Annotated in this window: 81 protein-coding genes (2 of these 81 cut by a window edge); 45 read left to right on the top strand and 36 right to left on the bottom strand. The window is 49.0% G+C overall.

The genetic code is table 11. From position 1 onward, the window contains the following. On the bottom strand, nucleotides 1–690 hold the start of the coding sequence (locus tag KW844_RS15455; RefSeq protein WP_218377691.1) for a PAS domain-containing sensor histidine kinase. The gene continues 1,959 nt to the left of window position 1, outside the view; only the first 690 of its 2,649 coding nucleotides appear in the window; the start codon lies at nucleotides 688–690; the stop codon falls past the left edge of the window. Between the two features lie 378 nt (nucleotides 691–1,068). Between KW844_RS15455 and KW844_RS15450 the strand changes: the two genes are divergently transcribed. The 3 genes from KW844_RS15450 to KW844_RS15440 all read left to right on the top strand — a co-directional run bounded on the left by KW844_RS15450 (nucleotide 1,069) and on the right by KW844_RS15440 (nucleotide 3,400). Beyond that, entirely contained in the window at nucleotides 1,069–2,025 is a 957-nt protein-coding gene (locus KW844_RS15450) for a PhoH family protein (protein WP_218377690.1), read from the top strand. A gap of 180 nt (nucleotides 2,026–2,205) precedes the next feature. Next, nucleotides 2,206–2,703: a DUF4878 domain-containing protein gene (locus tag KW844_RS15445; RefSeq protein ID WP_218377689.1), complete on the top strand. Its 498-nt coding sequence runs from the start codon at nucleotides 2,206–2,208 to the stop codon at nucleotides 2,701–2,703. Between the two features lie 157 nt (nucleotides 2,704–2,860). Then, on the top strand, nucleotides 2,861–3,400 hold the full coding sequence (locus tag KW844_RS15440; protein WP_218377688.1) for an inorganic diphosphatase: 540 nt from the start codon (nucleotides 2,861–2,863) through the stop codon (nucleotides 3,398–3,400). 287 nt (nucleotides 3,401–3,687) lie between these two features. Here the strand turns inward: KW844_RS15440 and KW844_RS15435 are convergent, their stop codons facing one another. Further along, nucleotides 3,688–4,458, bottom strand: coding sequence for a C40 family peptidase (locus KW844_RS15435; RefSeq protein WP_218377687.1), 771 nt, complete (start codon nucleotides 4,456–4,458; stop codon nucleotides 3,688–3,690). Between the two features lie 92 nt (nucleotides 4,459–4,550). Here KW844_RS15435 and KW844_RS15430 point away from each other — a divergent pair, with 92 nt between their 5' ends. The 4 genes from KW844_RS15430 (at nucleotide 4,551) to KW844_RS15415 (ending at nucleotide 7,287) form a co-directional block, all read left to right on the top strand. Then, nucleotides 4,551–5,126: a sigma factor-like helix-turn-helix DNA-binding protein gene (locus KW844_RS15430; protein WP_218377686.1), complete on the top strand. Its 576-nt coding sequence runs from the start codon at nucleotides 4,551–4,553 to the stop codon at nucleotides 5,124–5,126. Next, entirely contained in the window at nucleotides 5,116–6,210 is a 1,095-nt protein-coding gene (locus KW844_RS15425; RefSeq protein ID WP_218377685.1) for a zf-HC2 domain-containing protein, read from the top strand. The genes KW844_RS15430 and KW844_RS15425 overlap by 11 nt, the downstream gene beginning before the upstream one ends. A 121-nt stretch (nucleotides 6,211–6,331) precedes the next feature. Next, nucleotides 6,332–6,913, top strand: a complete 582-nt coding sequence (locus KW844_RS15420) for a sigma-70 family RNA polymerase sigma factor (protein ID WP_218377684.1) — start codon at nucleotides 6,332–6,334, stop codon at nucleotides 6,911–6,913. Nucleotides 6,914–6,927: 14 nt separating this feature from the next. Then, on the top strand, nucleotides 6,928–7,287 hold the full coding sequence (locus KW844_RS15415) for an anti-sigma factor (protein WP_218377683.1): 360 nt from the start codon (nucleotides 6,928–6,930) through the stop codon (nucleotides 7,285–7,287). Between the two features lie 107 nt (nucleotides 7,288–7,394). On the opposite strand, the gene KW844_RS15410 is transcribed toward KW844_RS15415, so the two are convergent. After that, a complete protein-coding gene (locus tag KW844_RS15410) occupies nucleotides 7,395–7,874 on the bottom strand; it encodes a nucleoside deaminase (protein WP_218377682.1) in 480 nt (159 codons plus the stop codon). A gap of 100 nt (nucleotides 7,875–7,974) precedes the next feature. Further along, nucleotides 7,975–10,575 carry an ATP-dependent chaperone ClpB gene (clpB, locus tag KW844_RS15405; RefSeq protein ID WP_218377681.1) on the bottom strand — a complete coding sequence of 867 codons (2,601 nt, stop codon included), beginning with the start codon at nucleotides 10,573–10,575 and terminating at the stop codon, nucleotides 7,975–7,977. A 201-nt stretch (nucleotides 10,576–10,776) separates the two neighbouring features. On the opposite strand from clpB, the gene KW844_RS15400 reads away from it, so the two are divergent. Next, the gene (locus KW844_RS15400) at nucleotides 10,777–13,056 is read left to right on the top strand and encodes a right-handed parallel beta-helix repeat-containing protein (RefSeq protein WP_218377680.1); all 2,280 of its coding nucleotides are present in this window, start codon (nucleotides 10,777–10,779) and stop codon (nucleotides 13,054–13,056) included. A gap of 133 nt (nucleotides 13,057–13,189) precedes the next feature. On the opposite strand, the gene KW844_RS15395 is transcribed toward KW844_RS15400, so the two are convergent. From KW844_RS15395 to KW844_RS15380, 4 genes are all read right to left on the bottom strand, one after another. Further along, complete coding sequence (locus tag KW844_RS15395) at nucleotides 13,190–14,038, bottom strand: glycine betaine ABC transporter substrate-binding protein (protein ID WP_218377679.1); 849 nt, start codon at nucleotides 14,036–14,038, stop codon at nucleotides 13,190–13,192. 15 nt (nucleotides 14,039–14,053) lie between these two features. Beyond that, nucleotides 14,054–14,878, bottom strand: coding sequence for a proline/glycine betaine ABC transporter permease (locus tag KW844_RS15390; RefSeq protein ID WP_218377678.1), 825 nt, complete (start codon nucleotides 14,876–14,878; stop codon nucleotides 14,054–14,056). Between the two features lie 22 nt (nucleotides 14,879–14,900). After that, a complete protein-coding gene (locus KW844_RS15385) occupies nucleotides 14,901–16,097 on the bottom strand; it encodes a glycine betaine/L-proline ABC transporter ATP-binding protein (protein WP_218377677.1) in 1,197 nt (398 codons plus the stop codon). A 127-nt stretch (nucleotides 16,098–16,224) separates the two neighbouring features. Next, entirely contained in the window at nucleotides 16,225–16,434 is a 210-nt protein-coding gene (locus KW844_RS15380; protein ID WP_218377676.1) for a hypothetical protein, read from the bottom strand. Nucleotides 16,435–16,810: 376 nt separating this feature from the next. On the opposite strand from KW844_RS15380, the gene KW844_RS15375 reads away from it, so the two are divergent. Beyond that, nucleotides 16,811–18,088 (top strand): OmpA family protein, encoded by a 1,278-nt coding sequence (locus tag KW844_RS15375; protein ID WP_218377675.1) that lies wholly within the window; start codon nucleotides 16,811–16,813, stop codon nucleotides 18,086–18,088. 59 nt (nucleotides 18,089–18,147) lie between these two features. Here the strand turns inward: KW844_RS15375 and KW844_RS15370 are convergent, their stop codons facing one another. Next, a complete protein-coding gene (locus KW844_RS15370; protein ID WP_218377674.1) occupies nucleotides 18,148–20,052 on the bottom strand; it encodes a DUF3857 domain-containing protein in 1,905 nt (634 codons plus the stop codon). Nucleotides 20,053–20,054: 2 nt separating this feature from the next. Next, nucleotides 20,055–22,064: a transglutaminase domain-containing protein gene (locus tag KW844_RS15365; RefSeq protein ID WP_218377673.1), complete on the bottom strand. Its 2,010-nt coding sequence runs from the start codon at nucleotides 22,062–22,064 to the stop codon at nucleotides 20,055–20,057. Between the two features lie 97 nt (nucleotides 22,065–22,161). Here KW844_RS15365 and queG point away from each other — a divergent pair, with 97 nt between their 5' ends. Then, complete coding sequence (gene queG, locus KW844_RS15360; protein ID WP_218377672.1) at nucleotides 22,162–23,079, top strand: tRNA epoxyqueuosine(34) reductase QueG; 918 nt, start codon at nucleotides 22,162–22,164, stop codon at nucleotides 23,077–23,079. Here queG and KW844_RS15355 read toward each other — a convergent pair whose 3' ends face one another. Further along, nucleotides 23,080–23,901: a DUF4350 domain-containing protein gene (locus tag KW844_RS15355; RefSeq protein WP_218377671.1), complete on the bottom strand. Its 822-nt coding sequence runs from the start codon at nucleotides 23,899–23,901 to the stop codon at nucleotides 23,080–23,082. A 585-nt stretch (nucleotides 23,902–24,486) separates the two neighbouring features. Between KW844_RS15355 and KW844_RS15350 the strand changes: the two genes are divergently transcribed. From KW844_RS15350 to KW844_RS15325, 6 genes are all read left to right on the top strand, one after another. Beyond that, on the top strand, nucleotides 24,487–28,557 hold the full coding sequence (locus KW844_RS15350) for a two-component regulator propeller domain-containing protein (RefSeq protein WP_218377670.1): 4,071 nt from the start codon (nucleotides 24,487–24,489) through the stop codon (nucleotides 28,555–28,557). A 185-nt stretch (nucleotides 28,558–28,742) separates the two neighbouring features. Continuing rightward, nucleotides 28,743–31,592, top strand: a complete 2,850-nt coding sequence (locus KW844_RS15345) for a TIM-barrel domain-containing protein (protein ID WP_218377669.1) — start codon at nucleotides 28,743–28,745, stop codon at nucleotides 31,590–31,592. Nucleotides 31,593–31,666: 74 nt separating this feature from the next. Then, on the top strand, nucleotides 31,667–34,789 hold the full coding sequence (locus KW844_RS15340; RefSeq protein WP_218377668.1) for a TonB-dependent receptor: 3,123 nt from the start codon (nucleotides 31,667–31,669) through the stop codon (nucleotides 34,787–34,789). Between the two features lie 12 nt (nucleotides 34,790–34,801). After that, entirely contained in the window at nucleotides 34,802–36,358 is a 1,557-nt protein-coding gene (locus tag KW844_RS15335; RefSeq protein ID WP_218377667.1) for a RagB/SusD family nutrient uptake outer membrane protein, read from the top strand. A 25-nt stretch (nucleotides 36,359–36,383) separates the two neighbouring features. Further along, nucleotides 36,384–37,136 carry a hypothetical protein gene (locus KW844_RS15330; RefSeq protein WP_218377666.1) on the top strand — a complete coding sequence of 251 codons (753 nt, stop codon included), beginning with the start codon at nucleotides 36,384–36,386 and terminating at the stop codon, nucleotides 37,134–37,136. Nucleotides 37,137–37,396: 260 nt separating this feature from the next. Continuing rightward, nucleotides 37,397–37,942: an alpha/beta hydrolase gene (locus KW844_RS15325; protein ID WP_218377665.1), complete on the top strand. Its 546-nt coding sequence runs from the start codon at nucleotides 37,397–37,399 to the stop codon at nucleotides 37,940–37,942. 2 nt (nucleotides 37,943–37,944) lie between these two features. Here KW844_RS15325 and KW844_RS15320 read toward each other — a convergent pair whose 3' ends face one another. Both KW844_RS15320 and KW844_RS15315 read right to left on the bottom strand, forming a co-directional pair. After that, nucleotides 37,945–38,673: an anti-sigma factor gene (locus KW844_RS15320; RefSeq protein ID WP_218377664.1), complete on the bottom strand. Its 729-nt coding sequence runs from the start codon at nucleotides 38,671–38,673 to the stop codon at nucleotides 37,945–37,947. 3 nt (nucleotides 38,674–38,676) lie between these two features. Then, on the bottom strand, nucleotides 38,677–39,234 hold the full coding sequence (locus tag KW844_RS15315; RefSeq protein ID WP_218377663.1) for an RNA polymerase sigma factor: 558 nt from the start codon (nucleotides 39,232–39,234) through the stop codon (nucleotides 38,677–38,679). 140 nt (nucleotides 39,235–39,374) lie between these two features. On the opposite strand from KW844_RS15315, the gene KW844_RS15310 reads away from it, so the two are divergent. The 8 genes from KW844_RS15310 (at nucleotide 39,375) to KW844_RS15275 (ending at nucleotide 53,886) form a co-directional block, all read left to right on the top strand. Then, nucleotides 39,375–40,463, top strand: coding sequence for a hypothetical protein (locus KW844_RS15310; RefSeq protein WP_218377662.1), 1,089 nt, complete (start codon nucleotides 39,375–39,377; stop codon nucleotides 40,461–40,463). A 105-nt stretch (nucleotides 40,464–40,568) separates the two neighbouring features. Then, a complete protein-coding gene (locus tag KW844_RS15305; RefSeq protein WP_218377661.1) occupies nucleotides 40,569–42,557 on the top strand; it encodes a PKD domain-containing protein in 1,989 nt (662 codons plus the stop codon). Nucleotides 42,558–42,576: 19 nt separating this feature from the next. Continuing rightward, nucleotides 42,577–45,219: a CHAT domain-containing protein gene (locus KW844_RS15300; protein ID WP_218377660.1), complete on the top strand. Its 2,643-nt coding sequence runs from the start codon at nucleotides 42,577–42,579 to the stop codon at nucleotides 45,217–45,219. A 79-nt stretch (nucleotides 45,220–45,298) separates the two neighbouring features. After that, nucleotides 45,299–45,850 carry an RNA polymerase sigma-70 factor gene (locus KW844_RS15295; protein ID WP_218377659.1) on the top strand — a complete coding sequence of 184 codons (552 nt, stop codon included), beginning with the start codon at nucleotides 45,299–45,301 and terminating at the stop codon, nucleotides 45,848–45,850. Nucleotides 45,851–46,077: 227 nt separating this feature from the next. Further along, nucleotides 46,078–47,001 (top strand): FecR family protein, encoded by a 924-nt coding sequence (locus tag KW844_RS15290; RefSeq protein WP_218377658.1) that lies wholly within the window; start codon nucleotides 46,078–46,080, stop codon nucleotides 46,999–47,001. A 32-nt stretch (nucleotides 47,002–47,033) separates the two neighbouring features. Then, nucleotides 47,034–50,435, top strand: a complete 3,402-nt coding sequence (locus KW844_RS15285; protein ID WP_218377657.1) for a TonB-dependent receptor — start codon at nucleotides 47,034–47,036, stop codon at nucleotides 50,433–50,435. A gap of 18 nt (nucleotides 50,436–50,453) precedes the next feature. Beyond that, nucleotides 50,454–51,968, top strand: a complete 1,515-nt coding sequence (locus tag KW844_RS15280) for a RagB/SusD family nutrient uptake outer membrane protein (protein WP_218377656.1) — start codon at nucleotides 50,454–50,456, stop codon at nucleotides 51,966–51,968. 73 nt (nucleotides 51,969–52,041) lie between these two features. Next, nucleotides 52,042–53,886, top strand: coding sequence for an alkaline phosphatase (locus tag KW844_RS15275; RefSeq protein WP_218377655.1), 1,845 nt, complete (start codon nucleotides 52,042–52,044; stop codon nucleotides 53,884–53,886). A 123-nt stretch (nucleotides 53,887–54,009) separates the two neighbouring features. On the opposite strand, the gene KW844_RS15270 is transcribed toward KW844_RS15275, so the two are convergent. Continuing rightward, the gene (locus tag KW844_RS15270; protein WP_255578478.1) at nucleotides 54,010–54,657 is read right to left on the bottom strand and encodes an HAD family phosphatase; all 648 of its coding nucleotides are present in this window, start codon (nucleotides 54,655–54,657) and stop codon (nucleotides 54,010–54,012) included. Between the two features lie 200 nt (nucleotides 54,658–54,857). Here KW844_RS15270 and KW844_RS15265 point away from each other — a divergent pair, with 200 nt between their 5' ends. Both KW844_RS15265 and KW844_RS15260 read left to right on the top strand, forming a co-directional pair. Beyond that, nucleotides 54,858–55,658, top strand: a complete 801-nt coding sequence (locus KW844_RS15265; protein WP_218377654.1) for an alpha/beta fold hydrolase — start codon at nucleotides 54,858–54,860, stop codon at nucleotides 55,656–55,658. Between the two features lie 28 nt (nucleotides 55,659–55,686). Further along, entirely contained in the window at nucleotides 55,687–56,535 is an 849-nt protein-coding gene (locus KW844_RS15260; protein WP_218377653.1) for a hypothetical protein, read from the top strand. A gap of 12 nt (nucleotides 56,536–56,547) precedes the next feature. Here the strand turns inward: KW844_RS15260 and KW844_RS15255 are convergent, their stop codons facing one another. The 4 genes from KW844_RS15255 to KW844_RS15240 are packed head-to-tail and all read right to left on the bottom strand — an operon-like array spanning nucleotide 56,548 to nucleotide 62,452. After that, nucleotides 56,548–57,645 carry a hybrid sensor histidine kinase/response regulator gene (locus KW844_RS15255; protein WP_218377652.1) on the bottom strand — a complete coding sequence of 366 codons (1,098 nt, stop codon included), beginning with the start codon at nucleotides 57,643–57,645 and terminating at the stop codon, nucleotides 56,548–56,550. Nucleotides 57,646–57,657: 12 nt separating this feature from the next. Then, nucleotides 57,658–58,233: a chemotaxis protein CheB gene (locus KW844_RS15250; RefSeq protein WP_255578475.1), complete on the bottom strand. Its 576-nt coding sequence runs from the start codon at nucleotides 58,231–58,233 to the stop codon at nucleotides 57,658–57,660. Between the two features lie 3 nt (nucleotides 58,234–58,236). Beyond that, nucleotides 58,237–59,058 (bottom strand): protein-glutamate O-methyltransferase CheR, encoded by an 822-nt coding sequence (locus tag KW844_RS15245; RefSeq protein ID WP_218377651.1) that lies wholly within the window; start codon nucleotides 59,056–59,058, stop codon nucleotides 58,237–58,239. A gap of 7 nt (nucleotides 59,059–59,065) precedes the next feature. Further along, complete coding sequence (locus tag KW844_RS15240) at nucleotides 59,066–62,452, bottom strand: response regulator (protein ID WP_218377650.1); 3,387 nt, start codon at nucleotides 62,450–62,452, stop codon at nucleotides 59,066–59,068. 405 nt (nucleotides 62,453–62,857) lie between these two features. On the opposite strand from KW844_RS15240, the gene KW844_RS15235 reads away from it, so the two are divergent. The 11 genes from KW844_RS15235 to KW844_RS15185 all read left to right on the top strand — a co-directional run bounded on the left by KW844_RS15235 (nucleotide 62,858) and on the right by KW844_RS15185 (nucleotide 79,627). Beyond that, nucleotides 62,858–63,232 (top strand): PleD family two-component system response regulator, encoded by a 375-nt coding sequence (locus tag KW844_RS15235; RefSeq protein WP_218377649.1) that lies wholly within the window; start codon nucleotides 62,858–62,860, stop codon nucleotides 63,230–63,232. Between the two features lie 8 nt (nucleotides 63,233–63,240). Next, nucleotides 63,241–64,392: a HEAT repeat domain-containing protein gene (locus KW844_RS15230; protein ID WP_218377648.1), complete on the top strand. Its 1,152-nt coding sequence runs from the start codon at nucleotides 63,241–63,243 to the stop codon at nucleotides 64,390–64,392. Further along, nucleotides 64,392–65,831, top strand: a complete 1,440-nt coding sequence (locus tag KW844_RS15225) for a glycosyltransferase (protein WP_255578472.1) — start codon at nucleotides 64,392–64,394, stop codon at nucleotides 65,829–65,831. The genes KW844_RS15230 and KW844_RS15225 overlap by 1 nt, the downstream gene beginning before the upstream one ends. 15 nt (nucleotides 65,832–65,846) lie before the next feature. Beyond that, nucleotides 65,847–67,331 (top strand): glycosyltransferase, encoded by a 1,485-nt coding sequence (locus KW844_RS15220; protein ID WP_218377646.1) that lies wholly within the window; start codon nucleotides 65,847–65,849, stop codon nucleotides 67,329–67,331. Further along, nucleotides 67,331–70,204 (top strand): tetratricopeptide repeat protein, encoded by a 2,874-nt coding sequence (locus tag KW844_RS15215; protein WP_218377645.1) that lies wholly within the window; start codon nucleotides 67,331–67,333, stop codon nucleotides 70,202–70,204. Before KW844_RS15220 ends, KW844_RS15215 begins: the two co-directional genes overlap by 1 nt. A 12-nt stretch (nucleotides 70,205–70,216) precedes the next feature. After that, a complete protein-coding gene (locus KW844_RS15210; RefSeq protein ID WP_218377644.1) occupies nucleotides 70,217–72,457 on the top strand; it encodes a DUF4838 domain-containing protein in 2,241 nt (746 codons plus the stop codon). A gap of 302 nt (nucleotides 72,458–72,759) precedes the next feature. Further along, nucleotides 72,760–73,374 (top strand): TetR/AcrR family transcriptional regulator, encoded by a 615-nt coding sequence (locus KW844_RS15205; RefSeq protein ID WP_218377643.1) that lies wholly within the window; start codon nucleotides 72,760–72,762, stop codon nucleotides 73,372–73,374. A 127-nt stretch (nucleotides 73,375–73,501) separates the two neighbouring features. Continuing rightward, nucleotides 73,502–74,866: a TolC family protein gene (locus KW844_RS15200; protein WP_218377642.1), complete on the top strand. Its 1,365-nt coding sequence runs from the start codon at nucleotides 73,502–73,504 to the stop codon at nucleotides 74,864–74,866. Between the two features lie 14 nt (nucleotides 74,867–74,880). Beyond that, nucleotides 74,881–75,927, top strand: coding sequence for an efflux RND transporter periplasmic adaptor subunit (locus KW844_RS15195; RefSeq protein ID WP_218377641.1), 1,047 nt, complete (start codon nucleotides 74,881–74,883; stop codon nucleotides 75,925–75,927). 8 nt (nucleotides 75,928–75,935) lie between these two features. Further along, on the top strand, nucleotides 75,936–79,034 hold the full coding sequence (locus KW844_RS15190) for an efflux RND transporter permease subunit (protein ID WP_218377640.1): 3,099 nt from the start codon (nucleotides 75,936–75,938) through the stop codon (nucleotides 79,032–79,034). Between the two features lie 77 nt (nucleotides 79,035–79,111). Beyond that, entirely contained in the window at nucleotides 79,112–79,627 is a 516-nt protein-coding gene (locus KW844_RS15185) for a hypothetical protein (protein ID WP_218377639.1), read from the top strand. A gap of 140 nt (nucleotides 79,628–79,767) precedes the next feature. On the opposite strand, the gene KW844_RS15180 is transcribed toward KW844_RS15185, so the two are convergent. After that, nucleotides 79,768–80,637, bottom strand: a complete 870-nt coding sequence (locus KW844_RS15180) for an aldose 1-epimerase family protein (protein ID WP_218377638.1) — start codon at nucleotides 80,635–80,637, stop codon at nucleotides 79,768–79,770. A gap of 81 nt (nucleotides 80,638–80,718) precedes the next feature. On the opposite strand from KW844_RS15180, the gene KW844_RS15175 reads away from it, so the two are divergent. Further along, a complete protein-coding gene (locus tag KW844_RS15175) occupies nucleotides 80,719–81,435 on the top strand; it encodes a 3-ketoacyl-ACP reductase (RefSeq protein WP_218377637.1) in 717 nt (238 codons plus the stop codon). A 41-nt stretch (nucleotides 81,436–81,476) separates the two neighbouring features. Here the strand turns inward: KW844_RS15175 and KW844_RS15170 are convergent, their stop codons facing one another. Continuing rightward, entirely contained in the window at nucleotides 81,477–82,901 is a 1,425-nt protein-coding gene (locus KW844_RS15170; protein ID WP_218377636.1) for an MFS transporter, read from the bottom strand. Nucleotides 82,902–83,059: 158 nt separating this feature from the next. Next, entirely contained in the window at nucleotides 83,060–83,890 is an 831-nt protein-coding gene (locus KW844_RS15165) for an alpha/beta hydrolase (protein ID WP_218377635.1), read from the bottom strand. Between the two features lie 91 nt (nucleotides 83,891–83,981). On the opposite strand from KW844_RS15165, the gene KW844_RS15160 reads away from it, so the two are divergent. After that, nucleotides 83,982–84,401, top strand: a complete 420-nt coding sequence (locus KW844_RS15160; protein ID WP_255578468.1) for a hypothetical protein — start codon at nucleotides 83,982–83,984, stop codon at nucleotides 84,399–84,401. A gap of 62 nt (nucleotides 84,402–84,463) precedes the next feature. Here KW844_RS15160 and KW844_RS15155 read toward each other — a convergent pair whose 3' ends face one another. The 9 genes from KW844_RS15155 to KW844_RS15115 form a co-directional block, all read right to left on the bottom strand. Continuing rightward, on the bottom strand, nucleotides 84,464–85,801 hold the full coding sequence (locus KW844_RS15155; RefSeq protein ID WP_218377634.1) for a TldD/PmbA family protein: 1,338 nt from the start codon (nucleotides 85,799–85,801) through the stop codon (nucleotides 84,464–84,466). A gap of 2 nt (nucleotides 85,802–85,803) precedes the next feature. Then, nucleotides 85,804–87,438, bottom strand: coding sequence for a TldD/PmbA family protein (locus tag KW844_RS15150; RefSeq protein ID WP_218377633.1), 1,635 nt, complete (start codon nucleotides 87,436–87,438; stop codon nucleotides 85,804–85,806). A 29-nt stretch (nucleotides 87,439–87,467) separates the two neighbouring features. Then, entirely contained in the window at nucleotides 87,468–88,802 is a 1,335-nt protein-coding gene (locus KW844_RS15145) for a TldD/PmbA family protein (protein ID WP_218377632.1), read from the bottom strand. 9 nt (nucleotides 88,803–88,811) lie between these two features. Further along, entirely contained in the window at nucleotides 88,812–90,446 is a 1,635-nt protein-coding gene (locus KW844_RS15140) for a TldD/PmbA family protein (RefSeq protein WP_218377631.1), read from the bottom strand. Nucleotides 90,447–90,609: 163 nt separating this feature from the next. Next, nucleotides 90,610–91,974, bottom strand: a complete 1,365-nt coding sequence (locus tag KW844_RS15135) for a hypothetical protein (protein ID WP_218377630.1) — start codon at nucleotides 91,972–91,974, stop codon at nucleotides 90,610–90,612. Then, on the bottom strand, nucleotides 91,971–94,055 hold the full coding sequence (locus KW844_RS15130) for a hypothetical protein (RefSeq protein ID WP_218377629.1): 2,085 nt from the start codon (nucleotides 94,053–94,055) through the stop codon (nucleotides 91,971–91,973). Before KW844_RS15130 ends, KW844_RS15135 begins: the two co-directional genes overlap by 4 nt. Next, on the bottom strand, nucleotides 94,036–95,367 hold the full coding sequence (locus KW844_RS15125; RefSeq protein ID WP_218377628.1) for a BatA domain-containing protein: 1,332 nt from the start codon (nucleotides 95,365–95,367) through the stop codon (nucleotides 94,036–94,038). The genes KW844_RS15130 and KW844_RS15125 overlap by 20 nt, the downstream gene beginning before the upstream one ends. A 2-nt stretch (nucleotides 95,368–95,369) precedes the next feature. Continuing rightward, nucleotides 95,370–96,257 (bottom strand): DUF58 domain-containing protein, encoded by an 888-nt coding sequence (locus tag KW844_RS15120; protein ID WP_218377627.1) that lies wholly within the window; start codon nucleotides 96,255–96,257, stop codon nucleotides 95,370–95,372. Between the two features lie 4 nt (nucleotides 96,258–96,261). Next, on the bottom strand, nucleotides 96,262–97,263 hold the full coding sequence (locus KW844_RS15115; RefSeq protein WP_218377626.1) for a MoxR family ATPase: 1,002 nt from the start codon (nucleotides 97,261–97,263) through the stop codon (nucleotides 96,262–96,264). Between the two features lie 160 nt (nucleotides 97,264–97,423). Here KW844_RS15115 and KW844_RS15110 point away from each other — a divergent pair, with 160 nt between their 5' ends. Continuing rightward, nucleotides 97,424–98,044, top strand: coding sequence for a DUF4159 domain-containing protein (locus tag KW844_RS15110; protein ID WP_218377625.1), 621 nt, complete (start codon nucleotides 97,424–97,426; stop codon nucleotides 98,042–98,044). Nucleotides 98,045–98,229: 185 nt separating this feature from the next. Here the strand turns inward: KW844_RS15110 and KW844_RS15105 are convergent, their stop codons facing one another. Further along, nucleotides 98,230–99,381, bottom strand: a complete 1,152-nt coding sequence (locus tag KW844_RS15105) for an aldose epimerase family protein (RefSeq protein WP_218377624.1) — start codon at nucleotides 99,379–99,381, stop codon at nucleotides 98,230–98,232. Nucleotides 99,382–99,724: 343 nt separating this feature from the next. Here KW844_RS15105 and rsgA point away from each other — a divergent pair, with 343 nt between their 5' ends. Both rsgA and KW844_RS15095 read left to right on the top strand, forming a co-directional pair. Beyond that, the gene (rsgA, locus tag KW844_RS15100; protein WP_218377623.1) at nucleotides 99,725–100,792 is read left to right on the top strand and encodes a ribosome small subunit-dependent GTPase A; all 1,068 of its coding nucleotides are present in this window, start codon (nucleotides 99,725–99,727) and stop codon (nucleotides 100,790–100,792) included. Nucleotides 100,793–100,975: 183 nt separating this feature from the next. Beyond that, nucleotides 100,976–101,950 carry an alpha/beta hydrolase gene (locus tag KW844_RS15095; RefSeq protein WP_218377622.1) on the top strand — a complete coding sequence of 325 codons (975 nt, stop codon included), beginning with the start codon at nucleotides 100,976–100,978 and terminating at the stop codon, nucleotides 101,948–101,950. A 21-nt stretch (nucleotides 101,951–101,971) separates the two neighbouring features. Here the strand turns inward: KW844_RS15095 and KW844_RS15090 are convergent, their stop codons facing one another. Beyond that, nucleotides 101,972–102,574, bottom strand: a complete 603-nt coding sequence (locus KW844_RS15090; RefSeq protein WP_218377621.1) for an acyltransferase family protein — start codon at nucleotides 102,572–102,574, stop codon at nucleotides 101,972–101,974. Between the two features lie 392 nt (nucleotides 102,575–102,966). Here KW844_RS15090 and KW844_RS15085 point away from each other — a divergent pair, with 392 nt between their 5' ends. From KW844_RS15085 to KW844_RS15075, 3 genes are read left to right on the top strand one after another with little or no spacing between them, the layout of a single operon-like run. Continuing rightward, nucleotides 102,967–103,392, top strand: a complete 426-nt coding sequence (locus KW844_RS15085) for a hypothetical protein (protein ID WP_218377620.1) — start codon at nucleotides 102,967–102,969, stop codon at nucleotides 103,390–103,392. A gap of 16 nt (nucleotides 103,393–103,408) precedes the next feature. Beyond that, nucleotides 103,409–103,813, top strand: coding sequence for a hypothetical protein (locus tag KW844_RS15080; RefSeq protein WP_218377619.1), 405 nt, complete (start codon nucleotides 103,409–103,411; stop codon nucleotides 103,811–103,813). A gap of 24 nt (nucleotides 103,814–103,837) precedes the next feature. Beyond that, entirely contained in the window at nucleotides 103,838–109,909 is a 6,072-nt protein-coding gene (locus KW844_RS15075; protein WP_218377618.1) for an FG-GAP-like repeat-containing protein, read from the top strand. A 47-nt stretch (nucleotides 109,910–109,956) separates the two neighbouring features. Here the strand turns inward: KW844_RS15075 and KW844_RS15070 are convergent, their stop codons facing one another. The 4 genes in view from KW844_RS15070 to KW844_RS15055 are tightly spaced (at most 35 nt apart) and all read right to left on the bottom strand, a layout consistent with a single transcriptional unit that may run on beyond the window. Further along, the gene (locus tag KW844_RS15070) at nucleotides 109,957–111,690 is read right to left on the bottom strand and encodes an alkaline phosphatase family protein (protein WP_218377617.1); all 1,734 of its coding nucleotides are present in this window, start codon (nucleotides 111,688–111,690) and stop codon (nucleotides 109,957–109,959) included. A gap of 31 nt (nucleotides 111,691–111,721) precedes the next feature. Further along, nucleotides 111,722–113,398, bottom strand: coding sequence for a LamG-like jellyroll fold domain-containing protein (locus tag KW844_RS15065; protein WP_218377616.1), 1,677 nt, complete (start codon nucleotides 113,396–113,398; stop codon nucleotides 111,722–111,724). Between the two features lie 35 nt (nucleotides 113,399–113,433). Beyond that, the gene (locus tag KW844_RS15060) at nucleotides 113,434–114,903 is read right to left on the bottom strand and encodes a M60 family metallopeptidase (protein ID WP_218377615.1); all 1,470 of its coding nucleotides are present in this window, start codon (nucleotides 114,901–114,903) and stop codon (nucleotides 113,434–113,436) included. Nucleotides 114,904–114,931: 28 nt separating this feature from the next. Next, nucleotides 114,932–115,343, bottom strand: the 3' end of a protein-coding gene (locus KW844_RS15055) for a LamG-like jellyroll fold domain-containing protein (protein WP_218377614.1). Its footprint extends 1,337 nt past the window's final position; only the last 412 of its 1,749 coding nucleotides appear in the window; its start codon lies off the right edge, out of view — the gene reads right to left on this strand; its stop codon occupies nucleotides 114,932–114,934.

Genomic DNA, 115,343 nt, shown 5'->3' with positions numbered 1-115,343 from the left:
GTAGATGCGGGTGATATCGTCGTAATTTTTTTCTGTGTAATTGAGCAGAATTTCTCTTTTCTGCGTTTTACGGCCCTGGCGTACGTCTTCGAACAGTTTGGTGAGTCCGTTGAGGCGGTATTGCGGATCTTGCAGCCAATTGTAGCCGGTTTGCTGAAAGAAGGGATGATCTTGTCCCCAGATTTGGCGTTGGCGGCTATTCATTTCCATGCTGATCCCTTCGGCAGAGAATTGCTGAAGGCCTATGGGAAGGTTTTCGAGTATTTGTCTGAAATACTGTTCATCCTCCTGGATGCGGAGTTCTGATAATTTCCTGTCGGTGATATTGAGGCCGATGATGAGGAACTGGGTGAGTTGACCGTTATCAGCTATGATGGGGTTGATACCGGCTTCGATCCATAGCGGGTGGATGCCATTGATGAGGAAACCTATTTGTTCCTGCACGGCGGTGCCGGTGGCGAGTTTTTGGCCAATAGCAGTCCATTGGTCCCTGTTGACAGGGATCAGGATAGACTCGAACTGTTGACCTTCTATGGCCGAAACGGGTAGCTGCAGCGCATTCAGCATCAGGTTATTCACCGAGGAAATGGTACCGTCTGCATTCACAGAAACCGAGAGCGCACAAGCATTAATGGCAGCCTCCAGTTGCTGTAGATGCCGGTAATGCTGATCCAGCATAGCTATGTTCATATGATAGCGGAACTTAATATCGTTGTCTGCAAAGGGCCTAAAATAGCTATTCTGGAGGAAAAAACAGCTTTAATTCTATAAATGGACTTAAAATGTTGATGGGCAGCAGTATTATGTGGTCACAGGTTATGGTGCTGGGTGGCAAAAAGTTGTGGTACAGTCAATTTGTTTATCCACCATTGTGGATTAACTGTTTTTTGAAATTGTGTTGAAGGTAATATATTCGCGTTCAGATGGTACCGGCAAACCTGCAAGGATCTGGCAAGCGGTACAGAATTTAGTATTAGCTTAACAAGATTGCTATTCAGGTTGCGTAAGAATTAAATATATTCGGTATGAGAACACCGATTTTTCCTGGACAATTAAATCCTTAGATCATTGACTGAAGCCATTATCAACTTAGACAGTATTAATCCCATTGAGTTTTTCGGTGTCAATAACGGAAAGCTGGATTTACTGAAGAAAAAGTTCCCATTGTTGAAAATCCTGTCCAGAGGTACCCAGCTAAAGCTTAGCGGCTCCCCTGAGGAGGTTTCGACAGCGGAGGAAAAGATTGGCCAGATTGTGAAATATCTGGAGCGCAACGGCAATCTTACCGAGAACTATTTTGAACAGATCCTGGGAGATGAAGAGGGTACTGGTATTGATAATTTCAGTGACCGTAACCCCAATGAGGTATTGGTATTCGGACCAAATGGCAGAACTGTCAGGGCACGTACAGCTAACCAGAAAAAAATGGTGAACCTGGCGGATAAAAATGACATTGTGTTTGCCATCGGGCCGGCCGGAACCGGAAAGACCTATACCGCAGTAGCGCTGGCAGTGAGAGCGCTGAAGAACAAGGCCATCAAAAAAATCATTCTTACCCGTCCGGCGGTGGAAGCAGGTGAGAGCCTGGGTTTCCTGCCCGGAGATCTGAAAGAGAAGATTGACCCTTACCTGCGTCCTTTGTATGATGCGCTGGATGATATGATACCGGCAGAAAAGCTGAGTTATTATATGGCCAACCGCATCATTGAGATTGCACCGCTGGCGTATATGCGTGGCCGTACCCTGGATAATTCCTTTATTATCCTGGATGAGGCGCAGAATGCTACCGATCTGCAGATCAAAATGTTTTTGACACGTATTGGCGCTTCCGCCAAGGCTATCATCACCGGCGACCTTACCCAGATTGACCTGCCTAAAAATCAGAAGTCGGGCCTGGACAAGGCTACCCGTATCCTGCGTAACATCGACGGGATCGGTTATGTAGAGCTGGATGAAGAGGATGTGGTACGTCACCGACTGGTGAAAGCCATTATCAAGGCTTACGACGCCAATAAAGATTTATAATGGTGTTGGCACTCCTGATAACGGGAGTGCCATTACTTTTAACGCTTCGTTAACGAGGTTTCGCGTATGTTCACCGCCGCTAAGGCTAAACAATTTGGTGACGATAAAGTGACGGAACTTTGCAGAATTGATTGTTTAACCCTATTTTTGTTAGCGATATATTAATAATTTATCCACCGCATGACCAATATTCGTCGTTTCCTGTTACTGGCAGTGATACCAACCTTACTGCTTAGCAGTTGTAAGAAAAAGGCCACCCCTGATGAAGTGGCACTTGCTTTTATGCACGCCATACAGGATTCGAATTTTGACAAGGCCAGGGATTATGCCACTAAAGAGTCCCAACAGGTAATCCAGCTCTATTCCTTCTTTGATGCCCGCCGCAACGAGGCGGAGAGAGAAAAGATTAAGAATGCCCAGATTAAGGTCGTAAAAACGGAAGAAAGCGATTCAGGCGACAAAGCCTCCGTAACTATCCTCAACTCCTCCGCACACCAGGAAGAAATATTGCAACTGGTAAAGGAAAGTGGTCAATGGAAGATTTCCCTGACATTTGAAAGCATTATTCCTAATTATATCCCACCTCCTGACGGGGCTATCATGGATAGCGCCACTGGTGTACCGGTTCCCGTGGACACTACCCTGCCGGGTGGTGCCGCCGTGCCACAGGCCCAGTAGCAGCCCGTTTCCCCGGATCGTAACTGCCGGGATAATAATAATTTAGCTATTAACGCTGAGTTATGTAATTTTGCACCGCAATAAGCTCAGCGGGGCAAAATTATTATTTTGTCTTAAGCTTGCATTGAACTATAAACTTATAACGTAAAGATCTATTATGATGACAAATCCCTGGCATAGTGTGAGTCCCGGAAATGAAGTACCACACATCGTAAATGCCATTATTGAGATTCCAAAGGGATGCCGTGCCAAATATGAACTGGATAAAGAAAGCGGATTACTGAAACTGGACAGGGTACTGTACTCATCTGTTTACTATCCTGCCAACTACGGGTTTATACCTCAATCTTACTGCGATGACCATGATCCACTGGATATCCTGGTATTATCACAGGTAGATTGCGTTCCTATGTGTATTATTGAAGCCAAAGTGATCGGTGTTATGCAAATGATCGATGGCGGCGAAGCGGATGATAAAATTATCGCCGTGGCTGCAAACGATATGAGCGTAAACCACATCAACGATATCTCTGAACTGCCTCCTCACTTTATTGAAGAAATGCGTCACTTCTTTGAAGAGTACAAAACACTGGAAAGAAAGACCGTAAAAGTGGAAGAATTCCAGGATAAAGCGAAAGCAGAAGAAATTATTAAGAAAAGCTTTGAAGATTATCGTAAGATTTTCAAACAGAGCTAAGTAGCTTATTTAGCGAAGGAAAAGACTGATGCCCCCGGTGTCAGTCTTTTTTGTTTGGAGATGGTGGTGCAGGTCGCCTTCGGTGACCTGCACGCGAGGAGCCGGACGCAGTCCGGCTCTACCAGGAACCGAAAAGGGGCATGGCGTCACGGGAATCGAACAGAAGTTGCGGGTTACAGGAACCGAAAAGGGGGCATGGTGTCATGCAGGAACCAAACAGCAACCGCGGTGGTACAGGAACCATACGCAAGCAGGGTGGTACGTTGCACAACCCGGACCGAGCTGCATTAAAGGAACCGCTTAATAATCCTCAGCTTATGCGTGCTCTCCCCCGTATCAATATTCGTAATACCCTGGTTATCGATCGGATCTACCCGCACCCTGCCAGACGCGTGAATGATTCTCTCCTCACTTAATAAAATTCCCACATGGGTAATACGCCCTTCGGGATTATCAAAAAAGGCAAGGTCCCCCGGCTGAGCCTCCTGGAGGAAATCCACTGTGACGCCCTGGGTAGCCTGCTGATAGGCGTCCCTTAACAGTGGTATTCCTATCATTTTGTAGACATTTTGGGTAAAACCGGAACAATCTATCCCAAAAACGCTCCTGCCACCCCATAAATAGCCCGTTCCGAGGTATTTATAAGCCGTGGCTATCAGCATACGCTGCTTATCCTCCTCCGGTATGCGTAAGGAGCCTAAATTACGGGGATAAAACACGGTGTACTGCCCCCATTGCGACATTAACCTGTCGCCCTTCACCAGGCAGCCAAAAGGCACCTGCATAGCGGCACCCTGGAAGTTGACCTCATTCACATACTCTGGCAGGTAGGCCAGCACCGGCGCATTATACACACTCTCCTCCACCTCTTCTATCTGATTATCAGCGATCCAGCCAATATAATCATCATATTGATTTCTGACCTGTACCCAACCACCCGGAGCAGCGGTAATAATTTCCACACATTCGCCCCAGAGTAACTGGGATATCATTTCGCTCCTATGTGCTGATTCCATGCGCAAAGGCGCAACAGGCACAATAACAACCGCATATGGCATATGAATTGTATAAATCCGTTTGGTGATCTAATATTATTCAATCAGAAATGAACTTTTTCCGATTCTATACGTAAATATAAAATAATAAGTTTATGCACCAGCAGTTAACCAGTTTATCGGATAAAGAGTTGATATCCCGGACCAGAAAGCAGAAAGACCGGGAGGCAGAAGGCGTATTGATGGACCGTTACAGTCATTTACTGGTCGCCATCACGCTCCCCCAACTGCAAAAAAATCCCAGCCTGGACCCCAACATTGTTTTCCCTACATTATTACAGCAACTCAGCGCCAGTTTACGCACTCAATCCATTTACAAAGCCAACGAATGGATTATGCATATGCAGCGGGGTTATCTGAATAACCAGGACAAAGCAACGCCATTTTACCCCTCCAGGGAAGCGAGAGATTTACTGCATATTGAAAATAAGGTAGACAAAGCAACTACCAATGCTATAGACCGCCAGGAGATCATCGTCCGGCTTCAACAGGCGCTACAGCGCCTGGCACCGGAAGAGAAAAAACTCCTGGATGAATTTTATGTAGAACAAAAATCCTTCAGTGAACTTGCTGCAGCCAAAGGCTGGAACCGCGACAAGGTGCGCAACCAGCTGAAAACTGCCAAAACGAAACTGGCTAAGCTTTTCATCAATCAAGCCTATGTTAAGTAATTCAGACAACAACGACAAGGTGATTAAAATCTTCTCAGGCATCCGTTGCGTGAGTAAAGATCAGCTCCCCCGTTACCTGGACGGAAGGCTGACCGACGTGGAGAAACACCTGGTGGAGCAACACCTCACCGACTGTGACCTCTGCTTCGAAGCATTGCAGGCGCTGGAAAAAGAAGGCAGTACAGAGAAGTATGCCGACCTTACCTCCAAGCTGCAACGCTATATCCAGCAAAGTATCCGTCCGGTATCACAGGAACAGAAAGTAGCGCAGTATACCCGCAAGGAACGTAACAAGGAAAACCTCCTGGTGTACTTCTGGGTGCTGGCCTTTGGTATCCTGGGTGTTAGCGGCGTATACGTGCTGAAAGGGCATATGCGCAATAACCCTACGATTCCAAGACTGATGGTATCCGCCATTCCGCCGGCAGAAGCGGAGAAAATACCTGCGACTGCGACAGCGGTGACCTCCCAGCCAATCGTAACGCCTGATCACCCCAGCAATATCCCTAGCACGCCGCCAGCTGCTGCCAGTACCCCTGCCAATAACACTGCGGCACCGGTGGCGGTAGATTCTGCCAGAATAAAACTCCTGGCAGCTGAAAGAGCTGCTAAGAAAAAAATCCAGGCCGATAGCATTCTTAAAGCCAATCAGGATGCGGCGGAAGTACGCCGCCAGGACAGCCTGAAGAAACTGGCCGAAGAAAAAGACAAGGAGCAGAAGGAAAAAGAAGCCGCTGAAGCCGCCGCCAACGCAGCAAAAGAAAAAGAAAAAGAACCTGAACCAGCCCCTAAAAAGGAAGAAGTTAAAAAAGAAGAAGCGCCTCCTGTCACTAACAGCATAGAGAGTTTGTATAAGGTCGCACTGCAATATCAGCAACAAGGTAACTTGAGCGAAGCCATGGACCGCTATAAACGCATTGAAGCAAACGGCAGCGGTAAATACGTGGAAATGGCACGCTACCAGCTTGGTATCTGCTACCGCAGCAAAGGACAGAGTGCCCGCGCCAAACGTATGTTTAAAGAAGTAGTAAAGATGGACGGCTCCCTGAAAGCCGCCGCCCAGCAGGCACTGGATACCATGTAATACAACAGTGAAAATAGTAGTTTGTAAGATCCGCGCCTAAAGCGCGGATTTTTATTTTCAAAAACTTTATGGAATTTTGCAATATAGTGCATCATATGATCAGCATTCCATTTTTTAGCCTGTGAATAATTCAGCCATAAATACACTTACAGACCAGGATTTACTTCAACGGTACAAAGCTGACGGAAACAGCGAATGGATAGGCGTACTATTCGACCGCTATGCGTTACTGCTGCTGGGTATGTGCATGAAGTACCTGAAAAACGAAGAAGACGCACGTGACGCCGTACAACAGATATTTCTGAAAGTATTATCAGATGTACATAAACACGAGGTACAGTTTTTCAGGGCATGGATCTACCAGGTAGCCAAAAACTATTGCCTCATGCAGCTGCGACAACAGCACATGAAGTACAAGGAGGAAATCACCGACAGTACCATGGGCAAAATGGTCGCTGAAGAAGAAGACAAGCGCGTACACCAGGAAAAGGACATCATGCTGGAACACATGGAACAAGCCATGGTGCTGCTAAACGCCGACCAGCGTATTTGCCTGGAACTTTTTTATCTTCATAAAAAATCCTATCAGCAAATTGCCGACGAAACAGGCTTTAACCTCATGCAGGTAAAAAGCCATATTCAGAATGGAAAGCGTAACTTAAAAATTATTCTGGAGAAACAACAACGCGCAAACAATAGTTAATTTGCACAAGTGATATGAACGAGCATTTGAAAGATATATTTGTCGCCACAGGCTGCCCCTCCCAGCAGCAGTTGCTGGATTATGTCCAGGGTAAACTGACGCCGGAAGAACAGCACGAGGTGGAAATGCATCTGGCAGACTGCGAATTATGCAGCGAAGCGCTGGATGGATTATCTGCCTTTAACGACAAAGAAAAGCTGCCCGCTCTCGTCAGAGAGATGAAGTGGGATCTGCTGAAAAAATTACATAAGAAATACCGGAAGAGTCGCCGGCCGGAACATTTTAATATATACATTGCCGTTATAGTGCTGGCAATTATTTTCCTTGTGCTGGCTTTATTCTGGGGTTATCATTTTTATTCCCAGGCGAAATAAGTTTGATTTTGCCGATGCCTTTGGCATCGGCTGGTGGGAGCCGCTCTGCGTGCGGCACGGCTGCAATAAATGCAGCCTCCTAAAAGTAAAAGGCTATCCCCTTTCTGTTAATACAACGTTCTGTTTTCCTTCTCTTTCCACTTTCCAAATACCTCCAGGGCAGCCTTACTTGGCATATGCACTAACGGAATTTTACGTTCTTCCAGCGGCAATTGCATCTCCCTGTAAATAAAAGAATCATCAAAAGCGATGGCTGCTGCATCCTCTTTGGTATTGGCAAAATAAACCTTTGCCGGGCGTGCCCAATAGATAGCCCCCAGGCACATAGGACAAGGCTCGCAGGAGGTGTAAATCTCGCAGCCGTCCAGCTGGAAGCTGTTAAGCCGCTTACAGGCATCCCTGATGGCCATTACCTCCGCATGTGCAGTAGGATCGCTGTTGCACAATACCTGATTCCACCCCTCTCCTACAATTTCATCTCCCCTGACCACAATAGACCCAAAAGGGCCACCATCCCCATTGTTCATGCCACGGGCCGATAAGGCGATGGCATAATCCATGAATTTTTGTTCTCTTGCTCCAATCATAACTTGCCGTTTTGGACTTTTACTAATATAAGGAAACCCCGCGAGGAATCGCGGGGCTTATTGTAAACTATGTATCGTCGTATTTAGAATTGCTTTGTTCTTATTTGTTCCTCACAACCACCACACCGTCAAAAACATCGATCAGAACTGGTTTGGTTCTATCGATATCGCCTGCCAGAATTTTCTTACTTAACAGGTTGATGATTTCTTTTTGAATGAGGCGTTTCAGCGGTCTTGCACCAAACTGCGGATCGTAACCCTGTACAGAAAGATACTCTAACGCATAATCAGAAAATTCCAATATCATGCCATTCTTCGCTACCATGTCCTTCAATTGTTGTAATTGAATGTTAATTATTCCCTTGATTTCTTCGCGCATCAAAGGCTGGAACATGATCACTTCATCCACACGGTTCAGGAACTCCGGACGGATCGTAGCTTTCAGCAGTGACATTACCTCTTCTTTGGTTTTGTCCACGATTTCCTCCTTATTTCCTTCGTCTATATTTTCGAAATTTTCCTGTATAATATTGCTACCCATGTTGCTGGTCATGATGATGATGGTGTTCTTAAAGTTCACCACGCGCCCTTTGTTATCAGTCAGGCGTCCATCGTCTAGTACCTGTAACAAAATGTTAAAAGTATCCGGGTGGGCTTTCTCGATTTCATCCAGCAGTATTACAGAGTAAGGTTTACGTCTTACCGCTTCGGTAAGCTGACCACCTTCATCGTAACCTACATATCCCGGAGGCGCTCCTACCAGTCGGCTCACGCTGTGTTTTTCCTGGTATTCGCTCATGTCAATGCGGGTCATCATCGTTTCATCATCGAAAAGGTATTCCGCCAGGGCTTTTGCCAGCTCTGTTTTACCTACCCCGGTGGTACCCAGGAAGATGAAAGAGCCGATCGGGCGGCGCGGGTCCTGCAACCCTGCACGACTACGGCGGATCGCATCAGAAACAGCGATAATCGCTTCTTCCTGTCCTACTACACGCTGGTGTAGTTCTTCCTCAAGGTTTAGCAGTTTATCTTTTTCGCTCTGCATCATTTTAGATACCGGGATACCGGTAGCTTTAGCGACGTTTTCCGCGATGTCTTCTGCGTCTACTTCTTCTTTGAGCATGCGTTTGTGGTTGGCCGACAGCTCTTCCAGTTCTTTGGTAAGATCAGCTACCAGCTGCTCCTGCTCTTTTACTTTACCGTAGCGTATTTCAGCCACGCGGCCGAAGTCGCCGTTACGTTCTGCCTGTTCCGCTTCGAGGCGCAGGTTTTCGATGGCAGATTTCGCGTTTTGTATTTTGTCGACCACTTCTTTTTCTGCCTGCCATTTTGCTTTGAAAGTATTTCTTTCATCGCTGAGGCGGGAAATTTCTGCGGCCAGTTCACTCAGTTTATCTTCGTCATTTTCACGCTTGATTGCTTCTCTTTCGATTTCGAGCTGGCGGATTCGGCGTTCCAGTTCATCCAGTTCTTCCGGCATGGAGTTCATTTCCAGGCGGAGCTTAGCAGCGCTTTCGTCGATCAGATCGATCGCTTTGTCCGGCAGGAACCTGTCGGTGATGTAGCGATGGGAAAGTTCTACTGCTGCGATGATGGCTTCGTCTTTAATCAGCACGTGGTGGTGACTTTCATATCTTTCCTTGAGGCCACGGAGAATGGAGATGGCATCATCTACAGAAGGTTCATCCACCAACACTTTCTGGAAGCGGCGTTCCAGGGCCTTATCTTTTTCAAAATATTTCTGGTATTCGTTGAGGGTGGTGGCACCGATGGCACGGAGTTCACCGCGGGCCAGGGCCGGCTTAAGAATATTGGCAGCATCCATGGCGCCTTCCATGGCACCTGCGCCAATCAGGGTATGGATCTCATCAATAAAAAGGATGATTTCTCCATCACTTTCCGCTACTTCTTTTACCACTCCTTTGAGTCTTTCTTCAAACTCACCGCGGTATTTGGCTCCTGCCATGAGCGCACCCATGTCCAGCGCATAGATCACTTTGGACTTCAGGTTTTCCGGCACGTCGCCATTGATAATACGGTGGCCAAGCCCTTCCACGATTGCTGTTTTACCAACACCAGGCTCCCCAACGAGGATAGGGTTGTTTTTAGAACGGCGTGAAAGGATGTGCAGGGTACGTCTGATTTCCTCATCGCGACCAATCACCGGATCGAGTTTACCTTCCCGGGCCAGTTCGTTGAGGTTTTTGGCGTACTTCTGTAATGTATTGTATTGGGCGCCACCGGACTGAGAGTTAACGGTTTCACCTTTACGTAATTCTTTGATGGCGGCTTTCAGCCCTTTTTCTGTCAGGCCGGCATCCTTGAGCAGTTTGGCAGTATCATCACTACCACCGAGAATGGCCAGCAGCAGATGTTCCACGCTGACGAACTCGTCTTTAAACTCCTTCAGGGAAGCACCGGCACGCAATACGGCGTTGTTAGCGTCGCGACTGAGGACCTGACCAGGTTCTCCACCCTGCATGCGGGGATATTTGTTGATTTGTTCATTTAACTTACTGTTAAGGAACGTAGTGTTCACATCGTTCTTTTTAAGTAAGTATTCCACAGGACTGTCCTGGTCTTCCAGGAGGGCTTTTAACAGGTGACCTGTATCGATAGCCTGGTTCTGGTTGTTGAACGCCAGTTGCTGTGCTTTTTGCAGTATTTCCTGCGATTTAATAGTGAAATTATTCAGATTCATAAGTTACTTTTTCTCCTTTTTTGTGTCATCAAACTTGGTATAGGTAACAACAAAGCACGATCCAATGTTGAACTACCGGTAATTTTGACAGATAGCGCTAAACAAAACTGCATTTTTAGCAGAAAATACTGGTAATCACTGCTAAATTAGCATCAACTCCCACCAAAAAGCCATCTTATATTAGCAGCATACCAATTCAATATGAGGCAGCTATTTCTATTTTTCGTACACGCGTTATTGTTAGTTATATTTTTTAGCCCGGCAGGGGCGCAGGACTTTGTGGTGGATGCGCATCCCAATAATACCGTGCAGGTGATCCGGCAGTACCGGACAAAGTATCCGGACTGCAATCTGACTATCCGTTATAAACCGGGCACTTATTACCTGGACAGTACTATTGTAATACCGGCGGCACTCACTAACGGTAAGGGGTATACGATCATTCAGGGTAATACTAAGGAAACGGTGACCATCAGTGGCGGCAAAGCATTGACCGTAAAGTGGCAGCCGTATAAGAACGGGATCTATCGTGCGCCGGTAAATATTTCCTGGGATTTTGATCAGTTGTATGTAGATGGCAGTGCCGCAGTGAGGGCGAGGTACCCTAATTACGACAGCACCGCCTCTCACTATAACGGCTATGCGGAAGATGCCCTCAGCAAGGCCCGCATTGCCAGCTGGCGGCATCCTGCGGGTGGTTACATTCATGCCCTGCACCGGGCGGAATGGGGTGGTTACCATTATAGGATCACGGGCGTGAATCCCGATACCAGTCTGCAGCTCAGCGGCGGCTACCAGAATAACCGCCAGATGGGCATGCATAAGACTATCCGCTATGTAGAAAATATTTTTGAAGAACTGGATACCGCCAGGGAATGGTATTACGATAAGGCACAGCGCTTTTTGTACTATAAACCTGCTGGTGGCAAAGCGCCGGCAGCGGGCATTGTGGTGTCGAGGTGGAGTGGTTATATTATTTTACAGGGAGATGCAAAAGCACCTGTGCAACGTGTAACCGTAAAGGATATACGGTTTACACAGGCCAAAGCTACTTTCATGGAAACGCGGGAACCGTTACTGCGCAGCGACTGGGCGATCTACCGTGGTGGAGTGATCCTTCTGGATGGAACCCGTGATTGTACGGTACAGCATTGTGTGTTTGAGCAAAATGGTGGCAATGCCATCTTCCTAAGTAATTTCAACCGCCATGCAATGGTGACCGGAAACCGCATACAGCAGCTGGGCGGTAATGCCATAGCGTTTGTGGGTAACCCGGATGCGGTAAGGTCTCCCTTATTTGAATATAATGGCAGACAGGACTTTGCAGCCATGGACACTGCCAGCGGCCCTAAAACCGATAACTACCCTGACTCCTGTGCCGCCGTGGACAACCTCATTCATGACATCGGCCTTATTGAAAAGCAGGTGGCCGGTGTACAGATTTCCATGAGCGCCCACGTGCAGGTATCGCATAACAGCATTTACAATCTCCCCAGAGCCGGAATAAATATCAGCGAAGGCACCTGGGGCGGACATGTGATCGAATACAACGACGTGTTTAATACCGTGCTTGAAACAGGTGACCATGGCTCTTTTAACTCCTGGGGACGTGACAGATGGTGGTATCCGAACCGCAAGGAAATGGACAGCATTGCCGCCCTGTATCCCTGGCTGATAAAGCAGGACGCCGTATATACCAACATTATCCGGTATAACCGTTTCCGTTGTGACCACGGCTGGGATATAGACCTGGACGATGGCTCCTCCAATTATGAAATTTACGGCAACGTGTGTTTGCATGGCGGGCTAAAGCTGCGCGAGGGTTTCGACAGAAAGGTGTATAACAATATCATCGTTAATAATTCATTCCACCCGCATGTGTGGTTTAAGAATAGCGGAGATGTTTTTACCAACAATATTGTAATGACCCGTTATAAGCCTATTGGTATTAATTACTGGGGCAAAGAAGTTGACCGGAACTTTTTCCCGGACAGCATTTCACTTGCGAACGCACAAGCCAATGGCACCGATGCGCACAGTGCCTATGGTGATCCGCAGTTTGCGAACCCGGCTGCCGGCGACTACACCGTGCGCAATCCTGCAGCTAAAGACTTTAAAAACTTTAATCAGCATGCCTTTGGGGTGAGCTCCCCAGCGCTGCGCGCCATGGCCGCCAGGCCTGTATTTCCAGCCCCGGGTGCTGGCAACGAAACAGCTACCGCCAGCTGGCAGTGGCAAAATGGTACTTTCAAAAACCTGGAAACGCTGGGCGAAAGGTCTGCCACCGGTATGGCGGATTATGAGGGCGTGCTGGTGCTAAAAGCGCCCAATCCGGCGATGGGATTGCGGGACGGCGATGTAATCCTGCTAATTGGCCCCCATAAAGTTCGAAATACACATGAGTTGCAGCAGGTGCTGAAAACGGCGGCTTATCCGTTAAAGCTGACGATATTCAGGAATCAGCAGCAGATGGCTTTATAAACCATGCTTTACATCACCCATAAATGCGTGTAGAGCCGCAATGCTTGCGGCTATTCGTTTTAAACCCGTTCGACGACAGGATCGGAGCGAATAGCCGCAAGCATTGCGGCTCTACAGGTGTATGGAATAAAAGCTATTCCCAGGACGCAATCAGCTCCTGGTTCCTCGAAATCCAGTTTTTCACGCCTTCTTCTTCATGCCAGTCGGCGTCTGCAATGGCGGCGATCAGGGAGGACAGCTGTTCCGCATTCAGTTTAAATTTCCGGAAGAAATTAACTGCTGCGGTATCGGTTACTGTGAATTCATTATTGGCAATCGTCAGTATTTTTTCAGGTTCACCAAATGCTTTTTTAGGATCTTCCAGGAACCGGAGTTTGAATTGGCTGAACATCAGATGTGGCTGCCAACCGGTGATCACTACTTCCTGTTTTTGATCGATATTCTTTTTGAGTACGGCCAGCATAGCGGCTTCAGAGGAAGTTTGGAGCTGGTAGTCGAGCCCGTAGGCAAGAATGGCCTCTTCTGCACTTTTCATGATACCGGCACCCGCATCGATACCTACGATTTTGCCACCGAATTTGCTCTTCATTGGTTTGAGGTCTTCAATGCTGCGGGCGCTGGAGTATTCCGGCACCACGAGGCCAATCCTGGCACCATCGAAAATGGTATTGAGCACCGTAATCTTTTCGCCGAAATTATTCATATAGGCTTTGTGGGTAACGGGCATCCAGGCGTCCATAAAAATATCAGCGTCGCCACTGGCTACGGCTGCAAATACCGGGGCTACATCTGCATTTTTCAACGTCACCTTGTATCCTTTTTTCTCCAGCAGGCTTTTAGCCAGGTAGGTCATGGCCTGGCCTTCCGACCAGTTTACGTATGCGATGGTAATCTTTTTGGTATTTGCATCATTTTGGCGACAGGCGGTGAAGCCGATTACCAGCAATGCGAAGAAAATAGTTAGTATGTTTTTGTTGTTCATGTTTTACTCATTTTGTTATTTGCCGGCCTTCTTTTTCCCAAAGGATTGTGTGATACGGTCCAGGATGATGGCGAGGATCACAACGGCGATACCTCCTTCGAAACCGATACCAATCCTCAGTTGGGTAATGCCTTTCAATACAATTTCGCCCAGGCCGCCGGCAGCGATCATGGCAGAAATTACTACCATTGACAGCGCCATCATGATGGTCTGATTTACACCGGCTAATATGGTAGGTAAGGCCAGTGGCAGTTCTACCTTAAATAGCAGCTGTGCACGCGTAGCGCCAAAAGAGCGCGTTGCTTCCACTATATCAGCAGGAACGCCCTGTAAGCCCAGTGTGGTGAGTCTTACCGCAGGTGGCATGGCGAAAATGATAGTGGCAAAAACACCTGGCACTTTACCCAATCCGAAAAACAGCACAGCCGGGATCAGGTATACAAAGGCGGGCATGGTTTGCATCAGGTCAAGTACGGGTCGCATTATTTTAGCTACCAGTTTATTTCTTGCCGCCCAGATACCAAAAGGTATGCCAATCAGCAGTGCGATAAAGGCTGAAACCAGTATCAGTGCCAGTGTTTCCATGGTTTGCGGCCAATAGCCCATGCCATAGATGAGACCTAAACCGAGGAGGGCAAACACGCCGATGGAGATGCCCGCACGGCGCCAGGCAAGGATCGCCAGCAATACAATCAGCACATAGGCTGGTACTATGTGGAGCAGCCCTTCCACGCTGTTGACCATCACTTCTACCATTTGTTTGATGGCATGAAATACAGGGCCAAAGTTGTGGGTAAGCCAGTTAATGAATTGTTCTATATATTTTCCGATTCTAATCATATACTTCGTTTAGTCATAAGGGTTATAACGTCTGACTACCGGTGGTTTCGATAATCAGGGCTGTCTGGGAGATCAGTCCCATCAGCTTATTTGTTTCAGGATGCACTACTGCAACGGGTTTATCTGTTTCTGCGATAAATGGCAGCATTTGTTCAACGGTGGTATCCGGGTAGGCTACCGGTACTTCACGGTGTATAACCGATTCGATGGTAGGTTCGCCGCGGCGTTTGACCTCGAGGATTTCCCGCAGGTATACAAAACCGAGGAAGTGTTTGTCGACCGTGACTGCCGGCAGAATATCGAGACCGGTGGCCCGCATTTTACGCAGGCTACCTTCCGGCCCGTCTTTACGGAATACGGCGCTTACCGGTTTGGTATCCATCAGGGAGGAGGCGGTGATAATGGCTTTGCGGTCTACCTTTTCCACAAAGGAGGAAACGTAATCAGTGGCGGGTGCCGTCAGAATTTCTTCCGGTGTACCAACCTGTATTACTTCTCCGTCTTTCATGATGGCGATGCGGTCGCCCAGGCGGATAGCCTCATCGAGATCATGTGTAATGAAGACGATAGTTTTATGCATTTTTTCCTGGAGGTCCAGCAGTTCATCCTGCATTTGGGTGCGGATGAGCGGATCGAGGGCCGAGAAGGCCTCGTCCATCAGCAGTACTTCCGGATCGTTGGCGAGGGCGCGGGCCAGGCCTACACGCTGCTGCATACCTCCGGATAGGTTGGATGGCAGTTGTTGTTCGTAGCCTTTGAGGCCTACCATTTCGATCACGGCGGCGGATTTCTGGTTTCTTTCTGCCGCTGGCATGCCTTGCAGTTCCAGGCCAAAGCCTACATTTTCCAAAATGCTCCGGTGCGGGAGGAGTCCGAACTGCTGGAACACCATGCTGATTTCCTTGCGGCGTATTTCCTGTAACTGTTTATCATTGAGCTGGGTAATATTGGTTTCATTGATGAAGATATTACCGGCGGTGGGCTCGATCAACCTGTTCAGGCAGCGCAACAAACTGGACTTTCCGCTGCCGGAAAGGCCCATGATCACAAAAAACTCTCCTTTATGTATGTCGAGGGAGGCTTCCTTTACCCCGACCGTACAACCGGTGGCGGCGAGGATTTCTGCCTTGCTTTTGCCTTTGTGGAGCATCCGCAGGGCCGTTTCCTTATCGCGACCAAAAATCAGTGTAAGCTTATCTATTTTAAGTTTAGGTGTCATCGTTAGTTGTTTTAGAATAGTATCCGGGTGCTGATTAATTGTTGTTTCCCGCTGAATCTGCTAAATAGTGATGGCCGTTTCCGATCTTACGATGGCTCAGGCTGGCATAAATGCCGGCTGTTGGTTATTACCTGAAGTTATGGAGTCCACCTGTCATAACAGCAGCAACGGCACTATTGTTGGCTTGAAAAAACATCCTGCGCTGAATTATTTTCGTACTATCGTTACCGTTATACACCAACGGATAAACAGATGCCAGGCAGCAGCTAGTGTTAAACCCATCAGCAACAAGGCCGTAAATGGCATAGGTACTCCATGCCACTGATGATCGCATCATCAAAGCGGTCATAGTTCTGATATGTTTTTATGCTGATCTTTTCCTCTGCGACATAGAAATCCTATATGCAGGAACTGCATGATAACAGTTAATCGGAAATGAAACCGGGCGCGATGTGGCCCGACAAGTGATCAATACCAATAAATATTGACTGTTCTATCGTAATGAGCGTGCTCGGAAGGCACTTTGAACAGTCTGAATTGCGTCAAAGCTTTGCGAAGGTACGAAAAAACGGAGAGGAAGCCAAACGATTTCTTAAAAAAGTGTGAACAAGGCAGTTATCATCATTGTTATTGACTAACTACTATTGCTTTTTACAGCGCAAGAGAACTATTTCCGCACGTAACGATTTTTTCATCTTAAAACCCTTAAAATTATGTCATTCGACTTATTAGAGAGTGCAAAAAATCTTTTTAACGGCAACGTTATCAGCCAGGCGTCCGCGCAGTTAGGCGAGAGTGAGGGAGGTATTCAGAAAGCGCTGTCGGGTATTATTCCGACGGTGTTAACTGGTTTATTACACAAAACGGAGGGCAGTGGAGATGTAGGAGGATTATTGAATTTAGTAAAAGGCGCGGCATCGGATGCCTCTCCTGCGGCGTTGGGCAGTGCCTTACAGGGCGGTGCCGGCACTTTGCTGAGCAAAGGGGCTGATTTACTGAGAAGTTTGTTTGGGGATAAGGTAGGCGCTATCGCCACCACCCTTGCCGGGTATGCCGGGATTAAGGAATCATCTGCTACTACCCTGTTGCAATCAGCTGCACCGGCAACACTGGGTACGGTAGGCCAGTATGCCATTCAAAACAACCTGAATGCCGGGGGATTTGCGGCCTTTTTAAATTCGCAGAAGGACAAGATCCTGAATGCCGTACCGGGCGGGGTAAACCTGGCTGGTATATTAGGGCTGGGCAGTTTATCGGCCATCGGTTCCAAACTGAGTGGCCTGGCCGGCAGCCTGGGCAGTGCAGCTTCCGGAGCGGCTACATCTACCGTAAACACTGTAAAACAAGCGGGTAATGGTAAATGGATATGGTCCTTACTGCTGATATTGGTGGCCATCATTTTGCTCTGGTACCTGATGCGTGGTTGCGGGGGCAATAAAAACAATGAGGTAGTCACCGATAGTATTACTACCGCACAGTTAGCGGATTCAGCCCTGTCGCCTGCGCCTGTGGCCACAGAAATGGTGCGTGAAAGTATCCAGGTTAGCTTGCCGGATGGCACGGTACTGAATGCCTATAAAGGAGGTATTGAAGACCAGCTGGTCAACTTCCTGAAAGATGGCAGCAAACAGGCCGGCAAGGATGTATGGTTTGATTTTGATAACCTCAATTTCAAAACGGGAAGTGCAGAAATAATGGAAGAGAGTAAAGTGCAGCTGAGCAACCTGGCAGCGATCCTGAAAGCTTTCCCTAAAACAAAAATTAAAGTGGGTGGCTATACGGATAAAACCGGGGATGCTGCTATCAACAAAAAACTGTCACAGGACAGAGCGGATGCGGTGGTAAACGGACTTAAAAACCTTAACACCGATGCCGCGCAGCTGCTGGGTGCAGAAGGTTACGGTGCCGAGTTTGCCAAAGCTGCTGCTGATGCACCGGATGAAGAAAGGAAAAAAGACAGACATATCAGCGTCAGCGTACGCGAAAAATAATCACGCTGTAGTAATCAATACAAAGGCGCCGCAGAAGCTGTTCTGTGGCGCCTTTTCTATTATTCTTTTACCAGTACAAGGGTATTTCTTTCTGCTTTATATACACTGTTCATGAATGTGGCAAAAGCGGAATAATCAGCAGCCGGAAAGCGGCCGCTATTGATCAGGTATTTTCGTATATACGTTACCGTATTATCCTTCATATTCACGGCGGATGTATATGTACCGAATTTTGTTTCCACAGAAACGGGCTTAGGAAGCGTTTCTACCTTATATCCTGCCGGGAGGGTAATATTTACTGTATCTGCATATTGCTCGCCGTAAGGGATATCAATGGCGGATGTTCTGGCGGTATCCGTTTCTACTTTACTTCCCATACGATTGGTAATATTGGGTTTCAGGAACAGGCGCTTACCTGTCACAGATGCGTAGTTATTTGCAGTCAGTTCAAAAGTTTCTGTGATATCCGGCAGGCGGTTAGCATGTATTTCCGTGTTATAGCTGGTAATATCAAAGCTGGATATTTCCATAGTTCTACGCAGGTATTCCATTTGCTTTTCTTTACTCAGCAGATGGATCATCTGAATTTTGTCGTCCTGCAGGATGCCGCTGGTATTAACCTGCGTAGTGGCTTTCAGGAAGCCTTTTTCATCCAGCATGGCGTTAGTGGTACTGAATCGTTTATTGTCGGCCTGCGTATATACCGGCGTGTGTACCAGTTTACTATTTGTTTCATCCATGATAAGCACGGCGCGGTCGGCAGTGAAACTACCGAGGTAACCGGGCGGCGTCATGTTACTGGTGCATTCCAGCCACGTAGTATCTTTTCCGTTAGGCACCATGGCGATTACGTGGTTAAACCAGTCGGTGGCAAAATCTTCCGGGATGCGCATGGGTTCATCATCCGCGTTTACCAGTACTGCATAACCTTTGATACCTACTTCCTTGAGCATGGCACACATCAGGTTGGAGAGGCCTTTACAGTCACCGTAGCTGGTGCGGGCGGTAGTAATGGCATCGATCGTTTGCATGCCGCCTACACCAAGGGAGATGCTGATATAGCGGTAGTTTTGCTGGAGGTACTTGTACAGCGCGGCTACTTTTTCAGGTTGTGTTTTCAGCGGATCAGCTATGGCATGAACTTTTGCTTTCAGCGCATCCGGCAATACATCTCTCCCTTTATTAATTGCATAAAAGAAATTACCCAATTCCTGCCAGTTGCTGAATTTGCCCTGTGCATCCCCGTATTTAGCTTCGGAGGGGGCCAACAGCAGGTACGGATAGCGCTCGTGTATGGCCAGGGCTTTCGTTTCCCGGCGCATGGGTGCGAGGTTGGTCATGGACCAGGTATAGCTTTTACCTTCTTTCACGTCGGCGATTTCCGGTTGCAGGGTGGACTGCAGCAGTCGATAGCGCAGGTCATAACCAGCAGGCATCACTACGTTGCATACTGCTTTTTCTACCGGCTCATCATACCAGGTGTAGGGTGACCATCTGCCAAGATAAACGCCGCTATTGCATTTATATTCCTCTTCAAATTCAATGGTGTAAGGATATCCAAAGCCTGTGAAGGTATATTTCTTACCACGGCTATCTGAAATCAGGCTGATATCATCACCGGCCGGAAGATCCAGCATATCACTCTGGCGCATTTTTTTCACCAGTTTTCCCGAAGCATCATAGTAGGCAGCGGTAACACTGCGCAATTCCCTGAGAGAGCTGTAGAAGAACGACAGGTCACTGCGGTGATCCGCTTCCCTGTCCAGAATAGTTACTACCTGGTGGTGGACGTAACGTATTTCTTTCGGACTTATATAGCGGTAAGTGGTTTCATCCAGTCGCACTACACTATGCGCATTTTTTTTCAGGGCTTCGGGGATGGCCGAAGCGGGGTAGTATGGGTCTGCTGCCAGGGCGGGCATGCCCAGGCCAACTAACAGCAGACAGGTAGCTATATACTTCAAGGTTAAGCTTTTTTCTTTAGTACAATTTGTTCTGCCTGTTTTTTAACGACTACATCGTAAAACTCACGCAGACTGGCATAATCTTCCGGCAGGAAGGTGGCTTTGGTAAATTTGATCCTGCTACGCATCTGGATGCGGCCACCAGCCTCCTGGATCAGGTACTGGAATATGCCTTCGTCGTCATTAAATTTAACGATGCTGGATTTCGGCAATTCATCTACTACGTATCCTTCAGGTACAGTGAGGTTGAGGGTATATATTTCATCCATCACCGCATTCATTTCCACCGGGAACTTACGATCTTCCGATTTAAAGATATTGTGCTTGTACTCCTCTCCCATCATAGGTTTGATGTAGAGAATATCTTCATCGCCGGCATTATTCATTTTAAAATCATAGTCCACTAATACTGATCCATCGAGGCTGTCAAGGTCTTCTACTGTTGTATTGGTGATTTCGATATCTTCTCCGTATGCTTTTTGCAGCGATTCCTTGTAGCCATTCAGTTTCTTGTTTTTGATGGCATTACGGATATCATAGGACTGCAGGTAGGTAGGACGTTTTTGGAATTTTCCTACAAAAGCACCTTCAGCACTACGTTCCATGGAAATGGTGGTGATGGCAATTTCCTTGAGGGAATCCGGAGAAATGGTGATAGCGGTACCAATGCCATCCACAATTCTGGCGTCGCCGTTATAGGTTTCGGGCATCAGTTTATTGAAGCCCAGCATTGGGTGAGAAGCGTCCAGTTTGATTTGCGTACCGTCTACTTCCACGATTGCGATCACGTAATTGAAGGAAGACATCAATGGGTAGAAGCTCACGTAGCCATGATCGCGGGTACTGAGTATTACCGGGTATGCGTTGAGGTTAGCACGGCGCAGGAGGCCCACCAGCAGCAGGTTGATATCAGATACTGCTCCTTTTTTGCTGGTAAGGGTGGTTTTTAATTTTTGGGTGGTACCGAGCGCACGATCGTCGGTACAAATGATATTGGATTTTACCCAGTTAAAGATTCTTCTGGCTTTGTCTTCCTCGGTGGTGGCACCTTTGATGATCTCATTGGTGGTATTGTCCATGAAGTTGTTATTCTTTTCCATGGCGGCGCCAAATTCCTGGTTCTTATTGAGTTCTTCCATCAGTTTAGGCCAGGTGTTGGAGAAGTTGGTTTCCACCCCGCCGATGATGGTGGATGCCAATTGAAATTTGATTTGGGCTACATAGTTGTTCACTGAGGTAATAAAGCTTTCCGGGCGTATAGGCATTACATCTTTGGCAGCGAGCCGGTATTCTGTAACGTTGGACGTCATGGTAGCATTTTGGGAGGCGCCGGTATTACCCTGCGGCTCATAGCGGAAGCTAAAGGTAGTCCGGTAATCTCTCTTTGTATTTACATCGAAGGTGATGAACCCTTGTCCTACGCGCATAAAGCGGGTAAACTCAGGGATGGCTACCGTATATTCCGACCACAGGGTGGGAATGGAATGCTGGAACTTCCAGGTAGGGATCAGTTCCCAAACCGGGTAAGTGATAACATAGCTGTATTCGATGATACTGCCGGCTTTGACACCGGGGATCGCGAATTTTTTGATTTCTCCTACTTCGTCTACTTTTTCAGTGAATATATCTTTGCTACTGAGGTTGCTGGCTACGATCTGACCATTTTCCAGGTTATAGCTGGCAGCTTTGATTTTATTGACTTCTTCCATACCGCGGCTGGTTTTATCCAGGGAGATGGAAACTTCGCCGTAGTCGAATCCTGCTTTATCTACTACTTTGTAACGGCGATGAACCCGGTACATCAGGCATAGGTCCCCCTTATAGGTATCGAAGGTGGAGCTGCCGATTTCGGAAATCAGGATGGCGTGTGCGCCGGTATCTTTATCAAAGCTTACATTAAATTCAGCAGGCTCTACTTTTCCAAACTTCATTTTAGATCCGTCCTGAGCAACGGCCACTACAGATAACAAACAGCTGGCAAGGAGTGCCAGGGCGACAAATTGATAGCGCATAATTTAGATGGTATAGGTATAAATTTTTGCAAATCTAAAAAAAGTACTCAAATATGGTCAGCAGGGAATTAAACAGGACAAGTTGTAATTTCGCAATGTGGAACAAACGAGGTATATAAAAGATCTTGCCAGGGAACTGGGTTTTGATTACTGTGGCATATCGGCGGCGGTGCAGCTGGACGATGATGCCCGCAGGCTGGAGCAGTGGCTGAAAAAGGGAATGCATGGCAGCATGCATTACATGGAAAACCATTTCGACAAGCGTATAGACCCCCGCAAGCTGGTAGACGGTGCCAAATCCGTTATCACACTTTTATACAACTATTTCCCTTCGGAAAAGCAGCGTGCCGATGCCCCTAAAGTTTCCAAGTATGCTTACGGGGAGGACTACCACGAGGTGATACGGGCAAAATTAAAAACGATGCTGGCCAGGATGCAGGAGCGGATTGGTGCGGTGCAGGGCCGTGGTTTCGTGGATTCAGCGCCGGTGCTGGAGCGGAGTTGGGCCAGGCGCAGCGGGCTGGGATGGATGGGTAAGAACGGCAATATCATCAACAAGCAGTCCGGTTCTTTCTTTTTTATAGCGACACTTATTACCGATATCGAGCTGGAGTATGACGGGCCGGTGGCAGACTACTGCGGCACGTGTACCCGTTGCCTGGATGCCTGTCCTACCGGGGCTATCGTGGAGCCCGGCGTGGTCGACGGCAGCCGTTGTATTTCCTATTTTACCATTGAACTGAAGGATCAGCTGATCCCCGAAAAGATGCAGGGCAGTTTCGACAACTGGATGTTTGGCTGCGATACCTGCCAGGATGTATGCCCGTGGAATCGTTTTTCCAAAGCTAATACTGAAGCGGCTTTTACCCCTATTCCTGCCATTCTGAATTTTACTACCAGCGACTGGGAGGAGATGACGGAAGAGGCGTTTAAAACCATCTTCCGTCATTCACCGCTCAAGCGCAGCAAGTTTGCGGGCATACGCCGTAACCTGCAGTTCCTGGATCTGAAATAATTATTTTTTTGCGGGCACCTGCTTCAGCAGCCATGCGGCCAGGTCGGCGGCGGCGTTGTAATTCTGGAATTCGGCAGGCAACTTTCCCGCAGCTGTGTACTCATTATAAAACCAGGGGTCTCCCACTGCAAATACAGTACCCTTGCCTACTTTGGCCACCGCCATGAGAATGTTGTTATCCGCATCGGTGTGTACCGCTCTGGCAGGTGCTTTGAGGGTGAGGGTGGACACTTCCTTGAGGTAAGCCTTTTTCACGTTCGGGAAGATTTCGTGGTTTGCCGGGAAAAACACGGCTCCCTGTTCGAAATTGCGGCCCTGCACGCGGTTTTTGGAATCCCCGTTGAAGTGAATACCAAAGCGGTCGGAGAGTTTATTAAAATTGGTGAACTCAGCATTCAGGGAGTCATTTTGCAGCAATACCAGTACCCCACCGGCTTTCACCCAGTTATAGATGGCTTTCGCGTAGGCATCCGTCATATAGTTGGGAGAAGTCGTTTCTTTCTCAGTATCAGGGTCTACGATAATATAGATCCCTGTGCCTTTAAGAGTGGCGGCTGACGGTGCCGCTGCCAGGGTATCGCGTTTGGCGCCCAGGGAATCAAAGATGTGGCCCCAAAGGGAGAATCCGCCATACTCCTGCTCTTCCCAGGTATAATGCCAGCGGATGGTGTTGCCGGCTTTATCCTTTTTGAATTCGTGGTTAAAGAAGTAGTCCAGCGTAACTTTCGTCTCTTTTGCGGGTGATTGCTGTGCCCAGGCGGGCGCACTCATGGCTATTAGCATCACTGAGAGCACTCCGCGGAAAAATTTTGAACGTGGCATTTTCTATTGGTCTTTAGTCGATTACAATATTAGTAGTTGCATAGTCGTATTATGGCAACTTTTTCGCAATGAGTAATAGTATTTTTTCTTTTGCAAGAGCCTACAGCCCGGGATAGTTAGGAATTTCCAAACTATTACTTTTACCGGAGTTGAGCAGCTGCCTACGGCAGCCGCCCACCCCCCCGGGATTTACCCGGCGGAGGCCGGGTAAATCCCGGAAATCAGTTGCAGCAGTCAGCTAAACTTATCAAGCTAAAATACTTGCAAAATCTGCAAAAATAAACTTGCTAATACTTGACATTCGGTTTAGCATACGCTACATTTGTGTAAGTCTAAAAATAGTTCAATTTATTGAGCTTTTAGCGGATAATTTGTCATGTTGACAATAATTAATCTTCTCTGTAATCCTTCGTAATGGCGGGTTGCAGTTTAATATAGCAAGAAATAATATTCAACTTCTTATGGACCTGAGTGCCATAACGTGGAATTTTAGCAATAAAGGTCGAATTCTTTCGACCTTTCTCATTTTTTAGCCATAGTATAGCTATATTGCCCCTACGTTATGTCAACCAAAGCAGTGTGATCATGAGGAAGTGGACTTCCGTTATATTTCTACTCGTTTCCATTATAGGTATATTCCTGCACGCCGCAGCGCTGCGGGCGCAAACATTACATTATCAATTCAGCCACATCGATAACAACGACGGCCTGCTGAACAACCAGGTCAACTGCATCTATAAAGACAGCAGCGGGTTCATGTGGATAGGCACTGTATCAGGGCTGAACCGCTATGATGGCTACAACTTCCGCAGCTTCCAGCACGACGCCAGGGACACCACCACCCTGTCTGACAATACCATCGAAAAAATACAGCCCGGCCCTGGTAACACCCTATGGCTCTTTACCCGCAATGGCATTGACCTCTACCACCCCGCTACCAACAAATTTGATCATCATCCCGAACGCCTGCTGCAACAACTGGGCATCCATACCAGCACCATCAGCGACGTGATCCGCGATAAGGAACGCTACATTTTTCTGAAAGACAGCAATGGCATCTACCTGACACAAACCGGCAAACCCACCATACACCTGCTGCCGGCAACGCAACAGCCAGCCAGCATTGCCACTGCCTCCGTAGCAGACCTGGTAGCAGACCATAAAGGACATTACTGGATCATACATAGCAATGGCATCCTCGAAATGCTGGATGCCACCACCGGAAAGGTACTGCACCGAAACACCACCCTGCAGCAGCAAAACGGCGGCGGCTACACGCTGTGCATGGATGCGGACGGGGACCTCTGGACCTACGGCGACAAAGAAGACAACGGTGTGTGGTACTATGAAACCGCCGCCGATAAATGGACGCACATCAGCCAAACGTCACCCGGCATCTCCCTGAATAATAATATCGTCAGGGGAATTGTACCCGGCAATCCCGGAGAAGTGTGGATAGGAACGGATCACGGCGGCATCAACGTCATTAACAAAAGCAAAAAAACAGTACAATACATTGAGAATATAGCTGACGACCGCAGGAGCCTCAGTCAAAACAGTATTACCACGCTTTACCGCGACAATAGCGGGATCATATGGATAGGCACCTTCAAAAAAGGGCTGAACTACTACCATGAAAACATGGTAAAATTCCCCCTGTTTCAATACCAGGCGTATAACCGTAACAGTTTGCCCTTTGATGACGTCAACCGCTTTGTGCAAGATGCCAAAGGCAACCTCTGGATAGGTACCAATGGCGGAGGACTGATCTATTACGACCGTAGTAACAATACCTTCAAACAATACAAGCATGATCCTGCCAACCCTGCCAGCATTTCCGGCAATGTAGTGGTAAGTTTACTGATCGACCACCAGGGGCAGCTCTGGGCAGGCACTTACTTTGGCGGGCTGGATCGCTTTACCGGCAATGGTTTTGTGCACTACAAGCATAACCCCGCCGACTCAACAACGATCAGCGACAACAGCGTGTGGGAACTGATGGAAGACCACCAGCACCAGCTTTGGGTGGGCACCCTCAACGGCGGCGTAAACCTCTTTAACCCTGCCACCGGCCAGTTCCGGCGCATGAATAAAATATTTACCTCCCGTTACGTATCCGCGCTGCTCCAGGATCATAACGGACAGGTATGGGTAGGCAGCAGCGAAGGACTAACGGCCTACAATCCTGCAACCCGCGCCACCACTAAGTTTAACAGCAGCAACAAAGCCGGCAGCCTCCCCCATAATAACATCGTATGCCTCTTTGAGGACAGCCACAAGCGCCTCTGGACGGGCACCCGCGATGGACTCAGCTTATACGATCCTGCAAAAAACACTTTCCGGAACTTCCGGAAAGAAGATGGACTACCCAGCAATACCGTGCTGAATATTTTGGAAGATGACCACAGCGGCCTCTGGATGAGCACCCCCAACGGCCTATCCAACCTTCAGGAAAAAAGCGGGGCGTTTACCTTCAAAAACTACGATGAATCAGATGGACTGCAAGGCAAAGAATTCAATGAAAACGCTGCGCTGCGTACCAGCAAAGGAGAGCTGATATTCGGTGGTGGCAACGGTTTTAACCTCTTCTATCCTGACCAGATTATACTCAACAGAAATTTACCGCCCGTGGTGCTCACCGATTTTCAGGTGTTCAACCAACGTATAGAACCTGGGCAGCAACTACAAGGGCGCACCATTTTAACTGTGGCCATCCCCCTCACCCAATCGGTGACGCTGCGCCATAACCAGAACATCTTTTCCATCGAATTTGCTGCGCTCAATTATTTCCATCCGGAGAAAAACCGCTATGCCTATATGCTGGAAGGCTTTAACAACAACTGGTTGTATACGGATGGTACGCAGCGCAAAGCTACCTTCACCAACCTGGACCCCGGAGAATATACCTTCCGGGTAAAGGCCTCCAATAACGACGGCATCTGGAATGATACCGGCGCTACACTACACATCCGCATCCTGCCACCATTCTGGAAAACATGGCCGGCGTTTCTGTTATACGCCCTGCTGATCATAGGCGCACTGGTGCTGGCACGCAGGATCATCCTGGAAAGAGAACGCCTCAAATTCAGCGTGGCCCAGCAGATCCGCGAAGCAGAACGCATGCACGAACTCGACTCCCTGAAAATTCGTTTCTTCACCAACGTTAGTCACGAATTCCGGACGCCACTGAGCCTCATCATCACACCACTGGAGCGGTTAATCAGCACCGGAAACGACAAACAACTTAACGGACAACTGCAGCTCATGCAGCGCAACGCCCGCCGCCTGCTTAACCTGGTAAACCAGCTGCTCGACTTCCGTAAACTGGAAGTAGAGCAAATCAAACTGCATACCACTCCCGGCGACCTCGCCGCATTCGTTAAAGAGCTGACACACGGGTTCTCCGATCTCTCCGAGAAAAAACATATACAACTGGATTTTCATAGTAATGTGCAGTCGCTCCCAATGGCCTACGACGCAGACAAGATGGAAAAAATCATTTTCAATCTCCTCTCCAACGCCTTCAAGTTCACGCCGGACTATGGAAAAATAGCCGTGGAACTACAATACGATGCACAGGAGTCGCAAGTACAAATCCTTATCAAAGACAACGGCATCGGCATTCCACTGGAACAGCAGGCACATATTTTCGAACGTTTCTTCCAGCATGATGTAGCCGGCGCAGTAATGAACCAGGGCAGCGGTATAGGCTTGAGCATTACCCGCGAGTTTGTAAAGTTGCACGGAGGCACTATTGTGGTGGACAGCGCTCCGGAGATGGGCAGTTGCTTTACGGTGTCTCTGCCGGTGCAGAGCGCAGCTGCTATAGCCGGTACCGTTAGCAGCCAGGTGAGGACTTTGCCGGAAGCGGCACCCGCATCTCCCCAAACTAATCAGAAAGACCTGCCTAAAATATTACTGGTTGAAGACAACGAGGATTTCCGTTTTTACCTGAAAGACAACCTGAGTCAGTACTACCATGTGGAGGAAGCCGAAAATGGGCTGGCAGCCTGGAAGCTGCTGCAAACCTACCAGCCGCAGCTGATCGTGAGTGATATTGCCATGCCCCACCTGGATGGCCTTGAGCTGTGCAAAAAGGTACGTGCCAGCGCCAAAACCAATCACCTCCCCATTATCCTGCTGACGGCCAGGGCTGAGGAAGCCCAGCAACTGGAAGCCCTGGAAACCGGCGCTACGGATTATGTGACCAAGCCGTTCAACTTTGAAATGCTACTGTCCAAAATCCGGAATATTGTACAGCAACAGCAATCGCTTCGTAAAACTTTCCGGCAGCATTTTGATGCCCACCCGAGTGAAATTGAAATCTCGTCGGCCGACGAGCAATTTATCCAGCAGGCCATCGGGATTGTAGAACAAAATATTTCCAACCCCGACTTTTCGGTGGAGGAATTGAGTCGCGCCCTTTTCATGAGTCGCGTATCCGCTTACAAGAAAATTTTATCCATCACCGGCAAATCGCCCATAGAATTTATCCGCAGCATCCGGCTAAAAAGAGCAGCCCAGCTCCTGGAAAAAAGTCAGTTGACGGTAGCCGAGGTGGCCTATGAAGTCGGATTTAACAACCCAAAATACTTCACCAAGTACTTTAAGATGGAATTTAACGAACTACCTTCCGTATATAGCAGGAAGAAATAAAACCAGCCATGGTAGCGGATATATTAACAATCCGCTACCCCTGCAACCGGTTGCCGGTACCCCTTCCGGTTAACATTTTGACCCATAATCTGAAACAGAACCGTACCCTCAAAGTGATGGTCCCCCTCTATTTTTGCTGGCATCGTTATGAGCGCGCTGCAAGGCTGCACAAATTCCACATGAATATGATAAAAAGGACCTTTCCGATTGCATTATTGACTTGTATTACCTCCTGGTGTTATGCCGGGCAGATAGAAAAGCTCACCGACGGTGTACTGATCCGGCTGGACAAACCTGCTAAAAATGGGGCTTCCCAGGTAAGGCTGCAGGTAATGAGTGACAATATAGTGCATGTAACTGCCTCTCCCGACAAGGAGATCAGCAGCACACCCAGTATTATGGCAGTGAATGCCACCGGCAACCAGGCTGCCTGGGATTATAAAGACAATGGGGACTTTTACACCCTGACTACCAAATCCCTCCGCGTGGATGTCAATAAAGCCAGCGGACGGGTTACCTTCCGCCACCCGGGTGGTAAAATCATCCTGGCCGAAGCCGCCAATGGCGGCCGCAAGTTCCAGCCGGAAACCATCAATGGTAAAGACCTGTACAAGATTCAACAGGCCTTTGAGGTAAACCCCGCGGCGGGACTGTATGGCCTTGGCCAACACCAGGCAGGGCTCATGGACTACCGCAACGAGGATGTGGATCTCACCCAATACAACTCCGTAGCAGTAGTGCCTTTCCTGGTATCTACCGACAAGTACGGGATTTTATGGGATAACTATTCCGTCACCAAATTTGGTGATCCGCGTGAGCGCCAGCAGCTCAATGCCCTGCATCTGGTATCTGCTGACGGCAAGCCGGGCGCCCTATCTGCTACCTATAGCGATAAAAAAACAGGACATGTATACCTGCAACAGCGGGATAGTGTGATTAACTATGAATTTCTGGAAGATCTACACCGCCTCCCGGCCAAATTTCCGCTGGAAAAAGGAAAGGCTACCTGGGAAGGCTCCCTGCAGGGGGATGAAACAGGAGACTATAAATTTTTCATCCAGGCCTCCGGCTACCTGAAAATCTGGATCGATGGCAAGCTGCAGCTGGATAAGTGGAGAGAGAGCTGGAATCCGGGCCCTTCACAATTTAAGGTAGGACTGAAAAAGGGTGTATCCGTTCCCGTTAGAATAGAGTGGATTCCGGAAACTACCCAGTCGTTCCTTTCCGTGAAAACCTTATCCCCTACCCCTGCGGCATGGCGTAATAAAGCCGTGTTTACTTCTGAGGCCGGGGAGAAACTGGATTATTACTTTGTAAATGGCCGTACAATGGACGAAGTGATCGGCGGTTACCGCCAGATTACCGGAAAGGCCACCATGCTGCCACAGTGGGCTATGGGCTTCTGGCAAAGCCGTGAACGCTATAAAACGCAGGACGAAATTGAAAATACCGTAGCCACCTTCCGGGAGAAAAAAATTCCGCTGGACAACATCGTATTGGACTGGAGTTACTGGAAGCAGGACGAATGGGGCAGCCAGGAGTTTGATCCTGCGCGCTTCAGCGATCCGGCGGGTATGATTGACCGGCTGCACAATAAATACCATGCACAGTTTATGATTTCGGTGTGGCCTAAGTTTTACGAAGGCATCAGCACCTACAAAGCATTTGATACAAACAACTGGCTGTATAAACAGAATATCCAAAACCGCCAGCGCGACTGGATCGGCGAAGGTTATGTATCTACTTTTTACGATGCCTTTAATCCTGACGCCCGCAAGCTGTTCTGGAGCTTCATGAACGATAAGCTGTTCAGCAAAGGCGTAGATGCGTGGTGGTTAGATGCTACCGAGCCGGATATTTTAAGCAACGCTTCTATTGAGTCCCGCAAAAAATTGATGGACCCTACGGCTATTGGGCCTGCCAGCCAGTATTTCAATACTTACTCCGTGCTGAATGCACGTGGCGTGTATGAAGGGCAGCGTGCGGCTAAGCCGGACCAGCGTGTGTTTATCCTCACCCGCAATGCGTACGCCGGTATACAGCGTTATGCAGCGGCATCATGGAGTGGTGATATTGCCGCTACTTTTGAGGAGTTTGCCCGCCAGATTCCTGCGGGGCTGAACTATACCATGTCAGGCCTGCCTTACTGGACCACCGACATAGGCGGATTTTTTGTGGAAGATAAATATGACCATCCAAATCCCCAGGGCGCCGCAAAGGATGAGTGGCAGGAGTTAAACACCCGCTGGTTCCAGTATGGTGCTTTTTGCCCGCTGTTCCGCTCTCATGGCCAATATCCATACAGGGAGATGTTTAATGTAGCGCCGGAAAACAGTGAGGCTTATCAGTCCATGCTGTATTACGACAAGCTCCGTTATCGTTTGTTGCCTTATGTATATACTCTTTCGGGAGATACTTACCATCACGACTATACGATTATGCGTGGCCTGCCTATGGATTTCGGTTACGATACTGCCACCCTGCGTATAGGCGACCAGTTTATGTTCGGCCCGTCGCTGCTGGTAAATCCTGTTACTACGTACAAGGCCAGAACACGGGATTTATATCTCCCTAAAGGCAATGGTTGGTATGATTACTATACCGGAAAATATGAAGATGGAGGGCGCCGTATTACCGCAGCAGCGCCACTTTCCAGGATTCCGCTGTATGTAAAGGAAGGCAGTATTATTCCGGTAGGTCCGGAACTGCAATATGTGGCAGAGAAAAAACCGGATACCCTCAGCGTATTTGTATATGCCGGCAAGGATGCGAAGTTTGAGCTGTATGAAGATGGCAATACCAATTACGATTATGAAAAAGGGGCGTTTACCCGCATCCGGCTGGAGTGGAACGAAGCAAAGAAAGAACTGACGATCGGCGCCAGGGAAGGCAGTTTCCCGGGAATGCTGACAACAAGATATTTCAAATTTATCATTGTGGACAAATCCCATCCGCGTTCGCCGGATCAGATAAAAGGCAATAAAAGCGAACTGATAACATATAATGGAATAGCAAAAACGATCAGGGCCTTCTGACCCAGATCAATTCCTTTTTTTGTCCACGTAAGAAAACTCAGATACATCACCCAGCCTAATAAAACACGTTAAACATGAAAATCTGGTACATTAAAAGCAGTCCGTTGCTGAAGCAGTACATGCTTGGCACTGTGGCGCTGTGCAGCATGATCACTGCGGCACCGCCATCCCTTTTGGCTGCTGCCAACAAACCCGTTATAGTGGCGCCTGTGCGGCAACCTGTTACCGGTAAGGTAGTAGATGCCAAAGATGGCAGCCCGTTACCCGGCGTAAACATTATGATCAAGGGCACCTCCAAAGGCACCATCACGCAGCCTGACGGTACATTTACACTGGATGCACAGCCAGGGGATGTACTGGTATTGTCGCTGGTAGGTTACACCCGTCAGGAGATTCCCGCAAAAAATATAGCCGGTACCGTTATACGGCTCGAATCAGCTGCCACGGGGCTGAATGAGCTGATAGTAGTGGGTTACGGCGCACAGAAAAAGAAAGTAGTAACCGGCGCCACCGTGCACTTAGGTAATTCCGACCTGGTACAAAACCACAGCATCAGCGTGGAATCTAGCCTCCAGGGCCAGGCCCCGGGTGTACAGGTAACGTCTAACTCCGGTCAGCCCGGCGATGCCTTAAAAATTGTGATCCGTGGTATCGGCACCAACGGCGACAGCCGTCCGCTGTTTATCGTGGATGGTTTCCCGGCGGATGACATCAACTACCTGAACCCATCCGACATTGCTTCGCTGGATATCCTGAAAGATGCGGCCTCCACGGCGATATACGGTACCCGCGCGGCCAACGGAGTGGTGTTAATTACCACCAAAAGAGGAAAGGAAGGTAAGATGGCGGTAACGCTGGATGCCTCCTATGGCTGGCAGAACCCGAGCAGGAAGATGTCGCTCCTGAATGCCACCCAGTTCGCCTCTATTATGAACGAGGCTTCCATCAACAGTGGCAAGGTGCCTGTCTTTTCGCCGGATGCACTTTCCAAACTGGGCGCCGGCACCGACTGGCAAAAAGAAGCCACCCTTGAAAATGCCCCTATCCAGAACTACAGCCTGGGCTTTGGCGGCGGAAACGACAAGAGCGTGTACTCCGCATCCCTTTCCTATATGGGGCAACAAGGGATCATGGGTATTGCCGGCAGGTCGTACTTCGAACGTACTTCCTTCCGTATCAATTCTGAACATAAGGTTTGGGAAGACAGGGTGAAAGCAGGGGAAAATCTAACGTATTCGCATATACGTCAAAGTGGTATCGGTACGGGCAATATCTACAATAACTCTATCCGCGGCTTCCTCAATGCCAGCCCGGTTTTCCCGGTGTACGACAGCACCGGCGCCTATGCCCGCTCTCCGATGGCTGCCGACGAGGTGAACCCGATGGGTATCCTCGACTATACGCAAAATAATAAGGCCATCACCGATCGCCTGTTGGGTAATATTTATGTAGACGCTACCATTATCAAGGGGCTGGTGTTCCGTAGCGACTTCGGTATCGACCTGTCATATGTATACAACCAGAGCTTTGTACCTGTATACGAACTAGCTACCAACAACAGTAATAAAAACTCCACCGCCTCACAAGGCATGTACCGCAACCTGAAATGGAACTGGGATAACACCCTCAGCTACCAGCGGCAGTTTGGTAAAAATAACCTGAATGTAATGGTAGGAACCACGGCCTTGTTGTTTGATGGTTATAATGTGGGCGGCAGTGCAGGTGACCTCATCATCCCTGATATGGCGCATGCGTTGCTGAGCAATGGTACCAATGACTCCCTCCGTAAAGTATTTGGTATGCAGGAAGGCAACAGGATGCAATCCTACTTTGGCAGGGTGCTGTACAACTTCGATGAAAAGTACATGCTTACTGCTACCCTGCGCCGCGATGGTTCCTCCCGCTTTGGTGCTGATAACCGTTATGGTGTGTTCCCCGGATTTTCCATGGGCTGGGTGGCTTCCAATGAAAGCTTCCTGAAATCTGAGTGGCTCAATTTCCTGAAGCTGCGCGGCGGCTGGGGACAGAACGGTAACGACCGTATCCGCAATTTCGCATACCTCGCTACCATCTCCAGCGTATACCGTAACTACTACTTCAACAACAACAAAGCCATTGGGTCCTCACCGGATATTATTGCCAACCCGGGCTTACGCTGGGAACGTTCCGAGCAAACTGATATCGGCTTTGATGCGACCGTGTTTCACGACTTCAACATCACTTTCGACTGGTACAGAAAAGTGGCGAAAGACTGGCTGGTAACCGCTCCTATTCCTCAGCTGGCCGGTACCGGCGCACCTACCATCAACGGGGGCAGCGTACGCAACACCGGCGTGGAGCTGGCCATCAACTACGGCCACAGCTTTGGTGACCTGCGGATTAACATTGGCGGTAACATCACTTACAATAAAAATGAAGTGATGAATATTCCTAACCAGGAAGGCGTACTGCATCCATCTTACAACGGTGTATTATCTTCTAACATGGATGAGTACTACCGCGCGGAAAATGGCTTCCCTATGGGATATTTCTATGGTCTGCAAACTGCCGGCATCTTCCAGAATCAAAAAGAAGTGGATGATTACGTAGGCAAAAACGGTAAAATCCAACCGGGCGCACAGCCAGGTGATGTACGCTTTGTGGACAGAAACGGGGATGGTGTAATTGATGCAAAAGATAAAACGAAAGTAGGTAGTCCGCTGCCAACGCATACTTATGGTATCAACCTCAACGCTTCCTACAAAGGCTTTGACTTAAGCATCCTGCTAAACGGCGTGGGTGGCAACCAGATTGTGGATGGTACCAGGGCATATGACCGTTTCTACAATAACTACACTACCGACATCTTTAACCGCTGGCATGGGGAAGGTACTTCCAACACTACGCCACGCGTAACGCTGGGTGATGAGGCCAATGGCAACTACACCAAGTTTTCGGACCTGTATGTACATAACGGTGCGTTCATGCGTGTGAAAAGCATCAACCTGGGATATGACCTGAAAAGCAGTCTGCTCAAGCATTCCGGATTAGGTCAGGTGCGCCTGTATGTATCCGGATTAAACCTGTTCACCTTCACACAATATAGAGGGCTTGATCCTGAAGTAGGCTTTGGTATTGACTCCTGGTCGTCAGGTACCGACCTTGGCTACTACCCTCAGGCAAGAACGCTGCTGGTAGGATTAAATGTTAAATTCTAAAAGCGACCACTGATGAAAAAACTACTCCTCATATTTATGGCCGCCGGTATGCTGGCATCCTGCGGCAAGGACTTCCTGGAAACCGCTCCCAAGGACCGGAAGACGATCGAAGCATTTTACAAAACACCGAAGGATGCCTATGAAGCGCTGGTATCCGCCTACAGCATGCTGAACGTAGACGGCTATGGGAATATTTACCTGAGCGCTACCATTGCATCCGATGAAGCATTTGGCGGCGGCGGCAATGCCGATAACGGCTGGCTGCAGTGGGATAAAAGTATTCCACGTAATGACCTGAACGCAGAGGCCTGGAATAAATATTATACCGCTATTTACCGCTGCAATATTTTCCTGCAGAACATTGGCAGTGCCGATTTTAAAAATGATACGGTTACCCGTGACCGTTATATCGGCGAAGCCAAATTCCTGCGTGCTTACTATTATTTTGATCTGGCGCGTATGTTCGGCAATGTACCACTGATTACCAAGCCGCTGCAGCCGGGCGACTATTATATTCCCCAGGCTAATCCGGACAGCGTGTATATGCAGATTGCTACGGACCTGAAGGAGTCGATTGCCTTGCTGCCTGCAACGCAATACAGTGCCATTCCTTCCGGAGAATATGGCCGCGCTACCAAATGGGCGGCAGAAGCGCTGCTGGGCCGCGTATTCCTGTATTATACCGGTTATTACGGTAAGCAGGGTATTGGCTCCGTTACCTCTAAAGCAGATGCCCTGGCAGCGGTGGAAGATGTGATTAACAACAGCGGGCATGCACTCGTGAGCAAGTTTAATAACCTGTTCAGGGCCAGTGCAACTGCCAATGAATATGCCGGTCAAAATAATGCCGAAGGCGTGTTTACGATTCAGTTTACCTACCTCGGTATGGGTGATCAGAACCAGCAAAATGGTAACCGTGTACAAACGATGATTGGCATCCGCAGCCAGGTGCTGGGGCCCTACTACAAAGGATGGGGCGCAGCTACCGTGAACCCTAAGCTATATGATGCCTATGCACCCGGCGATACCCGCAGAAGTGCCAGTATCATCAGCATAGATGCCGAGGGGTATTCCAGCCAGTATGTGGTGGGTGATCAGGCGCAGAATACTAACTTTTTTATAAAGAAGTATACGCCTGTCAATGACAAAAAACCGGAGGACCTGGGAGGTAATTTCCAGTGGGATAACTACGATAACTATGTAGCCATCCGCTTTGCTGATGTATTGCTGATGGGCGCAGAACTGCAGTTGGGCACCAATAATGCAAAGGCGCAGCAATACCTGGATCAGGTACGGGATCGTGCATTCCAGGATCAGCTGCACCGTGTGACGCTTACCAGCAAAGATCAGATTATGACGGAGCGCAGGTTTGAGCTGGCGCTGGAAGGGCAGCGTTACTGGGATCTGCTGAGGCAGGGTATTACCGTAGCGAAAGCCGCGATCGACAATCCTTCTGCCGATGCCGCCTTTAACATCAGCTTCCGTAGTGAAACCAAGGGGCTGTTTGCGATTCCGGAAACGCAGATCAACCTGAGCAATGGCACCATTGTACAGAATACCGGCTGGTAATTGTTCACTGTTAAAATTAACAACCATGAAACGTTTTCAACTATATATAATACTGCTGGCTGCTGCGTGTATGCATGCCTGTGAGCCGTATGAAAAAAGCATCAGCCCCAGCAGCCCTGACGGCATTCAGTTGGACTTCACCGTTACCCAGAACCCTGCGTACGACAATCAGGTAACACTGAAGAGCAATACTAAGGGCGCTATTCCTTACTGGGACTATGTATTTGGTGGTACCAATCAGAAAGATGCTGTGGTGATCATGCCTTTTGGCGGGGAGTTTTACATCAAGTATTTCGCCTATGGCGCGGAAACACCGAAATATGATTCAGTGAAAGTGAAAGTCACCCGGAATGATCCTCAATACTTTGCCAGTCCGAGCTGGGATTTACTCACCAACGGGGCTGCCGGCAAAACATGGGTATGGGCTTTTGATGTGCCGGACAAAAGCTATCATGGCGTGGGCCCGGGCGACTCCCCTACACCTACCTGGTGGGTGCCTTCCCTGGCGGAGATGAGTGATGTGGCCAATGATGAGATGGTGTTTAACCTGGACAAGGGCTTAAACTTCCAGCTGAAACATGATGGCAAGGTGACCAATGCCGGGTTTACTTTTGATCCGGAGAAGATGACGATCAAAATCAATGGTTCCGATATTCCTAAGGGGGAGAAAACTACTTACAACATTTTAACGCTGACGGCCAATGAGCTGTATATGGTACAGCAGGGTGATGGCTGGAGGAAGTACTGGCATTTTAAGCGTAAAGGATTTATATTTTAAAATTCCATTGTTGGAGGCTGTTTCACCAGCATTTTTTCCGGAGCTATGGCGCACCTGCGGCGTCCTGTAACTCCGGAAGCAGGCAGGCTGCCGGCCTGTCCGTTTCCGGGGAAAAAAGTGCTGCTGAGGCAGCCTCCCTTTTAAATTACTACAGTATACAATATGCTGTTTTGGTTGTTACCTGTTGCCGGTGTTCTCCAACACCGGCTATTTTTTTGGAGAGATATTTATTATCTTTCTGTACAAACCAGCGTTCATACATGGCTATACACGTGCTCACTGCGCCGGGACTAGGCAGTTCCGGGCCTCAACATTGGCAAACCCTGTGGGAGCAAATAATTCCGGGCTCCAAACGAATTGAACAAACATCCTGGGATGCGCCCGTGTGTGCGGCATGGGTGGCGCATATAGAGCGGGAGGTGGCTGCTGCGGGGCCTCGGGTGGTGATTGTGGCGCATAGTCTGGCCTGCATTGCTGTTGCTCACTGGGCTGCACAAACGAAGCGCCCTATTGCAGGCGCGTTGCTGGTGGCGCCGCCGGATGCGGAGCGGCCGGGTTTTCCGCCGGAGGCGCAGGGCTTTACCCCTATCCCCAATAAATTACTACCTTTTAAATCCATCGTGGTGGCCAGCACCAATGATGAATACTGTTCTTTAGACCGGGCTACTTATTTTGCCACCACCTGGGGCAGCCGTTTTGTTAACCTGGGTGCCAAGGGGCATATCAATGCGCTGTCGAACCTGGGTGAGTGGCCGGAGGGGCTGCAGTATCTGCGTGAGCTACTCCCGGCTGGTGTGAAGTTATAGCGTTATTTTATCTGTTTTTTCAGCTCCTGTGCTTTGAGGTACACCGCTGCATCTTCAGGGATTTTATCTATCCAGGAAGTGGCAACGGGCACGTTGTGCTGTTGTGCGAAATGTACGGCCAGGTAAAAAGCGGCATCGTATTTAAAGATCGATACGCCGGCAAACGTTGTCTCCAGGTCGGCCACTCCCTGTGCCGGTGTAGGGGTGTTAATACCTGCGAGGCCGCGGTAATAAAGAGCCTGGGCATTGGAGCTGTCCACCTGCAGGTAGGTGTTGAGTACTGCCACTGCTTTCGTGTATTCTTTACTGTTATACAGGCTGGCGGCGTGGATCAGCAGTGTATCAGTATTATTTCCCCTTTCAGCAGATACTTCCATGGTGTTGGCGTATTGGTGGAAGAAATCTTTATCGGTTGATGGTCGCAGTACCAGTACGGCTACGAGAATAGCTGCCGCGGCGGCGGCGCCAATTAGGTATTTTCGGATGGAAACTACTTTGGCTGTGGCCTTGAAGTGGGTAGCACGTTGTTGTGCCAGGGAAGCTTTTAAGGCGTGCAGCTGTGGGTCCGGCGGGAGGCGCTGTGCCAGGGTAGCCTTTACCTCGCGGTATTGCCTTACTGCGGCGGCGAGCGCAGGATTTTGCTGCATGTCCGCCTCAAAGCGGGCAGCTTCGGCGGCATCCATATCGCCATCTACATAACGGATGATATCTTCATTATTATAACCAGTCATACACTAAATTTTTTGAGCCTGTACATAGGAAAGCAGTTGCGCCATGCATTCCGATTTTTTCTTACGCAGGTAGCCGTAGGTAACGCCAAGGGTGGCGGCAATTTTTTCCTGGGCCTCCCCGGTAAGGGTGCTGCGGAGTATTTCCCGGCATTTTTCGCTTAACCGTTCGAATTGTGCCAATATAACGGCGGTACGGGTTTCATCCTGTAACGTTTGTTCCGCGGCGGCAAACACATCTTCCCCTACATCATATACATCATCCAGCTTTTTTGTTACCGGCTGGCGGCCTCTTTTTTTTATATCATTCAGCCATTTTCTTTTGCAGAGAAGCAGCAAAAAAGGTTCGAAGGGGCAGGTCAGCTGTAACTGTTTATGTTTTGCCTGGTTGTATATATCTATTAACGACTCCTGAAAAATATCGGCGGCATCATCTTCGGTGCCCTGGTGCTGCAAAATATAGTGTTTAATCCTACCCGAAAACCGCTGATAGATCTCCTGCACTATTAAAGTATCGTTTTTCAGCAGGCCTTCCAGGTAACGCTGATCGGGGTGAATTGCCATCTGGGATTGAATTATACGGTTGATATAGGCTAAAATACATCTTTCCTGAAAATATTTTTTGAAATAGGGGGTAACAAATTTCCGGGGCGGTTGATCTCTATACAAACAAACCTAAAAACTCAACTTCTAAAATAATTGTTATGAAAAGAATCTCTGTAAAATCGATCGTCATTTTCTTTGCTACCACGCTTACTATTGGTGCCTGCAAAAAGAATAACAATAATGATGCACCTGTGAAGGGTCTGGATGCAGTTATGTTGGCGGATTTGTTAAACGGCCATGCCCCAAAGTTCGAAACATTTACGGTGGATGGAGCAGCTGGTGGTGTAATTACCACTACGAAGGGTACAAAATTTCATGTGTCCGGGAATGCATTTATTACAGCTGCGGGACAACCTGTTACCGGACCGGTATCCATCAGTATCAAGGAGATCCGGGATGTGAGTGCGATGATACTGGCGGACAAGGCGACGGTTACCAGCGATGGCAGGCTGCTGGAATCGTACGGGGAGTTCTTTGTGAAGGCAGCGCAGGGAGCACAGGTCCTTGGCCTGCGACCGAACAATGATAGTGGTATCCGGGTACAGGTACCTGCCAGAGCGGCCGCCAATGGCGCCAATAAGGAAGTACCTATGTGGAGCGGCGATACCACTATTACTTTAACACAGTACGGCTACAATCATATCAATCAGCCGGTAACTGTTACGTCCCAGGTGCAGGCGGTGAAAGGCGTGGCCTGGAACCAGATCCCATTCAGCTTTGCCTTTTTTAATTCCACCAACAGTAGTATGGACTTCAAACTGGACAGTTTGCTCCGCTGGGTGAATTGTGATGCCCTGGCTTCCTCACCTAATCCTAAAACGACGGTGATGGCCTATTTCACTAATCACTTCAACACCGAAACGGCTGTCAGCTTTGGCGGAGAACAACCCACCATGCTGTTCTTCAAACCTAAGAACCTGAATACGTTGGTAAAGTTCTATAATGTTATCCTATCTGCCCCCACAGGCAAAGATGGCTTCCACAGCTATCAAAGCTCCATTCCTATTGGCCAGGAAGGTACCTTCCTCGCTATCAGTGCCCTGAACGGACAGTTGTACGCCGAACAGAAAACAGTGGTGATTGGCACTCCTTCCGGCAGCGATAACTATACCACGGTTAGTTTCGATCTGCAACCGGTAGACGCCACTTCCCTGCTGGCATTGATTAACGGTATGAATTCCAAATAACTGGCCTGTTATCCGTTTACAATACCCCCAAATGCTGAATCGCAACAAGCTGGCCATGTGCCAGCTTATTGCGATTTGTAGAATAATGATATATATTTATATGGTATGAAATATCTGCTCCCTATCATCGTACTGTTACTGCTCAAGCCTGATTTTATGTGGGCGCAATCGCAGCCCCTGCCACAGCTGCCAGCCTTTCCGCAAGATACCGTGCCTGCTGAAATTGTAGTAACAGGTGGGGACGATAGCATACAGGTATCGGCAAAGCTGCGCCCATTGCGACAGATAGCAGGCGCCCCTGCTGCTTTTTATACCTACTTCTGGGAACTGGGTGACGGCACCTTTAGTTTCTCGAAAATTCCCGAACTGCATTACAAAGATACCGGCACCTATCAGCTACGGCTATACGCTACCAACAACTATGATGATGGCAAGGCCCCTCCTACCAAACCCAGGGCCATCAAAGTGAAGAAGCCGGTGAAGGCTGGCATATGGGCCTCCAACTTTTTCCGCAGCAATGGCAATATAGAAATGAAAATAAACAGGAATCCCAAGCCGGGAGAGGATTTTGTGGCCCTGATAGGTTACCGGAATATCACGGGCGATGTGGGCCCTGGCTCGCTGGTGCTGTTTTACAACGAACGCCAATTTGACCGCGCCTGCTTTGGCATCACGGAAAAACGCAATTATGCCGGCATGGACTCCAGCTCCATGGACGTACTGCTGGCGCAACTGGAAGGTGATAACAATGAAATGCTTTTTGCACGCGGCCCCGCAGCTGGTACAGGCAACACGCCAAACTCCGCTGCCAAAGCCTTGTTACAGAATATGCAGCAGGTATACAACGGACATACCGTGATGAAATTCAATACTGTGCAGCAGGCACAAGAACAGTTTTTGTTTGTGACCATGCACACCCTGCCGGAAATGATTGCGGACACCAATGCTGTAGTAAGCATGACGGCTATATTAGTGCCGGACAATCCTTCCCTGCAACCGGAGGCATATACCCTGGAAATGCCTGTAGTAGCCTCGCACGACCCAAACAGGATGCAGCTGAAAAAACGCCGGATCAACTACCGCCTCATGGGAAAAAAGAAGGAACTGACCTATAAAGTCCAGTTTCAGAACACAGGCAAAGGCCCCGCTAAAAAAGTGGCCATTGGTATTGCAGTACCCAGGCAGCTGAACACAGAAACAGTTGCCATCAACGATATGAGTCCGGTATGCATCGCCTGCGACTCCGCCTACAACACCCAAAGCTGCATCGACACCGTACGTACAAAGGATAGCCTGTATTTCGTATTCAGGAATATTTACCTGCCCGGCATGCAGCAGGATGGGGTGAGCGACCCCGACTCCACCAAAGGCTTTATCAGCTATACAATCCGTTTTAAAAAGAAGCCGAAGAAGATTCCCTTCTCCAGCAGCGCTGCTATTATATTCGACAAGAACGAACCTATTTATACCAACCGGGCTACGGCTAAGTTTATCAAAGGTATTTCACCGGCTATCGTTGCCGGCTACACGTTTTCGCCGGATAAGGGCGACTATACGCTGAAAGGCCCATTGCAACTGGGTGCGGTGCTGGCGCCATTTGCACCATCGCGGCCGTACTTTCAGGTGGAAGCCTATGCAGGGCTACTGGAAGAGGAAGCGCAGGCAGGCGGGTTCACACGGGATAAACGGGATACCACCGTGGATGGGCAGGCATATATGATCAGTGGGCGCAGCAATGTGACTACTGTTACGAAAAGCTCTTTCCAGATGGTACCACTTCATTTCCGCTATAACATCACCCGGTGGTTGGGCGTAGGCGCCGGTGCGTTAGCGCAGGTTAACATCTCCACAAAAACCACTACGGAAGAAAAAGCCTACCTCTCCGATTTTCAGCAGCCTGCTGTTATCCTGAAAACAGTTACCAGCACTGTTGCAGAAAACACCGCGTGGTTTGCTTCTTTAAACGCAGCAGCCTTTGCGGATATACAGGCAGGCAGTGTGAAAGCCGGTCCTGCGCTGGGGCTAAGGTATATCCGCCAGGTAACGGGGAATACCCCCAACAGATTTTTCGTATACGCTATCTATCGATTGTAAAAAAACATAACTTCAGCTAATGGCTGAAGGCTTCAAACATACCAGGCGGATAAAAATCCTGTTGCTGCTGCTGGCGGCCATCCCCCTGTTTTCGTTTCAGCAACCGGCGGCCGACTCCCTCCAATACTTCCGCACAAAAGATGACCTTAGCAGCTGGATTTATGCGCAACTACAGCTGGATGCACCCGACCAGGCGCAAAAGGCACAGCAGTTGGAGACGGCCATCAACACCAGCTGGCGACAGCCGCGTAAACGCGAAAAGCAAGCCTGGCTGGACCTGCTCACCAATACCGCCTATTACCATCTCCAATCCGGTGATATACTGTCTTCCACTACCTGGTACCAACGCGCTTTTGAATGGGTGCGCGGCAATCCCTTTGACAGTGATCCCGCCTATTTCCTGGAGTATATTTTAAAGCCCCTGGGCAATAACTATACAAGGCTGGGCGATTATGAACAAAGCAGCTACATCCACCGGATGTCGTTAGCAGTAAGTGAGCAGCTGGACGATAAAGGCGCCATGGCAGCTACCTACAGCAATCTTGCCAATACGGCGGCCAACAGAGGAGCCTATGATTTTGCACTGGAATGTTGCCATAAGGGGATAACGTTGGTGGATAAACGCAGTGCCCTGCATGGACTGCTACTATCCGAGCAGGCGGACGTATATCATCAGCAAAAAAATGAGGTAGCAGCACAGCGTGCTATTACCCAGGCCATCAGCATACTGGAGGCGCAGCTGCAGGGCGACAGAGCCGCAGCACACTGGCTATACATGGCCTACCAGCAGGCAGGAGATATTTATGCTACTTCTCCGGCAACTGCTTTAAAATATTATCACCAGGCTTTGCATTTCCCTTATGCACGACTCCCCTACCGGCGCCGCGAACAGGCGAAATTATTTGTACGTTTAGCCAGGGTTTATATGGCTCAAAAGCAGCCGGGAAAAGCTATTACCAGCATCGATAGCTGTGCGGCACTATTACTACCGGGAAAGGATATACGAAAAATAACCACCTCTGATGTATATGCAGAAAATACGCTGATGGATTTATTTTATACACTGGCAACCGTGTACAGCCACCAACAGCAGTATGAAGCGGCCATCCGTTATTACAAACTTACATTCGCCACCGAAAGAAGTTTGCGTCAGGAATATATATCCGCTTCCTCCCGGGAGCAGTCCGTTGCGGATAGCCGTGTGCGTTATACCGATGCCATTGCAACCGCCTATGCTGGCTGGAAAGCCAGTGGCCGGCAGCAATACCAACATGATTTGCTGCTGTTTATGGAAGATAGTAAAGCGCAATTACTATGGGAGCAATTGCACCAACTGAGCGGGCAAACAAAAGATACCTTACATGAAAAAATCCGCCTGCTGGAACAGGCACAATCCTATTACCAGAAGGAGGCATTACAGCAGGGAGGGATGGACAGCACCATGCGGCAACGCCAGCAAAAGCTGGCCTGGGAGTTATCCCGGATGCAAAAGCAGGCCTTCTCTCCCCCGCCTGATACGGGTTTTCATCTGGGGCCTGTTGTGGAGAAGTTAGCGCCGCAGCACTATATCCGCACGTATTTCAGTGCTGGCAACTACGTATATTCGATGGAGTTAGGTCGTGAGGGCATCCGTTATCTGGACCGTCAGGAAATTACGGCCGATAGCTTGCGATACTTCCGGCGGCATTATTTTGACGAAGGCCCTCAGGCGATGGTGGGCCGGCCGGCTCAGTATTACCGGCACGCCTATACGATTTACCGGCAGCTGTTTAACGCGCATCCTTTAGTAACCGGCGCGTCGTACTGTTTGCTGCCGGATGGTAGTTTATCCGGCCTGCCGGTGGAAGCACTCGTTACGGAGCCGGCCTATAAACCTGCTGTTAGCAAATGGCCTTTTTTAGTGAAGAAGGCTACGTTTTCCTATGCCTGGTCGCTTCGTACGTGGTATATGCAGCAAAGCGCCGAGCCGCAGTCGCCACAGTTCACAGGATTTTTTATATCCGATCAGCGCCAGATGGGTAACCTCCTGGGTGTAGCCAGAGAAAAGCAATTATTGCAGGAGGTGGTAAATGGCGACTTGTACGAGAATGAGGCGGCCAGCACTGTAGCGCTTAAAGGAGCCTTGCAGCGCAGTGGCATCCTCCATATCAGCTCCCATGCGTTTATTCAACAGGATAGTATTACCGCACCGCATATAGCACTGTTTGATGCCCCGTTTTACTTATTTGAGCTCCGCCATACACCCCATCACCCGGCACTGGTGGTGTTGAGTGCTTGTCGCACTGCAGACGGGCGGTATATTGCCGGCGAAGGAGCAGAAAGCATGGCCAGAGCATTTGTTGCCACCGGCACGCCGGCCGTAGTAGCGGCGGGGTGGAATGTAACCGATGCCTCCGCGCCGGCGTTGATGCATAACTTTTACCAGGCGATGGAAACCGGTGACAATGCCGCCGTAGCCCTACAACAATCAAAAATCCGATGGCTGGAGGATAGTAAAGTCAGTGAGCAACATAAGCTGCCCTACTACTGGGCGGCATTGAGTTACCAGGGCAATGAGCACCCGGTGGTGCAAGCGGCAGGAAGCCGCTGGTACTGGTGGCTGCTGCTGCCAGCAATAGGGGTAATCTGTTGGTTTATCCGGAAGAAGCGCACTCATAATTAACATAAACATAAACATCCCGATTCACAACAAGATAACCATGGCCTTACCTTTGGCCTGCTTATCCAACTTTTCAGTGACTATGGCAAACAATACCAGGTGGGAACGATTCCAGGAGGGCGATACTGCGGCTTTTGAGCAACTGTTCCAGGAACACTGGGATGGGTTGATGTATTATACCTGCAACATCATTTCGGATGCTGATATGGCAAAAGATGTATTACAGAATTTCTTCCTGGAACTTTGGGAGAAGCGCGCATCTTTACCGGTCCCAAATGAAACCCGGGCTTTCCTGCTGTTTTTGCTGCGCTTACGCATTTTGAATGCCTTACGGAAAGAGGATATACGCAGTAAACACGAACATGTGTTTGCGCGACTACTATCTGATACCACCGCCAATACCACCGATCAGTTATATTACAAACATCTCTACGAAGAGCTGCACCAGTATGTAAATCAGCTGCCTCCACGCATACAGGAAGTATTCCGGCTGAGCCGCTTTGAACATTTATCCGTAGCGGAAATTGCTGCCCGGCTGGGAGCTTCCGAGCAAACGGTGCGCAACCAGCTGAATACGGCCAATAAGCGGTTGAAGGTGATGCTGAAGGGGTCGATAGCGACGGTGTTGCTTTGAGCCGCCTTAGGCAGCTGAAGGCATAAGCAGCAAAGGCCTTCATTTCGATATATCAGGAGCCGCCTTCGACGGCTGGCGCGATCGTCTGCTCGCAGAGCAGACAAAACGCCCTCCTTTGCCACTGTGCGAGAAAAATCCCCCATTATTACCAAATTGTTAAGCCCACCCTCCCGATAGTTACCCGCCTTTCCACAAGTGACATATACCTGAACTAACCACTCATTCACTTGGAAAGAGAAGAGATTTACCAGTTAATGTCGCGGTACCGTGCCGGCAAATGTACCCCGGAGGAGGTGCTCCTGCTGATGGCATGGCTGGACCGTATGCAGACGCACCAATCGGCCGGACTGCCGGCAGACATGCAGGCCTCTGTAAAGCAGCGGATACTCCAAAATATTCACCAGCCACGGGTGCGCACCATGCGGTGGATACGCTGGACTGCCGCAGCGGCGTTGCTTCCGCTGATAGCCCTTGCCTGGTGGTGGAAAACCGGGGACGTAAAAAGTACTGCCACCGCATGGACCAGCATCTCCACAGGAAAACAGGAAGTAAAAAAAATCAAACTCCCCGATGGCTCACTGGTATGGCTAAACGCTTCCACCACGGTGGAATACCCGACAGCATTTACCAGCAACCGACTGGTGCGGATCAAAGGCCATGGCTACTTTGATGTGGTACAAAACAGCCAGTCGCCCTTCCGCGTGGAAGCAGCAGGTTTGCAAGTGAAAGTACTGGGAACAGCCTTTGCCGTAACGCATGTAAAAGGACAGCCCGCCCGTATCGCCGTTGCTACGGGAAAAGTACAAGTAACAGAAAACGAACAGGTACTTGGGATATTGCAAGCTTCCCAGCAGCTCATCGTAACACCGCAAATGGCCATGCTGAGCTATATCGACAGCACCAGTATTCAGAGCTGGACCAGCGGCGAACTGGTGATGCACGACGTACCCCTGCACCAGGTACTGTGGGAGCTGGAAAACTACCATGGCGTGACCTTTGAGACAAAAGCAAATATCGATGGCTGCCGCCTCAGCGTCAACTTTAACCATAGCATGACCCTGCAAAATAAACTCGATATCATCAGCAGGATTATCATCTCACCAAAAATAAAATTTACTACCACAGACCATCAAAAGTATGTGGTGCAGTAAGCGACTGACAATTCATATTTAATACATACACTATGCAACCATCATTGCGACATCACCTGAAACATCCGCGAAGGATGAAGCCCCTGCTTGTACTATTGCTGGCCTCCGTACCCTTCACAGAAAGCTTTTCCGCATTCAGCCAGGCATTAGAGCATGTAGTGCCAGGCATGGATGTAAAAAAAGGTTCCCTAACCCAGGCCATCGTATCCCTGGAGAAAAAAGCCGGCGTGCGCATATCGTACGATAACCGCGCCCTGGCTAACCTGCAGGTAGCACCGCATACCTGGAAAAATGAAACAGTGGCCGCCATCCTTGCTGACCTGCTCAACAGCACCGGTCTGCAATATGAAGAACGCCAGAACACCATTGTCATCTTTCCTGCCAACGCCCGCCCCGGCATTACCACTACCCTGCAGCAGGAAAAGAAAATCAGCGGGAAAGTAACCGATGCCGCCGGACCATTACCAGGCGCTGTAGTACAGCTCAAAGGCAGCAACAAAGGCGCCATTACCGACGCTAACGGTAACTTCTCTTTTAATGCTCCGGTAAGCAATGATGCTGTGCTCACCATCAGCATGGTAGGTTATAAGCAACAGGAAGTTGTTTTTACGGGCGCCCCGCTGCAAATCACCATGAACACCACCAGCCGTGAACTAGGGCAAGTTTTGGTGGTGGGGTATGGCAGCCAGTCCCGCAATAAGATTTCCGGTGCCATCACCGATGTAAAACTGGATAAGCTCAGCTCCCGCTCCGTTAACAGCGTGGAAGAAGCCATGCAGGGAAAAGCTCCCGGCGTAATGGTGCAGAACCAGGGCGGTGATCCGATGTCCCCTCCTAAAGTGTATATCCGCGGTACAGGTGGTATCAACGGTGAAAAACCATTGTACATCGTGGATGGAACCATCTATGATGGCCTCGTGAACCCTTCGGACATCGAATCTATTTCTGTTTTGAAAGATGCTGCAGCCGCTATTTACGGCGCACGCGCCTCCGGAGGTGTGATACTTATCACTACTAAAAAAGGGAAATCCGGAAAGATGTCCGTGAACGCGGAAGCGAAACTCGGCGTTCAAAACGCTTACAAAACGCTGGATGTACTCAATGCTGCTGAGTTCAATGATGTCATGAACCAGGCATACGACAATGCCGGCAAAACCCGTAACCCGGCCTATGATGCTACCCAAAACCCCGACGGCGCCATCACCCGCACCAACTGGATGGATGAAATCACCCGCTCCGCCAAACTGCAGGAATACAACCTGGATATGAGCGGCGGTAATGAAAAGTCGAAATACTTCATGGGCTTCGGTTACCGCAAACAGGATGGTATACTCATCAATACCTTCAGTGAGCGCTATAACTTCCGTTTCAACTCGGAACATCAGCTCAACGACTGGCTGAAGGTAGGAGAAAATATCAGTTACGCCTATACGAACGGTAACGGAGCCAACACTACCAGCGCCTATACCGGCGCTATCCTCACGGCTTTACAATACACGCCAAGCGTTACTCCCTACCAGGCGGATGGCGCGTTTAGTGGTCTGCCCGCCAAATGGGCCGGTGGTTATGGAGATGTAATTAACCCGGTGGCTTACCTGCAGCGACTCGATCAGAAGCACCCGAAAAGCTACCTGCTCATCAACCCGTATGTGGAGATCAAACTGCCTGCTAACCTTACTTTCCGCTCTAATCTCTCCATCAACAAAGTGTTTGATAACGAGAAAAACTTTACTTCCCGCATCCTCGAAATAGGTAAGAAATTTGATTTCAACAACCTGTATTTATCCAATAGTAATTCGAGCGACCTGCTGGCAGAACAAACGCTGACCTATAACAAACAGCTCCGTGAGCACCACCTTAATGTACTTGGTGGTTTCAGTTACCAGCGTATACAGCGCGATTATTTCAGTTTGCTGGTCAACAACTACGGTGACGAGCGTCCGGAGTTCCGCTATCCGCAAAACGGTGATGCCGTGGACCCCAATGGTTTCAACGGCGGCCGTGATCTATCTGCTGCACAGTCGTTCTTTGGCCGTGTGAACTATGATTACAAAGCCAAATATCTCTTGTCTGTTTTAGGCAGACGTGATGGCAGCTCCTTAGTAGCCCCTACGCACCGCTATCAGAACTATTATTCTGTATCTGCCGGCTACGTGCTCACTAGTGAGCAGTTCATAAAAGATTTACAGATCGATCAGGTGCTGAGCTACCTGAAAATCAGAGGCAGCTATGGTTTGCTGGGTAACTTGTCGTCCCTGCCGGTGGGCGCGGTGAGTCCGCTGCTAGGCAGATCCACCGTGTACTTCGGTGGGAAGCCTGGTATTGGCCGTGCTTATTACGAGCAAACCATTGCCAACCCTGACCTCACCTGGGCTGAATCCGAGCAAACTAATATCGGTATAGACCTTGGCCTGCTGGACAACCGAATTTACCTGATCGGTGACTACTTCATCAAAAAAACCAATAAGATGCTCCGCCAGAAACAGGCGCTGAGCACGGATGGCGTACAAAATGGCGCCTGGATGAACGTGGGCAATGTAAGAGATAATGGTATTGAACTGGGGATCACATTCAACAGCAAGGAAGGCAGCGACTTCCAATATAGCGTGAGCGCCAACTTCGCTACCGTGAACAATAAACTGTTATCGTTGGGTATGGGCGACCAGGTGCTGAGTACTTCCGATATTAATATCCGCAGCTCCATCACACCTATCCGTGTACAGGTGGGTCACCCGCTGTACAGCTATTACCTGGTAAAAAGCGCCGGCCTGTTCCAAACACAGCAGGAGATTGACAACTACACGTGGACAGATCCTAAAACCGGTGTTGCCAGCAAGATTCAGCCGAATGCAAAACCTGGCGACATGAAATTTGTTGATGCCAACAACGATGGCAGGATCAATAACTCCGACCGTCAGTTTATGGGCACACCCTATCCTAAGTTTACCTACGGATTCACATTCAACGGTAGTTACAAAGGATTTGACTTCAACATTTTCCTGCAGGGTGTACAGGGTAACAAACTGTTTAATGCACTGAAATACACCGGTCTGGCTCCATTGGTAACCGGTCAGGGTTACAACCTGCTGGCCGATGTAAAAAACGCCTGGACACCCACCAACACCAACACCGATATTCCAAGAGTATCCATTTCTGATCCGAACGGCAACTTCGGTACTACTTCCGACTGGTACCTGGAAAACGGCTCCTACCTGCGTATTAAAAACGTAACACTCGGATACACTTTGCCGGCGGGCATTGCAAACAGGATGCATATCAGCAAACTGCGTGTATTCGTAACCGGTAACAACCTGTTCACCTTCACTAAATATTCCGGCATGGACCCAGAAGTAGGTACAGATACCTACGGTATTGACCTGGGCCGCTACCCACAGGCGCGTGGCTTCATTGCAGGACTGAATGTGAATTTCTAAAACTTAAGCCAACACATCATGAAAAAGATATTTTATTCTTTCTCCCTACTCGCAGGAATCGCCCTTGGTGCCTGCAACAGCAAGCTGGATGTGGCGCCGGAAGGCTCACCATCGCTCAATAATTTCTGGAAAACCGCCAAAGATGCTACCAGCGGGGTAAACGCCATGTACGCACCTTTCGATGATGAGAATTTTTACGGTCGCGGTGCCTTTTGGTTTATCGACGCCTGTGATGATATGGTGGTAGGTCGTGGTAAGCCGGAAGCCGAAAATATCAAGAACTTCAATTCTTCGTTTATTGGTGGCAGTTATACGGAGGGCCAGTGGTCGCTCCGCTACCTGGTGATCAAGCGTGCCAACGATATCCTCAGTAAAGTGCCGGCTATCAGCATGGACGAAAAGCTGAAGCAGCGTTACCTGGGTGAGGCTTACTTTCTCAGTGGGCTGATGTATTATCAGTTGTCGTACCTCTACGGCGATGCCCGTGCCGGCGTGCCTGTCATCAGCAAGTACAACCCAACACCTGGTGTGGTGGTGCCTCGTGCGAAGAATGTTTCAGAAAACTACGATACCGTTATTTCCGACTTGAAAAAAGCGGCGTCCCTGTTACCCGACTTCTCTTCCTACTCCGCTGCTGATTACGGACATGCACACCGGACTGCAGCGCTGGCCTATCTCGCAAAAACATATCTCTACAAAAAAGATTACGTGAATGCAGCTGCCTATGCTGACTCCGTAATTTTAAGCGGCAAGCATTCCCTGCTGAAAAACTTTGCCGATGTATTTACCATCGCTAACAACTGGACGTCAGAATATATCTGGAGTGCTTACAGTACGCCTGCCGGCACCAGTGGCTGGGGAAGTATATTACCAGGGGTGATGCTGGAAAACACCGGCTGGGGCAAGTATAACGGCTGGGGCTATTACATGCCTACCCGTGAGCTGGTGGAAGAGTATGAGCCGGGCGATCTTCGTTTGCCTGCGACTATCCTCCAGCCTGGTGATCAGTTCCGTTACTTCGGTGAAACTGTTTCATATAGCAGCACCAACAGTACCAGCGGTTATCAGTTCCGCAAGTATATGGAACCATTTGGTTATGAAAACCCGGTGGGTACTTACCTGAGTCCTAACGGTGACCACCCCGTTACAGCGCTGAATCCGCCACTGCTACGCTATGCAGAGGTGCTGCTGATAAAAGCCGAGGCGATGATTATGCAAGGCAAGAGCGGCGATAATGAAATCAATCTCGTGCGTGTGAGGGCCGGACTGAAACCTATCAGCGGCGCTACCATGGTTAATCTAAAACATGAAAGAAGATGTGAGCTGGCCGGTGAGTGGGCGGATCGTCATTTCGATCTTGTTCGTTGGGGAGATGCACAGGCGGCCTATGCAAAGCCTTTGCATGGCGTGGACCCGGTAAAGGTGATATGGCCTGCCCGTAAGTTTGATCCTGCGGTGATGCATGTATGGCCGGTGCCACAGCGTGAAATTGATGCCAGTGGCGGGGTAATTACCCAGAACCAGGGCTGGTAATTTTTTATATTTTAGACGGACGGTTGCCGCACCGCCGGTGTGGCAACCGTCCGTCTATTTTAATATCAACATAATGAAACGACTTTTCTTCCTTCCTGCCTGCATCATAGCCACTAACCTGTATGCACAAACGAAACTGCATACGATGTCCCAGGCACATTCTCACAATGACTACGAACGCGCTATCCCATTTTATACCGCCGCAAGCTTAGGCTTTGGCTATATCGAAGCAGATATTCATTTGCAAAACGGGCGTTTATATGTGGCGCACGACAGTAAACAGATCAGCGAGGCACGCACGCTGGAAGCATTATACCTGGAGCCTATTGCCCGGCAGTTTGAGCTGAACAAAGGCAAACCTTATGCGGATGGTGCGCCTATGCGACTGCTGATAGACCTGAAAACCGCGGGTGCTCCTACCCTTGCCGCTTTACAGCAAGCAATACAGCCTTATAAAAAGTATTTCGACAGCCGCATGAATCCAAATGCGGTGCAGATTATATTATCCGGCAACGTACCGCCGGCGGATAGCTGGCAGCAGTATGATCCGTTGTTTTATTTTGATGGCCGGCCCGACAGTACCTATAGTGCTACTGCCATGGAACGGGTGGCCCTTATCAGCACAGACATGGGGAAATATACTTCCTGGAATGGCAAGGGTACCCTGGTACCTGCGGAGCAGCAAGCCATCGAAAGGCAGGTAGCCGCCGTACATGCCATGGGCAAGCCTTTCCGGTTCTGGGGAGCTGCCAGCAGCAAAAGCACTTATTATATACTGATGGATTTGGGCGTGGATGTAATCGGGTCCGATCACCCGGTGGAGTTGTATGAAGTGATGCACCGCACCCGCGAAAACCTCAGCGGCAACACGCCGGTGCACAGCGTGTATACGCCCACGTATGCTACCGACGCTACGAAAGTGAAATCGAAAAATGTGATCCTGATGATCGGCGATGGCACCGGGCTGGCACAAATGTTTGCCGGCTATACCGCTAATCGCGGCGATCTGAATATATTCCGCATGAAGCAGCTGGGACTGTCCAAAACATCCTCCACCGATAACTTCCATACCGATTCCGCTGCCGGCGGCACTGCGCTGGCTACGGGCAGCAAAACCAATAACCGGGAGATCGGGATGGACAACACCTATGTGGCTATCCCGTCTCTCCCTGAAAAGCTGGCTGCCGCAGGCATCCAGAGCGGTGTGCTGGTAACCGAGGAAATTACCGGGGCTACACCGGCGTCTTTCTATGGTCATACCCGCGACAGAGACAGCACCCGCCTGCTGATGCACCAGCTGATTAACAGCAAAATACAGCTGGCCGTAGGTGGTGGCAAGGAAGTCCTGGAAAGCATGCAGGGCAGCGCGTTACAGCAGGAGCTGGCCAAAGCCGGTGTAACATTGGTGGATCAACTGGATCAGTGGGACCCGCTCACCAGGGGCAGAAGGTTGGTAATCCTGTCGGACAAAGTGGTAAACTCCATGCAGGAAGGCCGCGGTGACTACCTTAAAAAAGCATTGCAAAAAACCTTGCAGCAGCTTGGCAGGAGTAAAAACGGTTTTTTCCTGATGGTGGAGGGCTCCCGGATCGACCATGGCGGCCACTTTAACAACCTGGAATACCTGGTAAGGGAGATGCTGGACTTTGACGAGGCTGTGGGTGAAGCCCTGCGATTCGCCGATCAGCAAAAAGAAACCACGGTGATTGTAACGGCGGACCATGAAAGCGGTGGCTTATCCCTTATGGACGGAGATATCCGTCAGGGCTGGCTGCGGGGCAGCTTTGCCACAAATGATCATACCGGGATTCCTGTGATGGTGTTTGCGTATGGTCCTAATTCAGCGCTGTTTGGCGGGGTGTATGAGAATACGGAGGTGTTTGGGAAGATATTGAAGTGCTTCCGGCTCCAACCTTAAGTTGGTAGCTAAGCGGCCGGCCGCACGCCGGGCGGAACCTACCAATGATGCCGAAGGCATCCCTATTAAAATGGTATTATTGGGGAGGTTCCACGCTTCGCGCGGCCAGACTTGCAAAATTGGTTAATTAAACAGCTGCGACAGCACCGGATCATTATAATCCGCCACAAACGCTATAATGTTATCATATTGCTCAAATTCATCACGTGTATGCATACTCGTGATAGCCACTGCCTTCATACCTGCATTGGCGGCTGCTTCTACCCCTTTGGGTGCGTCCTCAAACACGATGCAGTTGGTGGCGGGTACGCCCAGCGCCTGTGCGGCTTTCAGGAAAACTTCCGGATCGGGCTTGCTGCTGCTCACATCTTCGGCGCCGATGATGGCTTTGAAGTAGTGGCGCAGGTCCAGGTTATCCAGTACATAGTCCACATTAAATTTATCCGCGGCGGTGCCTATAGCCATTGGAATCTGTTGGGCTGCTGCCTTTTCCAGGAATGCCGGCAAACCGGCAATCAGCTGTAAATGCGGGCGGAAGGCGGCCTGGTAGATTTCCTCCTTGCGGCGGGCATAGGTAGCCATTTCCTCCGGTGTAAAGTGCCCTTTACCGAAAATCCGCTCCAGGAGTTCCTCATTCTTTCCATACATATGTCCTCTGACCTGCTCCCGGGTCATATTAGCGCCCAGTTTGTTAAGCATATCAAACCAGCCGTCCAGGTGGTATTCCATGTCATTGATCATGGTTCCGTTCATGTCAAAAATAAAAGCCATGCTGCCGTTGTGTTCTACGATAAAAAAATGTATATTAGACTGATTTTAGTGTTAACTAAATGCATACAAGAGATTGTATGAATCATTTGACCGTGTCTGCTGCAACAGGCGCGGTTTTTTTTACTGGCGCAAGGTACGGGTTTATTCGCTATATTTGGAACGACAGTATTTTAAGGAAGGCGCTCGAAAAAATAATCATTATGGCTGTAGTCCGGAAGAATAACATTCATATCATTGGAAATCCTGAAGCCCCACAAACACTCGTTTTCGGCCATGGATTCGGTATTGATCAAACCTCTTTCAGAGAGGTAGTAACTGCCTTCGCAGATGATTACAAAATAGTACTTTACGATAATGTGGGTGGTGGTCAGTCGGATCTGGCTGCATTCAGCTTTAACCGCTATGCTACCACTGATGGCTATGTGAAAGATGTGGCCGACATTATACGGGAGCTGGGACTTACGAATGTCACTTTTGTAGGCCACAGCGTAAGCGGCATGATTGGTCTCCTTACCAGCCTTCAATATCCCGGTATATTTGAGCGGCTGATCATGATCGGCTCCAGCCCGCGCTACCTCAATGATGAGGTGAAGGACTACATCGGCGGGTTCAATCAGCAGTCCCTTGATGATTTATACGCAGCCATGGAGGCTAACTATCACGCCTGGGCCAGCGGATTTTCAGCCCTGGCCATGAACCAGCCTAACAGGCCGGAACTGGCAGCCGGATTTGCGGAGAGCCTGATTGCCATCCGGGCAGATATTGCCATTGCGGTAGCGCGCAGCATTTTTCAGCTTGATCACCGTGAGGCCTTACAACATGTAAATATCCCGGTACTGATACTTCAAACAGCAGATGACATTGCTGTTCCGGGGGCAGTAAGCGAATATATGGAAGCCCGTATACCTGATAGTAAAAGAATCAAAGTACACACCACCGGGCATTTCCCGCATATGAGCGCACCACAGGAAGTGGTCAGTGCCATCAAAACATTTTTATAATTATTTATCACCCTTTCAACCTATAGGTGTGACAAGTTGGGACAGTAAAGCGCTGAGTTTTATTAATCAAACGAGCCGCTGGGATAAGGAGAAGCATATCGCCTCATTTCTCACCTTCAGTATAAACCTGCTGAAATCATTGCTGCATGCGGATATTACGCTGCAAATTGAATTTCAGGACGAGTTTACTGCCAGGGTGAAAAATGCTTCCCCCGAATACCTGGAGGATATGGTGCTGGAACCGGAGCCCATTAAAAAGATGCTCTATTCCCACGCCTTCAAAACTATTTACTGGCCAACCATCCCGCCGCCCAATCATAATGTACTGAAGGACCTCCTACAGGCATTTTCCTCCTCAGTGATTATTCCATTGCATACCGAACCTGCCAACAGCATGATTTTGCTGGGATGGAGCGAACCGGTGGAAATGTCACCATCTTTCCAGGAATGTATAGAAACGATGCGCTTGCGGTTGAAAGAGATTATTACTCATAGTCAGCAACACAGCCACTTTCAGCGCGTAGCTGCCCGCTTTTCTGCGATCATGCATGCTATGCCGCATGCGATTATATTCATCAACAACGATGGCTATTCGGGCTGGGTCAATCAACCGGCCGCTGAGCTGCTGGAGCTTTCCGGCGCCGGCGAGCAACTGCCTGCCATACTCTCAGATGCCATGATGCAATTGCGCAACAGGGCAGTCAACGCAGCAGAGATTTACCAGGAAGCCATGCAGCTGTTTTCCTCCCCTGCCAATGTTATCACCAACTGGGAATGGAAGTTCGCTTACCCGGAAGAGAAAAGATACAATGTAATCTGTATGCCTGTTTCCTCTCAACAGGTAAGCGGAAGATTATGGATTTTTGAAGTCATTTAACACCCGCTCCTGCTACTGTTTACTCCATTCAAAAAAGAACTTGCTGCCAACACCAGGATTGGATTCTACCCATACCTTTCCCCCCTGCTCCTCTACCAGCATTTTAAATATATTAAGACCAATGCCTGTTCCGTTAGCACTGTCGCCTTTTTCAAACAACCGGAAAATACGGTCGGTATCGCGCTGGGATACGCCCGGACCATTATCCTGCACATAAAACTCTATATAACCTTCCTTTTGCGATTCCCTGGCGCCTATACGTATCTCCACGTTCTCTTTATCGTTATGCTTAATCGCATTTGTCACCAGGTTCTGAAATACCTGTTGCAATTTGAGGCGTGTAGTCGTGATAGTGGGGAACTCCGTATCATATTCCACAGATACAGTATTCGGTAAAAACAACAGCTTCACCATGTGGCGCAGCAGCTGCCCTACTTCCACCGGCTCTTTAGGCTGCTCCTCCTCAATTTTACGGGTATAATCGAGCACACTGGTAATCATTTCTGTGAGGTGATTGGTGGCAGTAAGCACGATCTGCATATATTCATGCAGGTCCGGTTCATTTTTGATGCGGTCATCTTCCGCGATCAAATTGAGCAGGCCGATAGCCCCGTTGAGCGGCGATTTCAGGTCATGTGCCACCACGAACATGAAGCGCTCCAACTGCTTGTTGATCTTATCTTTTTCTGCGAAAGCATTTTTTAGTTCTTCCTGGTAGAAGTAGAGTTTTTCAAAAACGCTTACTTTTGCGCGGGTGATATCTACATCCAATGGCTTGGCCAGGTAGTCCACGGCGCCTTCCTCAAATCCTTTTAATACATATTGTTCTTCCTTGTTGATCGCGGTAACAAAAATGATGGAAATATCTTTAGTTTTGGGGTTGCTTTTCAACAGCCGCGCCACTTCGTAACCATCCATCTCTCCCATCTGCACATCCAGCATGATGAGCCCGATGTCGGGGCTTTTCAGTGTGAGCTTGAGTGCTTCATTGCCTGACTGTGCCTTCAGAAATACCCTGTTGGGAGCCTGCAACATGTCTTCGAGCGACAACAGGTTTTCCGGTTTATCATCCACGAGCAGGATCGTCATTTTTTTGGAAGGTGCTGACATTTACTTGTTGATTTACTTGTTGGTATATTTAGTTCTTATAAAGGTTGCTATTTCATCTGTCCGCATAACGTCTATCTTATTGGAAAGTTCTATGGCTGCGAGCGGCATGATATCAAAATCTGCTTCTTCCGGGTCCTGTGCAATGCCTGTACCACCATTTTTTACGATACGTAATAGTCCGGCGGCCCCGTCGCTGTTGGCGCCACTGAGGAGGATGCCAAGGGCGCCTCTGCCATAGGTGGCCGCTATACTAAAGAAAGTTTCATCTATCGCGGGCCGGCTGTAATGGACCAGTTCGGAGTAGTCCAGCGAAAAAGTATTATCCGGCTCTACCAGCAGGTGATAATTTTGTGGTGCCAGGTAAATGCAGCCTGGCTTTACAGGCTCCTTGTCCTCCGGCTCTATGATGGGCCTGTTGGTGGACATCAGCTTGTTTAATTCACTATACACGTTCTTAAGCCGGTGCAATACCAGGATGACCGGCGTTTTCATATCCGGCGGCAGCTCCCTGACCAGCTTGCCCATCACGGGCAGGCTGCCGGCGGAACCACCTATGGCAATAATATCAAATCCGGTTGCAGGCTTCAAGTATTATAATTTACGTCTGAAAATTTTATACGGACCATTCACTACTTCAAACTTTTTCCGCTCTTTGCTGAACAACATGGATTCTTTCATACCCAGTGCCAGGTAGCCTCTTGTGGTCAGGCTGTCGTAAAACAGGGACACTACTTTTTCCTGCAGCGGGCGGTTAAAGTATATGAAAACATTCCGGCAGCATATTAGTTGAAACTCGTTAAATACCTGGTCTGTTACCAGGTTGTGCTGGAAGAAGATGATGTTTTTGCGCAACGATGGATGGATGATCGCATTATCGTACCGCGCAGTATAATAATCTGAAAAATCATTTCTTCCTCCCGACTGGATGTAGTTGTGGGTATAGTCTTTCATCCACTTCATGGGCACAATGCCGGTATTGGCCTTTTCGAGATTGGCAGCATTCATATCGGTGGCGTATAAACGACTGCGTTCCAGTAGTCCCGCCTCCTGGAGCAATATAGCCATGGAATAGACTTCTTCTCCGGTGGCGCAGCCAGCGTGCCATATTTTAATGATCGGATAGGTGGCCAGCCGGGGCAGCACTTCTTCTCTCAATAATTTATAAAACCCCGGATCACGGAACATTTCCGTCACATTCACGGTAATATACTCTACCATCCATTTGAAAAAAACGGGATCTGTTTGCAGCCGCGTTTTAAATTCCACCAGCGTTGCCACGCTGGCGTGGCCCATAAATCGTACAAATCTTCTCTTCAGTGATGACTTTGCGTAATCATTGAAGTCGTAGCCATACTGATGCTGGACGATATAGATCAGCTCCTGGAGTTCTGTATTACTGATTTCTTCTACCATATTTGATTTATGACAACCACACCCTGATCAGCGACAATAATTTACTACCATCCACGGGTTTGGTAATATAATCAGAAGCGCCTGCGTCTATTGATTTCTGCCGGTCGTCGGCCATTGCTTTGGCGGTGAGTGCGATAACCGGTAGTCGGGTAAATCTTTTATCCTGTCTTATTTGTTTCATGGCTTCGTAGCCGTTCATGCCCGGCATCATGATATCCATCAGTACAAGGTGGGTATCGGGGTGTTGCCGGAGTATGTCCAGGGCTTCCTGCCCATCTGAAGCTGCGAGCACACTTACACCTTGTGCTTCCAGCAGCGCGCTGATAGAAAACACATTGCGCATATCATCATCGGCCAGCAGAATGGTTTTGCCTTCCATGATATTTTCGGTGTCTTTCAGCTCTTTGAGTGTTTCCTCATTTTTCGGATCTACTTTTTCCAGCTTATACAAAAACAACTCCAATTCATCCAGCAGCCGGTCTGTTGCCAGGGCTGAACTACGTACGATGGCCGCTGCATGTTTTTTCAACTGCGCTTCCTCGTTGGGATTAATGTCTTTATCGAGGTAAGCAATTACCGGCGTTGCGGAATCAGCAGTTAAGGTAGCCAGCTCCTGCAATTCTGCTACAGCTGCATTGATATCTTCCCCTAATTCAACAATTACGCCATCATATTTTTGTGCTGCCAGAAATTTTTTGGCTGCATCAATATTGGCTGCCTGGTCGTACTGCGTTTCCAGGCGGCGTTCTTCCGTTTTGGAGCGGATGTGCGGATCTCCTGCCAGCGGCCCTGCTGCAATGATTAATACCTTTTTCAGGCGGGCGTGCAGCTGGGAATTGATATCCAGGAAAATCTTTTCCATGTCGGGCTGCTGCAGGGGCTTTTGCGTGTATCCGTTTACGTTAGTAGCTGTATGGGGAGATAATTCCCCGGCGGACACCACATGGACCAGTATATCCTTCAGGTCATCTGTGCTGCGGATGATCTGAAGGATGCTTTCTCCATCGATCACCGGCAGGTTCATATCCAGTATAATGGCGACCGGCCTGAATTTGCGGGCGAGGTACAGCCCCTCCTGTCCGTTATGGGCCACAATTGTTTTGAAGCCTTTGTTTCTGGACATTTCCTTCAGCAGGTCGGCGAACCATTTATCGTCTTCCACGATGAGGATAAGTTTATCGTGTTGGTTAACATCCCCCCGATCGTCTTCCGGCGTGGCCTCTGCCGGCATTTGTACCTGCACGACGGCAGGAATATGTTCTGCCTGAGTTTTAAAAGGCAGATTGGCTGGTTCCAGCGGGATACAGATGGTGAAGGTGCTTCCCTGCGGCGAGCTGCTTTCCAGTTGTATCTGGCCGTTCATCATTTTCATGAGGTAGCGGGAGATGGACAATCCGAGACCGGTACCGCCGAACTTGCGGCTGGTACTACTATCGGCCTGCTGGAAAGCCTCAAAGATCAGCTGTTGCTTGTCTTCCGGTATACCCATACCCGTATCAATCACGCTCACACATAGGTCGGTTCCTTTCACATACCATTCTACTTTTACCGTACCACGTTCCGGCGTGAATTTAAAGGCGTTGGACAACAAATTGCGGATCACCTGTTCGAGGCGCTGCTTATCTGTCGGTACCTTTTCGGGCACGTCCGCGCTGATGTTCTGTATAAAATGAATATTTTTCTGCTGCGCCACAATCCTGAACAGGTCATCGATATCATGCTGCATTTCCTTCACCCGCACCGGCTCTATATTAATATCAATTTTACCGGCTTCGATTTTCGACAGGTCGAGGATATCATTGATGAGTGTGAGCAGTTCCGAGCCGGAACGGTGAATGATAGTGGCGTATTCCTGTTGGCGGGTGGTGAGGTTATTATCCTTATTTTCTTCCAGCATTTTTGCCAGAATGAGTACACTGTTTAGGGGTGTACGCAATTCATGGGACATGTTGGCGAGGAAGTCGGACTTATAGCGGTTGCTGGATTCCAGCTCTGATGCTTTCACAGAAAGTGCTTCCCTGGCGGCTTCCAGCGCTTTGTTTTTAACGGTCATCTCCGCATTTACCTGGCGCAGCTCTTCTTCCTGCACCCGCAGTTCCTCTTCTGAAGCCTGCAATACTTCTGACTGCCGGCTAAGTTCTTCGTTACTCTGGCGGAGTTCTTCCTGTTGATTGATCAGTATCTCCTTATGTTCCTGTACTTGTTTAAGCAGTTCCATCACTTTATCACGGCTATTGGCGGCGTTGAGGGCCACTGCAATATCCTTGGCCTGTGTTTCCAGGAGTTCAAGTTGCACCGGGGTAGTTTTATGGAAAGATGCTAATTCTATTACTCCGGCAATTTCGCTGTCCATCCACAATGGCACCAGGATCAGTTGCACCGGGGTGGCTCCGCCGGTAGCAGAGCTAACTTTCCAGTAATCGGCCGGAATATTATCAATCACACTGATTTTCTTTTCCAGGGCGGCCTGGCCGGTGAGGCCTTCACCGGGCACAAGCATTTGGGGCATGCCGGCAGGTATGGCAACGCTGGCGGCTAAACGAAGGGAACCCTTTTCATCCGCCACGTAAAATGCGCCGGCTACATAGTTACCGTATTCTACCAATTCCTTTAAACATTTTTCAGAGAGGCATTGCACATCCAGAATCCCCTGCAGGCTGGTATTCATCTGGTCCATTCCTACCAGCTTCCAGTTGCGCTGGTTGGCCTGGTTATTCAATTCCACCACCTCATCCAGCTTGGTGTTGAGGATGTGTTGTGCCCGGAGGCGGCGTTTAAATTCCTTATAGGTGACTACGATGAGGATAAAACCAACCATCAAAATGAAGAAGTTATTCCAGATCAGCACTACCATTGATCTGTCAGCGGATTCTTCGTTTTCCTGCTCCCGCAACGCCAGCAAGCGTTGTTCCTCAGTTCGTATGTTAATAATGCTGTTACGGATGTTGTCCATCAACCCCACTTCACGACTGGTAATATCTTCGTTATCATTCAGTGTCTGTTTCCAGATACGGTGATCATTTTCATTCCAGAAGCTGAGCACCGCGTTGACGGAGTTTTCCAGGCTGTCCACCCGCCGCTGCTCGCTCAAATTATCAGCCACCATACTCCGCAACGTCAGTAGCGCCGGCCCAATTTTGGGCAGATTGATTTCATAGGGTTGCAGATATTTGCGCTGGAATGTGGCGCGAAATCCACGCCTGGATGCCTCCATATCTACCACCAACCGGTTTATCCGTTCCAGCTGATTTAATACTTTATAGGTATGCTGTACCCAGGCAGACTCCCGCTTTTGTTTCTGGAACGACCTCATCGTGAGGATTCCCCCCAGTACCACCAGAATCACGACCAGCGCAAAGCCGGTATACAATCGGTTTACCAATGAAAACTTCATAGTCTGACTAAAAAAATGTGATCGAAAAAAGCGGTTGAAATACCTGCAATCAATTTTATTCTATAATTTAGTTAAAAATATCAAAACTTGTTCATATTCAATGATTTTGACAAGTAATATTATCAAGTGTTTTCAAATATTTATTTGTTAACGACAAAACTAAAAACCAGTAATCATAGTATATATACGAAGATGGTGAATGTTCCGGCACTATTTTTTTGTAAATAATTATGCTGTGTCGTTGAAGATCGTTCCGGGCCCGGCCCGGTACTTTTTATAAATTCTATATCATTCTCTATTGAAATGCCAGCTCTCAAATAACCATGCTAATTTAAAAATTATTATAACCAATCGCTTTGAACAAGGGCCTGTATAGGTTGTTATAAGCGGACAAAAAGAGTCACAATGAATAGAATTTTGCTCGTAGAGGATGATGAAGTAATGCCAAAAATTATTGCACGTATTTTGCCGGAGCCTGAGTACCACGTGGATGTAGCCGTGAATGGCAAGGAGGCGATGCAGAAACTGGAAGACAACAACTATCAGTATGACCTCGTCATTACCGATATCATGATGCCTTATGCCAATGGTTTTGAAATCCTCAGTAAAGTAAAAACGCATAACCAGGAGCATCCGATACCGGTCATCATCGTTTCCAACGCCGGCAATGAAGACATGATTATGGAAGGCTTTAAGCTGGGGGTGGACGATTTCCTTAAAAAGCCAATAATCCCTGCTGAGCTTATTATCAGGGTTAAACGTTTATTAATGAAGAAATAAATTTACTATTGGAAACTACACTATCCGACATTCTGCAGGAAATCCGCTCTATATACTATTACGCACCGCTGGCTATAAAAATAGCGATCATCTTTATTTTCATAGCAGTGACTGCCACGGTATTGGCCTATCTCGTCATGTTGAGAAGTCGTTACCGCAATTTCCGCCAGAACCGGCTGTTGCGGAAAATGCTGCCCATCATGGACGACCTGCTGATCAATGAAATTATTACAAATCCGAATATCCCTCAGGATGTGGTGCCTTCAAAGGTGGCGCTGAACCTGGAGCCATTTGATGCCCTGCCGCTGCACCGCCGCTGGGCGCGCGAAATGCTGACTGCCCGTATTATTCACTACCGCAATAACGTATCGGGCAGTGCCGGCGACCTGTTGCGCAACCTTTACCTGCAGCTGGACCTGGACAAGGACGCCATGCGGAAGTTGAAGTCGCGCCACTGGAACCGTAAAGTAGAAGCGCTCACAGAGTTCACCCTGATGGACATGCCTATTTCGGACGTAACCATTCTGCCACTGGCCAATAGCCGTAACCGTGAGCTGAGGGCTGCCGCCAGACAGGCATACATCAAACTGAGTAAGAACGAACCGTTCAAGTTCTTCGATTCCGTTACTGACCCGCTACTCCCGTGGGACCAGGTGGAGCTCTTTCGCATTATCACCACCACCACAGATATCGCCATCCCCAATTTCGCACGGTGGATCACCTACTCTTCCAATAAGAGTGTGGTATCCTTCTGTATGAAGCTGGTGGTACATTTTAACCAGCTTGCTGCCGTGCCGGCTATTATCAGGCTGCTGGAAAACAGGGATCACGTGCTGCGTGCCGATGCCATCGAAGCATTGGGACGCTTGAAAATCGCGGAGGTGGAAGATAAGCTCGTACACCTGTATACCAGCCAGCCCTTGTTTTGCCAGATTGCGATCCTGAAGGCGCTGGGGCGCATCAGAAGCGGGCGGCATATCGACTTCCTGCGGAATGAATTCCTGCATTCTACCGACTTTGACCTGCGCAAAGCTGCCGCACGCGCCATTGTTAAAAATGAAGTGATGGCAAGAGGTGTGATTGACGAGCTGCTGAGCACCACCACCGGGGAAAACCTGCTCATCCTCAAACATTGTATGAACCCCTTAATCAAATATTGATGAGCAGTGTACAGGAAATATTAGGCGCATTTTACGACTCTTCCATTTTCGTGTATGGGTTAACGTTAATCATCGTATATGGCGTGCTGGCATTTCTTTCGATTATAGCCATCCGGCGTTACCTGAATGCAACGCAGCAGAGCCAGCTGGAAAGTCTGGTTACCTCGCCGCTGGCACCGGGTATATCCATTCTTGCCCCTGCCTATAACGAGGGGCTCACCATCATTGCCAACGTACGTTCCCTGCTCACGCTGAACTATCCGAAATTTGAAATTGTGCTGATCAACGACGGCAGTACAGACGATAGCCTGGAGCAACTGATACAGGAATTTGATATGGTGGCCGTAGATTTCGCCTACAATGAAAAAATAAGGACCAAGCCGGTTCGTAATATTTATAAATCACGCAACCTTGCTTACTCCAACCTGCTGGTGATTGATAAAGCCAACGGGAAAAGTAAGGCGGACGCGGTAAATGCAGGCATCAACGCCGCTGCATTCGATTACTTTGTATGTACGGATGTGGACTGCGTATTGCATAAAGACACCTTGCTGGAGCTGATCAAGCCGGTGATGCAGGATGGCGACAGAAGGGTGATCGCTATTGGCGCCACTTTACGCATTGCCAATTCCAGCGAGTTTGACGAAGGGGTGATGACGCGTATGCGCCCGCCAAAGGCCATGCTGCCAAGGTTCCAGGAGGTAGAGTATATCCGTTCCTTTGTGCTGGGAAAAATGGGCTGGAGCGCCATGAACTGTGTGCCTAACGTTTCTGGTGGTCTTGGGTTGTTTGACCGGGAAATAGTGATCAAAAGCGGAGGCTACGACCATAAATCCTTCGGAGAAGATATGGAGCTGCTCACGCGCATGTGTCGCTACTGCGAGGATAATAAAATCCGTTATGCCGTTCGCTACATCCCTAAAACTTTGTGTTGGACGGAGGGGCCTGCTTCTCTTCAGGTTTTTGGGAGACAAAGAACCCGCTGGGCAAGAGGACTCGCACAGCTGATGTTTGCACACAGGGGCGTGTTCCTGAATCCCCGCTATGGCAGATTGGGCCTGGTAGTATTCCCTTATAATTTCTTTTTTGAACTGCTGGCACCGCTGGTAGAAGCCTCCGGTGTGATTGTATACCTGTGGCTGGCATTTACCGGTAATGTGAACTGGCCATACGCCATACTCCTGCTCATTTTCGTATATACGTATGCGATAATGATCACCACTTTTTCGATACTATGGGATCAGCTGAGTTTCCATTATTATAAAACAGTAAAAGAAGTATTGTCCTTGTGCATCATGCCATTCCTGGAGTTTTTGCTGTATCATCCCCTGATTACCTTTTATTCCCTGAAGGGTTATTTCTTCTTCCTGACAAACAGGCGGAGCAGCTGGGGTAATATGCAGCGACAGGGTTTCAAGAAAGCAAAGACAACCACTTAATCCAATTATTGGTCAATGATCGGTATTATATTTGAAAATTTTGTGTTCGTATATGGCCTGGCCATGTTGTTCATCTACGCCCTGCTGGCGTTGCTGAGTAATATTGGGGTGCGCCTGTTTAAAAAACGCAGCCACTATACCGACTATTCCCTGCTGCTGGACTCGCCCCTTACACCGGGCATTTCCGTGATAGCGCCCGCTTTCAACGAAGGGGTTACCATCATTTCCAATGTACGTTCCCTGCTAACGTTGAACTATACACGCTTTGAAGTGATCATCATCAACGATGGCAGTACAGACGATACGTTGCAAAAGCTGATCGATGAGTTTCAGATGGTGGAGGTTGAATTTGCCTATAATGAGCGTATTATCACCAGGCCGGTTAGGAAGTTTTTTAAATCTACCAACAGCGCATACGACAAGCTGCTGGTGATTGACAAGGTAAATGGTAAAAGTAAGGCCGACGCCTCCAATGCGGGCATCAATGCGGCGGCCTTTGACTACTTCCTCTGTACGGATGTGGATTGTATTCTTGAAAAGGATACGTTATCACGCATGATACATCCATTTCTCAATGAATACCAAAATAAAACCAAAGAAGTAGGAGAACCTTGCCCGGAATGCGGCTACGTGCATATTGTGGAGGACAGCACGCGGGTGATTGCCTCCGGCGCCACCTTGCGTATTGCCAACTCCAGTGAAGTGGATGAAGGCGTGATGGTAAGGGTAAGGCCTCCATCCCGCTACCTGCCCAGGTTCCAGGAAATGGAGTATATACGTGCCTACGTGCTTGGTAAAATGGGCTGGAGTATGATCAACTCCGTACCCAATGTTTCCGGCGGGCTGGGTTTATTTGATAAGGAGATAGCGATTAAAGCGGGAGGATATGACCACCAGTCTTTTGCAGAGGACATGGACATCGTAACGCGCATGTGCGGCTATATGCTGGACAACCACATGAAATATGCGATCCGCTATATTCCTACCACCCAATGCTGGACCGAAGGGCCTCCAAACCTCAAGGTATTCAGCAGGCAGCGTACCCGCTGGGGACGCGGGCTGGCGGAAATTATTACCATACACCGGCGCCTGCTGTTTAATCCGCGTTATAAGCAACTCGGAATGGTGGTATTGCCCTATAACCTGTTGTTCGAATTCCTGGCCCCTATTATTGAAGCGCTGGGGTTAGTGTCCATCGTATGGCTGGTACTTACAGGGCAGATCAACTGGCCATATGCGAGGATACTGCTGTTATTTGTGTACCTGTATTCCGTGATGATCACCACCCTGGCTTTGTGCTGGGATCAGCTCACTTATCCTTATTACAAAACGACAAAGGAGGTGTTCGGGCTTACGCTGATGGCGTTCCTGGAGCCTTTTATATATCATCCGCTGATTGTTTTTTATGCCCTGCGCGGATACTGGTTCTTCCTGATCGGAAAGAAAACCAGCTGGGGAAATATGCAACGACAAGGCTTTGCGCCGAAAAAACCAAATTAATGCTATACAGATTTATCATACCGATATTGTTAGTGTGCTTCGCTATCGAAGCGCAGGGACAAATTATTAATCTCAGGAAACGGAAGAACAAATCAGAAGAATATTACAACCAGGCAGTAGCTGAAACCAAACAGCAACATTATGCTAAAGCCATCGAACTATCGAAAAAAGCGTTGGCAGACGAACCGGACTTTATTGATCAGGAACTGCTGCTGGCAAGGTTATACATGCTTACAAAGCAATATGATCTCTCCAGGAAATATATAAAACAGGTACTCGATAAAAATCCTAAATATAAGGATGCCTATTACTATGGCATTAATGTGGAAACTACTACTGGCAGGTATGCGGAGGCAGAGTGTTTTGTAGATGAGGCGCTGCTGAACTTCCCCGGCAGTAAGGAATTTAAAATCAAAAAGATCAATATACTGGATGCACAAGGCAAGTTACGCCGCGCGGACGGCTATGCCGAAGAGCTGATGGACAACTTTCCTGAAGATACTGTTGTTCGCCGGGCCTACATAGATCATTACCTGGAAGCAGGCTACTATCACCAAAAAAATGGGAACTATACTTTAGCCCGCACTAATTTCGATAGAGTGCTGGCGGTGGACCCCAATAACAAAGACGCCCGGGAAGCCACACTGGGAGCGGAACTCAATGGAGGTAACCGCTCTGCAGCCATGGCCATCATTGACCAGGAGCTGGCAAAGCAACCCAATAATTATGAGTTGTTGATGAAGAAGCTGGGGCTGCTTCAGGAAACGCACCAATACGCGGAAGCGATCAGCGTACTGCAACAGATCTACCGGAAATACCCCAACGATGCAAAAGCAAGAAGTATAGAAAATACGCTGCGTATGGAAGCCGCAGCCTATTACACCAATACAGATCCTTATATGCTGTACCTGTCGGTGCTGGAAAAAAATCCGGGCAACAGGGAAGCACTGGACAAAGTAATTGGCTACGCCATGACCAGGGGCGCTTATATAGAAGCCCTGACATGGATCAATCGCGGATTGCGTGCCACCCCGAATGACAGTCGCCTGCTGGGCCTGAAACTGGATGTGCTGGAAGCCGATCATAAATATGGCGCAGCAGCAGCCATCGCTGAAATCCTTTACCAGCGCGCCCCTACAGCGGATCTTACCGAACGGCTTACTGATTTACAGTTGCGCTCCGGCAGAGAATACCTGAAAGAGGAACAATATGACCTGGCACTGGCAGCTTTTCAGTCGGGACTAAAAATATCTCCTAAAGACACCAACTTATTATCCCTCGTCGCCAATACCTACCTGTTGATGAAGGATAACAAAGGGGCGCTGAAAGCAGTGGATAATGCCCTCGCCTACTATCCGGACAATGAGAAGTACTTAATACGCAAAGCAGCTATCCTGGAGGCTTCGGGGCAGTATGAGGAAGCGGCACAACTGCTGGGCAGGTTGAGTGCCAGGCATCCTGGTGATGAAGGATTTAAGAGTACACTGGTGGATTTACGACTCAGTATGGGCCGTAACCTGATGCGTGCAGAAGAGTTTGAAGCAGCTAAGCAACAGTTTGCAGCATTGCTGGAAGCGCAGCCGGACAACCGCGATGCATTGGATTATATGATCAACATGCAAAGCGCTACCGGCAAGGCTGACAGCGCGGTTTATTATGCCGACAATGCCCTGGCATATTATCCCAACGATAAAGATATTTTATTGAAAAAAGCCGGAGCATTGCAGCAACTAGGCCGCAACAACGAGGCAGCGGCGATTACAGCCGGTTTAATGGCCCGTTATCCTTACACCGTGAAGTACCGGGACGCCTATACGACGTCGTTGCTGGCAGCTGCCAGTGATTACCAGAAAGCGCAGCAGGCAGACAGTGCGCTGCAAATGTTTGAGCAGGTACTGGCATTGAATCCGAAGGATTCGCTGGCATTGCAGAGCAGTATTAATTTGCTCAATGCGCAGCAGCGGTACGATAGTGCGCTGGTATACGTCAATGAGGGATTGCGGTACTATCCGGATAATGAAGGCTTGCTGCTGAAGCGGGCAGTAACACTGGAGAACAAAAAAGACTTTACCGGCGCTGCGCTGGCTGCCGATACGCTGGCACGCAAATATCCAACTGCGGCTAATAAAGATTATTACGATCTGCTGCACAGCAAAACACTGCGCAACCAGTTTGCGTTGTACTACCTGAATAGCAGCTACGATTATACGTCTAACAAATACAATATTGCGACCGTAGAATATCGCCGGTTTATGAAACGCGGCGGGTCGTATGCTTTCCGGCTGGATTACGCCGGACGCCAGAATGGCAACGGGTTACAGGCCGAAGCGGAAATGTATTATGTGCACAATCCAAAGCTGTATAGTTATGGGTTGCTGACTTATTCAAATAAAGTAGTGTTTCCGCAGCTGCGGGCTTCCTACTCTCTTTTCAAAACTTTCGGAAAGGACATAGAGGGAGAGCTGGGTGCACGCTACCTGAGCCTGGACAGCATTACCAGCGTTTCAGGTGTGGTAAGTATTGCCAAACCATTTGGTGATTTCTGGGTGAATTTCAGGGCTTATGTGATCAGTGAGGAGTCGGATATGTATACTTCCTTTAACCTTACCACACGATATTATACGGATGCCAAACGCCAGGACTTTGTGTCGGTGATTGCGGGCCTGGGTACATCTCCGGATGACCGCAGCCGTTTGATCAATTTGCCGCAGTTATCCGGCTTGCTGACGCATAGTGTGGCAGCAGGGTATCAGAAGGTGATCAAATACAGGACTACCCTGGGATTATATGGCACCTGGATCAACTCTAAAGTAGCAGATAACCAATATAATAACCAGTATGATATTTACCTGGTGTTTATGCGCAAATTCTAACTGATGTATACAATGAGCAGTTTATTCCTTTCTGTGATGATGATGGTGAGTACAGGTTGTAGCAGCAACAGCGGCGACCTGCCGCTGGTAGCGGCGGGGAAAAGTGCGTATACGATTGTAACGCCTGTGAGTCCTACTAAGGCGGAGCGCAAAGCGGCGGGGATTGTGCAGGATTATATCCGGCAGGTATCCGGTGCAAAGCTGCCGATTGTAACGGAGGGCAGTTATGACGGCAAACAAGCGATCTATGTTGGCAACACCAAAAATATGGCTGGTCCTGCCCGCATCAAAGATGACGGATATTACACAGGGGTGGCGGAGCAGTCGCTCTACATCCGTGGTGGCAGCGGTAAGGGCGTGGTATATGGCGCTTATCATTTTGTAACTGCGTATATGCATTGCCGTAAGTTGCCGGGTGTATCGCCTGTGGTACCTGCCAGCAAAGACATAAAAGTTCCTTCCGGCATGCAGGATGTGAGCGAGCCGGATTTTATTTACAGAGAGAGTTATTATCCCGCGTCGGCGGATCCGCTGTACCTGGAATGGCATGGGTTACAGCGCTTTGAGGATCTGTGGGGGTTATGGGGGCATTCTTATTTTAAGCTATTGCCACCGAAAACCTATTTTGCTGCGCATCCGGAATACTACGCTATGGTTAACGGGAAGCGCCAGCCTTTGCAATTATGCCTCAGTAATGAGGACGTATATCAGCTCACGGTCGCTTATTTTAAAAAGGCGATAGCGGATAATCCGGATGCACTATATTGGTCCATTTCCCCTGAAGATGGCCCTGGTGGCTGTACCTGCGACCAGTGTAAAAAAGCGGATGCGGAGGATGGGAGTCAGGCTGGTTCGCTGATACGATTTGTAAACCGGGTGGCGGCGGCCTTTCCGGAGCAACGGTTTACTACACTGGCTTATGGCTATACGAGCAAGGCGCCAGGCAAAACAAAGCCGGCCGCCAATGTGTATGTGTTGCTAAGTACCATTGATGCGTACCGGCAAACGCCATTATCGGAAGCGCCATCAGCAGCGGGTTTCCGTAAAAATCTCGAAGCCTGGGAAAAGATAGGTACTCATTTATTCATCTGGGATTATACCACGCAGTTTACCAATTACCTCTGTCCTTTTCCGGACTATAATAACCTGGCAGCTAACCTGCGCTACTTTGCCGCACATGGCGTGCAGGGAGTGTTTAGCCAGGGCAGCGGGGATACGTACGGTGATATGGCCGAATACAACAGTTACCTGCAGGCTGCCTTGCTATGGGACACCAAAGCAGATGCGGCGGCGGTAACAGCAGATTTTATGAACAGCTATTACAAAGCTGCGGGTGGGCCTATGCGGCAATATGTGCAGGCATTAACGGATGCGGTGAAGTCTGCCAACGCAGTGCTGGATATTTACGGCAGTCCGATTTACAGTGGCAGGGATTACCTCTCTCCTGCCAACCTGGATAAATTTTCCGGGTTACTGGACCAGGCGGAGGCGGCAGTGGAGCGGGATACGGCTGCGCTGCGGCGGGTGTACCGGGCCATGTTACCGCTGGAGTATACCGTTTTGCAGCAAGCGCGGGTATATGGTACCGAAAAATTTGGCTACCTCGTTCCGGGTAACGGTAATGGCTATACGGTGAATCCGAAATGGCCGGCAAGGGTACAGCGGTTCACTGCGCAGGCAAAGGCAGCGGGTGTAACCGAGCTGTCGGAAGGTGGGTTGTCGCCCGAGGCATATCAACAACAATGGCAGGCACTGATGCAGCGGCCCTGGGTGGGCGGGCTGGCGTTCCGTGCGCCGGTAACCCTGGCGAATCCTTACACGCCGGAATATACCCCCATGAAGGAAAAGACGCTGACCGACGGGCTCACCGGCGATAAAGATTTCAGCTATAACTGGTTGTTTACTTATGGGAAAGATATGATCGCCACCATCGACCTGGGCGGTAGTAAACCAGTACGTAGCGTGCAGCTGAATTTCCTCCAGGATGCGCGGCACAATATCTTCTTACCTGTAAAAGTTGTTATAGAAATTTCGGAAGACGGTAAGGCCTATACGAAAATTGGCGAGAAACCGGGCGGGATACCCGCGGAGGAAGATTACACGACGGCTATTCAACATTACCAGTTTGATCATAACAGTAAAGCTGCCCGGTATATCAGGGTTACGGCAGTTTGTGCGCCTAAGATGCCGGACTGGCGGGCATTGCCGAATAAATTGCCAGCTGTTTGCTGTGATGAGGTGGTGGTGCTGTAGAGCCGCCATGCTGGCGGCTCATCGGGTAAATATCCGCTTACATCCCCACTTTATACTCATTTTGCTGCCGGTTTTAAGCGGATAGCCGCAAGCATTGCGGCTCTACACGGGTCAAAATAGCACCATTTTTCATAAAGGCATACGGTGGCCAGCAAAATCATCACATACCGGTCTCCCCGTTATTACAGCCTTGTGAACGCAGCTCCCACAATCCCCTGACATTCAAATCTTTCAAAAAAAACTGAAAATTAATTTGGATTTAATAAACAGTGTTCATTATATTTGCACCGTAAATATTTTCAATGGGCATTACAGAAAGAAAAGAGAGAGAGAAGGCAGAAATGCGGCGACGTATTGTGGATGCAGCAATAGATATGTTCGTAGCGGAAGGATATGAAAAGGTATCTATCCGGAACATAGCTGACAAAATAGAATATAGCCCGGCCACTATTTATCTTTACTACAAAGATAAGGATGAATTACTGTATGATGTACAGGCCGAAGCATTTCAACGCCTGGCGGACCACTTCAGAACCCACGTAGTGTCTGAAGATCCACTGGAGAGGCTGCATCAGCTGGTGATGTCCTACCTGGATTTTGCCCGTGAATATGAAGAACTGTATGACCTGATGTTCATCATCAAAGCACCGATGAACACCGTGGAAAATGAGGACAAATGGGATAATGGCGAAGATGCCTTCGGCCAACTCCGGGATACTGTAGGCGCCTGCGTGGAAAAAGGACTGATCCGGTTCACGGACCATATGATAGCTACCTTAAGCGTATGGGCCTTTGCACACGGATTTATCAGCCTCAACCTGCGATGTCGCATCAATATCGCCGAACTAAATGAGGAAAACATTCCCATTATCATGCGACAATCGGTCCAGCACTACCTTGACACCATCAAAGTATAGTAAAAAGCCTCCGGGCTTTTTTTAAAGACCAGTATTAAACATTGTTCAGTATATCAACAACGATAACAATAATAACTATAGCCACCATGGCTATTTTTTTTAACAACATTAATAAACACTGTTTATAATGTCAACATTAATAACAAAAGGAGCATTGTTAATAAGCGCTATTATCGCCACTTTCAGCGCAAACGCCCAACAATCGGTGCTGGACGGCTACGTTCAGGAAGCCTTTCAATCCAACAAAGGACTGAAAGACCAATACATTCAGCTCGACAAATCGCTGTATGCACTCAAGGAAGCGAAAACCCTCTTTAGTCCGGATGTATCCCTGCTCAGCAGCTACGTGAAATCAGGCGGCGGCAGAACGATAGACCTGCCACTGGGCGACATGATGAACCCGGTGTACTCCACCCTGAACCAGCTAACGAACAGTCACAACTTCTCAACGCTTAGCAACGAAAAATTTCAGCTGAACCCCGACAACTTCCTGGACACAAAACTCCGCACCAGCATGCCACTGATCAACGCGGAAATATATTACAACCAGCAGATCAAACAGGAACAACTCAGTCAGCAACAAGCGGCAGTAAATGTGTTCAAACGCCAGCTGGTACAAGATGTTAAAGCGGCCTACTTTCAATACTACCAGGCCTGCCAGGCCGTAGCCATCTACCACAGCGCCTTATCACTGATCAACGAAAACATCCGCATCAACGAAAGTCTGGTCCGCAACGGCGTACGTAACAACACCGCCCTGTACCGCTCCCGCACAGAAAAAGAAAAAACAGAAGCCTCCATCAATGAGGCCACCAACACCAGGGAAAATGCAAAAGCTTATTTCAACTTCCTGCTGAACAAAAATTTGCAGGATAGCATTCAGCTCGACAGCAACCTGTTGGAAGTACCGGCAGCACAGGTGTACAGCGCGGATATCAATGGTCGTGAAGAACTGCAGCAATACAAACACGCCGTGAGCGCCTTGCAGCTCAACACCAAACTGCAACGCAGCTATCTCGTCCCCAAACTCAATACCTTCCTGGATCTCGGAACACAGGGCGCACCGGAGCGCTTTGATAATACCACCCGCTACTACTTCTTTGGAGTGAACCTGGAATGGAACATTTTCAATTTTCATAAAAGCCGCTACCGCATCAAACAGGCCGAAACCAGCATGCAGTCCGTATCCATGATGGCCTCACAAACAGAAGACCAGCTGCGGCTACAACTGCAACAGGCCCGTAACACCTATGGCACGGCTATACGTAATTACAGCAGCGCTAAAAGTCAACTCGACTTTGCCGAGCGTTACTACCGCGACCAGCTCAAAATTTATAAGGAAGGGCAACTACTGTACCTGGAACTGCTGGATGCACAAAACCAGCTGACACAGGCCAGACTGCAAACTTCTGTTACCCAGGCCGCCGTACAAACCGCCTTCGCCGGTGTAGAAAGAGCACAGGCATCTTACCCGATCAATAACAACAAATAATAAATCGAACTCCCATGAAACAATTTCCCATCGCTATAGCTTTATCCGCACTGCTGGCCGCCTGTGGCAGCAAACAAGTGACCACGCAGCAGGACAGCACCAACATCATCCCGGTGAAAACAATGGCCCTGCAACAACACGGAGGAACGCAAACCATTCACGCTTCCGGGCAGTTCACCACAGACGATGAGGTATATCTCTCCTTTAAAACAGGTGGTATCATCAACAGCATCCTGGTGAAAGAAGGAGATCCCGTGCGCCGCGGACAACTACTGGCCACACTCAATCTCACAGAGGTAAATGCACAGGTGCAACAGGCCTCCCTCGCTTTTGAAAAAGCACAGCGCGATTATCAGCGGGCCAACAACCTGTATAAAGACAGTGTAGCCACACTGGAGCAGCTGCAAAACAGCAAAACCGCGCTGGACCTGGCACAGCAACAACTTGCATCTGCAAAATTCAATCTCTCCTACTCTGCCATACACGCCACACAGGATGGCTACGTACTGCATAAACTCGCCAATACCGGGCAGGTGATTAGTCCGGGTACACCCGTATTGCAAATCAACGGAGCACAAAACGCCCATTGGATACTACGTATAGGCGTAAGCGATGCCGAGTGGGCCAGCGTTAAAAAAGGCGACAAAGCCAGCATTGAAACAGAATCGGCAAAAGGCAATACACTACCGGCCACGGTTATACGTAAATCCGAAGGCGTAGACCCACAGAGCGGCACTTTCACCATTGATGTACAGCTCACCGGCGCCAAACCCACCGCCATAGCGGCAGGTATGTTTGGCAGATGCACCATACAAACAGCTGCCGCCGATACCTCCGGCCTCTGGCGCATACCCTACGCCGCCCTACTGGATGGCAACGGCAGCAGCGGATTTGTATTTGTCACCAACGATAACAAAACCGCACATAAAGTACCGGTAACAGTAGCCGGTATGGAAAAAGACCAGGTGCTTATCAGCGGCGGCATTGAAACAGCAGCTAAACTGATCATTTCCGGCAGCGCGTATCTCAAAGATCAATCACCCATCCGCATCATCCAATAATCCGACACATGAAAATCTCTAAATACGCCGTAAAAAATTATCAGTTCACGCTGGTGATATTCATCATGATCATAGTGCTTGGCATCAGCACCATCATGAATATGTCGCGCTCCGAAGACCCGGAAATGAAATCCCCGCAATTCTCTGTGGTAGTGATTTACCCCGGTACGAGCCCGAAAGACATGGAAGACCTGGTAGTAGACCCGCTGGAAAAAAACATCTACAGCCTGGAAAACATCAAACGCCTCCGCACCACTATCAACGATGGGGTGGCTATTTTGCAGGTAGATTACAAATACAGCTCGGACGTAGAACAGAAATACCAGGAGCTGGTGCGTGAGGTAAACAGCATGCGCAGCCAGTTGCCGGCAGATATCTTTAGTATAGAAGTAAAAAAACAGGAACCCTCAGACGTAAACATCCTGCAAACTGCCCTGATTTCAGAGAACGCCTCCCGCGATCAGCTGCGCTTTTATGCGGACAAGCTGCAGGAAAACCTGGAAAAAGTACCAGCGCTGAAGAACGTTAAAATTCATGGCTTACCGGATCAGCAGGTGCGCATAGAATTACAACTGGATAAAATGGCACAGCTGCACATCCCTGTGGACGCCGTGATGGGAGCCGTACAGAGCGAGATGGCCAACATACCCGGCGGCAGTATTGACGCCGGTGAAAAAAGCTTCAACATAAAAACCAGTGGTAACTACAATGACCTGAAAGAAATTGAAAACACCATTGTAGCCGCTGCCAACGGCAAAAATATCTTCCTGAAAGATATTTCCCGTGTATACTATGGCTTCGATGATGAAAAATATTTTGTGCGCTTAAACGGGCATCGCAGCGTGGTAGTTTCCGCCGCACAAAAAACCGGCGAGAACATCAGCAAAACTAAACTGGACTATGAACCGGTGATTGCTGCCTTCAAAAAAACACTGCCGGCCAATATTGATTTAGTCACTTACTTCAACCAGGCAGACGCCGTAAACTCCCGCCTGGCCGGACTTGGAAAGGATTTTCTGATAGCGATCCTGCTGGTAGCGATTACCTTGTTGCCACTGGGCCAGCGGCCAGCCATGATTGTGATGATTTCCATTCCGCTGTCCCTGAGCATTGGCATTGTGCTGCTGCAACTCTTTGGCTACAACCTGAATCAGCTCAGCATCGTAGGTTTGGTGGTGGCATTAGGACTGCTGGTTGATGACAGCATTGTGGTAATTGAAAATATTGAGCGCTGGATGCTGGAAGGACATAGTCGCATGGAAGCCACGCTGAAAGCCACTTCACAGATAGGGCTAGCTGTAGTTGGTTGCACCGCCGCGCTCATCATCGCTTTTATGCCGATCGTATTCATGCCGGAAGGCGCCGGCGATTTTATCCGCGGATTACCGCTGGCGGTGATTTTCAGCGTACTGGCTTCCATGGCGGTGTCGCTTACCATCATTCCATTTCTGGCAAGCAGGCTGTTAAAACAACATGCAAATCCGGAAGGCAATATTTTCATGCGTGCGCTGAAAAGGATGATCCATGGCAGTTATGCGCGACTGCTCGACAAAGCGCTGCATCGTCCGGTGCTAACGGTGATCGTATCACTGGTGATTTTTGCAGGGTCCATAGGTGTATTGCAGGTAGTAGGTTTCAGCCTGTTCCCTTCTTCTGAAAAACCGCAATTCCTGGTAAACGTAATAGCCCCGCCGCAAAGCAGTCTGGCCTACACCGACAGTATTGCACAACAGCTGGAAGGTGTGCTGAATAAGGAAAGCGCCGTGAAATATGTAGCCAGCAACATCGGAAAAGGTAACCCGCGAATTTATTACAATGAAGTTCCTGAGAATGAGCGCAGCGATTATGCCCAGCTGTTTGTGCAGCTGGACCCGCATACCAGTCCTGCCGCCAAGCTGGAACTGATCGAAAAGCTCCGCCATCAGTGGACACCTTTTGCAGGCGCTAAAATAGAAGTGAAAAACTTTGAACAAGGGCCACCGATGGCAGCACCGGTAGAGGTAAGAGTTTCCGGTGATAACCTGGACACCCTGCGTACACTTGCTGAGCAGGTAGAGAAGATGCTGGAAAAAACTAACGGCACCCTTTACATCAACAACCAGGTAACGCATCTGAAATCCGACATCCGGGTGAAGATCAACCGGGAAAAAGCGCAGCAGTTGGGCATTCCAACCGCGAGCATCGACAGAACCGTGCGATTGGCAGTAGCTGGTATTAACCTGGGGCGCTACAATGATAAGAACGATAATGACTACGATATTTTACTGACGAGAGAAAAAACGGGCAAGCCTACACTGGATGTGTTCCGGGACCTGTTTGTCAACAATAACCAGGGTGTGGCCATTCCACTGTCGCAGGTAGCCACACTGCAAATGGAAACCTCTCCCCTCGTGATCCGCCATCATGAAAAGAACAGGATGGTGGTGATCACGGCCTTTGTGAAAAAGGGTATGCTGGCTGATAAGGTAATCAATGACGTAATTGGCCAGATGGATAAAATGCGGCTGCCGGCGGGTTACAGCTATGAGATGGGTGGAGAAGTGGAGAGCCGAAAGGATTCCTTTGGGGGATTTCTGACGATTATCATAGTGACGGTATTCATGTTTGTGGCTGTGCTCATCCTGGAATTCAAAACCTTCAAAAGCACACTGATAGTGCTTTCCGTGATACCGCTGGGTATAGTGGGCGCAGCGTTGGGATTGTGGATTACCGGCAACTCCCTGTCGTTTGTAGCCATCATCGGGCTGATTGCTTTGGCTGGCATTGAGGTAAAGAATACGATCCTGCTGGTGGACTTTACCAACCAGCTGCGCAAACAGGGGCATAGTCTCGAGTCCGCGATACGTGAGGCCGGGGAGGTACGTTTTCTCCCTATTGTGCTCACCTCGTTAACAGCTATTGGCGGCCTGATTCCTATTGCGGTGAGCACCAATCCGCTGATTGCTCCGCTGGCGATTGTGCTGATAGGTGGTTTGATCAGTTCTACGTTGTTGTCGCGCATTGTGACGCCGGTGGTATACAAGCTGATTCCGCCTAAAATTGAAGTGGATACTGCTGCGAACAAACAGCAGGCGGCGCCAAGGATGATGGAATTGGAAGAAGTGTAAATAATTGGAAATTATCAGGGAATATGTACATTTACAGATAATTGGCACATCACCAAATTCCTTGAAAATTAGATCTTATGAAAAAAATCTTCCAGGCAGCTGCTGCCTTCCTGTTAGTGATCTGTGTGACTGCACAATCATCGCAGGCACAATTAAAAAGATTTAGCATTGGTCCGTTTGTAGAAGCCGGCTTCCCCACCGGAGATTTCAGCGAAACACATAAAACCGGCTATGGCATTGGCATTGGTGCCGATATTAAACTGGTAGCTGGTTTAACCGCCGTGGGTTCTGTGAGTTACTTTTACTTTGGAGGTAAATCCTTCAATGATGGTACCAGCAGCTTTGACTTTAGAGACTTAAAAGCTATTCCTATCCGTCTGGGATTGAGATATAACGTGTTCTCCATTCTGTACGCCAAGTTAGAAGGTGGTACCGTTCAATATGCAGGTGGTGATTACAATGGTATTGGTGGGCTGGTTGCGCCAGGCATTGGTATCCGTGTACTGGGCCTGGATGTGGAAGGAAAGTATGAAGCCTGGTTTAAAGATGCTACCAGAGGGTTCTGGGGGCTGAAAGCAGGTTATAATTTCTAGTATTCGTTTACGTTATACAAGGCGGCCGTTTCTGTCAGAAACGGCCGCTTTTATTTTTTGGGAGAGATATAAGTGCGCCAGGTGGTATTTACCAGTACAAGCGCTAATTTCAGAAGAGACGCCACCTGTAAGCTGTCCTGCTAATATACCGTTACTGACCAGGTCCTGTCAAACAACTGCCCCGGATGCAATGCATTCATCCCTTCTTTATCCGACAGCTGTCCGTTGGCATTTACAGCATCTGCAATCCCGCACCATGGCTCTATACAAACAAAGTCGGCATCTTTGGCTGACCAGATACCCATGTAGGGGAACCCGTCGAATTGCACGGTGAGGCCATATATCGTCAGGTCGCTTTTGATGGAGATTTTATTGGAGGCCAGGTTTTTAAACACCAGTGCATCTTCATAAAACAGCGGTTTATGGAGTGGCAGCTTATTGGTGTTTTGCAAAAACGGTACTGGTGTGGTTTCTATCTGGCCCCCTGCGGAGAGTGGCCATTTACCGGCGTTTTCCGGCTGGTTAAATTCCAGGTAGTAATCGGTAAAAGATGAACCCTCTGCCAGGGGCACGCGGAACGCCGGGTGGGCGCCTACGGAGAAATACATACTATCATCCCCGGTATTTTTTACGTGATAGGTAACGGAGAGGGTATTTTCTTCCAGCACATAGCGGATGCTGAAAATAAAATGAAAAGGGTAAACCTTTAGGGTGTCTTCATTGTCTATCAGAGAGAAGAGTACGCTATCGGGTCCTTGTTCGGTGACAACAAAGTTCATGTCTCTCGCGAACCCGTGCCTGCCTAGCGTGTATTCATTTCCGTTATACGTATATTTATTCCCCAGGAGTCCGCCTACGATGGGAAACAGCACAGGGCTTTTCTTTCCCCAGAAGTCGGGATTACCACTCCACATATATTCCAGGTTGGTATCATTGCGGAGGATGCTTTGAATTTCTGCTCCTTTTTCTGCGATACTTACCGTTAATTTTTCATTGGAAAGCCGAATCATGACACAGTTATTTAATGCTGAGCAACGAAGATAATCTGTAAATTGCAAACCGAAACAAGTGCAAAAAATAAAATAGTTAATATGGAATCATTAAAAGGTAAGAAAGCCCTCATCACCGGTGCAGGTAAAGGTATTGGCCGTGCTATTGCGGTAGCACTGGCGGCGGAAGGCGTGGATATTGCCCTGATGGGCCGTTCTGCAGGTCCGCTGGAAGAAGTAGCCGCGGAAGTACGCCAGCATGGCGTAAAAGCAGCGGTTGCCACCGGCGATGTTGCAAAAATTGCGGAAGTGAATGCAGCAGTGGCCAGTCTTACTGCTGAGCTGGGCGAAATCGATATCCTTGTGAACAATGCCGGCATTTCTACATTCGGCGGCTTTATGGACCTCACGCCTGAAAGGTGGGAAGAAATCATCCAGGTGAACCTCCTTGGGGCGTACTACGTAACCCGTGCGGTGCTGCCTTCTATGATCGACAGGAAAACCGGCGATATCATTAATATTTCTTCTACTGCAGGACAGAAAGGCGCTCCTGCCACCAGCGCATACAGTGCCTCCAAATTTGGACTGCTGGGCATGACGGAATCATTGATGCTGGAAGTGCGCAAGCATAATATCCGCGTGAGTGCTTTAACACCAAGCACCATTGCTACTGATATGGCAAAAGAGCTGAAACTGACGGATGGCAATCCGGAAAAGGTAATGCAGCCGGAGGACCTTGCAGAGATGGTAGTGGCGCAGCTGAAACTGAACAGAAGAGTACTATTGAAATCAGCTACACTGTTTTCTACCAACCCGTAACAGGCCGCCGTTGCCGGCACCACAAAAGTAAAAAACAAAGATTAATCAATCCCGTGCGCAGCCTCCTGTTTAGCGTTAACTGCATTGGGTAGTATGGACAGCATTCTCCAGACAATTACTATGCAAACAATGCCTGCTACCAAACCTGTTTGTAATGCAGGCAGATAGTTATTAGTGTTTGTATGAGTTTCCAGCACCGCATAAAAGATACCACCAATAACGCTAATGCCTAATGCCGATGCCGTTTGCTGAAATGTTGAAAATATTCCCGAGGCTGCGCCGGCATCTTTTTCATTAATATTGTTTAATACCACGTTTAGTAAAAAGGGTAAAACCAAGCCATTGCCCAGGCCATACAACGACAAAAACAGCATAGATATAAACGGCATGTCGTAGTCCCTGAAAAAGAAAATCTGCAAAAGAAATGAAAGTAATATAATACCCAGGCCAAGCTGTAAAACACGTTTGCCATACCTTGGCAGCAGTTTACCGGCAATCATGGATGATATCATGAACATGATAGCGTGAGGCACGAAATACATACCGCAGGTGACAGCATCCACTCCCAAACCACTTTGCAGGTAAACTGCCATCATTAGTAAGTACGCTGTATGAAACATAAAATGGAATAATACAGCCAATAACCCAACCCTGAAATCCATTACTTTAAAAAGTAACACATCGATGAGGGGATTTTGCCGGTTTGCTAATTTTCTTTTTTGAATGGCAACAAAATATATTAGCAGCAATACGGATGAAAGCAATAGCAAATAAAACCATGCAGGAAAACCACTTTCCCGGCCTTCCGTCAGTGCGTATATCAGGCATGCTAAACCAATCGTTAACACGAAACCGCCCTTATAATCAAACTTTATCCGTTGTAGTGTTGGTGTTTCAGCCAAATAAAAATGGATTGCCAACAGCGATAAAATCCCAACAGGAAGATTAATAAAAAATATCAGTCGCCAGCCAGCTATCACGAAATGGATCGCTGCCAGATATCCACCCAACACCTGTCCGATAATTGCTGCAATACTTAATGTAATGCCGTACCAGCCAATAGCAACCGCTCTTTCTTTACTATCAGTGAATAAAAGCTGAATGAGTGAAATAGATTGCGTTACCATAAATGCGGAGCTTACCCCCTGAAAAAACCGGGCTATATTTAATTGTGTGGCATTTTGACTTAAACCACAGCTGCAGGAGGTGATTGTGAACGCCAACATCCCCCAAAAGAAAACCTTCTTTTTACCGAGGAAATCACCCGCCCGTCCTCCTATCATAAGGAAGCAGGCACTGCCCAGCAAATAGGCTGCTATCACCAGCTGTATTTCTCCGTCAGTGGCGTGTAGATTGGTTTTTATGGTTGGTATGGCTATATTGATGATAAAGATATCAATGACATACAACAGGGGTGCGGTAAGTATCACCACAAGCGCCAGCCACTTATTATTCATTTGCTCCATAGTTCCATTTCTTTAGTTATGGAGCAAAAGTAGCCAGGCGTAATGCCGTCGGCAACCGAAAACTGAACAAGTATTTTTTCAGCCTCCCCTGGTGGATAATCCTTTGTTTTTTCTTTTGGGAGATATCAAACAAGGGGTAACCCGATCATTCGTTCCTGTTATAATTCCAGGTGGTGCGTCAACCATTTATTGATAAAAAACAGTACATCTTTACTATTCACTTCATTGTGCAGTTCATGGTAATCCCCCGGCCATTCCTTATAGGTAATCAGACTTTGCGGGGCTCTTTCCGCGAAGAGGCGGGAACCTTCCACGGCCGTGAGTTCATCGGCGCTACCGTGAATGAGCAGCGAAGGTACCTTCAGGTCTTTGGCATGGTGCAGGCACCAAAGGCCGTTTACGATCATATCGTTTGCCAGGCGGAGGCTCATCCTGTCGTGCCGCTGCGGATCAGCCCTGAACTTTTCCACCTGTGCAGTATCATGGGAAATTTTAGTGATATCCAGTCCCTGGCTGATGCGCAGGTTGGGCATTATTGTGGCGGCTATGCGCAGGAACGCCCTTAGCAGCGGGCCGGGGCGCCTGGCCACTATCAATGCCGGCGCTGAAATAACGGCGGCTTCAATATTAGGTTGCTTGCGCAGCAGGAATCCGGTGAGCATGCCCCCTCCCATACTATGGCCGTACATGACTACCGGTTTATCATACAGGTCCTGCACATGCCATAGGAAATCATAGAGATAGTCCATGGTGAAATTCAGGCCCCTTGTAGCCCCCCGGGCGCCATCGCTGCCACCGTGCCCGTAATGGTCAATCCCCGTGACGGCATAGCCTTTATCGGCAAAATAGGTAGCCACGGCGTCGTAGCGACCTATATGCTCCCCGATACCATGTATAATAATCATCACATGGCTGTACTGTTCGGGTATCCATTGTAATCCGTGAAAGCGGGTATTGCGGGCTGTCCAGTAGAATTCGTTGCCTGTCATGCAAATGAATTTTCTTTTGAGAGATAACAGTTATGGCGTAAAACGAAGATAAACAATATCTTTAAGCCCAAAATCTGCAATACAACCAAACATGAGTAAAGAGAATACGGGCTCACCGGTGTATAGTATTCCGTTGCGCTTCCGGAAAATGGAGAACCTGCACATAGTTTTCTGGCTATTGAAAGATATCGGCTGGTGCATGGTATGGAAGCCGCTGGGGATAGCCATGATTTTTCCTACGCTGATTATTTCCATCATCATTGCCTGGCGCACCCGACAATATATGGCAGAGCTGACGCACAACCTGGCCATCACGCTGTGGATCAGCGCCAACTCCTACTGGATGATCAGCGAGTTTCTGCATTTCGATGAAAAGATTGTTTTCGGGGCGGTAACGTTTAAGCACCTGGCCATGGTACCATTTACACTGGGCGTGCTGGTGCTGGCATTTTATTACCTGTATTATCAGCCTACCCATAAAGAGGAGGACGAGGAGATTGTAGAAGGTTAGCATTTACATCTCCCTGAAAAAAATAAAAAGGACGCCACACGGCGTCCTTTTTTGTGGTCGGATTACACGGCATCCGATAAGGAGGTAAAAGTAAAGTCGCGTATTTTCATGGGTGGAATCATTGCTTCCTGGTTACTTTCGCCGCTGATCGTACGTTCACTGATGCCAAGTTCTTCGAGGTTATTGAGCATGATGACCGGACTTTCATTGAATCTGAAATTTTTCACAGGGTATTTGATTTCACCGTTTTCGATGTAGAAAGTTCCGTCGCGGGTAAGGCCGGTCAGCAGGATCGTTTGCGGATCTACTTCGCGGATGTACCAGAGGCGGGTCACCAGGATGCCTTTCTCTGTTTCTTTGATCAGCTGATCGAGCGTTTTGGTACCTCCCACCATGATGGCTCCATCGGGGCCAGGCACTGCTTTAGTTTTCTGTTTTTCGGCCCAATACCTGGAATAAAACACATTTTTCATGACGCCATTTTCTATCCAGGTAGTTTTTTCCATGGGTCTGCCATCATTACTATAGGGAGATGTAGGCAGTTCCGGATGCCAGGGGTCCGAGTAAATCGTCACCCTGTCGTCTACCAGTTTTTCCCCTACTTTGGTTTTACCTCCCGGCTTGCTGAGAAAGCTGCGGCCTTCGTCGGCGCTGCGAGCGTCCATGTTGAAGAACATGTTTTCCAGCAGCACTATGCCGGCAGCAGGTTCCAGGATCACGGTATATTTACCGGGTTCCAGGGCTTTGGCATTTTTGGAGCCGAGGGCTTTTTTGGCGGCGATGGTGGTGCCGGCGCCGGTATCGAGCTTGCGGACATCATTCACCCCTTTGGAAATATAGCCGGAGCCTGTACCGTCTTCACTGCGCAGCGTGGCTGTAAAGCGCACGTTGGTGCTGGTATGATAGGCAAACAGGCCTTTGGAGTTCATCATGGCGCTATAGGCCGCGGTATTTTCCAGGAACCCTGCTGCTACCAGTCCGTTTTTGCGGGCAACGTCCAGTGAGGCGGCTACCATGTCAGCACGCTTTTTAGGGTCTACAGCGGCCGTTTCTTCCACAAAGGAAGGTGTTTCAGGGCCATACTGCTGCGGCTCCAAAAAAGGCATGAATTCGGGGTTTTCCGGGGCCAGCCTTGCCAGCTCCTCGGAGCGCCTTACTACCTTTTCCAGGGAGGCATCGTCGAACTCATTGATGGTGGCTACGCCCAGGCGTTTACCAAAGGCGGAAGATACGACCAGCTGGCTCAGACTATTCCCGCCGCTGGTAGATACGGCATTGCGGGCGTAGCGTACGTTGCCGCTATTGCTGCCGAATATATTTACTTCGCATTGATCAGCTTTTGAAAAAGCAAGTACTTTTTTCAGTAACTGTTGCGCATCTTCTTTTGTAAGGATAGGCATAGTTAAATTTTTCTTGCTGTGTTAATAACGTTTACTCCATTAAAACGGGTGGTGGCGGAGCCGTGACTCACGGCGCTCACCTGCTCCGGCTGGCCTTTGCCGTCGAAGAAGGAGCCACCGAGGCGGTAATCTCTTTCATCGGCAATGGCTTTGCAGGAATTCCAGAACTCCTGTGTATTGCTCTGGTAGGCTACATCCTTGAGCATACCTACGATCTCACCATTTTTAATTTCGTAAAATAACTGACCTCCAAACTGGAAGTTGTATCGTTGCTGATCAATGGAGAAGGAACCATCTCCTACGATGAAGATGCCACGTTCTACATTTTTAATGATATCCTGTGGCGATAACCGTTGCTTACCTGGCTGCAGGCTCACGTTAGGCATACGCTGGAACTGCACATCGCTCCAGCTCTGGGAGTAGCAGCAGCCCTGTGAGTGATCGAGGCCGATCACATGCGCCTGATCGCGGATAGCCTGGTAGTTGACCAGCTTGCCTTCTTTAATGAGGTCCCACTCCTGTGTAGGCACGCCTTCGTCGTCGTAGCCTACGGCGCCGAGGGAACCGGGTTGTTTCTTATCTGCTTTGATGTTGACAATAGGGCTGCCGAAATTAAAATTCTTCGACTCCCATTTATCCAGCGTGAGGAAGCTGGTACCTGCGAAGTTAGCTTCGTAGCCCAGTACCCTGTCCAGTTCGGTAGGATGCCCTACGGATTCGTGGATGGTGAGCCAGAGGTGTGACGGGTCCAGCACCAGGTCGTATTTGCCCGGCTCTACAGACTTGGCTTTCATTTTCTGTCCGAGCTGAGCGGCGCCCTGGCGGGCATCCTCGAGCATATCGTAACGGTTACGGTACAACGTAGTTACGCCATGAATTTTTTCTGCGTCGTTGGGCATGAGGTATTCATAGCCCATACCACGTGGGGCGCTGAGGGCACCGCGTCTTTCGAACTTGCCGGTGGCGCTGTCGATTTTGGTGATATCGAAGGTAGGCCAGATGCGGTGTACGTCCTGGTCGATATAGGAGCCATCGGAGCTGGCGAAATACTTCTGCTCATTTACCAGGAAGAGGTAGGAGCCGATGTAGTTGGCGCCGCCTTTCAGCGCGGCATCGTTGACAGACAACAGGAGGTCAGCTTTTTCTTTGATCGGTACGTCGAAGGCATTGCGTTGGATAGGTGCTTTCCAGCTTACCTCCCCTACTCCTTTCTGTGGGGCCAGTTCTACCGGAGTGGTGATCAGCCGGGAGTTTTCTTTAGCGATAGCAACGGCCAGTGCGGCGGTGCGGGCGATGTTGTCGGGACTCAGGTCATCTGTACTGGCGAAGCCCCAGCAGCCGTTGGCCAGCACGCGGATGCCAATACCGAAAGATTCTGTGTTGACAACGTTCTGTACTTTGTCTTCCCGGGTGATAACAAACTGATTGAGGTAACGACCGATGCGTACATCCGTATAGGTGGCGCCTTTACTACGGGCGGCATCCAGTGCGATATCGGCCAGTACTTTCTTTTTGGCCACGTCTACTGTATGCCACGGCGTTTCAAGGGGGATCGCTTTACCAAGAACGGGGATCTGTGCTAAGATCCCCGCTCCGATCCCCATGCCGGTGAGATGTAGAAAATCTCTTCTTTTCATGGGTTACATTTTATGTGAATGACGAATTATTAAACTGCATCCGACAAAGAAGTGAAGGTAAAGTCACGCACCTTGATGGGTGGGATCATAAAACTCCTGTAGGATTCGATACTCACGCTACGCTGTGTTTTACCAAGTGCTTCCACGTTATTCAACATAATCACCGGACTCTCATTAAAACGAAGATTTTTCACCGGGTATTTGATTTCACCATTTTCGATATAGAAAGTTCCGTCGCGGGTAAGGCCGGTCAGCAGCAGTGTTTGGGCATCTACCATACGGATATACCAGAGGCGTGAAATGAGGATACCTTTTTCTGTGGATTTTATCAGCTCTTCCAGCGAGGCATCGCCGCCTTCCATGATGATGTTGGACGGCATCGGTACCGGCTGTACGCCTTTTTTCTGTGCCCAGAACGGGGAGTAGGCCAGGTTCTTCACCACGCCCTTATCGATCCAGGTCGTTTTTTCCAATGGCAAGCCATCCCTGTTCCAGGTAGGCCCTGGCAGATCAGGGTAGAACGGATCGGAATAGATGGTTACTTTTTCGTCCATAAGCTGTTCGCCGATGCGGTTACCACCACCGGGCCTGCTCATGAAGCTGCGGCCTTCATCGGCATTACGCGCATCCAGGCCACGGAACATATTTTCCAGCATATACGTAGCCGCGATCGGCTCCAGGATAACGGTATATTTTCCTGGCTCAATGGCTTTGGCTTCCGCGCTGCTGTTGGCTTTCATGGCTGCAATACGGGTAGCCTCGTGGGTATCCAGTTTACGGAAATCGTTGAATCCCCTGCCGGCAAAGCCTGAACCGGTACCGGCGCTGTTGCGCGTGGTGATGGTAAACACCACGTTGGTATCGGTATCGTAGGCAAACAGGCCTTTGGAGTTCATAATGGCGTTGAAGCCCGTCGTATTTTCGATAAAGCCGGCTGCTTCCAGGTTGGCATCTTTTGCTACGTTGATGCTTTTAGCCACGGCATCGGCGCGGTCGTCCGGTGTCATGTTGGCGGTAGCATCGACGTAACCGGGAGAGTCTTTAAACTCAGCAGGGCCGCGCAGCGGCATGTATTCCGGATTTTCCGGCGCCAGCTTCGCCAGCTCTTCGGCGCGTGCTACCACGCGTTTGAGGGCGTCATCGGTAAATTCGTTGATATTGGCGGTGCCGGAGCGTTTACCAAAACTGGAGGTAACGCTGAGGGTGAGGGTACTGATATCGCCGGCGGTGCTGATGGCGTTGCGGGCATAGCGGATGTTACCGCCTTCGGTGCCGCGCAAGCTCACCTCACATTCATCGGCCTTAGAGAAAGAAAGTACTTTCTGCAGGAGGGCTTTGGTTGCTTCTTTATTTAAAATTGCCATTGTTGTCGTTTAGATTTTGCGAGCAGTATTAATCACGTTTACACCGTTGAAGCGGGTAGTGGAACTACCGTGCGATACGGCATTGGACTGGCCGGGCTGACCTTTACCATCATTAAAGGCGCCGCCGAGGCGGTAGTCGCTCTTATCTGCGATAGCGGTGCAGCTGTTCCAGAACTCGCGGGTGTTGGCCTGGTAGGCTACATCTTTGAGCATACCGGTGATCTGACCGTTTTTCACCTCGTAGAAGGTTTGTCCACCAAACTGGAAGTTGTAGCGTTGCTGATCAATACTAAAGGAGCCATCGCCGATGATGTAGATGCCTTTCTCTACATTTTTGATCATATCGTTTACGCTCAGCGGTGTTTTGCCGGGCTGTAAGGATACGTTGGGCATACGCTGGAACTGCACGTCTGCCCAGCTTTGGGCATAGCAGCAGCCTTGCGAGTGATCGAGGCCGATGATATGTGCCTGATCGCGGATGGCCTGGTAGTTGACCAGTATACCGTCTTTGATGAGATCCCATTGTCCGCATTTCACTCCTTCATCATCATAGCCTACGGCGCCGAGGGAGCCGGGTTGCAGTTTATCTGCCACCACGTTTACGATTTTGCTGCCGAAATTGAAGTTGCCGGATTTCCATTTATCGAGGGTGAGGAAGCTGGTGCCGGCGTAGTTGGCTTCATAGCCCAACACGCGATCCAGCTCTGTGGGGTGAGCTACGGATTCGTGGATGGTGAGCCAGAGGTGGGAAGGGTCCAGTATCAGGTCGTACTTACCTGGTTGTACGGAGGTCGCTTTCAGCTTCTGTTCTACATCGCGGGTGGCGTTTTGCACATCTTCCAGCATATCATAGCGGCCACGGTAGCGTGTAACGATGCCGCCTACCTTATCTTCCGGGCGGGCTTTGAGGTATTCGTACCCCATACCTACCGGAGAGCTGAGTGATTTACGTGTTTCAAATTTGCCGCTGGCCCGGTCGATTTTTGTTACCGTGAAGGTGGGGAACAGGCGGTGGATGTCCTGGTCAATGTAGGATCCATCGGTGGAGGCGAAGTACTTCTGTTCGTTGATGGCCATGATGGCGGAGTTCACGAAGTTAGCACCACCTTTGAGGGCTGCATCGTTTACGGACAGGAGCAGGTCTACCTTATCTTTTACCGGCACGGTAAAGGTGTTGATTTCGATGGGCGTTTTCCAGTTCACCTCGCCATAACCTTTCTGTGGTGCGAGCCTTACCGGTTCTGCTTTTACGCGGCTGTTAGCTTTAGCTACGGCTACGGCGCGTTCGGCAGCTTTGGCTACTTCTTCGCGTGTAACGTTGTTGGTAGCGGCAAAGCCCCAGCAACCGTTGGCAATAACGCGGATGCCTACCCCAAACGATTCTGTATTGGCGATATTCTGGACACGTGTTTCGCGTGTCATCACTATCTGGTTGAGATAGCGGCCAATGCGGACGTCCGCGTAAGTGGCTCCTTTGGCTTTGGCGGCGTTAAGGGCCACATCTGCCAGGTCTTTCTTGATTTTCACGTCGATACCATCATTCAGAAACCGTGATGGATCAACAGGATTACCGAATGCAAAGTTCGGCAGAACGAGGGCGCCCAGTCCCATGGCAGAGAGCTGGATAAAGTCTTTACGTTTCAAGAGCAGTTCTGTTGATTTGGTTAGATTTAGATTCGTTGGTCGACAGGCTTGTACATAAGCACACACGGCACACCCGTGTGCTGTTTTCTCATAACTACAAAACCATCCTGATATTATCGGAAGCCTAAGCTAATTTTTTTTCCTTGTAATTTATAACCGTTGGTCACAATTTCTTTTCTGCCCACAAAAAAATACAGGACGCCAGCAGCGGCAGTATCCAGTACCAGCAGATCTTTGCCGGCACTGATTCCTGGCGGATTTCAGGGCTTTCCTCCCTTAATTCAGCCCAGTCGGTGGGTGCAAACACATAACCATGATAAGTTTCCGTACCCCACTGTAAGGTATGCCAGCCGCTTGCTGCCGGCCACCAGGTGGCGGTAAAGTGATCGTCCTGGAGAGCATCCTGTGCAAGCGGTAATCGCACCTGCCTTGCCAGTACAAAGCTGTCAGGTTGCTTTCCGGTATTTTTCAGGGAGATGGTAATCTGATCGTTGATGGTGGCAAAGAAAGGCTGTAGTTCCACGGCTGACTTAGCACCCGTGTTTCCGGCTGCTGCGCTCAGTACGGTTGTCCAATAATGGCCGTAGGCGGTGGTATCGCCCTGCAGCTTCCAGGCAAAGGTATTACTGCTACCCAGTTGCAGCAGCCGGCCCATACCCTGTGTGGTAATCGTCACGGCAGGTTTGCCGGTACTGTCTTTCAGCAGCACGGCACCGCTAAGGGAGGCCTGCGTACTGTCGGCCAGGTACACCAGGCCCTTATCACTGCTTCGAATGGCGGCTTGCAATAAATTTTTCTCTGAAGCGGTGAGCGCTGTGGGTTCCGCCATGATCACATCAAACTGCTCCAGCAGTTTGTTATTGATCGCATCCAGGGACACGGGGTTCATGTTATTAAACCGGGTTACGTACTTGCTGGTAGCTACGCGACTCCTCATGGCCACCGGCATACCCTGTGTGGCCAGCCAGTCCGCCAGGAAGCGGTTTTCAAAGGCAGGGCTGCCGGATATAAATAGTACGGCTATACGTTTTTCCGACAGCACTTCTACCGGCAACGGATATACGATAGTATCCCTGTTATTGACGGCGAACACCTGCAGCACTCCTGTTCCTAAAAACGGTGGTACTGTTTGTAAGCTGACGGTGGTATCATGGCCGGCGGCCACCGTGGTGCTGTCGAGGGTTATACCGGCATATCCCAGGTATAATCGTGTATTCGTACCCGTGGTATTATGATACTTTCCCTGGAAACGCAGCGGCGCCAGGTACGGCAATGTCTTCTCCCAATACCCACTGGCAAACACCGGTTTAGCAGGGGTAAGCAGGGTATCTTTTTTATTTTGGGGAGATGCCGGTGCTGCTGTTTGATGATGAACACCTAGCTTTACCAGGCTCACGACCGCCAGGGTGGTTGCCAGGAGTCGCGCTACCAGCAATCGTTTGCTGGCACGCTTATATTCCTGCCACAGCAACACGGCCAGCAGCAGTACGCCGGCGCCGATATAGCCGTATGTCCATTGCTGCATCATTGACTACCGGTTTTTTTAAGATTTTTAAAATAGCTTTCTTCCAGCTTGCTCTGCGGCCGCACACCCGGCTGTGGCAAGGTGCGGGGCTGCAACAGGTGGTACATGCCCTGGCGTGCAGTGGTATAATCTGCCGTGGCGGCTTTTCCTTCCTGTATCTTGCGCAAGGCCTCCATGGCGCCCAGGTATTTACCGGGCTCCCGAGCGGCTGCCGTGGTCAGTCTGCCAAGCGATTGCCGTATTACCTCCGCTGCGCTGGCATCTGCCGAAGGCAAAAAAACCTGGTTATCCAATATGGAAAGGGCTGCCCGCAACACGGCGTCAGGATCATTATAGTCGAAGGCCTGCTTCATGATGGCCGGGCTGATCTTATCCTGTTCACCACTGAGGCGTTTCTCCGGCTTCAGCGGCGTGGTTTTAGTCCCTGTTTTGGCCACAAAGGCACGCGATTTCTGCTGCAAGTCCTTGAGCAGGCGCAGGGCCTTATACTCAAACGGCAAGGCCTCCTGCGGCCTATATAAGCGCAACTGCAGTTCTGCCTTCCACATTTCTGTTAGGGTAGCTTTCAGCTGCTTTTTAATTTCCGGATCAAAAAAGGTAGCATCTTCCGCGTTGTCGTGCTTATGGGCAAAGGCGTCCATGAGGCCTTCGGCATCGCCGAATGCGGGCTCTTTGCCATGATCGTGCTCATCGTGATCATCATGGTCATGCGCTCCTACACCGATATTGGTTTCGGATTCCTCCCCCAGAAACTTGCCGTAGCGCAGGCGCAGCAGCTTCTGATCGGTGCCCAGTTCGTTGCTGCGACTGTTAAACTTAGCGGTGCCCAGACTGTCCTTATCCCTGATCAGCGCTTCCGTTTCAATGATGATCTGGCGCTGGCTGCGGAAATATTCCGGCTTGATGTTGAGGGCCGTCACCATTCCGTCCATGCTAAACAGCGCTGCGGTATCCGGCAGCGTGACGATGAATACATCCGACAATGTTTGTTGATCCCTACTATCGGTAACGGCTATATGAAAATACAATTCATCCCCTGGCTTCATGCCCAGGGTGTTCAGAAGCAGTGTTTTAGTAGCGGCAGCTGAGGGAGGACGGGAATTAAAGGACTGGTCGAAATGGAAGTCCTGTTCCCGGAATTTCACCCCTTCCCCACTCCCACTGGCAATGGTGGCGGATATGTGTGCACTTTTGATGGCATAGTCGTCTGTTAGCCGTGCATCAATGCGCACTACAGGAGGGCGACCCAAATCAATGGTGGTATTGGGCTGCGGACTGTTTACTTTTACCAGCGGAGGATGGTCGGGGATCATTTGCAACTGGTAATAACCGGAAAGTAGGGTATCCAGTTGTACCTGGTAAAATCCCGGATGGTGGATACGCCGCTCTCCGGTCCACGAAGTACCGTCGGCAGAGGGTTTCAGGGATAGCACGGTACTGTCACTGAACAACAGGTGCACCTGGTTAATCCGTGTTTTGGTATGTAGCTCCCAGGAAACAGCTGCGCTGTCTTCTACCAAAAGATTAAACGTACTTTGTTTTCGTATAGCCTTACCCGTATAAGATGGAGGTATAACGGTGATGGATATACTTTTTACACCCGGTATTACTTTCTCCACCGGCTGCTTTATTACCTCCTTTTCAGGGCGGGCTATGCTTTCGCGGGAATATACGATGTAGCTCAGGCCGCCGGCGATCAGCCACATGATCAGGCTGTTCCATACAGGTTTATAAAAAGAGAGGGGCAGGTTTAGCAGTGCGAGTCGCGCTGAAATTTTTTGTACCTGCAGGGACTCCAGCAAATTCAGCTGTGCAGGATCTTTTAAAAACAGGCCTGCACTGTCTTCCAGCTCCGGAAACTGCTGATTGAGCCAGGTGGCCATTTCTGTTTTATCCGGCAGGTGCAGCAGAAAATTAACCAGGAAAACGAGCAGGTAGGCCACGCCGGCAAATATGCCGGACTTGCCCCAGAGGGCGCATCCCGTCATGGCTACGGCCATGGATTGTATCACGATGGCGGCTATACGTAGTATAATCCAGCGATTGCGCCAGGCGCTCAATATGTTATATCCCCGCTTCACCATATCCGTTTGTTTTAGGGGTTTTGAGAGCGAGGTATCTTTCCAGTGCGAATACAAGGAATATCAGTATCCAGCAGAGCTGTTGGAGGTCGGTAGTATCGTTTACAGGCATTTTGGTATTTGAAGCTACAGCTGCCGGGCCTGTTAACTGCGCGGCAGCTACGGCGCGGAGGTCGTGCCCGGCAGCAGGCGGCACTGGCAGCAGGGCATGCAGCAGTATTTCGGGAAACTGCCCGTTATCGGGCAAGCTGCACCATTCCCTGTTGACATGCGTATACAGCGTGTAGGCGTTATTGTTATAAGTAATCAGGGGATGGTGGTAGGTATCATAAAGTACCACGCTATCGCTGGTTTGCGCGGGTATATATTTGAAAATTCCCACTGAGCCGGCGGAAGCATTGGTACTAATCGGCTTACCGGTGGCATATTTCAGTACTTTCCCATTCGTGGTGGCTGGCAGCGCTGCGTCAGATAACCAGCAAATCCAGTCGTAGTTTTCTCCGGCTGGTTTAGTGGTGGTGATGGAGAGGTTGATGCCGGTAAACTGCTGAACAGTTTGCAGGGCGTATATGACGGCGTCCGCATCGGATTTATACTGATCGGTGTACACACAAATCTTTAGCGGGGCCATATTCGCAACAGGCACCTGTTGTCGGGTATAATAGGTGTATGCCGCACCGGAGTGACCGGTAATTGCCATGGCTGCGCCATTCGCAAGCGGGTACGTGTATGCATTCCAGTTATTAACGGTATCATTATCGGCGTATACTTTCCATTGCACCTGAAGATCCAGCTCCGGGCGCCGGCCATAGAAGCGGCGTTGCTGGCTGCCGCTGTAAACATACAGCGGAAAACCAGCCGGCAGTTGAGCTTCCAGGGTTTTTAGCAGTTGCCAGTAGCCCAAAGTGGTAGTATCACCTGATGGCAGGTGATTGACATGGATACGGTTAAAGGCGGCATCAAAGCGGTGCAGCTGGCAACCGGATTCCAACAGGGAATCAATTTCGGATTTGAAATGCGGGTAGGCGCCGTCTTCCAGGATAATCCAGCCGCGCTGCCCACGGGTGAGCGTGCGCTGCCACACCGGGTGCGACAACAATACAGCCAGCAGCCCTATCAGCAGGCAGCGAAGCAGCAACAGCAACCAGTCGGAAATGCGCACACTTCGTGCATGCCTTACCGTAGCTGTTTTCAGCAGCTGAATACTGCCTATTTTCAGAATTTTTCCCGGCTTGCGGTTCCATAGGTGTATCAACACCGGCGCAATGATGGCGGCACTTAAAAATAACCATATGGGTTGAAGCAGTTGCAGCAAAGCTATCGTCGTATTTTACTGTAGTGGAGGAGGAAATCGCGCAGCGCCATATCCATAGGCGACTGCAGACTCAACATCCTGTAATGAATATTTTTTTCCAGGAGGTGGCGACGGACATTGTTCGTAAACGCTTGCCAGGCTTGTGCGAAGCGGGTGGCATCCACGCTACCGTCCAGCTGCAGCACCTCTCCTGTTTCCAGGTCTTCCACGGCCTGGAAGCCATTGAACTGTGCGGCTTGCTCCTGTTCTCCTGCCAGGTGAAAAGCGATGACTTCATGGCCCATGGCGGCGAAGGCATCGAGGAGTCGCATTATTTCAGCGTTGTGCTCGTAGAAATCAGTGATGAACACAATCAGTCTTCGTTTATGCGGCCCCGTAGTAAAGCTGGTGCTACTGGCCTGTTCTGGCAGGCGGCCACCGGCCTGGAGTTGTTCCAGCTGGTAATAGAACCGGGCCATGTGACTGGCTTCACGGCGGGCGGCCAGCGTGGTGATATCACCGTTGCTGATGGCGGCAAGGCCGGTAGCATCGCCCTGCAGGTGTGATAAATAGCCGAGTGAGGCAGCCAGGTAGCGGGCATAATCAATTTTTGAAATACCCCCTTCTGTGTGCTGCATGGAGTTGCTGGCGTCTATCACTACCTGGATGTCGATACTGGTTTCGATTTCCGATTGCCGCACATAATATCTGTCGGACCGTGCGTACATTTTCCAGTCGAGCCAGCGCAGATCGTCACTAGGCTGATAGCTGCGGTACTGGCTGAACTCCAGGCCCACTCCCTTCATCCTGCTGGCATGCATGCCGGTCAGGAAACCGTCTACCACTGTTCTGGCAGCCAGTTGAATATCCCTGATGGCGAGGATGGTAGCGGGTGAAAGCAGTTTACTCATGTTATCAGGCTATGCTGGTGGCGGTTCTGGTAATATTTTTCAGTAAGATGCTAGTGACATCGTCTGGCTGTACCCCTTCGGCTTCGGCTTTAAAGCTCATGAGCACGCGGTGGCGCAGTACTGGGAAGGCCATGGTGCGTATATCTTCCATGTTTACGGCGAAGCGGCCATGGAGCAGCGCATAGGCTTTGGCAGTGAGGATCAGGGCCTGCCCGGCCCGTGGTCCGGCGCCCCAGCGTACCAGTTCCTTTACGGCGTCGACGGTGGTGGTGAGCGGGCGGGTGGCGCGTACGAGGCGACTCACATACCCGATCAGTTCCGGATCGATGGCCACTTCTCTTACGAGTTGTTGTAGCTGAATGATTTCGGTGGCATTGAGGACGGGCTGTATATTGGCCTTGCCGGTACCGGTGGTTCCAGCGAGGATGGCCGTTTCTTCCTGCTCACCGGGGTATCCGATGCGGATATACAACAGGAAGCGGTCCAGCTGTGCTTCCGGCAGCGGATAGGTACCTGATTGTTCGATCGGGTTCTGGGTGGCTAATATAAAGAAGGGCCTGTCCAATGGATAGGTTTGCCCTGCATAGGTGACTTCAAATTCCTGCATGGCTTCCAGCAGGGCGGATTGTGTTTTGGGAGGTGTACGGTTGATCTCATCTGCCAGGATAATATTGGCGAAAAGCGGGCCTTTATTGAATTTAAAGAAGCGTTTGCCGGTAGCATGATCTTCCTCCAGCACTTCGGTGCCGATGATATCGGTGGGCATGAGGTCCGGCGTAAATTGAATACGGCGGAAAGGCAGGTCCAGCGCTTGCGCCAGGGTGCGCACCAGCAGTGTTTTTGCTAGTCCGGGTACTCCTTCGAGCAGGCAGTGTCCACCGGCGAGCATGGCCACCAGTACTTCGTCGAGCACTGTTTCCTGTCCAACTATTACCTTTTTTATTTCCTGGCGGAGCACAGGAAGCTTTTGCAGCAGTTGTTGCAACATATTCTCATTAAGCATCATACCATCGTTTAGCGAAGAAAATGGTTGTGTATAGGCACTAATGTAATAACAATCACCTTAAATTAATAACCGGTCATCAAGAAAATGAGCCGTTATCCTGTAAGAATAATTTTTTTCTCCCACAAAAAATGCATTTTGTATTATTACGCAAACGGCATTCATGAAGGGAAATACATTCACATTTGTAAGGCTACGGTATAAATCGGGCGATTGGGATACGGATCAGCGCATGCCATCCAACATCCTGAATTCACTGATTGAATACACGACTATTCCCGTGGCTATGCAGGAAAAAGTGATAGACCTCAGCAGTCCGGAATTGTTTCAATACCCTTTTTGTTACCTCAGCGGGCATAAGCTGGTGCAGTTCGACAAGCAGGAGGCGGCCAATTTTAAGCAGTATGTGCAAAACGGCGGCTTTGTGTTTGTGGATGACTGCAACCATGATATCGACGGGCTGTTTGCCCGTTCGTTTGAAAAAACGATAGCCAGCTTGTTCGGACCGTCGGCTTTACAGAAGATTCCTAATAGCCACGGTCTGTACCGCAGTTTCTTCACTTTTGAAAACGGCCCTCCCAATACCTCTTTTGAGCTCAATGGCTGGGGGGATGACCTGATACACGAATACCTCAAGGCGATCACCGTTAACGGCAGGATCGGGCTCTTATACAGCAATAAGGACTATGGGTGCGAGTGGGATTATGATTTCAGGAATAAGCGCTTTTTGGCGGAGGACAATACGAAGTTTGGGGTGAATATTATCGTGTATGCGATGCAGTGAGGAAGCTTTGCACTCAAATGGGCGTAAGGATTATGTTTTGCCTTTTTTGCTCGCAAAGCAGCATAAGCAGGTAAGCAGCAAAGGATTTTTGTTTTGTTTATTTAATGGGTGTTTGTCCAGGCCTCAGGCCTGGACAAACACCCATTCTGATTAAAAAGGGCCGCAGGCCCTTTTTAATCAGAAGATTATTTTACACCAAATTTATAAATAGTCGTTTGCGTATAAGTCTCCCCTGGTTTCAGGATCACATTCGGGAATGAAGCCTCATTCGGCGAATTTGGGAAATGCTGTGCTTCCAGGCACAGTGCCGCATGCTGCGGATATTTTCTGCCTTGTGCAGTATACTGTAAGGTACCATCCAGGAAGTTACCGGAATAGAACTGAATACCAGGCTCGGTGGTGGCTACTTCCATGTATCTGCCGGAAGCGGGATCGTAGAGGGTAGCGATCGTTTCGAGCTGACCGGCGTTCTTATCAAGCACCCAGTTATGATCGAAGCCTCCTTTAACGGCGGCGATATCCTGTCCTACTTTTTTAGGTGTGGTGAAATCCATTGGCGTGCCTTTTACCTCTGTCAGTTTACCGGTAGGAATGAGTTTATCATTCACAGGGGTGTATTTAGCTGCTTTGATTGACAGCTCATGGTTGAGGATGGTGCTGTCTTTACCGGCGGAGAGGTTAAAGTACGCGTGGTTGGTCAGGTTTACCGGTGTTGCTTTATCGGTAGTAGCCTTATAGTCGATGCGCAGGGCGTTGTCAGGCGTGAGGGTATACACCACGGTAGCGGTGAGGTTGCCCGGGTAGCCTTCTTCTCCGTCTTTACTGCTGTAGGTCAGCTGCAGTGCGGTGTCGCCCTGCTGGCTGCCGGTCCATACCACTTTATCAAAGCCTTTCAAACCACCATGCAGCGTGTTGCCGTGATCGTTAGCGGCGAGGGTATATTCTTTACCATCCAGGGTAAATTTAGCATTGGCGATGCGGTTGGCATAGCGGCCAATCAATGCACCGAAGTACGGCTGGCCTTTTTGCTGGTAGCCTGCCAGGGAGTCGTACGACAACACCACGTTACCGGACACACCTTGTTTATCCGGGGTGATGATATCGGTGACGGTACCACCGTAGTTCAGAATTTTCACTTCCATTCCATTGGCATTGCGGAGGGTATACTCCAATACCTCCTGTCCGTCGGATGTTCCGAATGGGCGCGCCTGTTGTGTTAACACCATAGTATCTTGTTTAGCTTTTTCTTCCTTGCTGCCGGTTGTATTGTTGTTACAGGCGGCGAACAGGCTGCCTGCCATAAAAAGAGTACATAAGGGTTTGTAAGTCAGTTCCATAACGTATTCTGGTTATTAAGTGTAAGAATAACAATTTCTAAATATCGTGATTAAACTTTGAAATGCAAACTGTACTATCCTGCTCCGTTTGTTAAACACTTGTTATGCAATAATGGGTGTGTCCGGTTGCAGATGCGCTCCCGTTGCCGATTTTTATGTATCTTTGCACTTTATGTTTACTACTTCTTCCATATCGGATATTGTGTTGTAAACAATCTGTTGTGCTGAATCAGATTGTTACTTCGTTATTCCCGGATCACTCCTCCCGGGATTAGTTACTGTGTATTTACAATTTTAACCTGCGTACCATGCTACATGCATTCGTATGCCTATACATGAAGAAATGTCTAACGAACACAATATCAATATTTCTATTTACGGATGGAATAACACCTTACATGAATTAAAACAAACATCTGCCTATCACGCCATGCTACATGGCCGGGTAACGGTGGTACACCGGACCTGCTACGAGGTAATTGCAGAAGACGGGCTGTTTCAATGTGAACTTACGGGAAACATGCTCTATGGGAAATCAGCGTCTGAACTGCCTTGTACGGGCGACTGGGTAACATTCCAGCCATTTGACGAGCATAAAGGCATCATCCTGGACATGCTGCCGCGGGAGCGAACGCTGTACCGCCGCAAAAGTGGTACGGTAGCGGATAAACAAGCCATCGCTGCTTATGTGGACAAGGCCTTTATTGTACAGGGGCTGGACGATAACTTCAACGTTCGCAGGGCGGAACGCTTTATGGTGCAGATACTGGAAGAAAATATCCAGCCGGTGCTGGTGCTCAACAAGGCCGATCTGCCGTTCGACAAGCAGCAGGTCCTCGCCGCGATTCAACACCTGAGCAACCAGATGCCGGTATTTTTTACCAGTACGCATCAGCCGGAAACTATCCTTGCATTAAAGGAAAGCATTTCGACTGGTGAAACGGTGGTATTCGTAGGCTCGTCCGGGGTAGGAAAAAGTTCACTGGTAAATGCGCTGTGTGGTGAGCAGTCGTTACTCACCTCACATATCAGTGAGTCCACCGGAAAGGGCCGGCATACTTCCACCCGCCGGGAAATGGTACTGATGGATGGTGCAGGCGTGCTGATCGACACACCTGGTGTCAGGGAGTTTGGTCTGGTACTGGACAATCCCGACGCGCTTGAACAGGCACTGGAAATTTCCGATTATGCGGATGCCTGCCGCTTCCGCGACTGTCAGCATATCAATGAGGCCGGATGCGCGGTGATCGCAGCAGTGCAGGAAGGCGCCTTAGACCAAAAAGTTTATGAGAGCTACCTGAAACTACGCCGTGAAGCCTGGCATTATACAGCTTCTAAACATGAAAAAAAGAAATGGGAAAGATCCTTTACGAAGATTGTAGAGGAAGCGAAAAAAATATCCAAACATTAAGGACAACGAGGCGGTATCATCACTTTTGATACCGCCTTTTTGTTAAGCAATTGTTATGCAGCAAGTGAAGCAGGTGCAGTAGTATTTTTAGTTTGATTTATTAAGGTAATATTGGAAAAAGTTGGAGAAAACCCTTTCCTGTGTTGCCCGACTCACAATATTCAACCATAAGCCTATTTGCACATGCCCATAACATCCAGATTGCTAATATTGACGGCTATGCTGGCGATGGTGTTGGCTACTACCGCACAAACGCCCTTCCCGCTCTATGGAAATGGCAAAGTTCCGAATGCGATTGCCAGCAACTCCGACATGGACACCTTACGGGGCAAGAGCTGGCTGACATCGGCAGACACCATCATCTTCCGGGCAAAAACTATCATGCCCACCCTTACCGTGTATGCACCAGCTTCAGGCAAGGCGACTGGCGCAGCGGTAATTGTTTGCTCCGGCGGCTCCTACCGTAATGTGGCCGACCGCGTAGAAGGCATCCCTGCCGCAGAAAAGCTCGCAGCAGCAGGTATCACTGCATTCCTGCTACACTACAGAGTGCCCCGTGCAGACCTGATGATCAACAAAGAAACCGGCCCCGTGCAGGACGCACAACGCGCCATTCAATACGTCAGAGAACATGCGGAACAATATCATATCAAAGTAGACCAGGTAGGCATCATGGGCTTTTCAGCAGGCGGACACCTCGTATCAACCGCAGGTACACATTTCAACAAAACATATATCGATAATCCCCGTAATACCAGTCTTCGACCTGACTTCATGGTGCTGGTATATCCCGTCATCAGCTTTGCTGACAGCCTTACACACGAACTATCGCGCCAAAACCTGATTGGCCCGGCCATCACCCGGGAAAAAATCACGGAATACTCCAATGAACTACAGGTAACACCAGCCACACCGCCAACGTTTATCGTACATGCTGTGGACGATCAAATTGTTAAAGTAGGCAACAGCCTCTGTTTCGTGGCAGCCATGGAGCAACAGCAGGTACCGGTAAAATTCTTTGTATATACCAAAGGTGGCCATGGCTTTGGTGTCAACAACAACACCGCTGCTATTCAGTGGATAGACCCCTGTATTTCATGGATCAAAGCCGCTACCTGGAGCGCTACGACACAAGCAAGCAATTACTCTTCGAAGTAGCGACGGACTTTGCGTGTAACTTTATCCGTGGCCGCAATACAAGGCCGCTCGATAAAATGCCAGGTCAGTGTGAAAATCGCAATCAGCAACACACTGGATAGCGTTACGATCAGCCAGTGCACCTTCGAAAGCCAGACTCCATACCACACCGGCAATTATAAACCTGGTACCGTCAATCCCGTTGATGGCAGGTTCCATAATTAACAGCCAACCTCCTATGTGCAGTAGCAGGGCGGATAACGGCTCCTTTAACCTCCAGTCAGATAATATCCCTACCATCACCAACAGTAGCAACAATAGAAAGCAATACAATGGCAAAATCCGCATACATCTTGATACATACAACTTCAACCAGTCAATTCCCTGCTGCTTTGCTGCAAATAATTTAGAAAAGAAGAGAAATGCTGTGATCATAAAAAACAAAGAAACGCTGGTAGGCCCGAAATGACTGAACACCCGCGATGGAGGAAAAGTCCAACCTCTCCCATGTAAAAAATAATACCAGATCACCGAATGATGGAGAAACACAAAAAATGCAAGATAGCCATGCAAACCGTCGATAGATTTATAACGGCCTTCCAACGGAGTAATGTACAACAGCTTACTAATTATTGTTATTACCACCAGTACAAGTAAAAATATCGGTATTACCGGGAACAGACTAACAGGGGATATATAGGTAAGGTATTAGGGTAGACGTCAGCGTTAGCAATATCTGAAATCTTACTGCAACCACCCTGACACCAATGAAAGCAACCCCGCCCGATCATTTGCAATTTGCCACCCTTATTATCATTTTGAAAATCCAACCAAACTCCGTCTTCGTAAATACCTTTCGAATAACCAGATGCAATAACCAATATAAGCGCTTCGATTCCTCCCTATCGTAAGCCATAGTGCCGTCCCTGCTTCATTTCACCTCCAGGAAATGCTGTGGCAGCCTATTATCCGCATTCATCTCTTTTCTTTAAACGTCCCGGACGGGATAATTATTCACCCCTAAACGCACATTTAATATGACAAGAAACGCGCTCTGTTACATCACTAACGAGACCGAGTACAGTTACAATCCACAAAACCTGAACCTCATGCATGGGAGAGCCCATACTTCTCCCCAGGATATTGCAGTAGGTGATTACAAGAAATTGTTGTTCGCCTTTTATAAGACGCCCAATGCAGCCCATGGTTCCACCGCCCACGTGCAATATCAGCTAAACGATGGCTCCATGTTATATTTAGCAATTAACTGCCCGTATGACGAAGCCGGCTCCGATGATGGCAGCGACTGCTTCTTCTATGCCGGTATTCAGAGTATTCCCAGCAAAGGCACTTTATACACTGTGGACTATTCTATTGACATTGATGGCAGCGGCATGAACCCTTCGAATCCTACGAAAGGGAATAGTGTGACTGCTTACCTCACCCTCAAACGTAAATCTTAATTCAAAAAACATTAACATGAGTTCAGCCAGAACAGCAAGTGTCACCATCATTGCTACCAACAGTACGAATGCGGGCGATATTACATTCAGTACCTTTAGTTTTCTGAAAGATGGTTCTTTATATCCCGATTCATTGCCGCCTGTAATTGTTCCGACATTAGCAGACGGTGATAAGGCCACGATTCTTCAGGTGTATTCACCCCCGTCATACGGTACACCAAATAAAGCAGACTGTAAAGGCACCGCTATTTTCAACCTCCCGACAGGTCCGCAGTTGACAATTACCTATAATCTCAGCGGCCTGAATGGAGGCCCTATGCCTTCTATCGTTCCAGGCCAGGGCTATTATGTAGAAGGGGCTACCACGCCAGTTGTTGATGGTTATAATTATACGTTTACCATTACCATCCGATCTAATTAATACGCCTCAAAAATTCAACATCCTATGAGAAAAACCACTATTAAATGTTGTTATCTGATGCTGCTGTTGTTAACCGGCATTCAGGTAGCGCAGGCTCAGTCTGCGCAACGGAAAACTACTAACAGCAAGCAGCTGGCTCCAGGTACACCATTTAATGGTGTGTTGCAGGGAAAGATGACTGTCAACGCCAACGGTGCAGCCACATACAGCATTTCTTTAACGCTGCCGCCTGGCAACCAGGGCGCAGCTCCTTCCCTGCAACTCTCATTTAACAGTCAGTCAGGCAACGGCCTGTTAGGTATGGGCTGGGGAATAACCGGCATTTCAGCTATCACGAGGTCGGGCGCCACTGTTCCGCAGGATGGTTTCCGCGGTGGTGTAAACTATGATACCAACGACCGGTTTTCATTAAGCGGTACAAGGCTCATGAATAATTCCGCACAAAGCGGTACCTACTTCACCCCGCGCAGCACTTATTTCACACAGCAGCAAAGCTGGAAAAAAGTGACTGCTCTTGGCACCGCCGGTCAAGGTCCCGAAGCCTTTATTGTACAACTTAAAAATGGCTCTACCGCCACCTTCGGCACAGGCTATGGCAGCCAGGTGGTGGCACAAGGGGCGGACTTCAACAGCGGCGCATTAAAAGGTACCATCAAAAAATGGATGGTACAGGAATATGTAAGCACCACCGGCAACAAAGTAAAATTTTCCTATTCCAAAACGCCCGCTAACATACAGGGACAGCCTATGACCGGATGCGCCAGCGATGGCACTTCCTACCCGGATGTGATATCCTACGGCAGCACATATACGAACGAGTCAAACCGGTTTGTAAAGTTCTACTACGAACCCCGCCCGGATACACTACTGTATTTTGCCGGTGGCGCCAACAGTGCCATCTCCGTTCGCCTCAAGGCTATCCGCACTTATATTGTAAAAGGCCAGGACACCGTACCTGTGAAAACATACTGGCTGACCTACGACAGTACTAACCCGGCACCCATCAGCCGCATCGCTGCTATCAATGAATACGGCACCTACGGTGGTGCAACGGCGCCGATTACACTACAATGGACCAACGGGCCTAACGGCTTTGTTCAGCAATCTGCCAGGTATGAAGGGCCCCCTACCAATACCGGCTATGAAGGCGATTTCAATGGCGATGGAAAAACAGATCTGCTCCCGCTGAACAGCGCCAGTATGGTGGAAGCCATTTACTATGCCAATGGCAGCGGATTTACCATGCAGAAACTACCAAGTCCTATTGATATTTCTGACCAATCGTACGTGGCCGATTATAATGGCGACGGCTTCCCTGACCTGATGGTCCTGAATGCAGGATTAGCCAATATCTATTTTTGTGATCCGCAAACCCATGTGCTCAGCGCAAAACCGGTTGTAACCAGGGACCTGAAATTTAATACCAACTGCTCCAATTGTATTTTCACTTCAGATATGAATGGTGATGGTATGGCCGATCTGCTGTCCATCATGGGTACTACCGCGTATGTATATTTATCCAATGGCAATGGTTTTAAGCCTGCACAAACCATCTCCAATATGCAGCTTGCCTCCGGAGAAATCTTCGTAGTGGATGTTAACGGAGATTCCCAGGCAGATCTGTATAGCGCAGATTCTAAAAGCGGCACCCTCTATCTCTCCAATTTTTCTCAATCCAATCAATTTGCCGCCCCTATTCCTATAGCAGGAATGAATATCAGCGCTGACCCAGGTAGCAACCTGGTGGCGGATTTCAATAACGATGGCCTTACCGACCTGCTCACTTTCAACGGACAGGCATATACGATGTATTTTTCCAATGGCAAAGGTTTCGCCGCCGGCCAACCATTATCTGGCATGAACCTCAACAGTACCACCAACTGGATCAGTGACTTTAACGGCGACGGCACCATGGATATCTATGCTTTCAATGGCACCCTGGCTACGGTATACTACAACTATTGTGGAAAATTCTATCCCCAGCCAACCAGGCCTCCAACGGTACAAACGGGTTATGCCTGGCTGGGTGACTTCAATGGCGACGGTGTGGCTGATATTTTTACTGCCAATAATAATACGATTTACTTTGGGGGTGATCAAAATTCAGGGACAGTACAAACCAGTAACCAGGTACCTGACCTGGTTACCAGTATTAACAATGGCATCAATGGCACCTATCAGTTTCAGCATACACCCATGACCAGCAGTGCTGTATACAGCCAAGGAGGTAACAATAATGCTCTTGTGGATGGACTGTATCTGCAAAACCGGTACAACTCAACTGTTTTATCTGCTACGCAGTCTTCCTTGTATCCATATGTGTCCACGCAGTCTTCCTCCTACCTGGTGCAACGTTATGTGCTGAGTGACGGCATGGGTAATAATTATCCCTATAACTTTAAATACAGTGGCTCACTCACTGACATGCAAGCATATGGGTGGCTGGGTTTCAGCCAGGTACAGGAAACAGACAGCAGCGCCGGTAATGTAACCACCAATACCTACTTACAGCAATTTCCATTTACCGGAAAAGTACAATCCTGTACTACCCAGGATTTAAAAGGGAATCTGTTGTCGCGCAACCGCAACCAGTATTACCAGCAGGCAGATACCTTTAATACCAATGCCATCTGTTACCAGGTGTTCAACGCAGCCAATCGTATAGATCATTATGACTACGGGCAATTCGCCTTTACCATTGGCACAAACTACGGCTACGACGATTTCGGCAATACTGTGCTCACGGAACAACTCAATGACACTGCAGAAAACCATCGTTTGCTTACGGAAGTAAGGTATATCAACGACAGTGTAACCTGGCATATCGGGTATAAACATGAACAAAGGATCGCTTCAGACACCACGCAGGCGGCCATTCTCCAGCAACAAACCTGGCAATATAACAACCAGCGTTCCTGGCTGCCAAACCAAAACAGCATGTGGCTGAACGCTAACAACACCTGGCTGAATAACCAATATGGTTATGATATATATGGGAACCAAATCATGACAGTAAATGCAGCTGGTGACACGAACCGGATTGTTGTAGATACCGCCTACCACTCCTTTCCGGCAAAAATGATCAGTCCGCCTAATCAATGGGGTAACCAACTTACCACGTTAATCAAAATTGATCCGGCTAACGGGCAAACTATTAGTACCACCGATGCCAATAATATTACATTCACAACACTTTGTGATCAGTTCGGGCGGGATAGTGTTTCACTCGGACCGGATAGTACCGGCAAACAGGTAGTATTGTCCAACTACGCCTACTTCACAAACCTGCCTGCTGGTTTTGTGCAACAGCGCGTAGTACGCAGTAACTGGGCAGGCACCCAATGGGACACTTCCTTTGTGGTGTATGATGGATTATCCCGTGAAGTCCAACGAAGCTGGCAAGGTATTAACCGCCAACAGGTGCTGCAGCAGAAAGCATATAACAGCAATAATCAACTGACCGTTTTCTCCCTTCCGTACTTCCCGTCGGATAGTGCGCAGGTCACCCGACTTTCCTATGATCCTTATCGCCGGCCTGTACAAATTTCCATTCCTGGCCCCGGTAATAGTACCATTAGTAACATCTTCAACTATTATAACAAAACCACCGCCATCACACTGGCAGCAAGCACTCCTGACTCTGCCACCATTTATCGGACGGTTGACTACTATGGTGGCAAACCCAAACCCACGCAGGCAACTGATGCAACAAAGCTCACCACCACTTATCAATATGACCCGCTTGGGCGTATCATTCAGGTAACAGATCCGGGGGGACTAACCAGTACCTATACTTACTTTTCTACCGGGGATCTTGCCAGTACTACCAACCCTGCAAGCGGCACCACGCAATATCTACGTAATTATACAAACAATAATTTTTTGGTAGTTCCTGCAAAAGGTGATACTATATTTTGTGAGATGGATGCACTTCAGCGGAGAATTGCTGTAGCCACCCACTATCAAAATACCAGTTACCAATATGACCTCAGTACGGTTAAAAATGGAATGACAAATCTCTGTAAGGTGGTAGACTCTCTGCTGCAAACCACACATACTTACAATTATGATGGCTACCATCGCCCAATCAGCACAAACATCCATACCGCTAACTATTCCTGTACGGAACAAAACTCCTACAATCCGGACGGCAGCATAGCCCTATTGATTTATCCGGATAGCAGTGTCGCTAACTACAGCTACTACAATAATGGGTATCTCCGTCAGGTCACGTTTGCGGAAGGACTGAATGCTACTCCTACCCCGTATCTTACCATTCCCCAGTACGATGCCTATGGCGATCAGCTACAGCTGATTTATGGTAACCAGGTACAACGGAATGCCACCTATTTGCCTTTTGGCAAGGTGCTAAACTATTCTATACTGTCTGGTGACACTACCCTCGCCAACAAAACATATAGCTGGACAAACCGCTACAATGTAGCATCTATAACGGATCACCTCGTGCCAGCCAACAGCGAAACTTACCAGTATGCACCAAATGGTCGCCTGATACAAGCATCTAATTCCCTGAGCAGCGCCAGTTATCAGTATAACCCCTCCGGAAATCTCACCCTGAAGGATAATATTACATACACCTACAATAATAACTATCAGGTGATAACCGGCACATTACAGGGACAGCAGGTGTACTCAGCCAGTTACGACAAAAATGGTAACTTATCCGGGCATACCATCAGCCTACAAGGCAATACCACGCCATTCACTTTCGGATACAACACATTTAATCAGCTGACAGCCATCCTTTCCGGCAGCGATACGCTAAGTGCTTTCGCTTATGATTATACCGGACAACGCACCTTTAAGAAAGACTTTAAATCCGGCAGCACCGAAATCTATGTATCACCAAACTACAATGTGATTAACAATAGCAAAGGTAGCCAAGGCATAAGATTCGTACAGATACCTGGGCAGCGGATAGCCTCAATATCCACCACCAAAGGGCCCAGCTACCTGCATGGCAATTTCATCAACTCCACCTTACTTACCACCAACACTACCGGCGCAGCCACCAGTAACATGAAATACACCCCTTATGGCACCTTGGATACCATAACTGGGTCAATCACCACTGATTACCTGTTTTCCGGGATGGAACTGGATGAAAATGGGCTGTATTATTTCAACGCCAGGTATTACAACCCCATCACAGGCAGGTTTATTACCGCAGATAATCAGTTAGGTGGTAAACCATATCAGTCGGACGTATATAACCGTTATGCCTATGCACTCAATAACCCCGTTAAGAATTATGATCCAAGCGGGCACTTTCTGATGGATGCCGAAATAATAGAGACATTTGAAGGCTCGGTGGAGCTAATGACACTCGTAGACATGGCGACGGCAATGGTAGCCCCGGAAGCAGTGCTGGCTGATGCCATAGAAGATGTATTAGCCACGTATATATCAGATGAAAGATTTGCCCGTATTGATGAACTGGCTGCCCTCGCCCAAGAGGAAGTAGGCCCACATTTTTGGGCTGCCTTAGGGGATGGACTCAAAGACCGAAGCCTGACACGTGCGGAGATAGTACCTATTTACAAATCATATCGTGATTACTATCAAGGAATGTCTGTAGAAGAGCGACTAAACATTGCCATAAGAAAACCCAAAGCTTCTATTTTTAGAGGTGTTAATGATGTGTATGGTTTTGATGCTTATGGCAACAGGATTTTCCAAAATACCGATCCAGAAGGTTTAAAGGACGAAAAGCTTGAACGTGATTCTTATCTGGAGATGGGTTGGGCAAGATGGGCGCAGACACCACAGCAAATAAACGAGGCTTTGAACAGTAGTGACGAAGATTTTAAGTTTACTATTTCTTTCAGAGACTTTCAGGTCAAAGTAGGAAGCAGCATAATATCGCACGCAGCCGTCGAAGGGGAAGGCGACCTAACGTATGGCGCAGGATACGTGAGCCTCAATCAGGACAACAACCTCGTGCTAAAAAATGTGACAGGTCATTACAGAGCTACGGGTGAATCATTACGCAACTCTGCATCCATCTGGATGCAGATGAGAAGGGCGGGAACAATCCAATTTAACAAGATTATTTACGCACCCTCAAACTTTTAAATAAATCGGGTGAGCATTTTTTTGCTCACCCGATTTAATATCATCCATTACTTCGCTCCAATCACCTTAATCCAGCTCACTCCCGGCGGCTTCGTAGTAGCCGGCAGCGTAATCCCGATCCAATCGAGCACACTGGCCGCCACATCCAAATTACATGGCCCAGGCGTAGTACCCATTACCAGGTTAAATGCATCCCAGCTGGGCCTGCCCGTTACGGTGAAATTCTTTTTGCTGGCACTGCGGTCATACAGTGTATTTCCCAACTCCTCATCTCCCGACCAGTTACCGATTACATTGGCTGCATATGGACTGGCAGGATTTACATCATACGATTTGGCGTTCGTAAGGATCACGTCATCCGGCAGCACCGTATTGTAGATATGCACATCAATCATGTACATATCGATTTCGTTGTTATCGTTGTAAATCACCGGGCGATAACCGATGACCAACGGCGCCAGCGATTCTATTTTCGGCTCTCCTTTTTTGATAGTGGTAGTAGCTTTGGCGGTACCATCTATATAGGCGCTTGCCGTATAGGTATGCCCGTTAGTAGCATCGTAGGTATGTTTCAGTGTAGCCGTAATCGCATGCCAGTTCCCATCGCTGATGCCTACACCAGGGCGTACCTCGTTGGCATTTTTACCGTCCTGGTAAGCAAACGCAATGTTGGTACCATCTCTGTAAAAGCCCCATCCGGCAATAGTGCCATCCAGTGAATCGATCTTACTGAGGAAAGGCGGATAGCTGTAGGTATAGTTGCCCCGTGGTCCTTTATTGAAACGTACTTTCGCTTCAATCGTCATCTCTTTATCACCCAGGTTATACAATCCGCCATCATTATTTTCAGCGCGAACGTAGTTACCGGCACCACCCAAATAACGTACGCCGGTGGAATGGAACCACGGACCATCCACACGACCCGGCGTGATTACCGGACTGTAGTAGATCGTCATGTTATCCCTTTCGTAGTGCGATGCACCACCCATCCGGTTGAGGAAGCCTCCAGTGGTATTTTGAATCACTACCAGCCACTCTTCTTTTGCAGTATCCTTTCTGGCCTGCAAAGCTTTCACCACTTCACCAATGCGGGCATCCACATCCATGATGGATTGGCGATATTCCGCATTATCCAGGAAGCCTGTTTTTTTGCCGGCAACAGCAGGTCCGTTGAAATTAACGATAACGATATCCGGATCTGCATTTGCTAATTCTTTTACCGCTTCCTCCGCCACACCTTTATCCCCTTTGGCAACATCTACATTCACGATTTTATCGGCCACGTTCATCGTGAAATAGTTGAGATCAGCCCATTGCGAGATACTGGTGATCTTAGCGCGGTTATTATCTTCCTTGATATAATACAAAAAGCTGTTGTAGTATTTAATCGGATCATGACTACCTTCCACTGAACGTGGAATAAGCGTGCTGTCTATCACCTTATGCGCCTGCACCGGGAACCCGGTCATCAGCGTGGACCAGGTAGCGCCGGCACTGTTGATGGTATCATTCATCCCGTTAAACGTATACGTACTTTTCGGCAGCAGGCCTGCAATCACCGGTGGCTTGTACGTATCCACCAGGTGAGCAATGGCGCCATCAACACCGATGATCAGCACTTTCCTTTCTTTCAGACTCGGATTACCGATCAGCTGTGCGGACGTATCCGTATCATAACGCACAGGGGCCACCGTTTCCCTTGTACAGGCGGTAAAACCGATCATTGCCGCAAACACACCCGCCACGCCGTATTTCATATAATTTGTCAATAATTTCTGCATAAGATACATTCGTTAAGAATGAAACAATCCGTTAAAAGAATTTGAGCCAGAGGCGACCACCAATTTCCCAGTCGGGATTCAGTTCGAGGTTGAGCCAGTAAGCAATCTGATAACACAGCTCCGTGTTGTTAGGCGGATTCTGTTTATCCGCATTACCGGAACAAGGCAGCACATAGTTCATAGCTTCCCAGGAGAACACACCGTTTACCTTAAAGTCCTTGCCCGCAGCTGCCGGCACGGCGTTTCTGATCACATTGCCTTTGCGTTCATTCATTGGCCACCAGCCGATGAGTTTAGAGAGATACGGGTGCTGATCCAATACATTCGTGCAGCTGAAAGCAGCGATGGTAGCAGCGGGAAGGGTATCTGCCCAAAACCGTACATCAGACATGTAAACAGTAACAGGCGTATTGATAGAACCCGGAATGAAGCCGATAGTAAGCGGCGCCGGACTATTCAGATTACCAAATTCCGTTATGGTGTTGGTACCGTTATACTTACCGTCTGTATAGGTGGAGCATACTCTTACGTTGTTGGCTTTGGTAGCAAACACACAAGTGAGGTGATGCCAGTTACCATCATTGATATCGGCACCTTTCGCCTGTATATTCTTAGTAGCACCAGTACCGGACAGGTTCACCTGCCAGTAGTTGCCTTCCTGGAAAAATGCCCATCCTACCTGACCTACTGCAAAGCTGGCGCGCTTGGATAAGAAAGCAGGATAAGTAGGGTTGCTCCCTTTAGGCGTCTTAATCTTACACTCCACTGTAAACTGATTCGCAGAAGCCGGTGCACCAATGTTGTACATCGAGGCATCATTCAGCACGGCATTCACCGTTTTCTCATTCTGCTCGTTGAACTTGATGCTGGCAGCAATAGTTTGCGGCTGATCAATCTGGTAGCGGAACAGATCCGGGCAATAGTACAGGGAAAAACTGTTCATCTCCGCATCGCTGTCGGAGCCATAGGATTTATCGATACCACCGTGGGTAGACTGCACAATCACCAGCCAGTTTTCATTCTGATAATCCGGGCGTTTGTTAATGGTCTTCAGCAGCTCACCAATATAGGCATCCACCTGGTTGATAGCAGCAGCATATTCCGGTATATAACTGTAGTAACCGAATTGCTTACCTGCCTTATTGATCCCGTTGAATTGCACAAACATCAGGTCCAGACTATCTTTCTGCAGGCGGTTCACCGCTGAATCCAGAACAGTTTTATCATCATCTTTAGTTGTTATTTTCACCGCAGCATCTGCCAGCAGGGTTTTGTTCACTGCCTCCCACGCCGTTACAGATATGGCTTTCAGCTCCCGCTTACCGGTTTTTTTGATGAGGCTCAGGAAAGGCGCATACCTGGCACCACTGGTGGACCTTGCCACCAGCGAGCTGTCGCGGATTTCATTTTTTGCGTAAGGTACGCCGGTGTATAAAGTGGCCAGCGAAGCGCCATCGGTAGTAACCGTATCGGCTTTAGTATCATAACTGTACGTGCTATGTGCCATCATTTGCGTAATAACCGGCGGCGCCACAGCTTTTACCTGTTTACCGGCCAGGCCGTCCACCACAATCACCAGCACTTTACTTTTATCGGTAAATTTTGGCTTGTCGGCCGTATCACCCGGCACCTCGCCTATTTTGGAGCAGGCCGTTGCCAGTATAGCTATGATAGCGGCACCTCCCAGGATATATTTCACTTTTTTCATGCTTTCTTTTTTAGGTAGATGTTAAACCAGCAGGATTAGCGGATATCGTTTAACCATATCTGTTCGGTCAGCAGCGGCAGCCCCAGGCCCATGACCTCTCCCCTCGCGGTGGGCGACACATTAATGCCCCAGTAGCGGAAGAACGGATAGAGATCTTTTTGGGCATACTTGCTGGCAGCCACGTAGAAGAAATCCTTTTTCACCACGTCGATATAAATTTCACGCTCGGTGTGGCGCGCCTCACGGCAGATGGAACCCATCATACCGTAACCGTATTTCTGGAACAGTTGCACAAATGGCGTCAGCCGCTGAAATACATCCGTTAGCGTTACAAAAGTTTTACCGGTACTGTCTTTTTTAGCGAAATCGAGCGACGGCTGCACGAAGTTTTGCTCCGCATCGTATATGCGTGGAGGTTTGGTACCAAAGCGGTTGGCGATCTTGAACACAAACAGGTTGTTGGAAGTTTCGGTGAGTGCATCCGCGCCGCCCCAGCTCCAGGTGTTGATCATCTGGTAGTTGTGCCCGATTTCGTGGCAAGGGCCCCAGCTGGCGCCGCGACTAATCACTGCGGTATCCAGGAAGTCGGCATGCCAGTCGAGATAAGCCATACAAGGATAGCCGCTATGGCCGCTACCTAAAGAGATCTGGATGTCCAGCACAAAGCGGTGCGGGGTACCAGGCGCCTGATCAATAGGATCGATCGGATTATCAGACAGGCCATACCAGTCGTTGTAATCTTTTTCAATCACGTCATCCCATTTTTTCATGACTGCTTCGGCGTTGAAGGTATTCAGCAGCCCCACCAATACCTTACGATACATCGTTATGATGAACCGCTTTCCGCGCAATTCCACCACCGGAACCTGCGATTTGCGAACGGCTTCTTTCCAATCAGCGTCGGTAGTTTCTCCCAAAACAAAATCCGGCGACTTACAAACATTACTGAAGGTAACGGTGACTTTTTTAGGAGCCGGCCCGGTAGGTATCAGGTAGATAGGACCGCCGTAGATATTGCGGATATAGTTTACACCCGGCAGCACCGTTTTACGGGTAACGATCACGCCTGCACGAAGCTGCGGCATTTTACCATTGATATTATCCGTATGGGCGCCCACCTGAACGGTCATACCCTCGGTACCTTGCGGCACCACGATCTTGATCAGCTCACCAGGGCCTGCGTAAAAACCGGTACTGAACCAGTTGCCCGGAGGTGACGCGATGCGCAGCTGCGGTGACACCAATTTATAGTTGAGATCAATGGTTACGGAAGTATCCATCAGGCGCGGTTCCACCACAGACACCAGGCCCGGGAACTTACGTGCATCCGTAAACCCGCTGCTGTCGATGCGCGACAAGCTGGTATCGATACCGCCTATGCCGGTAGTATCCTCTGCCAGTGGCTTATCGTAACCATTTTCATAATTATATTCCTTTGTACAGGCCATTAGCAGACTTCCCATCATCAGTACACCGGCCAAAGGTTTTATGTTGAATAATTTCATGTCGGTTATTTTAGTTGATAAAAGCACATTACTGGTTGATCTGCGGGAAATCGCGATAGGTAGCCGGCCATGTTTTACCGTCCAGCTTCCAGTCCAGGCTCACAGGCTGTTTCATCCAGTTGTAGATCACCATCGGTACGTCTACCGGGTTTGGAACATATCTTTCGAAATTAGGTATGGCCGGGTAGAGGTAACCGCTCGGATCTGCAAATTCATCCCAGGTGTAGGTGCCTACCAGGTTGTAGTTGCGTTTGTAGGGCGACTGATCCACGAACTGTTTGCCATTGCCTTCCATGCAGGACCAGTAGCCGATCAGCTTATTATAGTAAGGATGTGATTTGTTGATACTGGTTCTTTCTGCCCAAGTTTTAATCACTTCTTCCGGCAGTGCAGCCTCCCAGATACGCACATCTGTAATGTAGGCATTGAGCCAGGTGGTG

Source organism: Chitinophaga sp. sic0106 (assembly GCF_019219075.1).
In the GTDB taxonomy this organism is placed as follows: Bacteria; Bacteroidota; Bacteroidia; order Chitinophagales; family Chitinophagaceae; genus Chitinophaga.
Note: the sequence above shows the minus strand (reverse complement) of the source record. Positions and strands in the feature narration are given on the sequence as shown.

What these genes read in the sequence shown, in the direction of transcription:
- KW844_RS15445 (WP_218377689.1), top strand. Translation starts at nt 2,206, where the DNA reads ATGACCAATATTCGTCGTTTCCTGTTACTGGCAGTGATACCAACCTTA.
- KW844_RS15440 (WP_218377688.1), top strand. Translation starts at nt 2,861, where the DNA reads ATGATGACAAATCCCTGGCATAGTGTGAGTCCCGGAAATGAAGTACCA.
- KW844_RS15435 (WP_218377687.1), bottom strand. Translation starts at nt 4,458, where the DNA reads ATGCCATATGCGGTTGTTATTGTGCCTGTTGCGCCTTTGCGCATGGAA.
- KW844_RS15430 (WP_218377686.1), top strand. Translation starts at nt 4,551, where the DNA reads ATGCACCAGCAGTTAACCAGTTTATCGGATAAAGAGTTGATATCCCGG.
- KW844_RS15425 (WP_218377685.1), top strand. Translation starts at nt 5,116, where the DNA reads ATGTTAAGTAATTCAGACAACAACGACAAGGTGATTAAAATCTTCTCA.
- KW844_RS15415 (WP_218377683.1), top strand. Translation starts at nt 6,928, where the DNA reads ATGAACGAGCATTTGAAAGATATATTTGTCGCCACAGGCTGCCCCTCC.
- KW844_RS15410 (WP_218377682.1), bottom strand. Translation starts at nt 7,874, where the DNA reads ATGATTGGAGCAAGAGAACAAAAATTCATGGATTATGCCATCGCCTTA.
- clpB (WP_218377681.1), bottom strand. Translation starts at nt 10,575, where the DNA reads ATGAATCTGAATAATTTCACTATTAAATCGCAGGAAATACTGCAAAAA.
- KW844_RS15400 (WP_218377680.1), top strand. Translation starts at nt 10,777, where the DNA reads ATGAGGCAGCTATTTCTATTTTTCGTACACGCGTTATTGTTAGTTATA.
- KW844_RS15395 (WP_218377679.1), bottom strand. Translation starts at nt 14,038, where the DNA reads ATGAACAACAAAAACATACTAACTATTTTCTTCGCATTGCTGGTAATC.
- KW844_RS15390 (WP_218377678.1), bottom strand. Translation starts at nt 14,878, where the DNA reads ATGATTAGAATCGGAAAATATATAGAACAATTCATTAACTGGCTTACC.
- KW844_RS15385 (WP_218377677.1), bottom strand. Translation starts at nt 16,097, where the DNA reads ATGACACCTAAACTTAAAATAGATAAGCTTACACTGATTTTTGGTCGC.
- KW844_RS15380 (WP_218377676.1), bottom strand. Translation starts at nt 16,434, where the DNA reads ATGATGCGATCATCAGTGGCATGGAGTACCTATGCCATTTACGGCCTT.
- KW844_RS15375 (WP_218377675.1), top strand. Translation starts at nt 16,811, where the DNA reads ATGTCATTCGACTTATTAGAGAGTGCAAAAAATCTTTTTAACGGCAAC.
- KW844_RS15365 (WP_218377673.1), bottom strand. Translation starts at nt 22,064, where the DNA reads ATGCGCTATCAATTTGTCGCCCTGGCACTCCTTGCCAGCTGTTTGTTA.
- KW844_RS15355 (WP_218377671.1), bottom strand. Translation starts at nt 23,901, where the DNA reads ATGCCACGTTCAAAATTTTTCCGCGGAGTGCTCTCAGTGATGCTAATA.
- KW844_RS15350 (WP_218377670.1), top strand. Translation starts at nt 24,487, where the DNA reads ATGAGGAAGTGGACTTCCGTTATATTTCTACTCGTTTCCATTATAGGT.
- KW844_RS15345 (WP_218377669.1), top strand. Translation starts at nt 28,743, where the DNA reads ATGATAAAAAGGACCTTTCCGATTGCATTATTGACTTGTATTACCTCC.
- KW844_RS15340 (WP_218377668.1), top strand. Translation starts at nt 31,667, where the DNA reads ATGAAAATCTGGTACATTAAAAGCAGTCCGTTGCTGAAGCAGTACATG.
- KW844_RS15335 (WP_218377667.1), top strand. Translation starts at nt 34,802, where the DNA reads ATGAAAAAACTACTCCTCATATTTATGGCCGCCGGTATGCTGGCATCC.
- KW844_RS15330 (WP_218377666.1), top strand. Translation starts at nt 36,384, where the DNA reads ATGAAACGTTTTCAACTATATATAATACTGCTGGCTGCTGCGTGTATG.
- KW844_RS15325 (WP_218377665.1), top strand. Translation starts at nt 37,397, where the DNA reads ATGGCTATACACGTGCTCACTGCGCCGGGACTAGGCAGTTCCGGGCCT.
- KW844_RS15320 (WP_218377664.1), bottom strand. Translation starts at nt 38,673, where the DNA reads ATGACTGGTTATAATAATGAAGATATCATCCGTTATGTAGATGGCGAT.
- KW844_RS15315 (WP_218377663.1), bottom strand. Translation starts at nt 39,234, where the DNA reads ATGGCAATTCACCCCGATCAGCGTTACCTGGAAGGCCTGCTGAAAAAC.
- KW844_RS15310 (WP_218377662.1), top strand. Translation starts at nt 39,375, where the DNA reads ATGAAAAGAATCTCTGTAAAATCGATCGTCATTTTCTTTGCTACCACG.
- KW844_RS15305 (WP_218377661.1), top strand. Translation starts at nt 40,569, where the DNA reads ATGAAATATCTGCTCCCTATCATCGTACTGTTACTGCTCAAGCCTGAT.
- KW844_RS15300 (WP_218377660.1), top strand. Translation starts at nt 42,577, where the DNA reads ATGGCTGAAGGCTTCAAACATACCAGGCGGATAAAAATCCTGTTGCTG.
- KW844_RS15295 (WP_218377659.1), top strand. Translation starts at nt 45,299, where the DNA reads ATGGCAAACAATACCAGGTGGGAACGATTCCAGGAGGGCGATACTGCG.
- KW844_RS15285 (WP_218377657.1), top strand. Translation starts at nt 47,034, where the DNA reads ATGCAACCATCATTGCGACATCACCTGAAACATCCGCGAAGGATGAAG.
- KW844_RS15280 (WP_218377656.1), top strand. Translation starts at nt 50,454, where the DNA reads ATGAAAAAGATATTTTATTCTTTCTCCCTACTCGCAGGAATCGCCCTT.
- KW844_RS15275 (WP_218377655.1), top strand. Translation starts at nt 52,042, where the DNA reads ATGAAACGACTTTTCTTCCTTCCTGCCTGCATCATAGCCACTAACCTG.
- KW844_RS15270 (WP_255578478.1), bottom strand. Translation starts at nt 54,657, where the DNA reads ATGGCTTTTATTTTTGACATGAACGGAACCATGATCAATGACATGGAA.
- KW844_RS15265 (WP_218377654.1), top strand. Translation starts at nt 54,858, where the DNA reads ATGGCTGTAGTCCGGAAGAATAACATTCATATCATTGGAAATCCTGAA.
- KW844_RS15255 (WP_218377652.1), bottom strand. Translation starts at nt 57,645, where the DNA reads ATGTCAGCACCTTCCAAAAAAATGACGATCCTGCTCGTGGATGATAAA.
- KW844_RS15245 (WP_218377651.1), bottom strand. Translation starts at nt 59,058, where the DNA reads ATGGTAGAAGAAATCAGTAATACAGAACTCCAGGAGCTGATCTATATC.
- KW844_RS15240 (WP_218377650.1), bottom strand. Translation starts at nt 62,452, where the DNA reads ATGAAGTTTTCATTGGTAAACCGATTGTATACCGGCTTTGCGCTGGTC.
- KW844_RS15235 (WP_218377649.1), top strand. Translation starts at nt 62,858, where the DNA reads ATGAATAGAATTTTGCTCGTAGAGGATGATGAAGTAATGCCAAAAATT.
- KW844_RS15225 (WP_255578472.1), top strand. Translation starts at nt 64,392, where the DNA reads ATGAGCAGTGTACAGGAAATATTAGGCGCATTTTACGACTCTTCCATT.
- KW844_RS15220 (WP_218377646.1), top strand. Translation starts at nt 65,847, where the DNA reads ATGATCGGTATTATATTTGAAAATTTTGTGTTCGTATATGGCCTGGCC.
- KW844_RS15215 (WP_218377645.1), top strand. Translation starts at nt 67,331, where the DNA reads ATGCTATACAGATTTATCATACCGATATTGTTAGTGTGCTTCGCTATC.
- KW844_RS15210 (WP_218377644.1), top strand. Translation starts at nt 70,217, where the DNA reads ATGAGCAGTTTATTCCTTTCTGTGATGATGATGGTGAGTACAGGTTGT.
- KW844_RS15205 (WP_218377643.1), top strand. Translation starts at nt 72,760, where the DNA reads ATGGGCATTACAGAAAGAAAAGAGAGAGAGAAGGCAGAAATGCGGCGA.
- KW844_RS15200 (WP_218377642.1), top strand. Translation starts at nt 73,502, where the DNA reads ATGTCAACATTAATAACAAAAGGAGCATTGTTAATAAGCGCTATTATC.
- KW844_RS15195 (WP_218377641.1), top strand. Translation starts at nt 74,881, where the DNA reads ATGAAACAATTTCCCATCGCTATAGCTTTATCCGCACTGCTGGCCGCC.
- KW844_RS15190 (WP_218377640.1), top strand. Translation starts at nt 75,936, where the DNA reads ATGAAAATCTCTAAATACGCCGTAAAAAATTATCAGTTCACGCTGGTG.
- KW844_RS15185 (WP_218377639.1), top strand. Translation starts at nt 79,112, where the DNA reads ATGAAAAAAATCTTCCAGGCAGCTGCTGCCTTCCTGTTAGTGATCTGT.
- KW844_RS15180 (WP_218377638.1), bottom strand. Translation starts at nt 80,637, where the DNA reads ATGATTCGGCTTTCCAATGAAAAATTAACGGTAAGTATCGCAGAAAAA.
- KW844_RS15175 (WP_218377637.1), top strand. Translation starts at nt 80,719, where the DNA reads ATGGAATCATTAAAAGGTAAGAAAGCCCTCATCACCGGTGCAGGTAAA.
- KW844_RS15170 (WP_218377636.1), bottom strand. Translation starts at nt 82,901, where the DNA reads ATGGAGCAAATGAATAATAAGTGGCTGGCGCTTGTGGTGATACTTACC.
- KW844_RS15165 (WP_218377635.1), bottom strand. Translation starts at nt 83,890, where the DNA reads ATGACAGGCAACGAATTCTACTGGACAGCCCGCAATACCCGCTTTCAC.
- KW844_RS15160 (WP_255578468.1), top strand. Translation starts at nt 83,982, where the DNA reads ATGAGTAAAGAGAATACGGGCTCACCGGTGTATAGTATTCCGTTGCGC.
- KW844_RS15155 (WP_218377634.1), bottom strand. Translation starts at nt 85,801, where the DNA reads ATGCCTATCCTTACAAAAGAAGATGCGCAACAGTTACTGAAAAAAGTA.
- KW844_RS15150 (WP_218377633.1), bottom strand. Translation starts at nt 87,438, where the DNA reads ATGAAAAGAAGAGATTTTCTACATCTCACCGGCATGGGGATCGGAGCG.
- KW844_RS15145 (WP_218377632.1), bottom strand. Translation starts at nt 88,802, where the DNA reads ATGGCAATTTTAAATAAAGAAGCAACCAAAGCCCTCCTGCAGAAAGTA.
- KW844_RS15135 (WP_218377630.1), bottom strand. Translation starts at nt 91,974, where the DNA reads ATGATGCAGCAATGGACATACGGCTATATCGGCGCCGGCGTACTGCTG.
- KW844_RS15130 (WP_218377629.1), bottom strand. Translation starts at nt 94,055, where the DNA reads ATGGTGAAGCGGGGATATAACATATTGAGCGCCTGGCGCAATCGCTGG.
- KW844_RS15120 (WP_218377627.1), bottom strand. Translation starts at nt 96,257, where the DNA reads ATGAGTAAACTGCTTTCACCCGCTACCATCCTCGCCATCAGGGATATT.
- KW844_RS15115 (WP_218377626.1), bottom strand. Translation starts at nt 97,263, where the DNA reads ATGATGCTTAATGAGAATATGTTGCAACAACTGCTGCAAAAGCTTCCT.
- KW844_RS15110 (WP_218377625.1), top strand. Translation starts at nt 97,424, where the DNA reads ATGAAGGGAAATACATTCACATTTGTAAGGCTACGGTATAAATCGGGC.
- KW844_RS15105 (WP_218377624.1), bottom strand. Translation starts at nt 99,381, where the DNA reads ATGGAACTGACTTACAAACCCTTATGTACTCTTTTTATGGCAGGCAGC.
- rsgA (WP_218377623.1), top strand. Translation starts at nt 99,725, where the DNA reads ATGTCTAACGAACACAATATCAATATTTCTATTTACGGATGGAATAAC.
- KW844_RS15095 (WP_218377622.1), top strand. Translation starts at nt 100,976, where the DNA reads ATGCCCATAACATCCAGATTGCTAATATTGACGGCTATGCTGGCGATG.
- KW844_RS15085 (WP_218377620.1), top strand. Translation starts at nt 102,967, where the DNA reads ATGACAAGAAACGCGCTCTGTTACATCACTAACGAGACCGAGTACAGT.
- KW844_RS15080 (WP_218377619.1), top strand. Translation starts at nt 103,409, where the DNA reads ATGAGTTCAGCCAGAACAGCAAGTGTCACCATCATTGCTACCAACAGT.
- KW844_RS15075 (WP_218377618.1), top strand. Translation starts at nt 103,838, where the DNA reads ATGAGAAAAACCACTATTAAATGTTGTTATCTGATGCTGCTGTTGTTA.
- KW844_RS15070 (WP_218377617.1), bottom strand. Translation starts at nt 111,690, where the DNA reads ATGCAGAAATTATTGACAAATTATATGAAATACGGCGTGGCGGGTGTG.
- KW844_RS15065 (WP_218377616.1), bottom strand. Translation starts at nt 113,398, where the DNA reads ATGAAAAAAGTGAAATATATCCTGGGAGGTGCCGCTATCATAGCTATA.
- KW844_RS15060 (WP_218377615.1), bottom strand. Translation starts at nt 114,903, where the DNA reads ATGAAATTATTCAACATAAAACCTTTGGCCGGTGTACTGATGATGGGA.